General features: G+C 69.6%; 140 protein-coding genes and 2 pseudogenes (2 of these 142 running past the window's edge). 19 read left to right on the top strand and 123 right to left on the bottom strand.

What is annotated here, in order from left to right; genetic code table 11:
- From AB0P24_RS05530 to AB0P24_RS05475, 12 genes are all read right to left on the bottom strand, one after another.
- On the bottom strand, positions 1-1,095 hold the 5' portion of the coding sequence (locus AB0P24_RS05530) for a peptidoglycan-binding protein LysM (protein ID WP_365790904.1). It extends 72 nt beyond the left edge of the window; only the first 1,095 of its 1,167 coding nucleotides appear in the window; the start codon lies at positions 1,093-1,095; its stop codon lies beyond the left edge, outside the window.
- A gap of 4 nt (positions 1,096-1,099) precedes the next feature.
- The gene (locus tag AB0P24_RS05525; protein WP_365790903.1) at positions 1,100-1,939 is read right to left on the bottom strand and encodes a hypothetical protein; all 840 of its coding nucleotides are present in this window, start codon (positions 1,937-1,939) and stop codon (positions 1,100-1,102) included.
- A gap of 63 nt (positions 1,940-2,002) precedes the next feature.
- Positions 2,003-2,647: a hypothetical protein gene (locus tag AB0P24_RS05520; RefSeq protein WP_365790902.1), complete on the bottom strand. Its 645-nt coding sequence runs from the start codon at positions 2,645-2,647 to the stop codon at positions 2,003-2,005.
- A 15-nt stretch (positions 2,648-2,662) separates the two neighbouring features.
- Positions 2,663-3,430: a hypothetical protein gene (locus tag AB0P24_RS05515; protein ID WP_365790901.1), complete on the bottom strand. Its 768-nt coding sequence runs from the start codon at positions 3,428-3,430 to the stop codon at positions 2,663-2,665.
- Positions 3,427-4,527, bottom strand: a complete 1,101-nt coding sequence (locus tag AB0P24_RS05510) for a DUF5047 domain-containing protein (protein ID WP_365790900.1) — start codon at positions 4,525-4,527, stop codon at positions 3,427-3,429. The genes AB0P24_RS05515 and AB0P24_RS05510 overlap by 4 nt, the downstream gene beginning before the upstream one ends.
- Positions 4,524-6,749 (bottom strand): hypothetical protein, encoded by a 2,226-nt coding sequence (locus AB0P24_RS05505; RefSeq protein ID WP_365790899.1) that lies wholly within the window; start codon positions 6,747-6,749, stop codon positions 4,524-4,526. Before AB0P24_RS05505 ends, AB0P24_RS05510 begins: the two co-directional genes overlap by 4 nt.
- A gap of 10 nt (positions 6,750-6,759) precedes the next feature.
- Complete coding sequence (locus AB0P24_RS05500; RefSeq protein ID WP_365790898.1) at positions 6,760-11,085, bottom strand: hypothetical protein; 4,326 nt, start codon at positions 11,083-11,085, stop codon at positions 6,760-6,762.
- A gap of 32 nt (positions 11,086-11,117) precedes the next feature.
- A complete protein-coding gene (locus AB0P24_RS05495; RefSeq protein ID WP_365790897.1) occupies positions 11,118-11,435 on the bottom strand; it encodes a hypothetical protein in 318 nt (105 codons plus the stop codon).
- Between the two features lie 80 nt (positions 11,436-11,515).
- Positions 11,516-11,935 (bottom strand): hypothetical protein, encoded by a 420-nt coding sequence (locus AB0P24_RS05490; RefSeq protein ID WP_365790896.1) that lies wholly within the window; start codon positions 11,933-11,935, stop codon positions 11,516-11,518.
- A gap of 89 nt (positions 11,936-12,024) precedes the next feature.
- A complete protein-coding gene (locus AB0P24_RS05485; protein WP_365790895.1) occupies positions 12,025-12,615 on the bottom strand; it encodes a phage tail protein in 591 nt (196 codons plus the stop codon).
- An 80-nt stretch (positions 12,616-12,695) separates the two neighbouring features.
- Positions 12,696-13,088 carry a hypothetical protein gene (locus tag AB0P24_RS05480; protein WP_365790894.1) on the bottom strand — a complete coding sequence of 131 codons (393 nt, stop codon included), beginning with the start codon at positions 13,086-13,088 and terminating at the stop codon, positions 12,696-12,698.
- On the bottom strand, positions 13,085-13,372 hold the full coding sequence (locus AB0P24_RS05475) for an HK97 gp10 family phage protein (RefSeq protein ID WP_365790893.1): 288 nt from the start codon (positions 13,370-13,372) through the stop codon (positions 13,085-13,087). The genes AB0P24_RS05480 and AB0P24_RS05475 overlap by 4 nt, the downstream gene beginning before the upstream one ends.
- 78 nt (positions 13,373-13,450) lie before the next feature.
- Here AB0P24_RS05475 and AB0P24_RS05470 point away from each other — a divergent pair, with 78 nt between their 5' ends.
- The gene (locus AB0P24_RS05470; protein ID WP_365790892.1) at positions 13,451-13,780 is read left to right on the top strand and encodes a DUF4429 domain-containing protein; all 330 of its coding nucleotides are present in this window, start codon (positions 13,451-13,453) and stop codon (positions 13,778-13,780) included.
- 376 nt (positions 13,781-14,156) lie between these two features.
- Here the strand turns inward: AB0P24_RS05470 and AB0P24_RS05465 are convergent, their stop codons facing one another.
- The 32 genes from AB0P24_RS05465 to AB0P24_RS05310 form a co-directional block, all read right to left on the bottom strand.
- Positions 14,157-14,573 (bottom strand): hypothetical protein, encoded by a 417-nt coding sequence (locus AB0P24_RS05465; RefSeq protein ID WP_365790891.1) that lies wholly within the window; start codon positions 14,571-14,573, stop codon positions 14,157-14,159.
- 11 nt (positions 14,574-14,584) lie between these two features.
- On the bottom strand, positions 14,585-15,544 hold the full coding sequence (locus AB0P24_RS05460; protein WP_365790942.1) for a glycosyltransferase family 4 protein: 960 nt from the start codon (positions 15,542-15,544) through the stop codon (positions 14,585-14,587).
- 74 nt (positions 15,545-15,618) lie between these two features.
- Positions 15,619-16,575: a phage major capsid protein gene (locus AB0P24_RS05455; RefSeq protein ID WP_365790890.1), complete on the bottom strand. Its 957-nt coding sequence runs from the start codon at positions 16,573-16,575 to the stop codon at positions 15,619-15,621.
- Positions 16,576-16,594: 19 nt separating this feature from the next.
- Positions 16,595-17,239, bottom strand: a complete 645-nt coding sequence (locus AB0P24_RS05450; protein ID WP_365790889.1) for a hypothetical protein — start codon at positions 17,237-17,239, stop codon at positions 16,595-16,597.
- 67 nt (positions 17,240-17,306) lie between these two features.
- Positions 17,307-18,080: a hypothetical protein gene (locus AB0P24_RS05445; RefSeq protein WP_365790888.1), complete on the bottom strand. Its 774-nt coding sequence runs from the start codon at positions 18,078-18,080 to the stop codon at positions 17,307-17,309.
- Entirely contained in the window at positions 18,061-19,521 is a 1,461-nt protein-coding gene (locus AB0P24_RS05440) for a phage portal protein (protein ID WP_365790887.1), read from the bottom strand. The genes AB0P24_RS05445 and AB0P24_RS05440 overlap by 20 nt, the downstream gene beginning before the upstream one ends.
- Positions 19,518-21,296: a terminase gene (locus tag AB0P24_RS05435; protein ID WP_365790886.1), complete on the bottom strand. Its 1,779-nt coding sequence runs from the start codon at positions 21,294-21,296 to the stop codon at positions 19,518-19,520. The genes AB0P24_RS05440 and AB0P24_RS05435 overlap by 4 nt, the downstream gene beginning before the upstream one ends.
- Positions 21,286-21,642 carry a hypothetical protein gene (locus AB0P24_RS05430; RefSeq protein ID WP_365790885.1) on the bottom strand — a complete coding sequence of 119 codons (357 nt, stop codon included), beginning with the start codon at positions 21,640-21,642 and terminating at the stop codon, positions 21,286-21,288. Before AB0P24_RS05430 ends, AB0P24_RS05435 begins: the two co-directional genes overlap by 11 nt.
- Before the next feature lie 389 nt (positions 21,643-22,031).
- A complete protein-coding gene (locus AB0P24_RS05425) occupies positions 22,032-22,532 on the bottom strand; it encodes an HNH endonuclease (protein WP_365790884.1) in 501 nt (166 codons plus the stop codon).
- Between the two features lie 335 nt (positions 22,533-22,867).
- Positions 22,868-23,131, bottom strand: coding sequence for a hypothetical protein (locus AB0P24_RS05420; protein WP_365790883.1), 264 nt, complete (start codon positions 23,129-23,131; stop codon positions 22,868-22,870).
- 23 nt (positions 23,132-23,154) lie between these two features.
- Positions 23,155-23,355 carry a hypothetical protein gene (locus tag AB0P24_RS05415; RefSeq protein WP_365790882.1) on the bottom strand — a complete coding sequence of 67 codons (201 nt, stop codon included), beginning with the start codon at positions 23,353-23,355 and terminating at the stop codon, positions 23,155-23,157.
- A 297-nt stretch (positions 23,356-23,652) separates the two neighbouring features.
- Positions 23,653-24,246, bottom strand: a complete 594-nt coding sequence (locus AB0P24_RS05410) for a DUF305 domain-containing protein (protein ID WP_365790881.1) — start codon at positions 24,244-24,246, stop codon at positions 23,653-23,655.
- Positions 24,174-24,764, bottom strand: a complete 591-nt coding sequence (locus AB0P24_RS05405) for a hypothetical protein (protein ID WP_365790880.1) — start codon at positions 24,762-24,764, stop codon at positions 24,174-24,176. The genes AB0P24_RS05410 and AB0P24_RS05405 overlap by 73 nt, the downstream gene beginning before the upstream one ends.
- Before the next feature lie 17 nt (positions 24,765-24,781).
- Positions 24,782-25,201 carry a hypothetical protein gene (locus tag AB0P24_RS05400; protein ID WP_365790879.1) on the bottom strand — a complete coding sequence of 140 codons (420 nt, stop codon included), beginning with the start codon at positions 25,199-25,201 and terminating at the stop codon, positions 24,782-24,784.
- An 18-nt stretch (positions 25,202-25,219) separates the two neighbouring features.
- Positions 25,220-25,423: a hypothetical protein gene (locus AB0P24_RS05395; RefSeq protein ID WP_365790878.1), complete on the bottom strand. Its 204-nt coding sequence runs from the start codon at positions 25,421-25,423 to the stop codon at positions 25,220-25,222.
- Positions 25,424-25,436: 13 nt separating this feature from the next.
- Positions 25,437-26,303: an NAD-dependent epimerase/dehydratase family protein gene (locus AB0P24_RS05390; RefSeq protein ID WP_365790877.1), complete on the bottom strand. Its 867-nt coding sequence runs from the start codon at positions 26,301-26,303 to the stop codon at positions 25,437-25,439.
- Positions 26,303-26,893: a 3'-5' exoribonuclease gene (locus AB0P24_RS05385; RefSeq protein ID WP_365790876.1), complete on the bottom strand. Its 591-nt coding sequence runs from the start codon at positions 26,891-26,893 to the stop codon at positions 26,303-26,305. The genes AB0P24_RS05390 and AB0P24_RS05385 overlap by 1 nt, the downstream gene beginning before the upstream one ends.
- Entirely contained in the window at positions 26,890-27,600 is a 711-nt protein-coding gene (locus AB0P24_RS05380) for a hypothetical protein (protein ID WP_365790875.1), read from the bottom strand. Before AB0P24_RS05380 ends, AB0P24_RS05385 begins: the two co-directional genes overlap by 4 nt.
- Positions 27,601-27,612: 12 nt before the next feature.
- Positions 27,613-29,631, bottom strand: coding sequence for a glycosyl hydrolase family 28-related protein (locus AB0P24_RS05375; RefSeq protein ID WP_365790874.1), 2,019 nt, complete (start codon positions 29,629-29,631; stop codon positions 27,613-27,615).
- Positions 29,628-30,743, bottom strand: a complete 1,116-nt coding sequence (locus tag AB0P24_RS05370; protein ID WP_365790873.1) for a hypothetical protein — start codon at positions 30,741-30,743, stop codon at positions 29,628-29,630. Before AB0P24_RS05370 ends, AB0P24_RS05375 begins: the two co-directional genes overlap by 4 nt.
- A 10-nt stretch (positions 30,744-30,753) precedes the next feature.
- Positions 30,754-31,146, bottom strand: a complete 393-nt coding sequence (locus tag AB0P24_RS05365) for a hypothetical protein (protein ID WP_365790872.1) — start codon at positions 31,144-31,146, stop codon at positions 30,754-30,756.
- Positions 31,147-31,149: 3 nt separating this feature from the next.
- A complete protein-coding gene (locus AB0P24_RS05360; RefSeq protein ID WP_365790871.1) occupies positions 31,150-31,437 on the bottom strand; it encodes a hypothetical protein in 288 nt (95 codons plus the stop codon).
- Positions 31,431-32,870, bottom strand: a complete 1,440-nt coding sequence (locus AB0P24_RS05355; RefSeq protein WP_365790870.1) for a hypothetical protein — start codon at positions 32,868-32,870, stop codon at positions 31,431-31,433. The genes AB0P24_RS05360 and AB0P24_RS05355 overlap by 7 nt, the downstream gene beginning before the upstream one ends.
- Before the next feature lie 21 nt (positions 32,871-32,891).
- Complete coding sequence (locus AB0P24_RS05350) at positions 32,892-33,299, bottom strand: hypothetical protein (protein ID WP_365790869.1); 408 nt, start codon at positions 33,297-33,299, stop codon at positions 32,892-32,894.
- 305 nt (positions 33,300-33,604) lie between these two features.
- Complete coding sequence (locus AB0P24_RS05345; protein ID WP_365790868.1) at positions 33,605-33,886, bottom strand: hypothetical protein; 282 nt, start codon at positions 33,884-33,886, stop codon at positions 33,605-33,607.
- A gap of 85 nt (positions 33,887-33,971) precedes the next feature.
- Entirely contained in the window at positions 33,972-34,175 is a 204-nt protein-coding gene (locus AB0P24_RS05340) for a hypothetical protein (protein ID WP_365790867.1), read from the bottom strand.
- Complete coding sequence (locus AB0P24_RS05335; protein WP_365790866.1) at positions 34,172-34,879, bottom strand: hypothetical protein; 708 nt, start codon at positions 34,877-34,879, stop codon at positions 34,172-34,174. The genes AB0P24_RS05340 and AB0P24_RS05335 overlap by 4 nt, the downstream gene beginning before the upstream one ends.
- A gap of 150 nt (positions 34,880-35,029) precedes the next feature.
- A complete protein-coding gene (locus tag AB0P24_RS05330; protein WP_365790865.1) occupies positions 35,030-35,731 on the bottom strand; it encodes a DUF4352 domain-containing protein in 702 nt (233 codons plus the stop codon).
- Between the two features lie 273 nt (positions 35,732-36,004).
- Entirely contained in the window at positions 36,005-36,238 is a 234-nt protein-coding gene (locus tag AB0P24_RS05325) for a hypothetical protein (protein WP_365790864.1), read from the bottom strand.
- A gap of 362 nt (positions 36,239-36,600) precedes the next feature.
- On the bottom strand, positions 36,601-36,873 hold the full coding sequence (locus AB0P24_RS05320) for a hypothetical protein (RefSeq protein ID WP_365790863.1): 273 nt from the start codon (positions 36,871-36,873) through the stop codon (positions 36,601-36,603).
- Positions 36,870-37,085 (bottom strand): hypothetical protein, encoded by a 216-nt coding sequence (locus AB0P24_RS05315; protein WP_365790862.1) that lies wholly within the window; start codon positions 37,083-37,085, stop codon positions 36,870-36,872. Before AB0P24_RS05315 ends, AB0P24_RS05320 begins: the two co-directional genes overlap by 4 nt.
- A gap of 98 nt (positions 37,086-37,183) precedes the next feature.
- Complete coding sequence (locus tag AB0P24_RS05310) at positions 37,184-37,405, bottom strand: hypothetical protein (protein WP_365790861.1); 222 nt, start codon at positions 37,403-37,405, stop codon at positions 37,184-37,186.
- A 105-nt stretch (positions 37,406-37,510) separates the two neighbouring features.
- On the opposite strand from AB0P24_RS05310, the gene AB0P24_RS05305 reads away from it, so the two are divergent.
- From AB0P24_RS05305 to AB0P24_RS05290, 4 genes are all read left to right on the top strand, one after another.
- Entirely contained in the window at positions 37,511-37,741 is a 231-nt protein-coding gene (locus AB0P24_RS05305) for a hypothetical protein (RefSeq protein WP_365790860.1), read from the top strand.
- Entirely contained in the window at positions 37,738-37,992 is a 255-nt protein-coding gene (locus AB0P24_RS05300) for a hypothetical protein (protein WP_365790859.1), read from the top strand. Before AB0P24_RS05305 ends, AB0P24_RS05300 begins: the two co-directional genes overlap by 4 nt.
- The gene (locus AB0P24_RS05295) at positions 37,989-38,240 is read left to right on the top strand and encodes a hypothetical protein (protein ID WP_365790858.1); all 252 of its coding nucleotides are present in this window, start codon (positions 37,989-37,991) and stop codon (positions 38,238-38,240) included. Before AB0P24_RS05300 ends, AB0P24_RS05295 begins: the two co-directional genes overlap by 4 nt.
- Positions 38,241-38,347: 107 nt before the next feature.
- The gene (locus AB0P24_RS05290) at positions 38,348-38,542 is read left to right on the top strand and encodes a hypothetical protein (RefSeq protein ID WP_365790857.1); all 195 of its coding nucleotides are present in this window, start codon (positions 38,348-38,350) and stop codon (positions 38,540-38,542) included.
- Here AB0P24_RS05290 and AB0P24_RS05285 read toward each other — a convergent pair.
- The 19 genes from AB0P24_RS05285 to AB0P24_RS05195 all read right to left on the bottom strand — a co-directional run bounded on the left by AB0P24_RS05285 (position 38,539) and on the right by AB0P24_RS05195 (position 48,280).
- Positions 38,539-38,730 carry a hypothetical protein gene (locus AB0P24_RS05285; protein ID WP_365790856.1) on the bottom strand — a complete coding sequence of 64 codons (192 nt, stop codon included), beginning with the start codon at positions 38,728-38,730 and terminating at the stop codon, positions 38,539-38,541. The two genes, AB0P24_RS05290 and AB0P24_RS05285, sit on opposite strands and share 4 nt — an antisense overlap.
- Before the next feature lie 107 nt (positions 38,731-38,837).
- On the bottom strand, positions 38,838-39,059 hold the full coding sequence (locus tag AB0P24_RS05280) for a hypothetical protein (protein ID WP_365790855.1): 222 nt from the start codon (positions 39,057-39,059) through the stop codon (positions 38,838-38,840).
- Between the two features lie 8 nt (positions 39,060-39,067).
- Positions 39,068-39,571 carry a hypothetical protein gene (locus tag AB0P24_RS05275; protein WP_365790854.1) on the bottom strand — a complete coding sequence of 168 codons (504 nt, stop codon included), beginning with the start codon at positions 39,569-39,571 and terminating at the stop codon, positions 39,068-39,070.
- Positions 39,568-39,741, bottom strand: coding sequence for a hypothetical protein (locus tag AB0P24_RS05270; protein WP_365790853.1), 174 nt, complete (start codon positions 39,739-39,741; stop codon positions 39,568-39,570). Before AB0P24_RS05270 ends, AB0P24_RS05275 begins: the two co-directional genes overlap by 4 nt.
- Before the next feature lie 104 nt (positions 39,742-39,845).
- On the bottom strand, positions 39,846-40,007 hold the full coding sequence (locus AB0P24_RS05265) for a hypothetical protein (RefSeq protein WP_365790852.1): 162 nt from the start codon (positions 40,005-40,007) through the stop codon (positions 39,846-39,848).
- A 35-nt stretch (positions 40,008-40,042) separates the two neighbouring features.
- Positions 40,043-40,450 carry a hypothetical protein gene (locus AB0P24_RS05260; protein ID WP_365790851.1) on the bottom strand — a complete coding sequence of 136 codons (408 nt, stop codon included), beginning with the start codon at positions 40,448-40,450 and terminating at the stop codon, positions 40,043-40,045.
- A 208-nt stretch (positions 40,451-40,658) separates the two neighbouring features.
- A complete protein-coding gene (locus tag AB0P24_RS05255; RefSeq protein ID WP_365790850.1) occupies positions 40,659-42,863 on the bottom strand; it encodes a hypothetical protein in 2,205 nt (734 codons plus the stop codon).
- Between the two features lie 59 nt (positions 42,864-42,922).
- Positions 42,923-43,507 carry a hypothetical protein gene (locus tag AB0P24_RS05250; RefSeq protein WP_365790849.1) on the bottom strand — a complete coding sequence of 195 codons (585 nt, stop codon included), beginning with the start codon at positions 43,505-43,507 and terminating at the stop codon, positions 42,923-42,925.
- 23 nt (positions 43,508-43,530) lie between these two features.
- On the bottom strand, positions 43,531-44,823 hold the full coding sequence (locus tag AB0P24_RS05245; RefSeq protein WP_365790848.1) for a hypothetical protein: 1,293 nt from the start codon (positions 44,821-44,823) through the stop codon (positions 43,531-43,533).
- Between the two features lie 39 nt (positions 44,824-44,862).
- Positions 44,863-45,045 carry a hypothetical protein gene (locus AB0P24_RS05240; RefSeq protein WP_365790847.1) on the bottom strand — a complete coding sequence of 61 codons (183 nt, stop codon included), beginning with the start codon at positions 45,043-45,045 and terminating at the stop codon, positions 44,863-44,865.
- Positions 45,046-45,050: 5 nt separating this feature from the next.
- Positions 45,051-45,254 (bottom strand): hypothetical protein, encoded by a 204-nt coding sequence (locus AB0P24_RS05235; protein WP_365790846.1) that lies wholly within the window; start codon positions 45,252-45,254, stop codon positions 45,051-45,053.
- A gap of 98 nt (positions 45,255-45,352) precedes the next feature.
- Complete coding sequence (locus AB0P24_RS05230; protein WP_365790845.1) at positions 45,353-45,544, bottom strand: hypothetical protein; 192 nt, start codon at positions 45,542-45,544, stop codon at positions 45,353-45,355.
- A 177-nt stretch (positions 45,545-45,721) separates the two neighbouring features.
- Positions 45,722-45,907: a hypothetical protein gene (locus AB0P24_RS05225; RefSeq protein ID WP_365790844.1), complete on the bottom strand. Its 186-nt coding sequence runs from the start codon at positions 45,905-45,907 to the stop codon at positions 45,722-45,724.
- A gap of 38 nt (positions 45,908-45,945) precedes the next feature.
- Entirely contained in the window at positions 45,946-46,326 is a 381-nt protein-coding gene (locus AB0P24_RS05220) for an RNase adapter RapZ (protein WP_365790843.1), read from the bottom strand.
- Positions 46,326-46,538 (bottom strand): hypothetical protein, encoded by a 213-nt coding sequence (locus tag AB0P24_RS05215; protein ID WP_365790842.1) that lies wholly within the window; start codon positions 46,536-46,538, stop codon positions 46,326-46,328. The genes AB0P24_RS05220 and AB0P24_RS05215 overlap by 1 nt, the downstream gene beginning before the upstream one ends.
- A 50-nt stretch (positions 46,539-46,588) precedes the next feature.
- Positions 46,589-47,128: an HNH endonuclease signature motif containing protein gene (locus tag AB0P24_RS05210; protein WP_365790841.1), complete on the bottom strand. Its 540-nt coding sequence runs from the start codon at positions 47,126-47,128 to the stop codon at positions 46,589-46,591.
- Between the two features lie 365 nt (positions 47,129-47,493).
- Positions 47,494-47,658 (bottom strand): hypothetical protein, encoded by a 165-nt coding sequence (locus AB0P24_RS05205; RefSeq protein ID WP_365790840.1) that lies wholly within the window; start codon positions 47,656-47,658, stop codon positions 47,494-47,496.
- On the bottom strand, positions 47,658-48,005 hold the full coding sequence (locus AB0P24_RS05200; RefSeq protein WP_365790839.1) for a hypothetical protein: 348 nt from the start codon (positions 48,003-48,005) through the stop codon (positions 47,658-47,660). The genes AB0P24_RS05205 and AB0P24_RS05200 overlap by 1 nt, the downstream gene beginning before the upstream one ends.
- Positions 48,006-48,013: 8 nt before the next feature.
- Complete coding sequence (locus AB0P24_RS05195; protein ID WP_365790838.1) at positions 48,014-48,280, bottom strand: hypothetical protein; 267 nt, start codon at positions 48,278-48,280, stop codon at positions 48,014-48,016.
- Between the two features lie 181 nt (positions 48,281-48,461).
- On the opposite strand from AB0P24_RS05195, the gene AB0P24_RS05190 reads away from it, so the two are divergent.
- The 3 genes from AB0P24_RS05190 (at position 48,462) to AB0P24_RS05180 (ending at position 50,544) form a co-directional block, all read left to right on the top strand.
- On the top strand, positions 48,462-49,181 hold the full coding sequence (locus AB0P24_RS05190) for a GntR family transcriptional regulator (RefSeq protein WP_365790837.1): 720 nt from the start codon (positions 48,462-48,464) through the stop codon (positions 49,179-49,181).
- A gap of 208 nt (positions 49,182-49,389) precedes the next feature.
- The gene (locus tag AB0P24_RS05185) at positions 49,390-49,749 is read left to right on the top strand and encodes a hypothetical protein (RefSeq protein WP_365790836.1); all 360 of its coding nucleotides are present in this window, start codon (positions 49,390-49,392) and stop codon (positions 49,747-49,749) included.
- A 96-nt stretch (positions 49,750-49,845) separates the two neighbouring features.
- A complete protein-coding gene (locus AB0P24_RS05180; protein ID WP_365790835.1) occupies positions 49,846-50,544 on the top strand; it encodes a hypothetical protein in 699 nt (232 codons plus the stop codon).
- On the opposite strand, the gene AB0P24_RS05175 is transcribed toward AB0P24_RS05180, so the two are convergent.
- The 23 genes from AB0P24_RS05175 to AB0P24_RS05065 form a co-directional block, all read right to left on the bottom strand.
- Positions 50,538-50,918, bottom strand: coding sequence for a hypothetical protein (locus tag AB0P24_RS05175; protein WP_365790834.1), 381 nt, complete (start codon positions 50,916-50,918; stop codon positions 50,538-50,540). The two genes, AB0P24_RS05180 and AB0P24_RS05175, sit on opposite strands and share 7 nt — an antisense overlap.
- A gap of 226 nt (positions 50,919-51,144) precedes the next feature.
- On the bottom strand, positions 51,145-51,552 hold the full coding sequence (locus AB0P24_RS05170) for a site-specific integrase (protein ID WP_365790833.1): 408 nt from the start codon (positions 51,550-51,552) through the stop codon (positions 51,145-51,147).
- A 207-nt stretch (positions 51,553-51,759) separates the two neighbouring features.
- Positions 51,760-52,476, bottom strand: a complete 717-nt coding sequence (locus AB0P24_RS05165; RefSeq protein ID WP_365790832.1) for a hypothetical protein — start codon at positions 52,474-52,476, stop codon at positions 51,760-51,762.
- 136 nt (positions 52,477-52,612) lie between these two features.
- Entirely contained in the window at positions 52,613-53,152 is a 540-nt protein-coding gene (locus tag AB0P24_RS05160; protein WP_365790831.1) for a hypothetical protein, read from the bottom strand.
- Entirely contained in the window at positions 53,149-53,478 is a 330-nt protein-coding gene (locus AB0P24_RS05155) for a hypothetical protein (RefSeq protein ID WP_365790830.1), read from the bottom strand. The genes AB0P24_RS05160 and AB0P24_RS05155 overlap by 4 nt, the downstream gene beginning before the upstream one ends.
- Positions 53,475-53,642, bottom strand: a complete 168-nt coding sequence (locus tag AB0P24_RS05150) for a hypothetical protein (RefSeq protein WP_365790829.1) — start codon at positions 53,640-53,642, stop codon at positions 53,475-53,477. The genes AB0P24_RS05155 and AB0P24_RS05150 overlap by 4 nt, the downstream gene beginning before the upstream one ends.
- On the bottom strand, positions 53,639-54,097 hold the full coding sequence (locus tag AB0P24_RS05145; protein ID WP_365790828.1) for a hypothetical protein: 459 nt from the start codon (positions 54,095-54,097) through the stop codon (positions 53,639-53,641). Before AB0P24_RS05145 ends, AB0P24_RS05150 begins: the two co-directional genes overlap by 4 nt.
- 181 nt (positions 54,098-54,278) lie before the next feature.
- A complete protein-coding gene (locus tag AB0P24_RS05140) occupies positions 54,279-54,464 on the bottom strand; it encodes a hypothetical protein (protein ID WP_365790827.1) in 186 nt (61 codons plus the stop codon).
- A gap of 60 nt (positions 54,465-54,524) precedes the next feature.
- Positions 54,525-54,785 (bottom strand): hypothetical protein, encoded by a 261-nt coding sequence (locus tag AB0P24_RS05135; protein ID WP_365790826.1) that lies wholly within the window; start codon positions 54,783-54,785, stop codon positions 54,525-54,527.
- A gap of 34 nt (positions 54,786-54,819) precedes the next feature.
- Entirely contained in the window at positions 54,820-55,152 is a 333-nt protein-coding gene (locus tag AB0P24_RS05130) for a helix-turn-helix transcriptional regulator (protein ID WP_365790825.1), read from the bottom strand.
- Positions 55,153-55,379: 227 nt separating this feature from the next.
- Complete coding sequence (locus AB0P24_RS05125) at positions 55,380-55,547, bottom strand: hypothetical protein (protein WP_365790824.1); 168 nt, start codon at positions 55,545-55,547, stop codon at positions 55,380-55,382.
- A gap of 2 nt (positions 55,548-55,549) precedes the next feature.
- Positions 55,550-56,413, bottom strand: a complete 864-nt coding sequence (locus AB0P24_RS05120; protein WP_365790823.1) for a hypothetical protein — start codon at positions 56,411-56,413, stop codon at positions 55,550-55,552.
- A gap of 97 nt (positions 56,414-56,510) precedes the next feature.
- Entirely contained in the window at positions 56,511-56,720 is a 210-nt protein-coding gene (locus AB0P24_RS05115) for a hypothetical protein (protein WP_365790822.1), read from the bottom strand.
- Positions 56,717-56,902 carry a hypothetical protein gene (locus tag AB0P24_RS05110; protein ID WP_365790821.1) on the bottom strand — a complete coding sequence of 62 codons (186 nt, stop codon included), beginning with the start codon at positions 56,900-56,902 and terminating at the stop codon, positions 56,717-56,719. The genes AB0P24_RS05115 and AB0P24_RS05110 overlap by 4 nt, the downstream gene beginning before the upstream one ends.
- Before the next feature lie 71 nt (positions 56,903-56,973).
- Positions 56,974-57,111: a hypothetical protein gene (locus tag AB0P24_RS05105; RefSeq protein WP_365790820.1), complete on the bottom strand. Its 138-nt coding sequence runs from the start codon at positions 57,109-57,111 to the stop codon at positions 56,974-56,976.
- 42 nt (positions 57,112-57,153) lie between these two features.
- The gene (locus AB0P24_RS05100; protein ID WP_365790819.1) at positions 57,154-57,363 is read right to left on the bottom strand and encodes a hypothetical protein; all 210 of its coding nucleotides are present in this window, start codon (positions 57,361-57,363) and stop codon (positions 57,154-57,156) included.
- 34 nt (positions 57,364-57,397) lie between these two features.
- Positions 57,398-57,790, bottom strand: a complete 393-nt coding sequence (locus AB0P24_RS05095) for a DUF4326 domain-containing protein (RefSeq protein WP_365790818.1) — start codon at positions 57,788-57,790, stop codon at positions 57,398-57,400.
- 83 nt (positions 57,791-57,873) lie between these two features.
- Entirely contained in the window at positions 57,874-58,074 is a 201-nt protein-coding gene (locus AB0P24_RS05090; protein ID WP_365790817.1) for a hypothetical protein, read from the bottom strand.
- Positions 58,071-58,790, bottom strand: coding sequence for a DNA methylase (locus AB0P24_RS05085; RefSeq protein ID WP_365790941.1), 720 nt, complete (start codon positions 58,788-58,790; stop codon positions 58,071-58,073). Before AB0P24_RS05085 ends, AB0P24_RS05090 begins: the two co-directional genes overlap by 4 nt.
- Positions 58,791-58,956: 166 nt before the next feature.
- Positions 58,957-59,145, bottom strand: a complete 189-nt coding sequence (locus tag AB0P24_RS05080) for a hypothetical protein (protein ID WP_365790816.1) — start codon at positions 59,143-59,145, stop codon at positions 58,957-58,959.
- Positions 59,146-59,150: 5 nt separating this feature from the next.
- On the bottom strand, positions 59,151-60,512 hold the full coding sequence (gene dnaB / locus AB0P24_RS05075) for a replicative DNA helicase (RefSeq protein WP_365790815.1): 1,362 nt from the start codon (positions 60,510-60,512) through the stop codon (positions 59,151-59,153).
- Positions 60,509-61,105, bottom strand: coding sequence for a hypothetical protein (locus AB0P24_RS05070; RefSeq protein ID WP_365790814.1), 597 nt, complete (start codon positions 61,103-61,105; stop codon positions 60,509-60,511). Before AB0P24_RS05070 ends, dnaB begins: the two co-directional genes overlap by 4 nt.
- Entirely contained in the window at positions 61,102-62,166 is a 1,065-nt protein-coding gene (locus tag AB0P24_RS05065) for a hypothetical protein (protein ID WP_365790813.1), read from the bottom strand. The genes AB0P24_RS05070 and AB0P24_RS05065 overlap by 4 nt, the downstream gene beginning before the upstream one ends.
- A gap of 134 nt (positions 62,167-62,300) precedes the next feature.
- Here AB0P24_RS05065 and AB0P24_RS05060 point away from each other — a divergent pair, with 134 nt between their 5' ends.
- Positions 62,301-62,618 (top strand): type II toxin-antitoxin system Phd/YefM family antitoxin, encoded by a 318-nt coding sequence (locus AB0P24_RS05060; RefSeq protein WP_365790812.1) that lies wholly within the window; start codon positions 62,301-62,303, stop codon positions 62,616-62,618.
- 55 nt (positions 62,619-62,673) lie between these two features.
- Here the strand turns inward: AB0P24_RS05060 and AB0P24_RS05055 are convergent, their stop codons facing one another.
- The 20 genes from AB0P24_RS05055 to AB0P24_RS04960 form a co-directional block, all read right to left on the bottom strand.
- Positions 62,674-63,852, bottom strand: coding sequence for a hypothetical protein (locus tag AB0P24_RS05055; RefSeq protein ID WP_365790811.1), 1,179 nt, complete (start codon positions 63,850-63,852; stop codon positions 62,674-62,676).
- Positions 63,853-63,914: 62 nt separating this feature from the next.
- Positions 63,915-64,163: a WhiB family transcriptional regulator gene (locus AB0P24_RS05050; RefSeq protein ID WP_365790810.1), complete on the bottom strand. Its 249-nt coding sequence runs from the start codon at positions 64,161-64,163 to the stop codon at positions 63,915-63,917.
- On the bottom strand, positions 64,160-65,002 hold the full coding sequence (locus AB0P24_RS05045; RefSeq protein ID WP_365790809.1) for a hypothetical protein: 843 nt from the start codon (positions 65,000-65,002) through the stop codon (positions 64,160-64,162). The genes AB0P24_RS05050 and AB0P24_RS05045 overlap by 4 nt, the downstream gene beginning before the upstream one ends.
- A complete protein-coding gene (locus AB0P24_RS05040) occupies positions 64,999-65,250 on the bottom strand; it encodes a hypothetical protein (RefSeq protein ID WP_365790808.1) in 252 nt (83 codons plus the stop codon). Before AB0P24_RS05040 ends, AB0P24_RS05045 begins: the two co-directional genes overlap by 4 nt.
- Before the next feature lie 100 nt (positions 65,251-65,350).
- A complete protein-coding gene (locus tag AB0P24_RS05035; protein WP_365790807.1) occupies positions 65,351-65,758 on the bottom strand; it encodes a hypothetical protein in 408 nt (135 codons plus the stop codon).
- A complete protein-coding gene (locus tag AB0P24_RS05030) occupies positions 65,755-66,162 on the bottom strand; it encodes a hypothetical protein (RefSeq protein ID WP_365790806.1) in 408 nt (135 codons plus the stop codon). The genes AB0P24_RS05035 and AB0P24_RS05030 overlap by 4 nt, the downstream gene beginning before the upstream one ends.
- Entirely contained in the window at positions 66,159-66,491 is a 333-nt protein-coding gene (locus AB0P24_RS05025; protein ID WP_365790805.1) for a hypothetical protein, read from the bottom strand. The genes AB0P24_RS05030 and AB0P24_RS05025 overlap by 4 nt, the downstream gene beginning before the upstream one ends.
- Before the next feature lie 68 nt (positions 66,492-66,559).
- A complete protein-coding gene (locus AB0P24_RS05020; RefSeq protein WP_365790804.1) occupies positions 66,560-67,534 on the bottom strand; it encodes an ATP-binding protein in 975 nt (324 codons plus the stop codon).
- Between the two features lie 11 nt (positions 67,535-67,545).
- A complete protein-coding gene (locus tag AB0P24_RS05015) occupies positions 67,546-68,382 on the bottom strand; it encodes a PD-(D/E)XK nuclease-like domain-containing protein (protein ID WP_365790803.1) in 837 nt (278 codons plus the stop codon).
- On the bottom strand, positions 68,379-68,669 hold the full coding sequence (locus AB0P24_RS05010; RefSeq protein WP_365790802.1) for a hypothetical protein: 291 nt from the start codon (positions 68,667-68,669) through the stop codon (positions 68,379-68,381). Before AB0P24_RS05010 ends, AB0P24_RS05015 begins: the two co-directional genes overlap by 4 nt.
- A gap of 114 nt (positions 68,670-68,783) precedes the next feature.
- Complete coding sequence (locus tag AB0P24_RS05005; RefSeq protein WP_365790801.1) at positions 68,784-69,227, bottom strand: hypothetical protein; 444 nt, start codon at positions 69,225-69,227, stop codon at positions 68,784-68,786.
- The gene (locus AB0P24_RS05000) at positions 69,227-69,583 is read right to left on the bottom strand and encodes a hypothetical protein (RefSeq protein WP_365790800.1); all 357 of its coding nucleotides are present in this window, start codon (positions 69,581-69,583) and stop codon (positions 69,227-69,229) included. Before AB0P24_RS05000 ends, AB0P24_RS05005 begins: the two co-directional genes overlap by 1 nt.
- 97 nt (positions 69,584-69,680) lie before the next feature.
- A complete protein-coding gene (locus tag AB0P24_RS04995) occupies positions 69,681-69,899 on the bottom strand; it encodes a hypothetical protein (protein ID WP_365790799.1) in 219 nt (72 codons plus the stop codon).
- On the bottom strand, positions 69,899-70,246 hold the full coding sequence (locus AB0P24_RS04990; RefSeq protein ID WP_365790798.1) for a hypothetical protein: 348 nt from the start codon (positions 70,244-70,246) through the stop codon (positions 69,899-69,901). Before AB0P24_RS04990 ends, AB0P24_RS04995 begins: the two co-directional genes overlap by 1 nt.
- A 1-nt stretch (position 70,247) precedes the next feature.
- Positions 70,248-70,457 carry a hypothetical protein gene (locus AB0P24_RS04985; RefSeq protein ID WP_365790797.1) on the bottom strand — a complete coding sequence of 70 codons (210 nt, stop codon included), beginning with the start codon at positions 70,455-70,457 and terminating at the stop codon, positions 70,248-70,250.
- An 85-nt stretch (positions 70,458-70,542) separates the two neighbouring features.
- A complete protein-coding gene (locus AB0P24_RS04980; RefSeq protein WP_365790796.1) occupies positions 70,543-71,106 on the bottom strand; it encodes a hypothetical protein in 564 nt (187 codons plus the stop codon).
- A 133-nt stretch (positions 71,107-71,239) separates the two neighbouring features.
- Positions 71,240-71,851: a hypothetical protein gene (locus tag AB0P24_RS04975; RefSeq protein WP_365790795.1), complete on the bottom strand. Its 612-nt coding sequence runs from the start codon at positions 71,849-71,851 to the stop codon at positions 71,240-71,242.
- A complete protein-coding gene (locus tag AB0P24_RS04970) occupies positions 71,848-72,294 on the bottom strand; it encodes a hypothetical protein (RefSeq protein ID WP_365790794.1) in 447 nt (148 codons plus the stop codon). The genes AB0P24_RS04975 and AB0P24_RS04970 overlap by 4 nt, the downstream gene beginning before the upstream one ends.
- A 105-nt stretch (positions 72,295-72,399) precedes the next feature.
- The gene (locus AB0P24_RS04965; protein WP_365790793.1) at positions 72,400-72,672 is read right to left on the bottom strand and encodes a helix-turn-helix domain-containing protein; all 273 of its coding nucleotides are present in this window, start codon (positions 72,670-72,672) and stop codon (positions 72,400-72,402) included.
- A gap of 1 nt (position 72,673) precedes the next feature.
- Positions 72,674-72,862, bottom strand: a complete 189-nt coding sequence (locus AB0P24_RS04960) for a helix-turn-helix domain-containing protein (RefSeq protein WP_365790792.1) — start codon at positions 72,860-72,862, stop codon at positions 72,674-72,676.
- Positions 72,863-73,095: 233 nt separating this feature from the next.
- Between AB0P24_RS04960 and AB0P24_RS04955 the strand changes: the two genes are divergently transcribed.
- The 3 genes and pseudogenes from AB0P24_RS04955 to AB0P24_RS04945 form a co-directional block, all read left to right on the top strand.
- On the top strand, positions 73,096-73,530 hold the full coding sequence (locus AB0P24_RS04955) for a hypothetical protein (protein ID WP_365790791.1): 435 nt from the start codon (positions 73,096-73,098) through the stop codon (positions 73,528-73,530).
- A gap of 466 nt (positions 73,531-73,996) precedes the next feature.
- Positions 73,997-75,256, top strand: coding sequence for an integrase (locus AB0P24_RS04950; protein WP_365790790.1), 1,260 nt, complete (start codon positions 73,997-73,999; stop codon positions 75,254-75,256).
- Positions 75,257-75,337: 81 nt separating this feature from the next.
- Positions 75,338-76,606: pseudogene (locus tag AB0P24_RS04945) on the top strand (MFS transporter); the annotation flags it as partial.
- Positions 76,607-76,789: 183 nt separating this feature from the next.
- Here AB0P24_RS04945 and AB0P24_RS04940 read toward each other — a convergent pair.
- The 4 genes from AB0P24_RS04940 to wecB are packed head-to-tail and all read right to left on the bottom strand — an operon-like array spanning position 76,790 to position 82,524.
- Positions 76,790-78,976 (bottom strand): glycosyltransferase, encoded by a 2,187-nt coding sequence (locus AB0P24_RS04940; protein ID WP_365790789.1) that lies wholly within the window; start codon positions 78,974-78,976, stop codon positions 76,790-76,792.
- Positions 78,973-80,781 carry a hypothetical protein gene (locus AB0P24_RS04935; protein WP_365790788.1) on the bottom strand — a complete coding sequence of 603 codons (1,809 nt, stop codon included), beginning with the start codon at positions 80,779-80,781 and terminating at the stop codon, positions 78,973-78,975. Before AB0P24_RS04935 ends, AB0P24_RS04940 begins: the two co-directional genes overlap by 4 nt.
- Complete coding sequence (locus AB0P24_RS04930) at positions 80,781-81,443, bottom strand: methyltransferase domain-containing protein (protein ID WP_365790787.1); 663 nt, start codon at positions 81,441-81,443, stop codon at positions 80,781-80,783. Before AB0P24_RS04930 ends, AB0P24_RS04935 begins: the two co-directional genes overlap by 1 nt.
- Positions 81,436-82,524 carry a UDP-N-acetylglucosamine 2-epimerase (non-hydrolyzing) gene (gene wecB, locus AB0P24_RS04925; RefSeq protein ID WP_365790786.1) on the bottom strand — a complete coding sequence of 363 codons (1,089 nt, stop codon included), beginning with the start codon at positions 82,522-82,524 and terminating at the stop codon, positions 81,436-81,438. Before wecB ends, AB0P24_RS04930 begins: the two co-directional genes overlap by 8 nt.
- A 101-nt stretch (positions 82,525-82,625) precedes the next feature.
- On the opposite strand from wecB, the gene AB0P24_RS04920 reads away from it, so the two are divergent.
- The 3 genes from AB0P24_RS04920 (at position 82,626) to AB0P24_RS04910 (ending at position 86,757) form a co-directional block, all read left to right on the top strand.
- A complete protein-coding gene (locus AB0P24_RS04920) occupies positions 82,626-84,047 on the top strand; it encodes a glycosyltransferase (RefSeq protein ID WP_365790785.1) in 1,422 nt (473 codons plus the stop codon).
- Between the two features lie 89 nt (positions 84,048-84,136).
- Positions 84,137-85,459, top strand: a complete 1,323-nt coding sequence (locus tag AB0P24_RS04915; RefSeq protein ID WP_365790784.1) for a nucleotide sugar dehydrogenase — start codon at positions 84,137-84,139, stop codon at positions 85,457-85,459.
- Positions 85,460-85,545: 86 nt separating this feature from the next.
- Positions 85,546-86,757, top strand: a complete 1,212-nt coding sequence (locus tag AB0P24_RS04910) for a glycosyltransferase (RefSeq protein ID WP_365790783.1) — start codon at positions 85,546-85,548, stop codon at positions 86,755-86,757.
- A gap of 71 nt (positions 86,758-86,828) precedes the next feature.
- Here AB0P24_RS04910 and AB0P24_RS04905 read toward each other — a convergent pair whose 3' ends face one another.
- Together AB0P24_RS04905 and AB0P24_RS04900 are read right to left on the bottom strand one after the other, a co-directional pair.
- Positions 86,829-87,239 carry a VOC family protein gene (locus tag AB0P24_RS04905; protein ID WP_365790782.1) on the bottom strand — a complete coding sequence of 137 codons (411 nt, stop codon included), beginning with the start codon at positions 87,237-87,239 and terminating at the stop codon, positions 86,829-86,831.
- Between the two features lie 118 nt (positions 87,240-87,357).
- Positions 87,358-87,783: a PPOX class F420-dependent oxidoreductase gene (locus tag AB0P24_RS04900; RefSeq protein WP_365790781.1), complete on the bottom strand. Its 426-nt coding sequence runs from the start codon at positions 87,781-87,783 to the stop codon at positions 87,358-87,360.
- A 437-nt stretch (positions 87,784-88,220) separates the two neighbouring features.
- On the opposite strand from AB0P24_RS04900, the gene AB0P24_RS04895 reads away from it, so the two are divergent.
- Positions 88,221-89,444, top strand: a complete 1,224-nt coding sequence (locus tag AB0P24_RS04895; RefSeq protein ID WP_365790780.1) for a serine hydrolase domain-containing protein — start codon at positions 88,221-88,223, stop codon at positions 89,442-89,444.
- A gap of 21 nt (positions 89,445-89,465) precedes the next feature.
- Here AB0P24_RS04895 and AB0P24_RS04890 read toward each other — a convergent pair whose 3' ends face one another.
- Both AB0P24_RS04890 and ribA read right to left on the bottom strand, forming a co-directional pair.
- On the bottom strand, positions 89,466-90,611 hold the full coding sequence (locus tag AB0P24_RS04890; RefSeq protein ID WP_365790779.1) for an FAD-binding oxidoreductase: 1,146 nt from the start codon (positions 90,609-90,611) through the stop codon (positions 89,466-89,468).
- A gap of 62 nt (positions 90,612-90,673) precedes the next feature.
- Positions 90,674-91,333, bottom strand: a complete 660-nt coding sequence (gene ribA, locus AB0P24_RS04885; RefSeq protein WP_365790778.1) for a GTP cyclohydrolase II — start codon at positions 91,331-91,333, stop codon at positions 90,674-90,676.
- Positions 91,334-91,371: 38 nt separating this feature from the next.
- Between ribA and AB0P24_RS04880 the strand changes: the two genes are divergently transcribed.
- Positions 91,372-92,130, top strand: coding sequence for a creatininase family protein (locus AB0P24_RS04880; RefSeq protein ID WP_365790777.1), 759 nt, complete (start codon positions 91,372-91,374; stop codon positions 92,128-92,130).
- 98 nt (positions 92,131-92,228) lie between these two features.
- Here AB0P24_RS04880 and AB0P24_RS04875 read toward each other — a convergent pair.
- From AB0P24_RS04875 to AB0P24_RS04855, 5 genes and pseudogenes are all read right to left on the bottom strand, one after another.
- Positions 92,229-93,059, bottom strand: a pseudogene (locus tag AB0P24_RS04875) (lysylphosphatidylglycerol synthase transmembrane domain-containing protein); the annotation flags it as partial.
- A gap of 47 nt (positions 93,060-93,106) precedes the next feature.
- Positions 93,107-94,129, bottom strand: coding sequence for a trans-aconitate methyltransferase (locus tag AB0P24_RS04870; RefSeq protein WP_365790776.1), 1,023 nt, complete (start codon positions 94,127-94,129; stop codon positions 93,107-93,109).
- Complete coding sequence (locus AB0P24_RS04865; protein ID WP_365790775.1) at positions 94,126-95,328, bottom strand: glycosyltransferase family 4 protein; 1,203 nt, start codon at positions 95,326-95,328, stop codon at positions 94,126-94,128. Before AB0P24_RS04865 ends, AB0P24_RS04870 begins: the two co-directional genes overlap by 4 nt.
- Positions 95,325-95,723, bottom strand: coding sequence for a 6-carboxytetrahydropterin synthase (locus tag AB0P24_RS04860; RefSeq protein WP_046728401.1), 399 nt, complete (start codon positions 95,721-95,723; stop codon positions 95,325-95,327). Before AB0P24_RS04860 ends, AB0P24_RS04865 begins: the two co-directional genes overlap by 4 nt.
- A 159-nt stretch (positions 95,724-95,882) precedes the next feature.
- Positions 95,883-96,866 (bottom strand): dehydrogenase, encoded by a 984-nt coding sequence (locus AB0P24_RS04855; RefSeq protein WP_365790774.1) that lies wholly within the window; start codon positions 96,864-96,866, stop codon positions 95,883-95,885.
- Between the two features lie 122 nt (positions 96,867-96,988).
- On the opposite strand from AB0P24_RS04855, the gene AB0P24_RS04850 reads away from it, so the two are divergent.
- Complete coding sequence (locus AB0P24_RS04850; protein ID WP_365790773.1) at positions 96,989-97,795, top strand: CDP-alcohol phosphatidyltransferase family protein; 807 nt, start codon at positions 96,989-96,991, stop codon at positions 97,793-97,795.
- Between the two features lie 170 nt (positions 97,796-97,965).
- Here AB0P24_RS04850 and AB0P24_RS04845 read toward each other — a convergent pair whose 3' ends face one another.
- The 4 genes from AB0P24_RS04845 to AB0P24_RS04830 form a co-directional block, all read right to left on the bottom strand.
- Positions 97,966-98,688 carry a YcnI family protein gene (locus tag AB0P24_RS04845; protein ID WP_365790772.1) on the bottom strand — a complete coding sequence of 241 codons (723 nt, stop codon included), beginning with the start codon at positions 98,686-98,688 and terminating at the stop codon, positions 97,966-97,968.
- 59 nt (positions 98,689-98,747) lie between these two features.
- Positions 98,748-99,383 (bottom strand): hypothetical protein, encoded by a 636-nt coding sequence (locus AB0P24_RS04840; RefSeq protein ID WP_365790771.1) that lies wholly within the window; start codon positions 99,381-99,383, stop codon positions 98,748-98,750.
- Positions 99,384-99,507: 124 nt separating this feature from the next.
- On the bottom strand, positions 99,508-100,491 hold the full coding sequence (locus tag AB0P24_RS04835; RefSeq protein WP_365790770.1) for a zinc-dependent alcohol dehydrogenase family protein: 984 nt from the start codon (positions 100,489-100,491) through the stop codon (positions 99,508-99,510).
- A 67-nt stretch (positions 100,492-100,558) separates the two neighbouring features.
- Positions 100,559-101,131 (bottom strand): TetR/AcrR family transcriptional regulator, encoded by a 573-nt coding sequence (locus AB0P24_RS04830; protein ID WP_365790769.1) that lies wholly within the window; start codon positions 101,129-101,131, stop codon positions 100,559-100,561.
- 187 nt (positions 101,132-101,318) lie between these two features.
- Here AB0P24_RS04830 and AB0P24_RS04825 point away from each other — a divergent pair, with 187 nt between their 5' ends.
- A protein-coding gene (locus AB0P24_RS04825) for an Lrp/AsnC family transcriptional regulator (RefSeq protein ID WP_365790768.1) crosses the window boundary here: on the top strand, positions 101,319-102,143 show its 5' portion. 135 nt of this gene lie beyond the right edge of the window; 825 of the gene's 960 nt are visible here — the first part of the coding sequence; it begins with the start codon at positions 101,319-101,321; its stop codon lies off the right edge, out of view.

The following is a 102,143-nucleotide window of genomic DNA, read 5'->3' as shown; positions in this document are numbered from 1 at the left end:
TGCGCTGCCGCTGTAGCCGAGGTGCTGCTGCCACAACTGGTAGGCCCGGACCGTCTTCGTGCCGAACGAGCCGTCCACGTAGCCCGGTGACAGGTAGCCCTCCGCGTCGAGCGCCTTCTCGACGAGGAGGACTTCCGCCTTGTAGGTGGTGTGGCCCTGCGCGGCCTGCGGATCGTGCTTCGCCGCGTACACGACGTGCGCCAGCGACACCTTCGGCTTCGTCTGGACTGGCGGCTTCGGGGGGACCGTGACCTTGCCCGGCACCTTGGCGACGTCGATCGCTCCGGGGTCGCCGTGGTCGTTACCCGGAACGTCGGCGTGCGCGAAGTAGCCGCCGTCGCCCTGCCACACGGTCCGCGACCGCGAATGCGACCCTCCCGGGTAGGCGGGCGGCGCGCCGGCAGGCCAGACCCGGGGGACGCCCCACGAATCGGCGGCGGCGAGCAGTTTCTGGTATCCGGGCTTCTTCGCCGGGTCCCAGCCGGTCGTCCATGGATGGGCCGCGTAGCCGAGGACTTCCCACTGGATGCACACGCGGCCTTCCCGGTTCGTGCGCCGGGTGCCGTCGTTCTTCAGGGCGCGCGCGGACTGGTTGAGCGGTCCGAACTGGCCGATGCGGTCGGTCACCGGGCAGTAGATGAGCTGCGGCTCGGATGCGACGCGCACCAGGTAGGAGCCGACGGATTCCAGGTAGGAGCCTCCGGCCGGTGATTCGGTGGTGTGCTCGACGACGCGGGGCGGGTTCTCCGGGTGGTCCATGGCGCCGCCGATGGAGCCGTCGCCGATACGGATGGCGCCGGGGATCCACGTGGTCCCGGTGGCCGTGAGCGCCTGTACGTCCGCTGTGCCGGCACCCCCGGGGTCGGCGATGCGTCGCTCGAAGGTTTCGGTGTCGACGGGCTGGTAGCAGTCGAGGTCGCCGTCTTCCCGCAGGACGAAGAACGCGCCGGGCGTTCGCGGGTGCTCCTTGACGAAGCGCGGGACGTCTTCGATCGCGGCGAGTGCGCGGACGGTGTCGACGTGGTCCTGATCGACCTGGCCGCAGTAGGTGATGGTCTGGTCGGGGTGGAGTATCGCCGCGTGGTAGGTCGTCATGGCGTCACTGCCCTGTCGTGGTGGGGATGTTGTTGTCCTTGGCCCACCCGTTCATCAGAGCCACGACCTGAACCAGTCGAGGATCCGCAGAAGGAGTGGGCGCCGGAGGAGGGGACGGGACCGTGGCCCACACGGGGACGGTGACGTCGCCCTGCTGGGACAGCAGCCACTGCACGTCCGACTCCGTGAACCAGGCCGAGCCGCGTACACCCCACGAGTCGCCCCAGCTGTTGTCCATGCGGAACGCCTGCCGGGTGGTGTCGTAGGCGGACAGCACGTACTCGTGGCCGCCTGCGACCTGGCTGTTGCGGTCGACGTTGACGAAGCCGGTGGCCGGGTCGGTGTCGAACATGGACTCCAGCCAGACGGTGCCGACCATGACGGGCCCGGTCTGGAGTGCGGACTTGAGGGCGGCGAGGCTGAAGGCGTGGGTGTAGCCGGTGGCGAGCCCGAGCTTCTTCAGTGCCTTCGCGGCGCCGAGTCCGGAGGAGCCGGTGTCGTCGGGCGGGTAGGTGCCGGTGATGTTGTCGAGCTGGGTGGCGAGTTTGTAGACGTCGACGGCGAGGTCTTCGTCGACGGGCAGGGTGTCGCCGTTGATGGTGACCGAGGTGAGGCCGGTGCGGGCTGCGGAGTCGGTGCCGATGAGTCCGGTGGCGGCGTTGCCGGTGCAGCTTCCGAGCGACTGTTGGTCAAAAATCGGTGCGCGGCGGGTCCAGTCGACGCTCTTGATGGCCGTCTTCGGCAGGACACCGTGGGCGTAGTTGAGGCTGCGCGGGTCGTGCTCGACGTGACGGCCGAACCGGTAGCCACGGTTGTGCGTCTCGGGGAGGTGAGCGACGTTCAACTGCCCTCCAGGGCATGAAAAAAGCCCCGGTGAGGGCGGGGCGCGGGCGGTGTGCGGGGAAGGTCAGGAGGAGGGTTCGACGAGGAGGACACCGCCGAACGTGGAGGCTGTGCTGGAGGTGCCGGAGCTGATGTTCCACTGCGGCACGATGGTGATCGTTTCGCCGGGGGTCATGCCGGTCAGCATGTAGCGGCGGGACGCCACCACCCGCTTGGCCTGCGCTGACAGCCCGGTCTTGTTGAGGTCGACGAACGCGTAGCCCAGGGAGCCGATGGCCCGCCATGCCGCCCAGATCGTTGACGTGTCGGTGTTGGTGTTGGCGAGCGCCGCGCTGACCGTGACGATGGCCCGCCCCGACGGGGGCGCCACGAACTGGGGGCGTGGCCACGCTGACGAGCTGTAGTCGACGGTCGTTCCGGTGACGTTGTAGGGGGCGTCCGATACCTGCTCGGCCTGTACCGGGATCGGCTGCACCGGGATCCATGACCCGGAGTGGTAGACCTCCTGGCGCCCTTCGGAGATCAGCCACACGGTCATGCCCTCGGCCGGGGAGTCGATGGCGGCGCTGCGTGCGGCTGCGGACGCGAACCGCATGATGCTCCGCGGGATCACCCCGCTGCCGAGCGCCCCGACCGCGGAGGGAATGTCGGGGGCGTCCGTGAGGGACCACAGACTGATTCCCTGCCCCCAGGCGTCATTAGTGGGCATCGCGCCCCTTCCTGGTCAGGAAGCGCGGTGCAGGCGCATCCACGAATCGGTGAGAAGGTTGGTGGCTGTGGCGGCGGACGTGCCTTGCGCCCAGGCCATCGCTACCGTTCCGGCGGTTGCGCCGACGCGGATCGTGCCGGTGATCTGCACAGCGAACCCGGTAGCGCCGAGCCCGCCGTAGGTGCGGTTGGAAGTGATCCCGGTGGATTCGGTGCGGACCGTGTAACCCCATGTGGACGAGACGTCCTGCTGGGTTCCGCCGCCGCCCGTGCCACTCACGACCGCGGTGCCGTTCCCGATGCCGATCCACGTTCCGGACGTGCCTGACGGCACCGACCAGCCGAGGAGGATGTCGTTGACACCCGAGTAGAAAGCGACCGCGGTCAGGTCATAGACGGCGTCGGCGGTCACCGGCAGCACGATCTGCGGGTCCGCGGTGGGCGTGATTGTGTCGTGACGGCCCAGGTCCGCGTTACGGACCGCGGTACGGGCGGCCCCGATCGGGTCCGTGTTTGTCGCCAGCCGGCCGACTGCCGCCCAGTTACCCGAGCTCGACTGGGTGATTACCGCGACGTCACCGACAGTGGGCTGCAGGTAGGACTCCAGGCAGCGGACGGTGACACCGGCAGCTGTGATGGTGCCGTCTGTGGCGACGGCGGTGACGGTGGCCAGCCGCCAGTCCGAGCCGCGCACCGAAGGCGCCTGTTCCCCCGCGCGTTTGGCGCGCTGTGCCAGCGCCCATGCGAGATCGCGGGTGCTGGCGTGGGCGGACTTCTTCGTCACGCGTCCTCCTTCGCGGAGATCGTCGCGATGGGGAAGTCACCGCCGATATCCAGGGGCACGCTGAAGCTGGCGACCTGGTGGAGTTCCTTCGATTCGTCCTCGTGCTGCACCCGCAGCACATCCCCCGGCTCCAGTGCGGGGTTCGGCAGCGATGAGATGTCACCGGCGGCGTTCGGGGCTTTTGCCTGCGCCAGCTTCAGTGTGGCCGCCTGCTGGCATGCGGTCGTCGTCGTCAGGGTGGCCGAGCTGAAGAAGTCGGGCCGGCGGCCATACGGGCCGGACCAGTAGGTGGGGCTGTTCGGGTCGTTGTCGACGGCCAGGTATGAGACGGGCGGGGCGTTGTCTGTGGTGTTCTCGCCCGACGCCAGAATGCCGTTGAAGACGCCGTCCGATGCCATTGACCGGGTTGCGGAGATGTAGGCGCCGTCCTCGGTTGCGGCGATCGTCCACACCGGGGTTGCTGTGGCCAGGTCGGGCAGGGTCGCGATGACGAACACCCCGTCCGGGTTCGCATACACCTCGGCGCCGGCCGCCGCCGCGATCTCCTGGGCGCCGGCCCACGCGTCCGCGCCCACGTCGAAGGTGCGCCGACCGATGGCTTGGTCGGTGATGCTGCTGACGACTGCTGCGGTCGGGATGCTCCGCTGGATGATCGCGGTGACGGCGCTCACCACAGTCCCGGACGCGGTATAGGCGGCCGTGAACTTGTCGTCCGCGACGATCGCCGACAGATCCTTGCCCTGCAGCGTCACCGGGCCGGCCGATACATCGCCGCCGACCGAGTCCAGGCGGAACACGCCCAGCGGAACCAGCTCGACATCGTCCGGGCTTCCGTAGGTGACCCCGCGGGAGATCCGCAGTTGGGCGCCGTAGGTGGCGAGCTGATTCGATGCGGTGCGCGGGATCAGAGATGGGTCGGCGATCGTGACGGTGCAGGTCCGACGGATCGCCTGCGAACGGTCCACCGTCACGCTGCCGCCGGTCACCGCCAGGTCGACGGTCGTACCGGTGGTGAGTAGCAGCGTCGCCTGGACGACCGGGGTGTGGGATTCGGCGAGACGCGGCAGGAACCGGCTGGAGACGGAGTACAAGCTCACCTCCGCCGGTCGAGCAGCAGATCCTCGCAGGTCGCATAGGCGGCGAGTACGTCGGCGCAGGTGGCGAACTCGGTGACGACGTCCTGCCAGGTGCGGCCGGCAGGCCCGTTGATACCGGCAGTGACCGGCATGTCGGCCTCGATGAGCGGCAGCGTCCACGCCCGCCACACGTCCTGCGCCAGGCCGCCGGTGCGCGCCTCGGTGACCTCGCCGACGTTGACGTACATGTCGGTGACGCCCATGCCGGGCACCGCCTGCCACAGCAGGACCCCGCCGGAATCCAGCAGAAGATGCAGCCCCACTCGTTCGTCGTTGCTGCGTGTCCACACCGCCAGATCACCTTCGAGACCCTGCCGGGTCCCGGACAGGACGACCTTGTTGCGGCGGCCGCGAACCACATAGGCGGCCTGGTCGACGGGCCGCTGCCAGTCCGGGGCCCGCTGCACCATCACCTGCATGTTGCGCTGCGGATTCGACGGATCCTTCAGCCAGGCCATATTGACGGAAGACAGGGTGAGTTCGACGGTGCTGGAGCTGCGGCTGGACGCGATACTCCCCGCCGTGTTGTAGATGTCGATCTGGTAGCGGACCGGCACCCTCATCGGCGCCTCATGGTCCTCGATGACCAGCAGGTCAGAGGTGATGGCCTGCTGATCGATGAGTCCTGCCGGCCCGCGGACCAGTGTGCGTGTCCCGTCCGATGCAACCCGGGACACCGACAGCAGAAAGTCCAGGGGCAGCTCGCGCAGTGTCAGCTGCACGTATCCGTCGTCGTTGAGGACTTCGACCGCAGTCTGCGGCAGTACCTGCCACAACACGATCTGATCGAGATGCAACACCGACGACGACGCGGACGCTGTCACCACCGCCTCGGCGGCGGCCTGTGTCGCCCCCGCGGGGGCGACACCGTCGGACGGCAGCACATACCAGGACGTGCCCGGGAGGCTGTAGAGGACGCCGACGCTCGCCCCGAGGTCGGTGTTCGATGCGTCGTACCAACGGATGCGGACCAGAACGCTCGCCCACGTGCCGACCGAAGGGTGCGCGAGGAACTGGACCCGATGGTTCTGGCCCGCCACGATCCCGGACACGCGCGTCGACCGGATCGTGGAGGCGGTGGCTGTCGACGACGACACGGCGAGCGCATACGAGCCGTCGAAGAAGCTGCTCCCCCACGGGGTGGTGCGGGCCAGAGTGGCGACACCGCTCACGGTCGCCCACCCTGCGATGCCCTGCTCGATGCTGGAGTCCGCGTAGGGCAGCAGGCTGCCCGCCTGCAAGGACGGGGCCACCGTGACGGCGACGGTCTCCAGGCGCAGCACCTGCCCAGCAGCGGCAGAGTCCAGGCCCGCAGCCACCGAGCAGGTCGCCGCGTTGGCAGGCGCGACCATGGAGGCGCGCTGCCGGTACATGCCCGTCCCTGGCGCCGCCAGCGCGGACCGCTGGGAGGCAACCTGGTTGTTGTTGGAGTCGTAGAACCGCAGCTCGATCCAGGCCTGCGCAGCCATCGTCGGCGGCTGCAGGTAGGCGTAGGCCAGGTACTCGGTGCCCGGCGTGACTGTCGGCCGGTCCGTCGCCAGGATGGAGGCATTGCCGGCGGCGACCGCGGTCATCGCCAGGGTGTGGCCGCCTGCCAGGTAGTTGTCGACGGCCCACGAGACGACAGGTACCTGCCGGGAGATCGTCGCGTTGACGACCGGTGCCCACGCGGACACGTCGACTTCGCTGCTCTCGGTGTTGAACGGCAGCAGGTTGCCGAGCGTTGTTTTCGGCAGGCCGAGGTAGACGTTCTCCCAGTAGTGGGAGACTGCCGCTCCGGTCTCGGTCGATGACAGCAGTACCCGCGCGTACACGGCCAGGCCCGGTGCCTGCCCGGCAACGCTCACACGATGCCAGCCGGACGAAGACCCTGCCGTGGTGACAGCCCACGTGATGCTGATCTCGGTTGCCGCGTAGTTCAGCCACTGGATGCCGATCCGCTCCGGCACCACCCCGGCGGTGTCTGCGAACGCCTCGTAGACTGCGCCGGGTGTGATCCGGTACATGGAGACGGTGCGGGCCTGCATCTCCCCTGCTGCCACGCTCTTGACGGCCAGGCAGCCGTCGCCGTTCCGGCCGCCCACCCCTTGCACGATCGTGCAGTTCAGTTTGCTCGTCCAGCCCGACGTGTTCGGGTCGACCATCTCCGTGGTCGGGCTGAGGAGGTTCCCGGGGATCGCCAAGGTGGCCTCCTCAGCTCGCGTTGAGTACCTGGATCAGTTCGCCCTGCGCGTTGTGGACTTCGGCGCGGGCAATGGAGGCGATACCTTCGTTACCCACCCACACATTCAGTGACAGATCGCCGAGTGCTGCCCCGTCCGTGCCGCGGGTGGCAGCGCCGTGGATGGCGCTCCACTGGGACGGAGTCAGTACCGCCTCCGGCTGCGACAGCCCATTGAAACCGAACCCTCCCGACGGCAGCAGGCCGCCCTGGTCGTACTTGCCGGGCTGGAAGCCGTACCAGGCCGGGAACAGCGAGTCTTTGTAGCCGCGCGCCCGGGAGCCCACGAGCACGCCCGCGCCCCCTCGGGACTCGACGTTCGTCTTCCCGAGCGTTCCTGCTGTGTGGCCCACGCCGGCGTTCGTGACGCCGATACGGAACGCCGAGTTGCCGTGATATACCCAGCCGGGCGGGGCTGTCTTCCCGGAGAACGCACCGGTGGCCCACCGGCGGTGCGGCTTCTCCCCGCGGATGACGGACTCGATCGCGGACATGAAACCGGAGCAGTCCCACGATGGATTGCCGTTGCCGCCCCACTGGTAGGGCTTCCCAGCCTGCGTGCGGGCCCACTTCAGACCAGCCTGGATCCGTGGACCGCCAATCCCGCCGGCACCCTTCTTGTCGGCCTTCTTGGAGTACCCGAACAGCGCGTCGATGATCTTGTTGGGGATGTTGCGGATCAGTTTCCCGAAGCCGGTGTCCATGCCCGGGAAGTTCCTCAGCAGCGGGTTGACGACGCTCTTCACGCCTGCCCGCGCCGACGCTTCCAGGGTGTCCGACAGCCAGGACGCGCCCTTCTTGACCGCGTTCCAGATGTCCGATCCGGCACCGGAGACCGCGCTGGCCGCCTTGCCGATCCAGCCGAAGATCCCTCCGCCCGCGAACCGCTGCACCGGGTAGATGCCGCCGTTCGCGTACTTCAGGGACCGGTCGGTTGCCATCGGTGCGCTGCCGCCCAGGAGCGGCGCCAAGGCGGCCTTTACGCCCTGAGCGCCATGGGACTTGGCGATCGAGTTCATCGCCCCGACGAAGCCGCCGCCGACCGCCCGGGTGAATTCCGGGCGCATGATGGCCTCGCCGCCTGACAGCGACAGCGCGCCCCCGGTCGGGGACAGGAAGTGGTGGACGTCCCGGCCCGGCGTGTAGCCCGGCATGATGCCGCCAGCTGCGAACTTGAACTTCGGCAGCGCCGGAGCACCGAACGCCCTCGCAACTTTGTTCCAGACGCCGACGATGCCGTTGTTGTAGACAGTGTCGACGATGAACTTCACTGGCGCCTTTGCGACGCCCTTGAGCTTGTCCCACTGGCTCTTGATCGCGGAAACGGCGTCCGAGAACAGGCCTCCAAGGCCCTTGAGGATCCGGCCCCAGCTGTCGAAGACCGGTTTGACACCCTTGTCGTAGGCATACCGTCCGGCACTAACGATGCTGTTCCACGACGGCTTGATGGCCTTGTCGTACAGCCACCGCGCCCATCCGCCCAAGGTCCTGAAGCCGCTGATGATCGCATCGAACTGTGGCTTGATGGCGTTCCGCCACAGCCACACCGCGAGGTCGCCGATCCAGCCGAACACCGGCCTCAACGCCTTCGACCAGAGCACCATCGCCGCGTTCCCCAACTGCTTGAACACGGCGATGATCGGAAGGAAGACGGTGATCACGATCAGGGTGAGCAGGATCCGGGCGGCGATCGAGATGGCATCCCACGCCGGTTTGATGGCGTTCGTCCACAGCCAGAGCGCGATCCGGCCGAGCTGCTGCATGCCCTGCCAGATGTAGGCGAACACCGGCTGCAGAGCATTCGTCCACAGCCACAGTGCACCGACCCTGATGGCGTTCCACACGGCCTGCACCGCATCCCGGAACCACGAGAAACGGCGATACAGGTACACGACCGCAGCGACCACGGCGACGATCGCCAGGATGATCCAGCCCCACGGACCGGCCGTCGCGATCAGGTTGAACGCCTCCACGGCGCCGTTGGCGATCCACTGGGCGGCTGCCCACAACTTCGTCGCCACGAACAGCCCGTACATGCCGATCACCAGCTCTGGCAGGAACGTCGCCACGTTCCCGAGGACCGCCGCCGTGCCGCCGACCAGACGCAGCAGCGGACCCGACACCGGGCTGATCGCCTTGCCGATGTCGAAGGCCGCGGTGACGATCTGCCCCAGCACGTGTGCGACGAGCGGCCCCTTGTCCGCGGAGTACGACAGGAAGCTCTCGAACGCCGGAGACCCCTTCAAGCCCGTACCCCACGTCGCGAACCGGCCCGTGATCCGCTGCATCGTGCTGGAGATCGAGTCCATGTGCGGCAGGAACGCGTCAATGACGCCCGCCATCCCCTTGAACACATTTCCGAAAGAAACACCCAAGCCGACCACGGCCGGCTCCACGTTCCCCTGCAGATCCGTCTTGAAGCCCTGCCAGAACGGCGTCTTCAGCTGCGCCGACGCCTTGTCCTGCAACGTGCCGATCGCCGCTGCCGCGCCGAGCACGAACGGCGTCAACGTGGGCAGCACGTTCCGCAACGCCACTAGCGCCCGCGTGAACAACGGCATCACCTGCGGCTGCAACGACCGCGACCACGCCGAAAACGCCGACCGCAACCCCACGAACGCGTTCAACGTCCCCCGTGCCGCCGGCGTCAGCTTCGCCAACTCGGCCTGGTACTTGGCCTGCGCCACGGCAGCCTGATCGACGCCCCCGGCCGCCGACTGCGACGCGGAGGCAATCTGCCGCTGGGCCGACGCCACCGCATCAGCCGCATTCTGCTGAGCGACCCCGACGTTCGCTTCGGCGTCCGCGACCTTCTGCTGGGCGTCAGCAATCTGCCGGGCGTTGTCCGTGGCCACCTTCGTCTGGTTGGCCTGCGCATCCGCCAGTGCCTGCGCCTTGTCGGCGGTGTTCTGCTGCGCCTGCGTCAGCTGGTCCTGGGCGTTCTTGTACGTCTGCGAGCCCTTGACGCCCGCCTTGTTCGCCGCCGCCGTATCGGCCTTGGCGCGCTTCGTGGCGAGCTGCTGCTCCTTCAGGTTCTGCTGAGCCTCGTCGAACTGCAGCTGAGCCTGAGCGCGCTGCAAGGCGGTCGCCTTCGACCCGGCGGCGTTGACCGCATTGAGGTTCTGCCGGGCCTCCGTCACCCGCAACTCGGCGTCCCGCAGGCTCAGCTGCTGGTCGACGAGCTGGTTGTTCATGTCCTGCAGCTGCCGCTCCGCCTCCTTGCGGGCGGCCGTCAGATCCAGCTGTGCCTGCTTCTCGTCCTTCTGCGCCTGCGTCAACGCCTTCTCGGCGTCCGTGACCTGCCGGTCCGCCTGCTGCATGCGCTCCGCAGCCTGCGCGACCGCATCCGCCACACCCTGCTTGGCCTGCTTCACCTGCTGCTGGGCCTGCGCGATCTGCCGGGCACCATTCCGCTCGGCCGTCGCCAGAGCCTGCTGGGCGCCCGCCATCTGCAGCGCCTTCGACGACCCCTGCGACGACGCCTGCGCACCCTTGTAGGTGGCATTCGTTGCCGCATCCTGAGCGGCCTTCTGCGCCTGCAGCACCGTGCCGATCTGCTTGAACGCCGGAACCGCCACCAGCGCCACCGAGCCGATACCAGCCGCGGCAGCAGCACCCGCCGCCGCGATCGAGCCGAGCCCGGCCGCTACGATCGGCAGCACCGGCAGGATCGCCGGACCGAACGCGATCGCCGCAGTCGTCAACGTGGCGAAACCCGCGGTCGCGGACCGGGTATCGACGTCGACGTTCTTGCCGTCAACTGCGTCCACCTCAGCGCGTAGCGCCGCCAGCTGTGCTAGGGCCGCCGCCGTGTCAGCGCGCACCTGCACGTTCGGGTGCTCGGCACCCAGACGGCGCAGACGCGCCTCAACATCGGCGATCTCCGCCAGCGCGGTCGCCGCATCCACATCAATGCCGATGCGCTTACCCGACAGGGTCTCCAGACGGGCCCGCAACCGGGCCATATCCGCATCGAACCCCGTCGTCGACAACGACACGTCTGCCCGCGGCAAAGACCGGAACGCCGCCTCCAATCGCGCCTTCAGCGACCGGGAAAACGCACCCGCCGTCTCGTCACCCTGCCGGGCCGCCGCCGGACGTGCCGCACGGGCACCACTGTTGATGCCATCTCGGATCGCCGGCGTGAGCTGGGCGACGATCTGCCGACCGATGATCCGGCCGACCTCGTCGCCGATCTGCGACGCCGGCGGCACCAGCGCCGCCCGCAAACGCCCCTCGATGCCAGATGCGTTCGGCAGAACATCAACTTCGACCGAGCCGACGGAAATAGCAGGCACCGGGAGCCTCCTCCCAGCGCCTGGTGTGGCGCCTACCGTGTGAGCTGGAACAGGAACTCGGCAGTCGCCAAAGACAGTTGCGGCTTCGGCCTAACCGGCTTCGACCCCGGGCGCGGAGTCGGCTTCGGCGGATCGGGCCGCTTCGACTTCTTGTCGGTGTTCGCGCAGATCAGCACGTATTCGACGCGGCGCGTCGCATCCAGGTTCGCGGCCAAGAGCTGCTCAAGCTGCGACCAGCGGCCCTTCTCCGGTTCGCCCTTGCCTGCCTGCTCGGCCAGCTCCTCGTCAGAGAGTCCGTTGCGGAGCGCTGTCCAGGTCGCCGACTCCGGCGGCAGATGCTGGATGAGCACTCGTAGTTTCCGCCACGTCATCCGGCCCCGGTGCACATCGAGCAGGTCAACGCCGTTGTAGTAGCGGAGCAGGTCGGCTTCTACCGCCTCGGCGTGCGCCTGGACGACGGAGCGGGTCCACGCGAGTTTCCCAGGCTCTCACCAGCCAGCCGGGAGGCCCGCTCCGTGAAGTCGATCCACTCCTCCATCGTCGGGTCGACGTCGAGGAACACCTCGTAGTCGTCCGGGTGGAAGACCTTCTCGGCGAACGCGTCGATCTGCCCGGCGTTCAGCAGGCGCTGCCACGATGTCCGCCAGGCCGTCGGTGGGACGATCTGCACGTTCTCTCCGCACAGCTCGACGGTGATGTAGTGGCCGTCCGCCTCCACCTCCTGCGCCTCCGCAGCCGTGACCTCCGGCTCATCGGGGGCCTCGGCGGTGCGTCGGGCGGGCCGGGATGCGGATCGGGCGGCGGTACGGGGCTTCCTGCTGCTTGCGGTCGTGCGTGGTTCTGTGGCCACGGCGCGGGCCTCCTTCTGTGTTGCGGCGCGGGCACGGTTAGAGGTGGACGGGCCGGGCCCGCGCCAGGGTGGCGGCCCGTCCACCCGTCTCAGGACCCGCTGTAGGCGGGGGTCACCGGGAGCTTGTCCGTGTGGTACACGGTGTTCCCGGCGTCGTCGGGGTACGCGGTCACGGTGATCTCGTAGCCGGACATCTCGTCCTGCTTGAACGTGACGTCGCTGCGGTCCGAGATCTCGCCCTGCGGCACGTAGAAGCCGCGGGCGGTGTCGCCGTCGAACACGGCGAACCACCAGGCGCGACGGTCCGGGGTCGGCGTCGCGGTCTCCGCGAACGAGGTGAGCCCCGAGGTGCCGTCCGGCGTGAGGTCGGCCGCCGGAATCCGGTACATGATCGACTGGACGGGTACGCGGGCCGTCTCCCACAGCGTCAGCCCGAACGTCCGGATACTCTTGGTGATCGTCGTGCGGATCGGGCTGGTGAGGCCCCACGGTGTGAACTCCTGCGAGTCCTCGTCGAAACCGTAGGTGAGGCCGTCGTCCGAGATGCAGCCCAGCGGCTCCCACGGCGACGCAGGCTGCACCAGCGGCGACGACGGCGCGCTGGTGCCGACATTCGCCACCCAGCCGCCACCCGTCGTACCGATGATCGTCAGATCCGCCGCGCGAGTGATGTTGACCATGAAGGGTCTCCAAACATGCGTGAACCCCGCACGGCGGCGGGGTCAGAGGGGGAACAGGTCCGGCGCGGGCCCGTAAGCGGTCAGGAGACCGGGTGACAGAAGGCTTCGTAGGTGGCGCCCACTCGGCGTAGGGCGGTGTTCTCGTAGTCCCGTGGGCCGGGCAGCGTCAGTGCGGCCACTCGCCCGAACACGGCCGTCACTCCGAAGGAGCCGGGGATTTCGCCCGTCAGCCAGGCATGCACCGCCCGGCCTAGAGAGATCGCAGCGGCCCGGCTTTCCCCGAACACGTCCATGTCGAAGATGAATCGAGCGAGGCGAAACCCGTCGTCGCTACCGGCTGGGATCTGCTGGAACCGGATCGTCGGCAGCTCGTTGAGGAGGTTGTTGTCAAGCTCGTCCCGTACCACGGCGTCCGGGAACCGGGCTGTGGCGCGGGTGATGAGTTCCAGCTCGATGTCGACGAGCGCGGTCACTGATTCCGCCCTCCCAACTGGGCGGCCCTCAGCAGTACATGGTGGGCCGGGACGCGTTCGGTGCCGTACTCCACCCAACGGGCATAGTAGGCGCTGTTCCGAACGTAACCGACAGCGCGGTCCCTGCGTCGGCCGCCGCGGACCGTGCTGTCCGTGGACCACGACGCCTTGTAGTGGCCGGGATCCGGACTGGACTCGTCAACCGGCGAGAGTGCGACCGCGACACCCTTGATGACCTCGGCGCGGCGCAGCATCTCCGCCTGTATACCCGGCATTCGCAGCATCTCGCCAACCCCTTTACGGGACATCTTGAACCGTGCCGCCATAGCCCCTCCAGCAATCTCGAACGTCAGGGGGCAGACGTGGACAACCGCGAGGTGAAGGGCGCGCTCGGCACGATCGCCTTCGACGGAAAGTGGATCACCATCACGAAGAAGGGCCTCGGCTTCCGGCCCGCGCCGGTACGCATCCGCGCTGCCGACGTCATCTCGACGCGACTCAAGCGCGGCAACCGCTTCAACAACGGCTACGTCCAGTTCCTGCTCTCCGGTAGCAGTGCAGCCGGCGAACACCAGGGCCTCAACGTGGTCCACCGCCCCTCATACGAGGATCCCCACAGCCTGTCGTTCCGCTACAAGGCCAACGACGCCATGGAGAAGCTGGTCGCCGCCGTCGAGCAGGCACGCGGCTAGCCCGTCACCCGGTCCGCGGCGAACTGAATCGGGCCGCGGGTCCCAGTGAACGGGGAACGCCCCCAGTCGCCGGGCTCGCCTGTGATGTCGCACTTCACGCCGCGCACCATCACCTGATCGGTGGTGCGCAGTGGAAGACTCGATGCCGCCGACTGGTCCGCGGGGACGTACACGGTCCAGCCGACGATGACCGTGTCACGACCCTGCTGCTCCGGACCACCAACCTGAGGCGTCTCAGCCCGCGGCGTGACCACACAGCCCTTCAAGTCGAACGACTCGTCCGGGCCCGGCAGTGGATGCCCACGGGCGTCACGCCCCGGGGATGTACCGGTCCGCACGATGCGCACCGTCTCTCCGAATGGGTACGGGCCCGCCATCAGAGATAGCCCCAGCCCGGCTCGTACTCCTCCGGGAAGCCGAGGACACTCTCGACCGGCCACGTCGGCGTCGGGTCCGCAGTTGCCGGCGTGGGATCGACCGTGAACGCTCCACCGCGCCCGGCCAGCGACTTCAGGGCCGACTTGTCGCTCTTCGTCAGGTACAGGCCGCCCGAACCGGACGGACGCTGCACCGACATGGGGCCGATCGTCTCGTAGGACACCTGCTGCGGGTTCACGTAGGCGCGGCCCGCCACCGACAGCACCACCGCTTCCGCGCCCTCAGGCAGCGGCTTGACGATGGTCTGGCACAGCGAGACAGCCGTACTGATCAGCAGGTCTGCACGGTCACCGTCGATCTCGTCCAGCCCCAGGAAGAGGCCGAGCTGCTCAACGGTCGGCGGGATGAACGCCACTGCCCGGCCTCCTATCCGGTCAGACCCTCCACAGCCTGGCACCAGGCAGCCAGATCCGCGGCAGGGTCGAGCTCGGCGCTGCGCGCCTTGGCCCGCTTCGACGCCAGCCGGTACTCAGCTGCTGCGGCGAGCTTCCGCAGGACCGCCTCGTAGCCGGCAACGTCCTCCCGGTCCACGAAGATCCCTGCCTCGCCGAGGCTCTCGCACAGCCCCTGTGTGGGGTGGGCGACCACGGGAATCCCGGACGCAAGCGCCTCACAGCCGGCGCGCCCCCACGACTCGTAGGACGACGGCATCAGCAGGACCCGGGTCCGGGCGTACACCTTGGCCCGCATGTCGGCACCGTCGACGTGGTCGACGATTTCGACGTTGGGCAGGTCCGGGAGGATCTGTTCCCCGTAGGCGCCCTTCACAGCAAGGAACTGCTGGTCCGGCATGCGCTCGGCGAGGGCCTTGAGAACCCTGCCGCCCTTCTCTGGGTTGCAGTTGATGAGCGTGACGGCCTTGCCGGGCTTCGTCGCGTACTCGTCGGCGAACACCGGCGGGCGCACGACCAGACTGGCCGCAGGCCGGATGGACTTCGGGTACTCGGCGAAGAACAGCTCCGCCTCCCGGGCCATCCACTGGCTGTTATAGACCGCCAACGACGTGCCGCCCGCAGCCATGTCGCGGAACGTCGGCCGGTGCGTGTTGTGACACACCACTACCAGCCGCTTGCCGTAGCCGCGGGCCAGCGACGCCGTCGACGGCACCGTCTCCAGATGGGCCAGCAGCACATCCGCCTGCCGCACCGCCGTGGGCCAGTCCAGTCGGGACTCCAGCGGCACCACCCGGACGCCGCGATAGTCGTATTCCTTACCGGCCTTGCCGTACCGCGACAGCCACACGGACACGTCGTGCCCACGCTCCACCAGGGGCCGCAGCATGCTCACGACCATGTGCTCTGCCCCGGCGTTGTGCTCCGGAGGCATGGCGTGCACGCGGGCCACGATCTTCAGGGGCTTGGCTGCCCCGCCCGGCGCGGAAGCCGGGACAGCCCTGCCCATCAGGAACCGCTCGGGGTGCCGGTGAACTTCACGAACGCCTGGGCGTCGCCCTGCACGTAGCCGTAGAAGGCCTCCGCGAGGAGCAGTACCAGGTTCTCCTGGAACGCCGAGTGGACGCCGCCGTCCTCGTCGACGTAAGTGGCCTCCTTGGAGATGCGCACGGTGATGTCCATGCCGACGCCATACGCGGCCTGCGACCAGTCGCCGCCGATCGCACGCAGGCCGGTGTCCGTCGACGCGGACTGGCGGCGCTGCTTGCCCGACACCGACCGCGAGTAGGCGAGCGGCTCACCCACCAGAGTTCCCGCGGCGGCCATGTTCGTGCCCGGCGTGGTCGTGTCGACCAGGATCGGTCGGCCCGTCGTGTCCGTGGCCAGCAGCAGTGTCGGCTTCAGGCGGTGGTCGGCGACGGTCCCGGTGTAGTCCCAGTCGTCGTCGATGACCTCCGACATGCCGGTGACGATGTCCGCCCACACGCCGCCGTGGGCCTGCGTGGCGGTACCCAGGGCGACCGAGTGGGTGGTCATGGCCAGGTAGTCGTCGAACGGGCCGGTGGCGCCCTTCATCGTCTTGCCGTGGATCGCGGCGTGGTCGAAGGCCCGCGCGAACGCTGTCGGCAGGTCGTTCTGGAGCTGCGTCCACAGTCCGCCCGCGTTGGTCATGACGACCTCTTCGGCGACCGGGATGAGGACGGCGAGCTTCTTCGCCGTCATCTGCTTGACGTCGACGCCGCCCGTCGACAGGGGCTTCTTGGCGGCCTGCCCGACCCAGTCCGCGGTCGGGACGTCCATCGGGATCGGAATGCTCGTCGTCGCGTCGATGCTCAGCGGGGCCCGGCGCGCGAGCGCCATCACCGCCGACGCCTCCACGGACTTCTCGAAGATCGGCCCCGTGATCTCGCGGGGCAGCAGAGACGCACTGACGTCACTGAGCTTGAGGGGGGCGGTAGCCACCATGGTTGTCTCCTTCTCGCAGCTACTGCTTGAGCTGCGGCTTCAGCCACCCGGCGAACACGTCGGCCGGGTCCTTGGCCCGTTGGTTGTTGGCTCCGGACGCCTGAGTGCGATCCGGTGCGGGACGCCGCGGGCCCTCCGGGGGCTGGGGCTTCGCCCAGTGCGGCTTGCGCTCCAAGAGCGCATCGAGGTCCGCCTTGATGGCCGCCTCGTCGATCTCACCGTCAGAGTCGATGTACGAGCCGAGATCGAGCGCACCGACCGCGTCCTCCGGGTCCGCGAACCCGCCCGCGGCCAGCGCCTGCACCTGCGTGCGCACCAGACGCTGACGCGTCTGCGTGATCTGCTCGGTAGCCCGGGTGAGCTGGTCGTTGAGCCGCTCGGACTCCGTTTTCTGCGAGTCCTTGATTCGCTGGAGCTCTGCGGCTGCCGGCTCCAGTTCCTTCAGGCGTTTCCGGAGGTTCGCGGCCTCGCTGTTCTTCTTGCGCAGTTCGGCCTCGAACTTCTTCCGGTCGAACGGCTCCTCCTGCTTGACGTCGGCCGCCTCCTGGGCGCCCTCGGCTTCGCTGGTGCCGCCTTCCGCAGCCTCGCTGGTCGTCTCCTCGACGGCCTGCTCGGCGTCCGTGCCGGCCTGCTGGTCGGTGCTGGTCTCGTTGTCTTCAGGCATGACGAAACGGCCCTCCAGGGGCTCGAAAACAGGAATCGGCCGCCACCAGGGCAGCCAGTCGGAAAGGTCAGAGGGCAGCCGGAAGGTGCCCGTGTTCGGCGAGCGCCCGCCTGAACAGCCGGAGCTGGTCGCCCGAGTGGCCAGCGGCGTACTCGCGATAGAGCCGGTCCCACTCGCGTGCATGCGCGGACAGTTCGAACCGCTGCCCTTTGAACACCGGAATGGCCATGCAGTGACAGCCGTCGTGAGCCCGGAAGTCCACCGTGTCTTGCTTGTACACAGCCCCGCGGGCTGCGAGAAGCTTGCAGAACGCGCAAGCTCCCAACGCCGCCGAGCGGGCCCAGGCAACCGCCTGACGGTCGGCTCGCACAGCGCCCTGAACGGTGCCGCGGCCCGTATCCGTGACCAGTTTCTGGGCTACCGCCTCAGCCTTCTTCTCGGCTTGGCCAAGCCGAGTGTCCAACGGCTCGCGCTGAGCGTCCGTGGTCTTGGGATCCTCAGGGTCACGCGGCCACAGATCCTTCGTCGCCCACCGCAGCGAAGCGTCCGTCTGGTCCTGCGAAGGCGGATCGGCAACCGCGGCGGCGAACACGCCCGCCGCGCCCGCCGTATCCCGCTGCGTGTCGTAGAAGTCCGCAGCCAGCGACGATGACACCTGTGCGTACTGGGCTATCACCGCGTTCATCGCGGCGAGCCAGTCCGGCACAGAAGCCTGCAGCCGAGACGGAATGATCAGCCTGCGAAGGCCGCGGACGTCTCGCACCAGCAGCCTTGTCAGCCCGAGCTGAGCGGCCCGGTAGCGTTCGGCATCACGGCCCCCGTCAGAGACTGTTGCCGCCACCGGAGACCTCCGATGCCGACGGAAGCTGCGACGGCTGCTGGTCGTTCAGAGCGGCGAGACGCTCCATCAGGCCGCCACCCGTGGCCGCCGCACTCGACCGACGACGGTCCGCGGCAACCCGCTGCCGCTGCCCCTCCGTCAGACCGGCCATCTCCAGCGTGACGTCCGAGTCGGCAGGCAGTACTCCGGCCTGCACCAGCTTGACCGTGGCGTCCACCTGCGCCGCCACCGTCGGCGTCGCAGGGTTCCGCCACACCGTCTCAATGCGGCGCGCCTTGTCCGGCGGCTCACCGTCTCGCACCCACAACGCCAGCCGCATCGCCTGCTGCCAGGCCGCACCGAACCGGCGGATCCGGCGCTCGCTGCGCTTGACCAACTTCGACTCGGTCGACCGGATTGCGTCAGCCGAAGCAGGGTTGTCGGTGGTGTAGCCGAGCATGTGCGGAGGCAGACCGAACTGGCTCGACATGATGCGGGCATACAGGTCGATGATCTTCGTCATGCCGGTCGGGTCATGGGCAGCGAACTGGCCCACCGCCGGCACGTTGCCGTCCTCATCCCGCTCCAGCGCCAGCACACGCCCGATGTACGTCTCCCAAGCACTCTTGGCATTGCCCTCAGCATCCTGGAACGCCGACTCCGCTGCACCGAGAATGTAGCGCTGCGGAGCCCCGAAGAACTCGCTGGCCACCTCCATGCCCATCAGGCGCCGACACGCAGCATCCGTGATCGACATGACCTCCGGGGTGATCTCCGAACGGCCGATACGGTCCGCGGTGCGCTGCCGGTTCGCCATCCGCACCACCGGCACAACACCCAGGTTGTGCATGTCCCGATCGACAACCTCCCAGCCACCCGACTGCGACGGCAACGCCGTCACCGTCTGATCCGGCAGATACAGCACGAGCATGCGCTCTTCCGGCCCGGATTCGAGGAAGCTGTCAGCCAAGCACTCCCGCAGGGCCGCCGTCGCCATCCGCAGACGCGCATCCCACATCAGCGTCATGTCCAGGGGCGACTCAACCGAGATCAGCGGCGGCGTATCGGTGTCGTCGGAGGAGCCGACCGCCAGGTACTCGCGGCCGTAGACGAGAGCGTCCAAGTGCGCCAGCGACGACTCGTCGAACAAGTCATTGGCGTCCGCGATCTCATCCAGCTCCGCAGAATCCGAGCCGTCCTTCCAGCGGAACGCCTCCAAGTCCAGGCGCTCCTCCAGCGACTCCACACCCACCCGCGGCCAGCCGATCACCGTGTGCAGGCCTTTGAGCTGCGGAGGAATGCTAATGCCGAGATCCCGCACCAGCTGCTCGCCATTGAAGTAGGCGTCCCTCAGCGACAGCGCCAAGCGATCCCGCAGCATGTCCGCCCGCAGCACGCTGATCAGCGCCAGCTCATCGTCCGACAGCGTCAACAACGGCAGTTCAGGAATCGAGACGGTCACCGCAACACCACCACCCGTCCCTTGCCGCGCGACTTCGGCCGCTTCCCGTACTGCTTGCTGTTGAGGAGCTTCCGGCGAAGCATCCGGGCACCGACCATGCACACCGCAAGGTCGATCTTCCGTGCGGATTCACGGTGCTCCTTACCGATCGTGACGCCCCACGCATTCGTGCGCCGCCGGGCATTCGCCACATGCGTGCGCATCACCTTGTGGCCGTCGTGCGTCAAGCGCCGTTCCAGGATGTCCTCCCCGGTCCGCTTAACAGCGTCCGTGAACTCCTCCTGGTGGCGCGGAGCGCCCATGTCCCAGCGCACGGCGTGCTGCTTCGGGCCGGCCGTCACTGCATGCAGGATCAGCTTCGATCCATGCTCCTGGCCCCATTTGTCGAGGTACGAGTACCAGTAGCGCTCGCCGTCCTCGTCCTGGCCCGAACCCGGGTCGCAGAAGAACGCCAGCACCTTGTATGTGTTGAAGGCCCGCTCAACGACACCGTCGACCTCATCGCGCGGCACCGACCACGGAACGTCGAGGTTCCAGTTCGCCGGCCTCTGCCACACGCCCAGGGTGAAGACGTGTCCGTCCGACATCCGGCAGCCAGCCAGCGCTGTGGCGTCATCGGACTTGGAGCCGTCGAAGAACATGACGATCTCTTCGCCATCAAGAACATCCAGCGTGTCAGCCTTGCAGGCGTCCCATTCGTAGGGCGCCATCCAGGCATCCTCTGCCGCAACGATCATGTTGAACCAGAAGCGGCGCGACCTACTGGGCGGATTTCTGACATCAGCAATGGACTTCACGATCCGGTCCACGTTCAGCCATGTCGCGTCACCGCGGATCGATCGGATCACCGCCGGGGCATCCTCCACCGTCAGCGGCGCCTTCGGCGGAGCCTCGATCGAGTCGTACAGCAGGCCAGAATCCATGACCCGGCCAGCGTCGACAGCTTCCCAGGCTTCCCGATCCCGCTCAGCCACCGAGTCCTGGCCAGGCTCATAAGCGTTCGTGATACGCAGCGTGCGAGCCGCGCCGTCCGCAGACTTGGTGGCGTTCCGCTCGATCACATCAGCCATGTCGTGACCCGAGTTCGACGAATCCCAGTGGTGGGTCTCGTTGAGTAGGACGAACGTCGCCCGGGCGCCTTCCAGAGTCGACGGCGACGAGGTGACGGCCTGGATCAGCCGTGAGTCACCCAAGGCGTTGACGGTCTCCTTGCCGACCTGAATGCGGTAGTGCTCCTTCGCCTCCGCCGTGAACAGCGACGGGAACAGGCGCATCGTGTTCTTCGTCTGCTCAAGGCTCACTGCCGCGGTCTGAACCCAGGCCTCTGGGCTGTCCGTTGCGATCGGCGTACCGTCCGAAGCCCATCCGGCGAACCGGGACGGCCCCAGGGCCTCGCCTGCACACAGGCAGGCTCCGACCGGGTCCTTGCCCCAACCCTTCAGCCGTTGGAGGACTCCGTCGCGGTAGGCGAAGGTGCCGGACTCATCGAGGGCGAACCACCAGAGGATGAAGCGGGCTTGCTCGTCGGTGAAGCGCCACGGGACACCACGGGAGTGCTGCAGCCACACGCCGCACCAGCCGAGGAACTCCCAGCCGAGCGTCGCCTCCGGCAGCAGCCACGTGCCATCCGGGTTCCGCTGCCACGTCGGGCCGATCAGCTTCGGCTCCCACTCCAGTTCCGGCCGGGGAGCCACCGTCAGCAGCCGCTCCCGATACCAGTCGATGACGTCGTCGTGCCCGTCGTCCTGGCGCTCGACCGACCGCCTACGCGCCACGGCCCCAACGGGCCATCGCGGCCTGGCGAGCCGAAGCAGAGGCGTTGCCCTTGGCCGGCGCCTCCTCGTCGGGCAGCTTCAACCATCCGAGCAGGCGGGCCAGGACACCGCGGTGCTGCCGTAGTTCCTGAACGAGAGGCGAGGCCACAGGCTGGCCCATGCTTCCAGTGACCATGAGTTCGGCGTGCACCAGCTCGGCCTCAAGGCGCTCGATCAGGTCGATCTCACGGCAGGCATCCTCAAGGACACGCAACTCGTCGATGCGTAGCTCGTAGTTCCCCGCGATCTCCGACCAGACCACCAGGGCCTTGTCGCCGAGACCCTCAGGGGGTTCGATCTTGGACATGGCGACCCTCCTGGGGTCTCGTGAAAGCCCACCAGGGGCCGAAAAAATACAGCTCAGGCGCACGCAGATCGGGAGCTTCTAGACGGCCCCGATCCGGGAAGATCGCCTAGGGGGGATCCGCCCCCAGGGGGCTCGCGCCGGCGGGCCTGCCCGGGTCCGTAGTGGATCATGCAGATCCAGCCTCAAGACGATCTTTGGTCAAGCTTGATCGACTCGCTTTCGATCTTCTCGATTCGATCTCCGTTCGCTGATCAGTCGATGAGTGATCGACTCGCCGTGCAGAGAGACATCGACCCAGACCGCATCTGCCTGGCTCTCCCCTGCCTGCCGTGCCCACCGCCCGGCTGGCGCCTCCCCTGGGGGTACAGGAGCAGCCTCGTGGCCTACCGTCAGCCGGCCCGACCGAACCGCATGACGACGTCGGTCATCTCCCTGTCTCCCTTGCTGCTGTTGCAGCCGAGGTGAGCGCTCTGCACGTTGGCCATGGAGTGGGTGCCGCCTCGGGATAGCGGAACGATGTGGTCGACGCTCGCACTCATCGGATCAGGCCAGGCGATGCTCGGGTCGATGGACTGATGGCACAGCTTGCAGGTCCACTCATCCCTGGTGTGCACGACGATGGGAGCGAACGACTCAGCAGTCTGAGACTGCTCAACCAGGGCTCGACGTCGAGCGTCGTAGGCCGCGGCGCGCTCAGGGTAGAGAGTCCGCCAGTGCCCCTTCTCCTGGCGGCGGCGACGCTCGCGGGCGCGCTGACCTTCGCCGTACCTGTGATGGGGCCACATGCCGTGCTCGTCCTTGTAGGCCCGGTTCCATTTGCGCATGCGGTCAGCGTTGAAGGCTCGTTTGCAGTCGATGGCGCCGCATTGTTTGCGGCGCTGGTTGGTCATGGGGTCGCCACAGTAGGGGCACGGTCGCGCGTTAGCCTTCCGTCGCTCCTCGGCTTCTCTGCGAGCCGCGGCCCGCTCTGCGGCGTAGCGTCCGTCTACGAGGGTGCGCTGGTATTTGACGGCTGATCGGCAGTTCGCCGAGCAGTAGGTGGGTATAGGGCCGCCTCTACCAACCTTCTTCTCGGCGCCACACCGGGCGCAGTTGATGAAAGCGGGGCGTGTAGCTTTGGACATGTCGGTCCTGTCGTCTCAGGGTCGGCCACGCCCCGGGACTGTTACAGCAGTCGCCGGGGTCTACTTGTTCAACGCCGAGGTGTGGCTGGGCAGTTCCGCTGTCAGCGGCCCTTCTTGCTGCCGCCTCGCATGGCCTTGGCGTGCGCGCTCGTGGTCATGCCGGTTGCGGCCATGTGCCTGAGCTGGCAGTAGCCCTTGGCTCGTGGTCCCATGAACTTACTGACCTGGCGCACGCAGCGCGACCAGTCTCCGGGTGTCCCCCACTTGATCTTGGCTGCGCCTGCTCCGTGGGCCCAGTAGTCGCGGAGCGTCTGGGCGTTGCCGCCGCCTTTGCGTCCGCCGTTGCCCTGTCGTCCGCGTGCCATCATTGCCGCCTCTCCGAGTCGGTTCACTTCTGCTGTGGCGCGGGCTCTTGGTCTTCGTCTACCCGCATGACGCAGGCGATCTGCTCGCGGGGGACGGCGTAGCAGGGGCCGTCTTGGCCGTGGAAGGTGACCCAGTGGGGGGTGAAGTTGACGGTGAGGTGGTCGTCTTCGAGGCGGACGTCTTCGCCGCGGCGTTCGTTGTGGACGATGACGTAGGTGGGCATTGGTTCACCTCAGCCCGGGGTGTGGTTCTTCGGGCCGGCGCCGTCCGGGGCGGGGGTTGGCGCGCTGGGCGGCGTTGCCTTCGCGGCTGGACTTCTGGTCGTGGCAGGGTCCACACACGCCTTGTAGGTCGGCTGCCCCATTCCGGTCGGCCTTGGCTTCGATGTGGTCGCAGTGGGTGGACGGTCGCACGCCGCAGATTTTGCAGGTGGGGTCGCGTGCGAGGATGCGTGCGCGGATGCGTTCCCACCCGGATGGCAGCCGGCTCTTGCGGTCGCTCCCGGCCCAGCCGCCGGGCATCAGCCCATGCCGCCGCAGTTGCAGCCGCTGGGCCCGTCGGGTCCGTCCATCATGCCCGTGTCTCCGCTGTCCCCGCCGTCGCCTTGGTCGCCTTCGGCGGTGATTTCGATGCCAGCTTGCTGGAGCCAGTTGCGCATGTCGGTTGCGGCCTGGCCTTGCGTCTGTACGACGCCGCGGGCGAGGTCGGCGATACGGGACTGCCTTTGTGCGGGGCTGCTGTTGTCGAGGTAGCCCTGGGCGATGGCGACGCCTGCTTCGCTGTGTTGGATCATCAGGTCGAGGAACTGGATGTCGTCCAGGCTGATGGCCACCGTGTCTCCTTCATTCGTCTGGGCTGCGTTCGGTGTCGCTGGTGAGTGCCCATCCGTTGAAACCTGCGCGTTGTCCGGGCGGGCTGCTTGTGGTGGCGACGCTGTACAGCCGGACGGCCGCTGCTTCGGCTCGGCTGAGTGGGTCGTCGTCGCTGCCGTGTATTTCGACGGTAATCTCGCGGATGCCGTCGGCCAGCTTGACCGTGACGTCAGGCATCGGTCGGCTTGGTGGCGGGCTCGTTGCGGGGCCGGAGGGCGCTCTTCGCTGCAAGGACCCCGCACTCGTAGCCGTGCATCCAGACGGTCGGGTGTTCCTGCTGGGCGTTCATGATCTCGGGCTTGGATGATGCCCTGCGGACTCGTTCGATGGCTTCGGCCTGCGCGTCGCGTTCCTTGCGGAGTCCGGCGGCGGCGTTGCGGATGTCGTCCCAGTCGCGGGTGCGGTCCATGCCGAGCGCGTCGAGGAGTTCGTTCTTCCACTTGGCGAGGCGGTCCATGTCGCGGGCGATGTCAGTGCGCTCGTGGGCGAGCCGCAGCCCGTCGGGCTCTCGCATGTCACACAGGAAGAGCGGGCGGCCGTCGGATCCGAGCGGCGCGTCGTTGGCGGGGATGTCGACGGTGGTTTCGAAGCAGAGGACGGCGCGGGCGCCGGTGCGTGCGGTGATGTCGCCGTCGGCGAGGTCGCGGCGGAGCGCTTCGAATGCGGGCTCGTCGCGCGGTACCTGGTCGACGATGAGCAGGTAGGGCGGCCGGTCGTCTCCGCTGCCTTCGGGGAGTTCGAGGATTTGCAGGCGTGCCATGGCGCGGGCTCCTGTGGTCAGTGGTGGGGCTTCCAGCGGGGTCCGCGTAGCACTTCGGGTACGTCGCTGGTGGTGATTGCCGGGGTGGCCAGCCAGTGGCCGATGCGTGAGCTGGTGCGCGGTTTCGGCTCGGGCGTCTGCGGTTGATCGAGTCTGGCGAGGATCTCGGGCGTGATGCCGTGGGCGTGCGCGAGATCGAGCAGCTCGGGGCAGTCGTTGAGGTTGTCGACGTTCGGCAGGCCCCAGTCGTCGTTGCCACAGCCCTTGCAGGCGGCCCAGGCGAGGCAGTCGGGGTCGAGGCAGTGCCGGGCGAGAATGCGGCGGTCTGCCTCGCAGCGGAGCCGGACGCCGTCGGTCTGACTGGGTGGCCACTCGTTCTCGTCGAGTAGGCGCTCGGCGGTGTCGACTTGCTGCGTGATCCAGTCGTGGAGATCCATGGCGCGGGCTCCGTTGGCTCAGGTGCGGGATGCGCCGCACCACTGGCAGCGCGGGGCGATGCTGTGTGGGACGCCACGGCCGTGGCGTCCGCGTTTGTGGAGGTAGCGCATGCGGGCGGCGTAGGCCCGCGAGTAGATGGCCGTGTACAGGTTGTAGAGGCCGCCGTCCTCGCGCTTGAAGCTGGGGATGTGGTGGTAGGCGAGCCGCTGTGTGGCGTTCATGCGCCGCCTCCCGTCAGGCGTTGAGCGCCCGCCGCACGCCTTCTTCCAGCGTCACGGTGGGCACGTAGTGGTTGAGCATCCGTGAGGGGGCGCTGACGCGGTGGTGGACGCCTCGGGGTGCGTCGGCCCGGTGCTTGAGGTGCGGCTGGTAGCCGGCGGCCGTGCATACGATGCGGGCGAGGTCATCGAAGCTGGTCGCCCGTCCCCAGCCGAGGTTGACGGGCCCGGTGACGTCGGCGTCCAACAGCGCGAGGGTGGCGCCGACGAGGTCGTCGATGTGGATCCAGTCGCGTGTGGAGTCGCCGCTGCCCCAGATTTCGAATGGGTCGTCGCGGCGTTTGGCCCGCTGGATGAACGCGGGGAACGGGTATGCCTCGTCCTGGTCCTCGCCGAACCCGGAGAATGGGCGGGGGATGAGGATGCGGCAGCCTTCCGCCTCGGCGTAGGCGGCGAGCTTCTCCCCCGTCAGCTTGGCCCAGCCGTAGGTTGCGTCGGGTTCTTCCATGTACGAGAGGTTGATGTCCTCTTCGTACAGGCGCCGCACGTCGCCGGGCTGCTGAAGCGCGACCGGGTAGGCCGCAGACGAACTGAAGTACACGGCACGCGGGGTGCCGGTGCGGATCAGCCAGCGCATGTACCAGGCGTCCAGGGCGAGGTTGGTGGCGACGCCGAGGGGGCTGCCGTCGATGCTGGCCCGGCCGCCGACGATCGCCGCCGCATGGATCGCGAGGTTCCAGGTGCTGTCATCGCGCCGGAAAAAGTCGAGGGCGTCCCGCCCGTCGGCGAGGTCGATGCCGGTGACGTACCAGCCTCGGGCATCCATCGCCGCGTGCAGGTGACGGCCTACGAAGCCCAGGTGGCCGGTGAGCAGGACGCGCATCAGGCCTCCCTCACGCTCCGATCGGCCAGCCAGCGCCGGACGGTCTGGTTGTGGCGGGCGTCAGCCAGCGCGTTGTGCTCGCCGGACTCCTGCTTGGGCAGGTCGTCCCAGCCGAGACCGAGTCGGCGGGCTTCCTGCTGGATGTCGTTGGTGAACATCGGCACGCCTTCGGGCAGGCGGACCATGGGTCCCCAGAGCTGGGCCAGGGCGACGTGGTCGTAGGCCCCGTAGTTCGCCCACAGTTCGACGTCCGACCCCACCGTCTGGATGAAGTCGCGTACCTCGTTGGCGATCACCCAGTGCGGTTTCACCTGGGTGTCTTTGGTATCCGCGCCGACCATGGTCAACGTGCCCTTGGGGTAGCTGTTGGCGGGGATCGCGAGGTAACTGTCCAGTGATGCCCGCCCGGTGATGGGCAGGGACGGCAGGACGTTCCTGATCAGCCAGTCGTTCTCTCGGATGCGCTCCCAGGGGGCGTCGGAGTTGACGGCGTAGTACTCGCGGCCGTCGTCGCACACCATGCCGATGGAGATCAGCTCGATGGTGCGGCCGTCCTCCAAGAACTCCAGGTCGTAGTCGATGACCGTCACCCGGCCTCCTCGACGAGCTTGCGCAGCTTGGCCAGGTCGGCGCCGAGGCCGCCTTCGTCGCGGTAGGCGTAATAGGCGGCGGCATCCTTGGAGACCTGCTCGCTGCTGTTGACCTCTTCGTAGCCCGCATCGCTCGGCGCCTTGCCAGCGGCCGGGTGTAGGTGCTCGATGATGACGTCGGGCAGGTAGGTGATGCGCTGCATCCCGTTGCCCCAGTCGATCCAGACAAGGTCGGCGCACAGGTGCTCCAGCTGCGGAGGCGTGAAGTAGCCGAGCGTCTGGACGATGTCCGAGGTCATTGCCACGGCCGTGGCCATCTTCTCGCCCTGTAGTAGGTCGTTGCCGTAGACGATGCCGGGACCGCCGGACAGGCACTCCCGGAAGCGTTCGTCCCAGGGACGGTCTGCGGGCCGGGGCCGGTGGTCGTCGCCCATGAACGCGAGGAACCGGTAGGCGTCGGCGTTCTTCACCGCGGCCTGGTTCAACGTGCCGACGAGTCGCTTCCGCGCCCAGTACACGAACCGCACCCGGGCGTCGTCCGCATAGGCCTTGGCCTGCGCCTTGTACGCGGCGAGTTCGGGGTCGTCCTTGTCGACGCAGAACAGCAGGTCCGCGGTGGCCCCGGTGTCGTCCCAAGCGGCCATGATCTCCGGGATCGCCTGAGGTCGGCCGCGGGTGGGGATGATGACGAGCAGATCGTCGGCCATGGCGCGGGCTCCTTACGCGGGTTCGACGATGAGCCACGCGACGGTGCTGGTGTCCGACGCGCTGCTGGACTGGATGGTGAACGAGGTTCCGGCCGTTCGGGTTGAAACGCGTAGCCATCCAGGGGTGCCGCCGTCGGCATTCGAGGTGATGTAGATCCGCGAGGTCGCGGTGACGGCGGTGGTGGCTACCGCCTTCACCCCGCCGACGAGTACCGCCGTGCCCATCTTGGCGTTGGTGCCCTCTTTGACCCGCAGGCCTTTACCGGCGAGGCCGATGATGATGTCCGAGTCGGGGGTGCCGATCTGGGCGGCTCCCTGGCGGCCCCAGGTGGTGTCGCGCGCGCTGGAGCCGCCTGCGCCGAACTCCTGGTTGCCGCTGCCCAGGAGCCTGAACCGGTCGACGGTGTCCGCGCCGTTGACGTTGATGGCCAGGGCATTGTTGCCTGCGGCTACGGGGCGGAGGCTGACGCGGGCGTTGGTCGGCAGCCGGAAGTCGAGGCTGCCGATGTGCTCCATGTTGTTGCCGTCGACGCGGGTGACGACCATCGGGAAGTTCGTGAACCAGTTCGTGGACGCGGCGCCGGAGCCTTGGAAGTCGGCGCCGAGGACGCGGACGCTCTGCCCGGAGGCGACGTTGATGGTCTGCTGGACGCCCGCGGTGCCGGTCGACACGACCGGGGAGGAGAATCGGCAGTTGAGGATGTGCCCGGTCGCGGTCCCGGACCAGTTGACGTCGTAGTTGGTGCCCGTGGCGCCCTGACCCGACTGCGAAAAGAAGATCTTGTGGAAGTAGATGCCGACGCCCGTGCCGTCGACCTGCGCGCCGTGCCCGCTGTTGTTGATGATCCGAAGGGAGTCGACGTGGACGTGCTGAGCGCCGCCACTGATCTTGATTCCCACGATGCCCTGCTGGATCACGCCGCCGGAGATCTGAACGTTCTGCGGTGACCCGTTCGCCCCGTCCTCCACCAGCACGTTCGGGGCGAGGCTGTTCGGCCCCAGCGCGTCGAGGTTCTTGACGAAAGTGGCAGCACAGTTGCCGACCACGTGGAACGCTGACCCGGTACCGGCCTGCATCCAGGCGATGACGTTCTCCAGCAGCACGTCCCATGCATCCTCGATGCGGACACCGTCCGCATTCGCGTTCGCGCCGGTGGCGACACCGCCCTGCTGGATGTGGACGTCGGTGACGAAGCTGTTGACGGCGTAGCCCTGCGCAGTGTGGCCGAGGAAGTAGATCCCGCCCGCGCACTGGTTGATGCGGAGCCGGGAGAGCTGGGTGCCGTGCGGGTTGCTGGTGCTACCGGAGCTGGTGGCGAGCGCGCGGATCGCGTAGCCGTTGAGGTACCAGAACTGGCAGCTGTCGACCTTGAGCCTGCGGGCGCCGCTGACGGCGATGCCGTGCGCGGCTGGGTTGCTGGTAGTGGTCGAGCTGGCACCGCTGACGCTGAGGTCCATGATCTGCGCGTTGGCGCCAGTCACGCTGATCGCGGTCGACCCGGTGAAGCCGGAACCGACGAGGATCTTTGTTGCCTCCGCGCCCGCACCGCGCACGGTGACGGCGTTGACTATGATGCTGAGCCCGCTGGAGCCGTTCAGCAGGTAGCTGCCGGCCGGAAGGTAGATGGTTCCGCCGTTCGCTCCGACGGCGGCGATGGCGGCTTGGATGGCCGTGGTGTCGTCGGTGACGCCGTCACCAGCAGCGTTGTAGGGGGCTTTGCGGACGTTGATCCAGTCGATGGGGATGAGGCTGTTCGCGTAGGCGCGGTCGCCGTGCGGGTCGGTGGCGGCGACGTGTGCGGCGATCTGCTCGGTCGTGTCTTCCGCTGCCGCTGCGGTGGCCGCAGCCTGTGCTGCGTTCGCCGCGCCAGCCGGGTCGGCACCGACATCGCCGGCGTCAAGTTCCACGCCGCCGGTCTGGCCGTTGACGGAGGATACGAGTCCGGCGGTTACGTCGATGACGGTGGCCGCCTGTCCGCCGGTGACGTCGATCGTGTCGGGTTCGGTTTCGCCAGTGACCTGGATTTTCACTGGGTCACCTCCGGGTCGACGATCGCCTTCCCTTTGAGGATTCGGACCACGGTGGTGCCCATGCTCATCTCCAGGTCCCAGCGCCCGTTCTGTAGGAGGGTGGCGGTGACGGTGGCGGGGATGGCGAGGCGGACGGCCGGGCCGAGGATGGTCAGGTAGGGAGTGAGATCGAGGAGGAGGGTGGCATCGGGGGCGGCTGCGGTACGGATCTGGGCGCGCGCTGTCCAGCCGTCCCACGTGAAGCCGGCGTCGGTGACCGTGTACGTCTGCACGAATGTGCTGCCCTGCTCGATGACCAGGTCGAAGTCTCCCGCCGCCAACGCTGCCACCTCCGGTATGGGTGAGCTGGACGCATCCGCCATCAACGCCGATTCGCCAGCGAGTACGGCTGTGGCCCGCATGGAGACGGTCGGGGTGGCGGTGATGCTGGTGTCTGCGGTGAGGGGGGCTGCGGCGTGTGCGGAGACTACGGCGCCCGCGGCGAGGCTGCTGTCGGCGGTGAGCGCGGCTGCCCCGTCCCACACGGCTCCGTCGGAGAGGGTGTTGAACAGGTCGAGGGTGGCTTCGTCGGCGGTGCCGGCGTCGCGGTGTGCGCTCATGTCGAGCGCACACGTCTCGGTGCTGGACGTCACCCAAGCAGGGGTGGCGAGGGTGCGCCGGTTGGTCCACGTCGACCCGTCGGGTGACGTGTCCCAGTACACGCTGCTGCCGTCCTCGCGGAGCCGCAGGAACTTGTGCGTGGTCGGCGAGTAGGTGATGTCGACGCTGCCGGGGTCGCTGTAGCTGGTGTCGTTCTTGCAGCGCAGTAGCCCGGTCACCGAGTCGATTAGGAACCCGATCCGGTTGCCGCTGGTGTCGATGTCGGGTGCGTTGACGAGGACACCGATGTACGCCTCGGTTGCAGTGGACGCGGCTGGGATGCTGGTGACGGCCACGTAGAAGGTGGCGCCTGCCATGGTCCAGCTGTAGGCGGTCTGGTAGCCGGCGAAGCTGGTGGTGCAGGGGATGTGGGCTTTGCCGCCGGATTCGGTGACGCCGCCGTAGCTGTTGCCCCAGTCGGGTCCGATCATGCCGTCGTTGAAGTTGTCGGTGAGGGTTGAGAGGGAGGGCATGGGCGCCTCCCTACGAGATCGACATCGTCAAAGCCCCTGCAACGAGCCTGAACTCATCACCTGCGGCGACGGTGCGGGAGGCGGTGAGTGCCCCGTACCAGAGGCGCACTGGGGTCCCGGCACTGTCCCAGATTTCGACGCCGACGACCGTTGCGGCCGGCATGTTGGTGTAGACGAGGTCGGCCGAGTTGCTGGTGGCGCCGCTGACGGCTGCGGCGGCAGACAGGCTCTGCCGGGCGTATCCGCCACCGGCGACCTCGGTGCCTGCGGCGGTGTCGCTGCCGTTGGCGGTGACGAGTGCGACCTTTAGCGGGGTGGTGGGGGCGGTCGGGCTGTTCCCGAAGAGGAAGTCGAGGGCCCGGTTTTCGCCGGTGTTGCTGAGGTTGTCGCTGATCGGATTCACCTCCTAGGTGACGGAGAGGACTCCGGATTTGCGGACGATGTTCTCGACGCCGGGCGGATCGAGGTTGATCCACACCCGGTAGTCGCCCGGAACGAGGACGAGGCCGCTGTCGGGGCCGACGAGGATGCGGGCGTCCGTACCGGACCATTCGGCGTCGTGCCATTCGCTGTCGGCGGGGTCGGCGCGGTGGGCTACGACTGCGATGCGCACCGGGGTGCTGGCGGGGTCGACGCCGGCCGGGAGGGTGACGGGGATGTGCAGGTATTCGGTGGAGGAGGCTGGGATCACCACGGTGTACCTGCCTCCCATCCGCTGGCCTGCGGCGCACTGATGGGCCACGGATCACCGCGCGGCGGCCCTGCCGCCCACGGGCTGTAGGGCACTCCGACGGCGACGCCACCGTCGCCGTGAGCGGACTGCGTTGTGCCACTGGCTGTGAGGGCGGCCGTGATGGCGGTGGCCGCAGCATCGAGGACCGCGGTGGTGCCTGTTGCGGCGAGTGCCGCAGCAGCGTTGAGGTCGACGTCTGCAGACGTTGTGCGGGTGCCGGCTGCCGTGAGGGCGACTGCCTCGTTCAGCGCAGCGTCCCCGAGGACGGGCGGCGTGCCCGTGACTCCGCCGGCCGCGAGCGTGGCTGTGGCTGCCAGTGCAGCGGTGGCGCTGTAGGCGGCCTTCCCTTGTGCGGCCAGATCGGCGGTGCCGGACAATCCGGTGTCGGCTTGGGTTCTGCGTACTGCGCTGGCGTCGAGTGCGACTGTCACTGCGAGGTCTGTAGCGCCGGTGGTGGCACGCTGCCCGGCCGCTGCGACGGCTGCTACCGCCGCGAGTGCGGCCTCACCAGCGACTGCCTTCTGCCCGGCTGCGGCCAGGCTCGCGTTCGCCGTGAGCGCCGCGTCGTCGACCGCGGCAGTGACGCCAGCGGCGGCGAGGTCCGCCGACACGGCGAGGCTCGCCGTACCGGTCGTGGCGCGGGTGCCGTCTGCCGCGAGTCCGGCTGCGGCTGCCAGGCCTGCATCGCCAGCGGTGGCGTGAGTCCCGGTTGCGCCCAGGGCGGCTGTGGCAGCCAGCGCTGAACCGCTGGCGGCAGCCCGCAGGCCCGACGTGGTCAGGGTTGCGGCCCCGGTGAGCGCAGTGGAGCCTGCCGCGGCTCGTAGCCCGGTGACGGTGAGTGTGGCAGTGCTGGATGATGCCGCGTCGCCCGAGGTGCCGGTGACGACGTCCGCCGCGACGAAGTCGTCGAATCTGAGCGCGCTGGTCGATTCGGCGCGGACACCGACGGATGTTCCAGTGGTGACAGCCGTGTTGGTGACGGATACGCGGGCGATGCCGTTGACGTAGCCGGTGATGGTGCTGCCGATGGCTTGGATCTTCGCGACGTCACCTGCGACGGCTGCTGCCGCGTAGCTGCCGATGGAGACGAACGAACCGCCGACGACGCTGAAGAGGTTCCAGCTCGTCCCGTCGTTGCGCCACAGGTAGCCCTGGCTGATGTTGCTGTTGCCGCGGCACCAGATGCCGTGGCTGACGGCCGCGGTGGCGGCGATGGTGATCTGCACCGAGTGGTCGCTGGTCGCCATTGCGGTAGCCGCGCGCAGGATGATCGTTCCGCCCGCCGAGCCCGAGGAGAGCTGCTGGGAGACGATCGACCAGGTGCCGCTGACCTGAACCCAGTTGGCGCCGGGGCTCCCGTCGGCGCGGTTGAAGTCGTCGCTGAAGGTGGTCACGGCGACCTCCCCGTCAGGGCCCTATGCCGCCTGGGGGGTCAGCGCCGCGGTGAGCGTGGAGAGCGAGAACTGGTCCGCGGACGCCCACGCCTTCGAGGCGGTGAGCGCCACGGTGAACAGGAGCGTTCCGGCAGTCGACGCCGTCCACACCGAGATGTGGGTGAGTGTTTCGCTGGTGCCGCCGTTCGTCCACGCCGACGGTGCCGTGCCGAGGGACAGGGACGAGCCGGACGACGAGCTGGAGAACACGAAGCTGTTCCGGGTCGTCGAGCCAACGCTGACGTTGGCGGTTCCGGCCGCGCCGGGGTCGCCGGTGTGCAGCTGCACGAACGTACCGACGACAGCGGAGTATGCGGCGCCTCCGTTGCCGGTGGTGCGGAGGGTGTTGAGCCAGCCGGAAACGAGGCTGGGGGCGAGTCCTGCGGTCACTGTTCCGCCTCCTCTGTCTCGGTGCCGGCGCTGGTTTCGTCGGTTTCGGGTTGGGCGGTGGTGACCTCGCCGGAGGCTTCCAGTCGCAGCAGGTACTGGTCGGGCATGGCTGCCTCCCTGGGGGTTGCGGTCCCACCGCCCGTGACGGGGGCTCGACGGGCGGCGGGACGTCGGGGCTCGGAGTGAGCGGCCAGCCCCGGGCTGGGATGGTTGTCCGCCCCGGCTTCCCGCTGAGGGCCGGGGCGGACGGTGGGCCGAGCGCGTGGCGCTTCAAGGCCCGGCCTGCGCACCGCCGCGCAGGAGTCTCAGGCGGCGTGGGCGTGTGGGCCGCGGCTATTGGCGGCGGGGTCGGCTGGCGTGTACTTGGCGCCGCCTGCTGCTGCTTGCCGGATGGTGGGGAGGTGGAAGTATTGGCCTGCTTCGCCGTCGAGGACTGGTTCGATCTTTCCTCGGGTGACCCAGACGCGGATGGTGCCGGGCTTCACTCCTGCAGTGCGGGCGGCCTCCCACAGGTCACCGAGGTCGCGGCTGCCTGCCAGTTGGGTGAAGTGGATCTCAAGCCCGTCCGGGTTCGGGTAGGCGACCACGGCACCTCCCCGAGGTACGCGAAAGCCCCCACCGGTGTATCCACGGCGGGGGCTCCAGAAGCGTGTTGCGACTCGTGTGCCACGATCAAGCATTACGATTACAGATGGGTGTTTTTTCGTCAAGCGCTTCCGGCACCTCAGGGGTGTTGTGGATTCGCTCGACCAGGGCGTGCGTGAAGTCGTTGACGAGTTGCTCCGCGTCGCGGGGTTCGCCACCCCAGTAGGACGGGTTGTGCTCCTCGTTCAGGGCGTCGATGAGGCGCTGCCGTGTTTCTTCGAAGTTGCTCATGCTGCCACTCCTGCCGCTTCGGTGAGTACGGCTTCTTGCGCAGCCCGGAGTTCCCGCCACTCCCCGAGTGTCTCCCACCGGGCGCCGCAGCCCTCGCATCGGACGCGGTGACTGTCAGCGCGGGCGGTCAACGGCGTCCAGCACACGCCGTCGCCTACCCGCACCGGGCAGTTGCCGATCTGCACCCGGCCGGGGCGCCGCTCGTCGTTGACGAGGGCCGTGCATTCGCCGTGCAGCTTGCGGATTACGTCGATGTCCTGGCCGACCTCCTCGTAGCTGGAGCACGCCCACAGAAGGTTGTTGGTGAGGAACGCGACCAGCGCGGGCATCGACTGAGCCGGGCTGCCGCGCCAGGATGCGATCGTCCAGCCGAGAGCCTTCCGCCACGCATCCTCGATCGCCGACAGCTTGGCGGCAACACCACCAGGCGAGACAAGGTTGAGGACGTCCAGGCGGGGCGGGATCGGCGGCGTGCGACTCCCCGACGTCGGACTGCTGCCGCGGCCGGCGCCCCTCATCAACGCGGCGGTCGTGTCCAACTGCCGGAACAGGCCGGGGAGTTCGGCTATGCGGGCCGCGGTGGCGTCTTCGCAGGGCCGGCAAGCCCACCTGCCAGCTTCGGTGACCCACAGGCGGCGGTTACAGCGGGGGGTGACGCATGTCGGCCATTCGTAGCCGTCGTCGGCGGGTGCGGGGTTGTGCATGCTGGGGCTCCTCGGCGGCGGGTTCGGGAAGCGGGGCACTACTACGCCAATGGTGCACCAGGGGGTTGACAGTGGCGGTTCGATGGCGTGTGGGCGCGCAGACCAACGGCCCCGCTCAGTTGCTGGCGGGGCCGTTGGTCTGCTGTCTGGCTAGCTGATCTTCCATTCGCCGGTTTGGTCGGCGAATCCGCTGTCCATGGTGAACTGCACGGTGGCCAGCTTCGACCCCTTCGGCACCTGGAACACGATCCAGCCGAGCGCGGTGGCGCCGGGCCGTAGTTTCACTGCGGTGGACATGGATGGTCCGGCGGTGATGTCGGCGAATGTCGTCTGGAACTGCTGGCCCTTCGTGTCGGTGATCTGGGCACCGTTGGAGGGGCTGTCGCTGTAGACGGCGCTGCCGGTGTTGGCCAGCTTGAACTGCACGCCGACGAACCGGTTTCCGCTGTCGGCGGTGGTGTATTCGTCGGCCGGCTTGCCCGGATCGGCGATCTTGACGACGGTGACATCGAGTTTGCTGCCGTTCTCCATGCCGGTGACGGTGATGGTGTCGCCGGTTCGCGCTTCTTGCGGCTTCTTCTTTGCCGGGCTGGCTTTCTTGCCCACGGAGGAGGCGTTGCTGCTTGCGGCGTGGGAGGCAGGGGTGGAGGTGACGGAGTCGCTGCTGTTGCTGCCGGTGACGGCTGCGGCGACACCGATGACGATGGCGAGGCCGAGGAGGCCGGCGCAGCCGATGCCGATGATTTTCCCGGCGCCAGCACCCTTCGGCTGGGGCTGGAACGGCGGCTGCCCGTAGGGGGGCTGCGGCTGTCCGGCCCATCCGGGCTGCTGTGGTGGCGGCTGGTCGCTCATGGATCCCCCTGGGGTGTTCGCTGGCGGGTGCGAGGTGTGTGACTTGTAAAGGTGGCGTGTGGTTGCCGCTTACCGGAGAGATTCACTCGATCGTTACGAAAGCCGGGCGTCTCGCCGAAGCCGGGCATGCGTGGGGGCCGCCCCGGACGGTGGGGCGGCCCTCTCAGGTGTTGCGGATCGGGTACTGCTCGGCCACCGACGGGGCAGGCGGGGCGGTTTCGGCGGCGCCGATGATGGCGCGGGCCGCCGTCACGGACAGGGGGCGAGGCATGGTCAGTCCTCGTCTCCCTTGGCCCACACGTTCTCGTAGCGGACCCAGCGTTGCCCGTCGACGTCCCACTGCTCGACGGCGATGCGGACGACGCGGCTCGTGCCTGCCTTGACGTGCTCCTTCTCGACCTCGACTGCCCGGTAGGCGGCGGGCTTGGACCGGTGCTTGGTGTAGACGGGCGCGCCGGGGGTGGTCAGTACGAGGCGCCACGGCTGAGACGGCTTCTTCTGGGTCATGGTCAGTCCTCTCGGTTCCAGTGGTTGCGGTCGCAGCGTGCGGCGGTGGCGGGGTCTTCCTCCCACCAGTCGGCGGGCGGGCCCTCCCGTTCCGGTGAACTGTGGGCGCGGGTGGTGTGGCGATACAGTTCCTCGTCTGCCGATCCGTCGTCGACGTGCCAGACGGACGTTCGCCAACCGCACGGGCACCTACGGGAAGTCTCGGCGCTCGCTACGTGGACCGGGCGCACGCTCGCCCCGAAGGGATTCAGTTCGGAGAACTCGCCCTCGCAGTTCTCTGCCTCACATGAATACGGGTCCGCGCCTGGCTCGCTGCATCGGCAGACGGAAGGCGAGGACGCGGGTTCGGCCATGACGGGCTCCTATCGGCGGCCGGGCATGTCGGCCCAGCCGTGGGTCAGTCGGGGGTCGTGGGCGGCCAACTGTTTGTTGGCGCGTGCCAACCGCTGGTGGAGGTGACCGCCAGCTTCCATGCGGACGTCGAACGGGCTGACGGCGTGGACGCGGCAGGTGAGCAGCCGGCCCGCCTCCGCCGCTTCACCGATCGCCTGCTGGATGTGGTCGGGGAGTTGGCGGGCGATGCGGAGGGCGATGCCGTCCGGGACCGGGACACCCAGGCGCGGGAGGGCGATCATGCTGCCGCCTCCAGGTGGTGGAAGAAGCGGCCGGTGACGTCGGTGCCGGTTTCGTCGATGACGGTGATGTTCCACACGTCGCCACGGTCGCCGAGCTGGTTGATGCGCGGGGCGGCGGCATGGATGTCCCGGGAGGTGCCGTCGGTCTGGTGGGGGCCGTCGGCGGCGTCCCAGCGGAGGATGTAGAGCGGGTTCCAGTCGCGGCGGGTCATCGGGGGCTCCTCACGGGTCCGTCTTGGTGCGGGTGTGCGGTGGAACGGCGGGCCCGGCCGGAAGAGGCCGGGCCGGAAGAGGCCGGGCCGGGGGTGGGTCAGGCGGCGAGCCGAGCGGCGAGGGCTCGCAGGTCACCCATGGTGAGTCCGGTGCGGACACCGTCGCCGTAGATGCCGTTCGTGGCCTCGACCATCAGGCGGCTGTCCGACTCGTCGGCGTACACCTTGAGGACGTGCGTCAACGCCTCCAGGGCGTCGGTGGGCGCGTCGCCGTACTGCTCCATCGCCTCGCGGCGGATGCGGTCCATGGCTCGGGACATTGGGGCCTCCTCGGGGCTTTGTGTATATGCACACCGTACCCATGGTGCATATACACGGCAACCCCTATGCTGGAACTCATGCATATACACGACTACGCTGGCACAATGGCCAAGCAGAACACCGAGGGGCACACGCCCATGCGCCCGATCCGCATCCCTGACGACGAGTGGGAAGCCCTCGGTCAAGCCGTCGGCGACCGCAACCGCACCCGGCTGATCCGCGAATACATCCGGTGGCACGTCCGCTGGCCCGGCAACAAGCAACCCGAGCGTGGGCCCGAACAGATCGGTGGACCCGGCATCAGCAGCAAGAGCACTGAGGAGACGACCACATGAGCGTGTCGGCACGGGGCAGGCTGCTGGCCTACCTCCAGCAGTCGGGACTGAGCACGGCTCGGGCCGAAGCGAACCTCGACGCCTTCGCGCACGAACTGGCCGAGCAGCAACGGACGTGGGCCCTCGACTACGACGGGGCTCAGGACTCGTCTTACGACTACACGTATGCGGTCACCTTGGGAGCGAAGCTGGCAGCAGACTTGATTGACCCGTGCGCGGGCCCGGTGCACCCGGACGAGGAACCCACATGAGCAACGTTGACGACGCATTCTGGGCCCAGATCGCAGGCGACGCCAAGCGCACCATCCTCTGCGAGCCCCATCGTGTCGACGAGATCCAAGCAGCCATCGACGAGCACGGCTACGACCACCTCACCCTGCGCGCCAGCCCGTACTGCCCGCCCGGGCAACTGCTCGTGATCGACGACGCAGCGGTGGAAGCGTCCGAGCGGCAACTGATCCAGCGACTCAGGAAGGGCATCCGTTTCCACGGCGGGTAACCCACCGCATGACGAAGGCCCCGCCCGGACAACACCCGAAGCGGGGCCTCTTCGCGAATCGACCCATTCCCTCCCCGCTCCCCCACGCCGCCCGCCACAATCCGGGTATGGCGCTCAGGTTCACAGTGCAGGGCGACGACGAGCAGGAGACCGCGGCCGGGCTGCGGCTCCTCCTGGACGCCGGCCTACAGCTGGCGATGCCGCCGGTCGAGTTGACCGGGGCGCGGTGGATGGCGCGCGCTGTTCCCGGCGACACGAAAGCCCCGGCCGCAGACGACGGCCGGGGCTGTTCTGCTGTCTAGTTCGGCGGGGTGTGGTCGACGCTGGCGGCGAGGATGGCCATGGCCAGGCGCTGGCTTTCGGATCCGGCGCGGTCGCAGAGTTGGTTCGCAAGACGGTCGTCGCCTGCAGCGAGGGCCTTGCCGACGGCGTCGATCTCTTCTCCTGTGGCGATGACCTGTGGGGCGGTGTTGCGGTTGAACAGCCTCATGCGGGCTCCTTACTGGCTGCGGGTGTGGGCGAGGTGCTGGCCGAGGTTGGCGATGGTGAGCGCGGACCGGGTGGAGGGGACGCCGTGGCTGATGCTGATTCCCACGCTCAGACGTCCTTCCTGAGGTGCTTGAACCGCTTCGGGAGTCGCTTCCCGGCGTCGATGACGGCCTGGTTGAGGCGCTGGTATTCGGGGGTTTCGTGGTCGATTCGGGCGGTGGCTTCGCGGGCGGTGTTCTCGTAGAGGGCGGCTTGGGCTCGGCGGTACTCGGCGAGGGCTTCGTTCTCGGCGGCGTAGACGTCGAGTTCTGCGTCGGTGGGCTTGGGCATGGCGTCTCCTACTGGTTTCGGTTGTGGGCGAGTTCGGCGGCTTGGTCGAGGAATCGGTAGGCGAGGTAGGGGTTGCCGTGCTGGTCGTTCCAGTGGGGTACGGACTGGGCATCGCGGAAATCGCGGCGGATGGCTTCGAGGAGGGTGTCGATGGCGTCGCGGTAGGCGCGGCTGCCGCCGGGTGCGGCGACTTCGACGGCGCCCATGAGGCAGACGGCGCCTTGCTCACCGACGAGGTGGCCGCGGCACCATCCGCGCTCGCCGAGGATCCGCCGGGCCTGCCACAGGGTGGCGGCTACGGGTGTGCTGTAGGGGCAGGGGATGGTCGGGCGGACGGTGACCGGCGGGGCGTCGATGACAGGTGCGGGCTCGATGTCGATGTGGGCGGTGTTGACGGCGACGGCGACGGCGACTTCGGCGAGCCTGTGGTCGATGTAGGCGCCGGCCAGCGCGAGCCGGGTATCGAAGTCGAGGACGGGCGCGGGGGCGGGGGTGCGGGTGGCTGTGGTCATGGGCGGGCCTTGCCGTTGTCGCACTTCTCGGGGCACGGGGTGACGATCTGCTGGCCGCCGAACGCGCTGTACAGCTTGCCGTTGCCGGTGCAGCACCAGCACAGGCCGCGGGTTACGGCTTCGCTGGGTGAGAGGGGGCCGTTCTGGGCTTCCCATTCCTGGTCAGTCATGCGCGAGGGCATGATGGTGATCTCCTTGTCTGGTCTGGTGATTGGGCGGGAGGTGCGGGGCGCCCCTGGTTCGCTGGCAGGCATCGAGGGGCGCCCCGGCTGAGCTACTCGCGGTCGTCTGGGGTCTCTTTGACCGTGAGGTCGGGGACGTACTTGCGGATGCGGTCGATCCTCCACTTGGCGAAGTCGGGTGCGTTGCTGCTGAACTCGTCGAGGAACTCGCCGTCCGGCCGCTCGACGCGGTAGCGGATCATGCCGATTCCCATGGGGTTCTCCTTGCCGCCAGGGGTGTTGGGTTGGGTTAGATGCGCCAGGAGTTGGCGGGCCTGCGGGTGCGGGGGTTGGAGCCGTCGCGGACCTGCTTCCACAGGCCGCCGATCTCGGCTTCGTCGAGGACGCCCTCGTAGCCGTCGCCGAGCGGGCCGGAGACTCCTGGGCCGTCGTAGCCGATCTCGTACAGGTCCGGCTGGTTCTCGTAGACGGTGCCTTCCTGGGCGAGGAGCTGTGCGGCGCTGAGGTGGCCGGTCATCCAGTGCCCGGTGATCGGGGAACGCCAGTCGAAGGTGTGGGCGGCGTAGTGCTGTTCGGGCCGGGGGACGGGTGAGAGCTTGGCCATGGTGCGCTTGGTGTAGACGGTGGTGCCCTTGCGGATGAAGTTGTTGAGGTCGCGGGCGCCCTTCTTGGTGGGCTCCCAGGTCTTACCGGACATAAGCGATCTCCAGTCTTGTTTGTGGTGGTTTGCCGGGTGGACTTGTGGTGGTTTGCCCCCGGACGTACCCCCGGACGGGGGGTGGTCGTGACCCGGGTCGCGTCCGGGTGGCGTCCGGGGCACAAGGTCGGATGTCCGGGGTGCAGTCCGGGTGAATGTCACATTTCACCCAGGACTGTCCGGGGCAAAGCGGTATATACCGCCAGACCTAGTTACCTTCGAGGAGTTCGAGCGCGTCGGCGATGTCGGCTCGCTTGTAGCCGTTCACGCGGTTCGGGAGGCCCGGGATCGTGACCTTGACGGTTCCGCCGGCGCCACCGTCCCGCAGGAGCTCGCTGAGCCGCTCCTCGGTCATGCCGCCGCCGATGATCTCGGCCATCTCCTTGAGCTGTGCCACATCCCGGCCGAGGTCGTCCATGGCGATCAGGCAGCCCCGCAACGCGTCCATCTGCATGCGTTGCTCCGGCCGGAGGTTCAGCACGTTCCGGCCCGGCACTCCGTCGCGCTTCGGGCCGCCGGCCGCCGACGAAAGGCCGGTGGTGTTCAGGAGGTGCTTCTCGATCGGGTCGTCCCACTGCCCGGCCAGACGACCCGCAGCCTCGCGGATCTTCGCGGCCTTCTCCAGCAGCATGCTGATCTCGCCGCGCTCGTCCTCGTCCAGATCGAAGGACCGCGCCAGGTCAGTGACGCCCGCGAACGGGTTGACCAGCCAGCCGAAGCCGGGCCGCGGCGGGTCGAACTTGGACGCATCACGGCCCGCACCCGCTTGTCCGGCACCGAGGATCGCGTTGGACTGAGTGGCGTTCTCCACCCGCATCGCCCACTTGGCCCCGAGGTTCGCGGACAGGGCCTGCGGGATGACGTCGACCTCCGGATACTGGGTGATCAGCACAAGGATGATGCCCGCACCGAGAGCAACCGCGGACAGTTCGATCAGCGCCTCGGTGATTTCCTCACGCAGCGGCTTGCCGGGGCGCGTGTAGGTGGCGACCTCGTCGATGACGACGACCTCCAGGCCGCCGATCTTGTCGATGATGGGCGCGACCAGCTTGCTCTTGCCGAGGTCGTTGAGCGCGCGTTCCCGCCGGTCCTTGTCGGCAAGCAAGGCCTGGAGGAGCGCCAGCAGACGGGCCGGATCGGGCTTGAAGTAGGTCGAGGCGACGCCCGCCTTGGCGTAGGGGTTCCACTCCGCGTTCTGCTTGCCGGCAACGATCCGCAGGTTGATGCGGGGGTCGAAGCTGGCACCGACAACGAGGTTGGACGCGCCGACTCCCTTGCCGGAGCGGCTGGTTCCCGCGATGACGAACGACTGATTGTTGATCGCGAGCCGGATCGTGATGCCGCGCTTGTTCCAGCCGACGGGTACGCCGTCCTTCCAGGCGTCCAGCTGTGACGGCTTCTTGATGAGCGGCGACGGCCTGGTGGTCGCGAACGGGTCCTTGTCGGTCATCCACAGGGAGGTGCGGACCTCGGTGCCCGCTTTCTCGATGTCCACCATGGACACGTCGCGGCCGAGGGCGCCCGCGAGCTTGGGCAGCTTCTTCTTGAGTTCGGCGACGGTGGTGCGGGGCGGCAGGTCGAAGACGACAGTGGTGTTGCCGTCGCCGTCGCGCTGCGGGACTGCGAGGATCTGCAGTTGCTCGTCGCCGCGGACCTCGCCGATGGCGCGCAGCGCCTCGTCGAGTTCCTTAACCGTGAGCGCGGGCGGCGGCGGGGCGTTGAAGTCCCGCATCCCAGGCTGCGCCTCCGTCTTCACCAGGTCGACCGGGGCGGCCAGCGTCTGCGTCTCCGTGGTCGGGGCAGGTGCAGGCTGGCCGGCGTCGAAAGGGCGGGACACGAGGTACCAGCCGTATCCGGCTGCGGTGCCGAGCGCCGCGAGCAGCATGGGCTGGCCGTGGGCGGCCATTTCGATGCTGGTGCCGACGACGGACAGGGACGTGAGTCCGCCGCCGAACAGTATGGCGGCGCGTCCGGCGCGCTTGCTGTGTCCAACGTTGGCGATCTCCCGGTCGGTGGGCGGCAGCACGGGCGTGGCCTGCAACTGGGCGAGCTTGGACTCCTCAGCGGCGACGCGGGCGGCCAGTGAGGACAGGGTTCCGGCACTGACCGGCTCGCCGTTCTCGGCGCGCATCTTGGCGTGGGCGAGTTGTCCGGCCGCGGCGGCGAGGGCGCTGTTCTGGTGGGCGATCTGCTGACCGTGCTTGTCGTGCTTCCGCTTGGTGGCCGCCTGGATGAGGTCGACGGGGTCGAGGTCGCCGCCCTTGAGCCAGTCGCCGAGGCGAGCGCGTGCGTGGCCGCTCTGGGCCTGGAGGGCGGCCTTGACCTTGTCGCTGCGGGTCGGCTCGGCCACGGCGGGGGCCTCGGTGGGCATGGGCGGGATCTGCTGCTCGATGGGCTGGGCTTCGGTGGCCACGAGCCGTTCCTTCCTGGGATTGGGGGGCGGCGCCCGGGGTGGGCGCCGCCGTGGGGTGGCTAGAAGCCGGACCAGAGGTTGCCGAGGGATCCGCCGACGGAACCACCGAGGTTGGTGATCAGCGGGCCGACCATGGTCGGCGCCAGGTACACGCCGAGGGCGACGCAGGCGAAGGCCTGCACGAACTTGACGCTCCCACGCTTGATCATGACGACCACGCCGATCAGCAGGCCGATGCCGATCGCGACGGTGACACTGATGGCGGCGCCCGACGCCTGGGTGGTGATCTGCTGGTTGTAGCCGGTCTGCATCGTCGGGGTGTTGTACGGGTTCTGCAGGACGGTGCCGACGCCGCTGCCCGCCGGGGTGTCGCCGGTGGTCGTGCCCGGGTTGCCGGCCGTCTTGTACGCGGCGACGGTGGCGATGTGGTCGGCGGTCGCGGTGTGTCCGTAGCCGCCCATGCCGGTGATCCGCAGGGTGCGGCCATTGGGCAGGGTGACGGGGGCGGTGACGGCGCGCTCGGCGACGGTCTGGGTGGCGGCGGACGCCGGGCTCGGGGTGGCCATGGTGATCGCGGCGGCACCGCCGAGGAGGGCAACGGCCGCGCTGCCCGAGACGGCGAACTGACGGAAGGACGGGGTCATGATGATCTCTCCAGTGAGGTGGGTTAGTTGTCGTTCGGGCGGTCGTTCTTGGCCGCCTGCCTGGCGGTGATGGCGGCCTGCTTCCGAGCGGCGTCGGCGTACTTCGGGGTGTCTCCAGGGCGCCTTGTAGCGCGGGCCTTCAGGACCCGATTCGGGCCGGTGGGCATTTGAGCAGCACGCTGCGCGTTCTTGGTCTTGCTGAGGGTGTTCACGGGGGTGCCAGAGAGGGCTGACTCAACACGCCTTTCGGCGGCGCGACGGGAGCTGATGGACTCGATGGACTCACCCGGCTCGCAGCCCTTGATGTTGCGGTAGGCGCGCGGCCACACGGCCGGGTCGTCGGGCTCCTTGCCGAGCGCGGCACCGATCTTCACGGCCTCCTCCCACACGTCCTTGAAGACGGTCTGCCGCGTCTCGCGCAACTCCTGCCGAGCCTTCTCCGCGGCCTCGTCGGCAGCCTTCTTCTCAGCGCGCTTCCGCTCCTCCTCTGCGGCCCGCTGTCGGGCCATCTCCTTTGCCGCCTTCTCCGCTGCCCGGCGCTCCCGACGCGTGAGGACTCCATCCCGCTTACGGATGCGTCCGTTCTCGTGGAGGTCCCACACGCCGGGGCCGGCGATCGACGCGAACGCAGTCGCGACGGCGGTTCCGGGGTCGAAGGAGTGGAGGCCGTGGTACAGGTTCACGCCGGCCGCGAGGAACGCGAGCAGCCAGACGATGGTCCGGTAGTGCCACACCGGCCGCTTGCTGACGGCAGCCGCGCGGGCGCCGCGGTGAACTACCCACGCCGCACCTTCGAGCATGATCGGCGCGGCGGCCATCCACGGCGCACGCGGGTTCCAGAAGAACGACATCTGCACCGGCAGGGACACGATGCCGCAGACGACCGCGAAGCGGATCGCGTAGGAGCGCCACTTGTCGTCGGCGTCCTTCACCTCCGCGGCAGCCTGCGCCTCGGACTGCTGCTGCTCCTGCTCGGCGCGCTGCTCATTGGCACGGGCGCGCGCGATGTCCTCGCGCTCCTTCTCCGCCTTCTCGATCTTTGTGCGCTGCTCGGCTTCCTCGCGCTGGAAGCGCAGCTGGTTACGGTTCAGCGTCAGCTGCTGCTTCTCGTTCTCCAGGCGCAGCGCCTCAGCCTGCTCGGCGGCGAGGATCTCGGCGGCCTTCGCCTCACCTTCGGCCTTTTTGCGCAGCGCGTCGGCTTCGGCGGCGGCGCGGGTCCGGATCGCCTCCGCCTCGGCCAGGGCGACCGGGTCGAACCGGGGCTCGGGCGAGGCCGCGGCGTGGCCGTTGACCTTCTTGACGGATGTGGCGGTCACGGTGATCGATGTCCTTTCGGTCTGTCGGTGCGTTCGAGGTCAGTTCTGCTGCTGGCCGTAGAAGCCGCTGGTCGGATCGGTGGTGTGGGATCGGTGGATGCGGAATCCGTCCAAGTTGGTCACCAGCGGGTCCTCGTCGGTGCTGGGGTGGCCGTCGGCGGAGCAGATGTTCCGTTGGCCGTTGTGGTCGCGTTCCTGCTGCTTGCTGCTGATCCAGCCCACGCCGGTCACGCCTTCCGCAGCTGCTCGGCGTAGTAGCCGCGGTAGCCCTTGACGGCCTCGGCGATCCGGCCGTCGATGCCCTTCACGGCGATCAGGCCGCCGGACAGGGAGTCGTCGTCGACGACGACACCGGTCTTGCCCTCGGTGCCCGGGTTGTCGGGGCCCGCGGAGACGACCGTGACCCGGTCGCCGATCTTGTACACGCTCACTGCTACTCCTCGTTGTCGGGTTCGGTGCGTGGTGCGTGCCCCGGGCCGGTTTCGAGCCGGTTCCCTCACGGCGTGGTTGCCGGGGCTGGGGTGGTGGGTCAGTCGTCGGCGACCTTGGCGTCGACGATGTGCGGGTTACGGAAGCCCTGCCGTTGCAGGGAGGACATGGCTACGTCCGTCTTGCGGCTGGGTGAGATCCAGGTGTCGTCGAACTCGGCCTCGCCCTGCACGAAGACGCGCTCGCCGGACTTGGTCGTGGCGTAGGCGTCGTAGGTGACCTTCCGTTTCATGAGCGTCCTCTCGGGTTGGTGAAGGGGATTCGGTGGTGCTGGTCGTGCTGGGGGCTGCACCGGTGATGCGGCCCCCGGCAAGGCCAGGGAAGGTGCCGGACGGCAGGACGGGGGGGTAGGTGTCTGCCGTCCGGCGGCTAGGGGGTCAGGCGTGCTTCGGTTTCCAGACGCCGCGCTTCAGGTCGTTGATCTCGTCCAGGGCCTCGTCGGCGGCCTCACCCATGCGGGCCGCGGCCCGTACTGGCCGGCCGCGGTCAGGTCGCGCTGCGCGCCGCGGGCGGCAGCCACATCGGCCTGGATCTCGCTCTTGAGCTGCTCGTCGGATGAGGTACCGCGCCCGAAGAAGTGACGTGCGCCAGCCATGAGTTCTCCTTGGTGTGTGGGTTGATGCGGGTTGTGGGTTAGCGCTGTACGACGGGGCGACGGATGTCGCGGTGGGTGACGGTCACGGTGTGGCCGCGGCGGCGGAGCCGGCGGGCGAGCCGATCGGCGACCACAACTGAACGGTGGCGGCCGCCTGCACAACCCGAGCCGACGACGATCCGGTCGGCGGACGGGCCTGCGCTGTATGCCTGCACCTGGCGGGTGGTGGCCCGCAGGAGCCGGCGGACACCGGCGGTGTGGAGTACGGCCCGCCGTACCAGCCGGTCCCGGCCGGTCAACTCGCGCAGCCGCGGGTCGACGTGCGGGTCACGGAACGCCCGCCGCAGATCCAGCACCACGTCCGCCTCCGGGGCCGGGCCGTACAGGAACCCGAAGCTGACGATCTCGACCGTGGCCATCAGGCCGCTGCCGGGTAGTCGAACCCGTCGAGCTCGGCCAGGAGCTCGGGGTTGATGGCGGCGGCGAACTTCCGCAGAGACCGCATGCGGTCCCGGTCGTCGTCGGCGCGCGCCGCCATCCAGTCGGCGACCAACTGCTCCTCGACGTTCAGAACCTTCGACGAGCCGGTCGGCGAGGCCAGGACAGAGACGGTAAACAGGTACGGAGACATGACGGATCACAAGCCCTCTCGGGTCAGTAGGAACGTGGGGGTGGTGCGGGTCAGGCGGCGGATCGGGAGCGCTTGCGCAAGATCCGCTTACACTCACGGCACTGCCGGGACGGCTGGGTTTTGCCGTTGCGTGTGGAACGCCAGTACGTGTTCTCGGGAGTGAACGCGTGGCCCCGTATGCAGTGCGTCTTCTGGGCATTGATGGACGTCGGGCTCTTGCTGCGGGCGTTGTTGACTGCTCCCGACACCGGCTCCAGATGGGCCGGGTTCACGCATCGGCGGTGCAGGCACTGGTCCCCGCCAGGACACTGCTCGTCACGACCGTGGCAGAGGTGATCCAACTCCAGCCCGTCGGGGATCGGCGCGACCAGGAACTCCCACACCACCCGATGCACTCGAAGCTGCGAGGCCCTACGACTCGGGTCCACCACGCCATAACCGGACGAGTTGATGAATCCCAGGTAACGCCAGCAATCTCCCTCGGCGACCTCGATGCGATCCAGGATTGCGGGACCAATGGCCGAGGGCGAGAAGTCTTCCGCGGGCGCAGAGAGTCGCTCGTACTCTCCAGACCGCTTCAGCTGCTTCAAGAGGGCCCTGTAGCAGTTCTCGCAGCGCCCTCGCCGAACCTTTCCAGCGATGGATTCGCCGCAGTCAAGGCACGGCTCGTCGCTTGCCATACGAAACTCCTAACGACAGGGCGCGGGACGGGGGGATTGTCGGACCGCCGGCGCGGCGGTCTAGGGGTTAGCGCCGCTGTTCAGCAGCCTTCCGGGCCGCCTCAGCGGCGGCTGCCGCGGCTTTCGCCGCTTCCATGCGCTGCCTGGCCTGTTCGGCGAGGGCGCGGGCGCTACGGCCCTGCTCTGCCGGGGTCACCACGTCACCCCCTGCGGGTGCGGGCGCGGCGGCCGGACCGGAAGCGGCGGCTTCGTCTTCTCGTGTTCGGCGCTCACCGCTACACCTCCTCGGCCGGGGCGACGACGAGGAACCGGTCCGACGGCAGATCCTGGACGACGGTCGCGGGAACACCCTGGTCGCGGAACTGCTTCGCCAGCTCCTCCGTCGGCAGCACACCACGCGGGTGACCGGCCGGGAGGTCGGCGAGGGTCTCGCGGGCCATCAGAGGTCACCGTCCTCGACGTCCATCGGCGGATAGATCTCGGCGCGGATCGCGCCACGCACCTCGGAGTCCTTGGACCACGCGAACTGCGCGTACAGGTGGGCGACACCGTCCGACGTGACCCGCTCCGGTGTGACCTTCGCGTCCAGCTGCTTGGCCCAGGCATCGAAGGTGGCCCGCTGCTTCTCCGGTGTGGTCGCCAGCGAGTCCACGTCGCCGACGAGGGCACCCGAGGTGGCGATCGTCCACGACAGGGCCGGCATCTGCTTCTTGGTGGCGACGGCCAGGAACTCGCCGAGCGCCCGGTGCGCGAGACGCTGCCAGCGCAGGCTGTACCCGTTCGACACGGCGCCCATCACGCACCGCCGATCAGCGGCAGGAGGCCCGCCATCAGGTCCTCGGCGTGCGCGAGGCTGTCGGCGTCCAGGTCGGACAGCATCTGACCGGCCTCGGCGAGCGCCGCCAGCTGCACGGCACGTACCGCGGCCGTCTCGTACTGGGTGACCGCCTGAATCAGCGGGAAGTGCGCCTCGATACGAGACGCCAGCTCGACGGCAGCAGCCGGGAGCGGGGCGGTGGGGATGGTGGTGGGGGCTGCGGCGGTGCGAGTGGTGGCGGCCATGAGTGGTGCTCCTTCCTCTGGTCACACGCAAGGCGGATAGAACGCCGGGCCGCCTTTTCGCTGGCCTTCCGGCGATGCGAGAATGACGGTAATCCGGTGGTCCACCGGTGTCAACCAGTTGACCAGAGGGAGAGTCGTCCCTATGGTCGAGAGACATCCAGCGAAGGGAGAGGAAGGAGCGATGCTTGGATACGCCGAAATCGCCACCCACTTCAGGCGGCAGATCACCGACGGGGAACTCAACCCCGGGGACGCGATGCCGTCCTACAAGGAAGCCTCCGACCAGTTCGAGGTGAACCGAACGACGATCGTCCGCGCCTACGACATCCTCAAGTCCGAAGGCCTGATCGTCAGCCGCCCTGGAAAGGGAACGACGGTTGCCGCGCGCCCCAGCATCGTCATCAGCGGAGTCGACCGGCTCGACCGATTGAACCGGACTGGCCGGCGCTACGGACCCGGAGAGGACTCGACGGGGCATCGCGTGATGCGGCGCTCGGTGTATGACGCCGACGTGTGCCGCGCTCTTGAGATCGAGCCAGGCGACGAGGTCGTCATCCGCATCCGGACGTTCCGACAGGATGGCCAGCCGACGAGCGTCGGCGTCTCGGTCTACCCGCCCAGAACGACGAACGAAGTGCCCGAACTGGCCGAGGAAGGGCGGATGGAGCGCTATTTCGGGGAGATCTACACCGAGCGCACCGGTCGTGAGGTCACCAAGGGTCAGCGGACAGCCCGAGCGCGGCAGGCGTCACAGGATGAGATCGACGCACTGCAACTCGATGCACCCGCGCATGTCGCCGTGGCCGTCCTCGTCACGAACGTGACCTTCCACGACGAAGACGGACCGCTTGCCTACTGGGAAGACACCTACGCACCGGGCACACGCATTCCGACCGCATAGAAAGCGAACGGCCGAGCGGTCATCACCCGCCCGGCCGGTTCGACCAGCGAGTTGCACCTCGCTGACCAGAGAACCCACTCCCTGCATGAGAGGTAGTTCCGTGACCACTGTAGTGCCTGCCCAGACCTCTGCGCCTGCGGCGTCCATCACCTCCCGCTCGTGGTCGTTCGTTGACCGTCGCACTGGCGAGACCGTCCCGTACACCTGCATGCCCGGCTGCACGCTGTCGCACAAGGAGGACATGGCGGAGCCGGTGTTCCGTGAAGACATCTGGTGCTGGTTCTGGGCTCAGGGGCTGACGCTGCCGGTGAACGAGAACGGCAGCCCGGAGGAGTTCCGGGTGCTGGACACGGTCATCAAGGTCGAGCCGTGGTCGGCGAAGATCTCGGAGCGGCTGCCGTTCGCGGTGGTCGAGCTGGTCGACGACCACTTCATCGACGGCCTCGACCCGGACGGCCTGGAGACGGTCATCAACGCGCTCGCTGGCCGGCTGGAGCAGATGCGGGCGACGCACCGCGAGCTCGTCGAAGTCCGTGCCGCGTACATGGCGCGCGCCGCGTCCGCGTAATTCCCAAGGATCCACTGAAGCGGCTGGACAGCCACCATCTGTCCGGCCGCTTCGCAGATCAGCGGGCATGCGGCCTGCGCAAAATCGAGGACTTGCATGAAGGTCATCCGAGTGCTGCCCGAGACCGGGTGGACGGGTGTGGACAACCTTGCGGCGCGCAACAGGCGGATCAGCTTCCGAGCGAAGGGCCTGTTGCTGGAGCTGCTGAGCTACCCGCCGGACAACAGCATCACGATTGCCAAGCTGGCCGGCTGGAGTGCGGATGCGCGGAAGAACGGCTTCGTCGCCGAGGGGCGGGAGGCTCTGCAGATGGCGATGCGAGAGCTGGAGAGGGAGGGATATGTCGTGCATGTGAAGCGCCGGACGCCGGGCGGCCAGTGGGAAACGACGACGTTCGTGTCTGCAGTGCCCGAGGCGTTGTCCGAGGTGGCACCGAGTACGGGTTTGCCGCGCTCGGCGGACCAGTCCTCGGCGGACCAGTCCTCGGTCGACCAGTACACGGCCGATCAGCGCTCAAGTACTTGGAAGACGGACGGTAAGACTGGAAGTAAGACGGGCGAGGAAGATGCAGGCTTGCAATCCTCCTCCGCGCTCGCTGCCGCTCGCGCGGGCGAGGACGCGCATGCGGCCAGCACGCGAGAGGTCACCGAGGCCGTTTGTGCTACTCCCGACGAGGTCTCGGTGAAGATTCCGGGCGGCCTGTTCGAGCCCGCCCAGCACTACTTCCTGAATCACACACTCCCCCCAAGTCACTCTCTAGACTGGCGGGGCCCTGCCGAAAGGAATGATCACTGATGCGCCCGCTGGATTTCCGCGATCACCTCGTTGACCTGCTGAAAAACTCGCCGGATGTGCAGCGGGTGGAGGTGTTGGACAGCGGCCCTCACCCCTACGCGTTCGCTGCGACGGTCGCTGGTCGCGAGCACCGCTGGCAGGTGATCGGCCAGCTGGCTGAGGGTGCGAAGCACGACACGCCGACGGCCCCGGTGCATGGTGAGCCGGCGCCGTTCACGGCGGCTCCGGTGTCGGCGGCGCCGGATGCGTGGCTGGGTGGGGGTGCGCCAGCCGGTTTCGGTGAGGGTGAGGAGCGAGTGCCCGTCGTCTGCGGTGGTGGTGTGGGTGTCGATGTTGTGGGCGGCGCAGAGAGCTTTGATGTCGGCGTCGTTCATGCGGGGATGTTGTGCCGGCGGTGGGGCGGCTAGTCGTGGTGTCGCCCGGATGGGTGCGGCACGGGGGTCGGCGCCCTTCCGGCCGGTGGCGTTCCACCTACCACGCGGAGCAGGTCACGCGCGCCGGGTCTTCCACCCGGATGCCGCACCCCCCAGGGTGCCAGACATGGGTTCGCCCCGGCTTCCTCTCGCAGTGGAGGGTGCCGGGGCGGTGGTGCGCCCATGATCACCCGTCGGTGGAGTTCCTGGCGTAGGCGGGGCGGCAAGGTCCGGAATGGCGGAAGGCGTGGATGCTGACACCGTGACTGCGGGCGGTCATCGACGCCCCGCGCACGGAGATCGGCTGTCCGAAGCGGTGGATGGCTGGTCCTTCGGTCTCTTCGCCGATCGCTTCGCGGAGCAGGACGGCTGCGCGCTCGCTGATCGGCGCACTGTCGGGGCCAGGCTTGGCCCGGTAGTCTACCTGCGCAGTGCGGGCATCGAGGTCGAGGTCACGGACGTCCAGCGACAGGGCTTCGCTGAGCCTGATCTCACCGTCCCACAGGAGCGCCCACAGGGCGCGGTGTGCGGCGGGGATGTACTCGTTGGCGAGGAGTTCGTTGAGCTTCTCCTCGGTGATGCTGAGGGTCGTCATGGGGGCAGTGTCCTCTTTCGGGCCTACTCCTGCCGGGGGTTCGCACACGGCCATCTGCGGAATGCCAGGGATGCGGCGGGCCCCGCACGGTGGCGGGGCCCGGTGGTGGCGGTCGCGCCGGCCAGTCAGGCTGCGGCGCGCTTCTTCCACCGATCGTCGATGAAGTCGAGCCCTTCACCCGTCGCGTAGGCGACAGGGAACCGGAAATTAGTCCAAGTCATGCTTGTCTGACAGGAGTTGCGCGAGTTGCACGCGCTGGTCGTGAAGAACCCTGTCTCGCCTCTCGCGCGCCCGGCCGAGCCATTCTTCGATCACGCGAATGTCGTTCTCTGCGTTGTAGAACGCGATCAAGAGGTCAACGACGGCCTCGTTGTCATCTTCGTCGAGCTGGTCGACCACGTCGTCTGGCAGACCGAGTGTTCTGCAGATGAGTTCGTTCGTGTCTCGACATGGGATCCCCCACTCGGCAGGGGCTCCCGATCGCGTCATCAGTGGGGGCAGTTTTACTGTGCGGCCGAAACCGTTCACGATGCTCTTTGCGGTGCGCTGAGCGTCTACCGTCACTTGTTCGCGTTCCCGCTTCGACAGGATGGGGAAGCTCAATCCCTTGGCGTGTGTGACGACGTCATCGAACTCGACGCCCGTGAAGTACTCCGCGCCATGCACAACGTCGGCCCTGCGCTTACAGAATTCGATCAGAGCCTTCTCGTTCGCACCAGCACGGACATGGGGTGGCGACACCCAATGCCGGTCGATCGAACTCCCGTGGATACGCGCGGCGTTGTTGTGCTGGGCGAAGCGAGTAGCTGCGCTGGATGCCATGCCGACCTTGACGACACCGGAACTGAACTCGATGACGTAGACATACCTTCCAAGGCGGGACTTGCCTGGTAGGCCTGCGAGAATAGGCTGTTCGTCAGCCATGAGGACCACACTCCTCTGGTCAGGCCCCTGTCTGGTGTTCCAGCACCCGCAGGGGCCGCTTTGTGTGTCCATTCTATCGGTCAATACCACCGCGATTACGACGAATCGAGAATGACGCTCCGTCCGTTGTCGCAGGTCACGGCTGCTCCTCGGTTGCTGCTGGTACGTGCGCGTACCCCGGGCATTGCACGGGGCGCATGCCGGGCTGGGGTTCCCACCGGTGCGGGTCGTGGCGGTCGCGGAAACGGGCGGAGCTGCACGGCAGTACGGTCGCGGGCGGTTCGTCTCCGGGTGGCGGGAGCGGCTCGCTGAACATGCTCGCGATCTTGTCGTACAGGGGCGGGCCGTCGGCTGCTGGTTCGTGCGCGGGCTCGTCGAGGGCGGCGAGCGTCGGGCACGGGTAGCAGGTCCGGCAGCGCGCGCAGAGCTGACTGTGCTTGTCCGTGTGCGTGCAGCCGAACGCAGCCCAGGACCAGTCGGGGGCCGGGGCGTGCAGGGTACGGATCTCGTCGAAGACCAGCCGCGGTCCGGCCATCGCTTCGTCGAGCAGTTCGGTGACCGTCCGGCAGACCCGTTCGTGCTGGTCCGTGAATGTGGGCTGTTGGGGGCCGGGGATGGCGATGGCGTCCCAGAGTGCGTCGGCCTGTTGGACGGTGAGGCTGTGGGTGTCGGTCATGGGGTGGGCTCCGGGAGGGTTTCGTCGATGAGGTTGGTGGGGATCGCGACCGGATACTCGACGGCGAGCGCCTGGACGCGGGCGAGCGCGGCCAGTTCACGCTGGAGCTCGGCGAGGACCGCAGCACCGAGCGCCTCGTAGTCGACGCCGTCTTGCATTCGGCACCAGTGTTCGTCGGCCTCTTCGAGCGCTCGGGTGATGCGCTGCTGGAGCGGGTTGTTCGGGGTGGTTTGGGTGTGCTCATCGCTGGGCGGGAACGCGATGGTTGTGTTGTGGGCGCGGGCGTCGAGGTGGGCGATACGCCGCTCACGGTCGGGGTCGGTCACTTCTTCCTCCTGGCTGCGCGGGCGAGGGCCCGCCGTGTGGCGCGGTTGGGTGTGGGGTCGGGTGCGTCGTCGGGGATGACGGTCTCGGTGCGGGCGAGTTCGGTCTGCCAGGTGACGCCGGGACGGCCGGGGTGTTCGCCGCGGGGGCTGCTGCTGACGGTCACGGCTGGCCTCCGAGGATTGCGCGGGCGACGGCGAGGGCTTGCTGGAGCGTGCTGTGGGTGATCTGTGCCGCGTAGCCGTCCTGTTCCAGTTCGATGTTGAGGAGTTCGGTGGTGACGTTGCCGAGGCCTTGGACGGCTTCGTGTCCGGCGGCTTCGTGCTCCAGCCAGTCGGCGAGGGCGAGTCCGACTGCGGGGTCCATGGCGGCGGCGTATTCGCCGTGCTGGGTGCGCATGCCCGGGTGCATGCCGCGTCCGTAGGGGCCGCTGGAGCCTCCAAGGAGCAGTTTGATGGCGGGTCCGTCGGGGGTTTCGGCGTAGAGGTAGCCGGTGCGGTCGTCGCGTTTCGCGAAGTGCCAGCGTGTGGTGGGTTTGTTGCGGCCGTCGGTGGATGCTGCGGTGGCGAGTGCACGCAGCCGGGTGGCGGCGGTGCGGAGTTCGTCGGCGGGGCTGGTCATAGGTACTCCTGGCTGGCGAGTCGGATGGTGCGGATGCGTTTGATCTGCCACGGGGTGAGGCCTTGTCCGTGGAGGTCGCGTTGTTCGCTGCCGGTGATCTTTTTGCCTCGGCGGGGTCGGGGTTGTGGGGTGGCTTCGGCCCAGGTGGGTTCGCAGTCGGGGAGGGCGAGCTGCACGGCGGTCACGGCTGGAGTTCCCGTCGGCATCCCCAGCAGGTGACTTCGACTTCGGGCGGGGCGTCGACGGCGCGTCGGTCAACTGTGAGGCCGCAGGCGGTGAACTCGGCGTCGCCTTCGGGGATGACGCGGGATGCGTGGACGCCGACGGTGTTCCGGATGGCGACGCGCTTCGGGTATGTCACGGTCATGGCTGCTCCGTGGTGGTTGGTGTCGTCCCGCTGGCGGGGGCGGCAGACGGGGGACGGCGGTCAGTTGGTGGGCCAGAGGAAGACGGCGGGCACGGCGTCGTCGGGCGCTTGGGACCAGTCGTCTGGGTCGGTCTCGGCCATCCGCTGCGCTTCGGTGAGGTAGCGCTCGCCGCTCCAGCTGGCGTCGGCGAGGTACATGCCGGGGTCGACTTCTACGAGCGGGGAGTGGCCGTTGCCTTCGGCGTCTTTGGCGAGGATCACGATGGTGTCGTCGGGGAGGTTGAGGGCGTCGAGTTGGGCGCGGAGTTCGGCGAGGGTCATGGGTGCCTCGTTTCGGTGTCTGGGTGAGGGCAGGTCAGGCTTCGGCGCCGCAGGTGCGGCAGGTGAACCCGGTGGGTGGCTTGTCCATGCAGGCGAAGCAGCCGGGTGGGGTGAGGAGTTGTTCGGGCTTCAGGCCGAACACGGTGGCGAGGGCGATGAGGTCGTCGGCGATGACGGCAACAGCGGGCCGGGCGGGGTCGCGGTTGCGTTCGATGCGGCCGATGGTGAGGTAGCCGACGGGTTTGCCTGCAAGTTCGGTTTGTCGGGCGACTTCGCGGAGGGACCAGCCGTGTTCGGTGCGGAGGGTGTGGATGTGGGCGCCGACGATGCGGGAGGTGGGGAGGTCTTGGGCTAGGCGGGGCGGCATCAGGCGCTCCTTGGGCTCTGGGTGGCCGTGTGCAGGCCTCTGGGGGTTCGGGTGGGGTGTTGGTGGTCGGCGGGTCTGTGCGGGGCTGTGGCGGGCGTCTGCGGCTTCGGAGGTCACAGGCGCCCGTCTGCGGGCCGTTGAGCGACCGGAGGCATCCGAGTGCCGTCCGGCCGCTCCCGTGCGTCTCAGCGCCCGCACAGAGCCGCCACGGGGCTACTGGGGGCGGCTCAGGCCCCGCAGTCGTGGTCGTCGGGCTCGAAGGGCGTCCCGTTCTCGTCGTGCAGGACGAGTCCGTCGTCCTCGTCGTACCAGCCGTCGCCGGTCGCGCCGCAGTTCCCGCATTCCCAGGTGCCTGCGAGGCTGATCCCGGTGAAGCCGCCGCTGCTCGTGGCCATGGTCAGGCCTCCTCGTTCGTCTCGGGCTGCCCAGACCCCGTGCTGGTGTCGTCGTCCACGCGCTCGTGCTCGCCGGACAGGCACAGGACGCAGAACTTCGTGTGCGGCCCGGAGTGCTTCACCCGCTCGCCGTCCTGTGTCGGCTCCTGCCGCGCCTCACGGGCGGGCTGGCCGCCGTACACGCACTCGCCGTCCTCGGTCGCGCACGCCGTCTCGGACTGGGCCTCGCGCAGGCAGTTGCCGGAGATCGACGCCCGGCACTCCCGGCCCTGCGCCTCGCCAGCCAGACGACGTAGCGCGTCCACCACGTCGTAGGCGCCGCCCGCCCGGTGGTCGTCACCGGCGGCGTGGATCCGATTGGCAACGTCCTCCCCGGCATCGGCGGCGTCCCGGAGCACGGCGGCCCGGTCGACGGCCGCGGGCCACACGGCCAGGACCGCATCGGCGATCTGCTCGGGTGTCCCTTCGACGACGGCGAGCCTTCCGTGGTGCCAGACGAAGGGCTGGATGCGCTCCTTGGCGCACTCCTCCTCGGTCTTGCCGCAGTCGCCATTGCAGGTGGCGTCGCGCACTGCTTCGGCGATGCGGTCGCGGAGTGCGGTCTGGTCGGTGGCGGGCGCCGGGACAGCCTGTGGTCCATCAACAGGCACAGGAGGACCAGCAACAGGCTCCACCCCAGTGGACGGATGCCGGACCACCGCCACATCACGAATGCCGTCACGGTCTTCGAAGGCGCTCTCAATCCACGACTCGGCGTTCCAGACGAGGTCGTTGTGATCGAAGTAGTAGTCGCGGCCGGGCTTGGTCTCCACGGTCACGGTGAACACAGCGCGGAGGCTGCGGGCGGTCTCGGTCTGGTCGGTCATCGGGTCTCCTCGTGTGGCAGGGTGTCGGGGGCCGGCCGGGGCGTGATAGGTGCACGCCCCGGCCGCGCGAGTAGCCAGAAACAACTGGCCACCGAACTCACTCCTCCAGGACAGACAGGCACCCATGTGCTGCCGTCCCCCAGGAATGCCAGCTGATCTGGAACGGGCGGCCGTCACGGTCGAGCACCGTGAACACCCAGTCGCCGCGACGGTCATGACCGCCCAGGCGCTGCTGGAACGACTCCAGCGAGACCTCGGTGATGACCGGCTCGCCGCGGTCGGTCCAGATGTCGATGAACCGGCTCACCGGATCCACGTCCAGTCCCAGCCGGCGTCCGGCTCCAGTTCCTGTAGGCGGGCAACGAGGGCTTCGGCGTCTTCGAGGGCGGAGCCGGCGAAGGTTCCGGCCCATCGGCCGGTGGCGTCGGCGACTTCGAAGGTGTTGGGGATGTTCATGCTGGGTTGTTTGCGGTAAGCGGTTGAGTCCATGGCTGCTGCTCCTGGTGGTTGGTGTGGGTGTGGTTACGGCCGCGGCACGGCAGCCAGTACTGGGTTGCCGGTCATGCCCAGCACCCCAGGAAGTCGTCGTCGGGCAGGTCGTAGGGCGGGTTGGGGGCGTTGTCCTCGCCCTCGTCGGACTCGGGGCCGGTGACGTTGTCATCGTCGAGTTGCTGGTCGGTGAGCGGGCGATCGGACACGGCGGTTCTCCTTCGGGTTTGGGTGATGGGGCCAGAGACAGGTCAGGCGGCGGGGCACCGGTCGGCGGGGTGTGACTGGCGGGTGGTCTTCGCTGCGGACCAGTGGTGCTCCCGGCAGGCCTCGGTCACCTGGTCCTGGAGGACCAGCCCGCAGGGGGCCTTGGGGCAGGGGCAGTTGTCTTCGATCTCGTGGCTGGTCCAGGAGCGGCCGATGTGGTTGCCGCTGTACGGGTTCGGGCCGGTGTCGGTCATGGGTTTCTCCGTGTTTCTGCTGGTGGGTGGGGTTTTACGAGCGGGCCGCAGACAGACGGCAGGAGGCGGGCAGGTTGGCCGCGAGCCGAAGCAGGACATCCGCGTGACACGGCTTGTCCAGCGGGCACGTGCAGGCGAGGTCCTTGCCGCGCAACAGGTGCAGGTCGTCGAGGATCCGGCGCCGGTCGAAGACCTGCTTGCCGACGCGGTAGGTCTCCTCGTACCAGCCGCCCTCGGCGCCGACCCGCAGCCACTCGGCGTAGTTCTGGGCGCAGGCACTGTGCGGGTCGCCCATCTCGGCGTCGATGGCGTCCTTGATGGTGAACGGGTTCCCGAAGCGGGAGGGCCTGCTGACGATCACCGCGTTGTCGGGGAGTCGCCAGCCTTTGGTGCGTCGTCGTTGGATGCGGCGGGGTGTGCTGGTCATGGGGTGTCCTTTTGTGGTGGTTGGGTGGGGTGTGGGTGGGCTGAGGTTGAGTGGGGCGCCAGCGGGTGGGGTGACGCGGCCGGTCACGGGTCGCCCCGTCCGGCCCGCGGCCTGCCGGTCTTCGGCGGGAGCAGCCCGTCACGGATCGCCATCTGCCGCACCGCCCGCTCCACCACCGCGGCCAGGGCTTGGCCCGGGTAGCAGGCGGCGATGATCTGCTCGGCGGCCGGCGTCAGGTACTTGCGGGCGCTCGGACGGCGCTTCGGGGCGAGACTGCCGGTCACGCGGCGGCTCCCTGCTGGTGGCGAACAGGACGGGCGGCGAGGGCAACCTCGCGAGAGCGTCGTAGCCGGGCCAGGCGCGCTTCGACGTCGGGCTCGGCGCGGCCGCCCCACTCCCCGCGGCGCACCCACTCGCGGCCGATCCACTCGGTGTAGGCCGGCGGGATCGCCTCGGTGAGTTCCTCGTGGACGTCGGTCCACCAGATGCCCATGGCCTGCTGCATCTCGGCGACGTTGCCCTTGCCGCCGCCCTTGCCGTAGGCGGCGATGTACGGGCCGTCCCGGTAGATGCCGTGCCGCCAGCCTCGGACGGGTCCGCGGTGCTTGCGGTGCGGCATGGGGACGGCCGGGGCGCAGCCGATCCAGCCGAGTTCGAAGTCGCGGTGGCGGATCACGCCGAGGCTGAACTGCTCGCCGCAGAGAGTGAGATCGCGGCGAAGCGGGGCGCCGGGGACGTTTTCCATGACCCAGTCGACGCCGTACCACAGGCACAGCTCGCGCATCTCCGGGATGAGGTCGACGTAGGAGCGGCCGCGATTGGTGCCCTTGGTCAGTGCGGTGTGGGCCTGGCAGGGCGGAGAGGCGTGGACGAGGTGGAAGTCCTGGCAGCGTTCACGCATGACGGCGAGAGCATCGGCCTGGATGAACTCGAAGGGGTAGTGGGGCCGGTCGACGATGTCGACGCCGACGACGTCGAAGCCGGCCAGCCAGTAGCCCATTCCGGCGCCGCCGGCGCAGCAGAACAGGTCGAGGACGCGGGGGCGACGCGAGCTCACGCGGCGGCTCCTTCCTGGTGGCTGGTGTGGTTGTTGGGGTTGCCGCCGCAGCGGGCGCACGTGCACACGCCGGGCGGCGGAGTCGGGCCGGATACGGCGGCGAGGGCGTTCATGCGGCCCTCCCCTGTCGGCGTTCGCGGGCTCGGTGGATTTCGGAGTAGGCGGACAGCAGCCGGCTGGTTGCCCAGCGATGGCCGCAGCTGGGGCACTGGTAGCCGTGGACGATCGAGTCGCCGCTCCGCTTCTCGGCGGCCGGGTCTATGCCGCGCTCGCAGCAGTTGGGGCAGGAGTCGGTCATGGCGATCACGTCCTGGCCATGTCGACGAAGCGGCTGTAGTGGCCCTGGAACGCGGTGGTGATGGTCGCCGTGGGGCCGCCGCGGTTCTTCGCCACGATGAAGTCGGCCTCGCCGGCCCGCGGTGAGTACTTGTCGTAGGCGTCTTCGCGGTGCAGGAGGATCACCATGTTGGCGTCCTGCTCGATGGCTCCGGATTCGCGAAGGTCGGAGAGCAGCGGCTTCTTGTCGCTGCGCTGCTCGGCGCCGCGGTTCAGCTGGGACATGGCGATCACGGGAACGTGGAGCTCGGCGGCGAGCTTCTTCAGGCTTCGGCTGATCTTCGCGACTTCCTGCTGCCGGTTCTCGCTGCGGCCGGACAGTTCGCCTTCCATCAGCTGCAGGTAGTCGATGACGACGAGGCGAAGGTCCCGCTTGCGCTTGATGCGCCGGCAGTGCGATCGGATCTTCGTGAGAGTCAGGCCGGGGTCGTCGACGATGTCGAGCGGCGCCTTGTTGATCAGCGGCCAGACTTTGGCGAGCCGCGCCCAGTCGTCGTCGGTCATGCCGTTCTGGCTCTGCATGTGATGCAGGGCGACCTTCGCCTGAGCGGACGCGATCTTCATTTTGAGTTCGGTGCGGGACATCTCCAGGCTGAAGAACACGGCCGGCAGGTCGTCGACGATCGCCGCCTGGCGGATGATGTCCGTTCCCAGGGTGGTCTTGCCGATGGCTGGCCGGGCCGCAATCACGACCAGCTGGCCCGGCTGTAGGCCGTTGGTCAGAGAGTCGAAGTCGGTGAACCCGGTGTTGACGCCTCGGGCCGGCCCGTTCTTCTGAAGTTCTTCGAGCTGCTCGATGAAGTCTTCGCCGTCGGCGCCGATGAGGGTGTCCTCGTCGCCGCGATTGGTGTCGTCGACGATGCCGTCGACTTCGGCTCGCAGGTCGTCGAGGAGTTCGCCGGTGTCGTCCACACCGCTGGCGATCTCGCTCAGGGTCCGGTGACAGGCCGACTGCAGGTTCCGCAGTACGGCCCTTTCGCGGACGATCTCGGCGTAGTGCTCGGCGTGGCTGGTGCTGGGGACTTGCTGGACGAGGTGGTGCAGGTAGGGGGCGCCGCCGATGCGGGTGATGTCGCCGCTCTTGGTCAGGTCGTCGGCGAGGACGATCGGGTCGACGGGAGCGCCGAGGGTGTACCGGGCGACGATCGCCGAGAAGATCGTCTGGTGGGCGGGCCGGTAGAAGTCCGCAGGGTTCTTGATGATTTCGGTGACGTCGGCAATCGCGTCCCGGGACAGCATCATCGCTCCGAGAACACCCATCTCGCTGGACATGTCGGCCGGTGGGCGCTCGTCGCGCCGCTGCTCGCCGTCGAGGTCGTCCTGGGTCACTTGTTGCTGTCCTTCCTGCGGTCGGCGCCGGTGAAGTGGGCGACAGTCGCCCCGTCGCCGAGGCGGGAGGAGGCGCGGTCGCCGAGGACGTCGCGGATCTCGCGGCCGATCAGGTTGGTTGCGATGAGCGTCGGCCGCCGGTTCTGCCAGCGGTTGTCGATGAGCTCGCTGATGGCGTCCGCGGTCCAGTCGTTGACTGCACGGGCGCCGAGGTCGTCGATGGCATACAGATCCGCGTCGCGCCAGGCGGTGAGCCGCTCATGGTCGACGGGACGGTCGGTGGCGAGCTTGACGTCGTAGGTGGTGGCGATGCGGAACAGACCGCCCCAGCCGGCGCGGATGAGGGTTTCGTTGAGCTTCCACAAGTGCCAGGTCTTGGTGGTGCCGATCTCGCCGGTGAGGATCAGGGATCCGTGATGGCCGGCGAGGTAGTTGTTCATCCAGGCGTGGACGTCGGCTCGCAGGTTGCCGGGGTCGGCGAAGGCGGCGGGGCGGCGGTTGAGGAAGGCTTCCAGCCGGAAGGCGACGGCTTCGGCTTGGGCTTCGGACCGCCAGGCGGCATGGTCGTGTGGGTCGTAGGCGGCGGTGTTCATGATGCGAACAGGTCCTCCACTGATGAGTTCGTGTAGTCGTCTGCGGTGTGCGTCTGGGCGCGGGAGCCGGTGCCGTCAACGGCGTGCAGGGTCCGCGACGTGCGACGCTCGGCGGCCTTCTTCGCGTCGTCGCGGATCCACTTCTGCCAGGCGTCCGGCCAAGAGGATCGGCGGGCGCCAGTGGAGCGGTAGTGCGAGACGAACTGGGCTGTCGAGTGGTCGAGGTCCATGCCGGGATAGGTGGCGTTGGCCCAGCGGCGCATCGTGTCGGTGACGGTGAAGCCGTCGATGTCGATGGGCGTCAGGGGGAGGCCGTCAGGCCGTTCGGCGCTCGGCGCGCTACTACCTGAGGTCTCTACACCCACTTCAACCCCCACAAGGGATGGGGCAGGGGCAGGGGCAGGGGCAGGGGCAGGGGAATGCGCGTGTGGCGCGCGCCCGCGCCCGCGCGTTGAGGGTATGGCTGGCCCCTCGTTACCCCCTTCGGGAAGGGGGTCGGAGGGGGTTTCCGAGGGGGGTGCGGAGGGGGTTCGGGAACCCCCTCGCGACGGGTCCGGTTCGGGGGTGCCGAACGCCTTCCGGAGGGTCTCGATGTGGGCACGGACCTGCTCCCGGTTCGACGGTCCGTCCTGCCCCTTGTACTTGGTGGGCTCGTCGCTGAGCTCGTCGAGCGGGATGCGGTCCATTTCGGCGAGCAGCGCGGTCCGAAGGCGGCGCGAGGAGATCTCCAGGGCCCCAGAGACCATCGAGCCCATCACCTTGGGCATGCGCCAGACGCCGTCGTTGCGAACGAAGGAGCGGATGAGGAGTTCCTCGGTGTCGTCGTCCATGACGATGAACCGGGCCTCTTCCAGCCGCTGGAGGAGCTTCTCCAACTCGGCAGAGGTGAGGCCGCGGGCCTTGCGGGACCAGCGCCGCAGCGTCAGGTCGAGCAGGCCGGCGTGGTTCAGGTTCGGCTGCGAGATGAGGAACAGGTAGAGCCGCTGCTCCTTCTCGTCGAGCGCGAGGAAGTCGGGGTCCTCCCAGATGCTGGTGAGAATCCGACCGTGTCCACGGGCCATGAGTAGGTGTCCTTCGGGGAGTGCTGGTCAGGGGCTTTGGGCGTGCGGAACCAGGGCCTCTAGGGAGGCCTGTTCAACCCCTCCCGCTGACGACTATCATAGCTAAGAAAGCCGTTATAGCTAAGGAGTGCAGGATGACCATCGCAGCTATCAGCTACGCTGTGGCCATGAGCGACCGCCCGACCGTGCACGAGAACCAGATCGCCGAAGCACGCAACGTGCTCGGCGAGGTCATCGCCCGTGCACGCTTCGCCGGCGAGCCGACCGTTCTCATCAATCGCGGCAAGAAGGCCGCAGTGATCGTGAGCTACGAAGACTTCGGTACTCTCTGGGAGCTGCGCGGGTACGTGGAGGATCTGGAAGGGCTCGACACGCCAGACGCCAGGCACAGGGCGCGTGTTCTGCGTGAAGCCTTGGATCTCGCCAAGGGGCGCGCGCTCGACTCGTCCTGACATCCCTCCTCCTTCCGTCTCCTTCTGGTCCCGCTACGGCGGGGCCGTTGTCGTTTCAGCTGGCGGTAAGCCAGTAGCTGGTGGGCCGGTGCGCGTCGCAGCGCCATCCGGCGGCGTACAGGCGAGCGGGCTGCCCACACTTGGGCCGGCCGGTCTCGCAGATGCCAGGGACGGGGCGCGGGATCGCAGGCGCGATCAACTCGTCCAGCGCCTCCGCGGCGGTCTCATCCAGTGGGACGGCCGGGGGACGCATCGCCTCCAGCTCGGCCTCCTTGGCGCGGGAGTGGCCGAGGCGGGCGCCGTTACTGGTCTTCGTCCGCTCTGGCGACGCATCAACGAACAGCGGCTGCGCCGCTGGGCCGGCTATATAGGCGACGTACTGGTCGTAGGACTTCCGGTCCGTCCAGAAGAACCGAGGCGCGCGGATCACCTTGGCGTCGACGACCGGCATGTACGTGCCGACGGGGGCGCCGCGAAGTACGTCGTCCAACTGGCCGGCCGTGACCGTTCCGCGAGCGTGGGACTTCCCGCAGCCTGCGAACTTCCCGTTCGGGCATTCGTGGCCCTCACGCACGGTGCAGGTGTAGATGTCGATGCGGTAGATACCGCCTCGGAACTCGTGCCGGTAGTTCGGGTTCTCGATCACCCGCAGGGGCAAGCCGCCGTCCGTGCGGAGAATCGGCACCAGGCCACGGACCTTGTCGTGGGTGGCGTGCCACATCGGTGTGCGTCCGACCGCGAGGGCGAGGCGGGTCCTTTCGGGCGCGCTGTAGCGGCCAGTGGCACTGAACGGGGAGTGCTGGTGTTCGTAGGCGATAGTGAGGGTGCCGGTGAGCAGGACGTCAGCGCGGGTCTTCATGTTGGGAGCCCACGCTTCGCGGCGCGGCTTGTATCCCTCGACCTCTCCGATCTTGAATGCCCGGCTGTTGTAGGCCCGGTGCTCGGCCGTTTCCACGGGCTCGTAGTCGTGGTCTGGTCGAGATTCGCCCGGCTGGTGACTGATGACACGGGTACCGCGACTGGTGTTGTAGGTCTTGAGCCACTGGACTTCGCGGTACAGCTCCCAGCACTTGGCGCATTGGACGAGCTGCGCCTTCGGCGAGTTGACGTTCCGACCTCGAAGCTGCTCCCACTCGGCGTTGGTGAGTTCAGCAGCGTCGACGATGCCGCGGTCGTTCTTGCGCGCGTATGCATGCAAGCTGGCGTCGGTGACGATGATCTGGTTGTTCAGCACTCCTGCTCACTCCTTCCAGTGGGTGGCGGCCCCGCCACGGCGGGGCCGTTGTTGTGTGCGGTCTAGGCGGCTGCGCGCCGCACCCGTTTCCGCTGCGTCTTGCTGAGGCCGCCCCAGACGCCTTCGGGTGCGAGTCCGTCGTAGGTGTGGAGCTGCTGGGAGTGCGTCCCGCATTCGTCCCGGACTGGGCAAGCACCGCAGATGCGTTTGGGTTGGCGGCTGCCGGCGCCGGGCTGTAGGTCGATCCACGTGTCGGGGTCGGCCTGCGCGCAGAGCGCGTCGTCCATCCACGCGTAGCGGTCGGCGCTCATGCGGCGACGTCCACGGCGTATTCGGGGTGGTCACGGAAGGCGTGGTCGAGGTAGCTCTTGTGGACGCCGAGCCGGTCGGCGGCGGCTTGCCGGTCGAGTCCCGCGAATCGCATGACCTCGTTGGCGTCCTGCGCGATGATCAGGCGGCGGGTGATGCCGTACATGGGCTCGAAGTCCGGGTCGTCGATGACGTCCATGCGACTGTTCCAGTAGGCGATCGTCGGCCAGCGTTCGGCGGCGGCCTGCTCGCGGATCCGCTTGACCGCTCGCGGGTCCTGGCGGGGCGGCTTCCGTGTCTTCAACTGCTCGTATCCGCGGGCAACCTTGGCGGCGGTCGCGGCGTACACGGGGCGGTCTTCGCGGCGCATGAGGTCGCTGATGTAGCGGGGGTGCACGCCGAGGGGTTCCGCCATCGTGACGAGGAGCCAGCCGGCGGCGCCTAGGGCTTGGATGCGGCGGTGGGTACCGACGTTGTTGGTGTAGCCGGATGCGGCGGCTTCGGCGGTGACTGCGAGGATCCGGCGGGCGATGTCGGGGCTGGTGGTGTGCTTGCGGGTTCGGCATCCGCCCTTGGCGGGCAGAAAGGCGCGGACGGTCCAGTCGTTGACGCCCGACAGGAGAGCAATGCGGTAGGTGTTGGTGCCGGCTTCCTGGAGGTTGAGGATGTGCTGGCGGACGGGTTCGGCGTCGATGAGGGTGGGCTGCCCTTCGCGCTTCTTGCGGCGCAGCTCGCGTTGCCACTGGTTTTTGCGTTCGACGCACTCCGGGCGGCGGCATCCGTAGTCGGTGTAGCAGGTGAGGTTGTTGTGGTGGGGGGCTTCTCCGGTACGGCGGGTCACGGTGTCTCCTTCCGGGTCTGGTTGCTGGCGGTGAGCACGTCGGTGTCGACCTGGTTGTCGGCTGCGGGTGCGGGGAGTGCCTGCAGCTGTTCGTTGATCCACTGTTCGGCGGTGCGGAGGCTGCGCCAGATGCGGCGGCTGGCGGCGAGGACGAGTGCGGCGGCGAGGAGGCAGCCGACGAAGACCACGCCGGGCCAGACGGCGGCCACGAAGTCGTAGCCGAAGTCGGCGAGCGGGCTGAGGGTCATCGCCGTCCTCCGATCAGGCAGGCGAGGCTGAGGCTGATGGCGGCAGCAACCAGGAGCAGCGGGACGATGGCGCCGGCGTGGAGATGCTGGAGACGGTCCATCAAGCGGCCCGCCTCTCCGCTGCGCGTGCGGCGCGGGCTGCGGCGCGGGCTTCGCGGCGGCGGCGTGCGACGGCTTCGCGGTGGGCGGCGGGGACGCCGATCCACACATGGACGAGGGACTGGTGGGCGCGCTGGCTGCCGCCAAACCCGTGGTGGCGGATGATCCCCGCGTCCTGCAGTCGGGCAGGGAGGCTGCCCCACTGGCTGGCCGGGCGGGGCGGGTCGGGCAGCTGCTTGCGGGCGGCGACGTCAGCGACGGTGAACGGCAGGCCCGTGTCTGCGGCCTCAACGAACGCCGGCCACACCTCGTCGACCCAGGCCTCGAAGTCGTCGACTATCCGGCGGGTCACGGCAGGAGCCGGGGCGGCGATCTCGGTGCCGTCGAACGCGGGCTGGATGTGCGTCATGACGCGTTCTCCTCGTCGGCGGGGATGGCTTCGATGCGCAGGCCGGGCTGGGATCCGTTGACGGCATGGCGGCGGCCGTCGGGCGACTTGACGATGAAGTCGAGGCCGCGGGAGATGCCGTTGGACCACTGCATGGCGTCGGCGATCTCACCTTCGAAGGTGACGCGGACCCGCGTCCCTTTCCGGGCGAGTGCACGGAGGCGGGCTTCTTCGTCGGTGAGGGCGTGCATGGGCCGCCGCTTCGGGGTGTGCAGGACGGTGACGCGGGTGGGGTGCAGGCCCGGGACCGGGCTGGTGCACGTGCAGGCGATCTGCTCGGGGTCCGGCGGCTGCACCTTGCAGGACTTGTCGCAGCGGCGGCAGTACCAGACCAGCAACGTCGACTCGGGAAGTTGGGTGGTCATCGACTGGCCTCCTCGGTGCGGCCGTACTGCTCCAGTTCGGCGTCGGTCATCAGGCCGTGCGGGATGCGGCCGGTGCGCAGGACGTCGCGGATGTCGTCGGCGGCCCGGCGGTAGGTGGTCGCCCGCTCGTGCTGCTGAAGCTGGACGGGGGTGGGCTCGTCGATGAGGAGCTCGTCGCCGAAGTCCGGGCCGGCCTTGGCCATCTGCTCCCAGCGTTCGGCGAGGGTGGTGAGGGGGGCGTGGAGGTCGGTTTCGCGGGTGGCCGCGGGGTTGTAGCCGGGGCCGGTGTGGGTGAGGGCCGCGAGGAGGCGGCGCCAGAAGTCGGTCATGTGTGGTGTCCTTGTCGGGTGACAGGCCGCCCGCGATTCGCCCGCGGGCGGCCTTCGCTGTGTGCGGGCTACTGCTGGGCGTTCTTGAGCGCCGTACCGCGCTCCTTGATGTAGGCGCCGAGACTGGTCGGCTGGCCCGTGTCCGGGTGCATGAGCGGGGAGGCCAGGAGCCCGCGGGACTCAACCTCGCGGTACAGGGCGAGCAGGCTGTCCGCAGTGGCGTCAGCCGACTGCGCGTCGTCGACGTAGGCAGCCGGGTCAACGGTCTCGGTGCCGTCGTTCAGCCAGTCGAGGAGCGGCTTGGCGATGTCGCGGATCCCGTCGGGCTTTTCCAGCACCTGCTGGTGGAAGGTCGGGCAGCGGGACTTGAGGAACCGCATCCGGTTGTTGATGTCCATCTCGGCGACGATGCTGAACTCGTACTCGACGCCCTTGCGCTGCTCCGCGCGCATGCCGACGGCGACCGGTTCCTTCTTGCCGCGCTCGTTCTCCTGCAGCACCCACTCCGTGTGGGAGCGCATCGTCGCGATGACGTGGCCGGGGAACGACAGCAGAGCGTCGATCATGTCGTTCTGGAGCGGGGTGCCGTCCTTCCAGCCGGCGAAGCTGTTGCCGCCGTACTTCGACTTGGCCTTCTCGACCTGGTCGAGGGTTCCGTCGGTGCCCTTCCAGAAGTGGGAGAGGGAGTCGACGACGACCGTGCCGTAGCCGGCCTGGGCGGCGGAGGCTAGCGCCTTGACGAGGTCGCGCGGGTCGTAGCGGTGCATGTTCAGGGAGTCGAAGTAGATGCCGTTGACGCCGAGGTAGAGGCTTGCCGACTCGCGCTCGGTGTCGATGACGGCGAAGCGCTCACCCTTGTTCAGGCCGTGGGCGATGTTGAGGGCGGTCCACGTCTTGCCGCATCCGGCGACGCCCTGGATGGACATGCGGGCCTTGACTCGGCCCCGGGTTGCGGGCCGGAAGGTGAAGGGACTGTCGTCGTACTCATCGGGCTGCTGGTTTTGGCGTCCGGCGCGGACGGGCTGGCCAAGCGGCTGGTTCATGCGGGTTTCTCCTAGGCGTACTGGCGCTCGACCCACGAGGGCAGCGCGGTCATCGGGTTGGGCATGTAGCCGTGCCAGTCGCCGGTTTCTCGGCAGATGGCGTAGGTGTTGAGGGCGACCGTGTTGAGGTGGCGGCCGATGCTGCGGGCCATCGGGTCGCAGGTGGTGACGACCACGAGGTAGGGCGGTTCCTTCTCCTGCAGCACGAACTGGAACGGCTTCTCGGGGTCGATCAGGTCGAGGGCGAGCCCGGCGTCGAGGTAGTACTCCTGCTGCTGGTGGTAGCCCCAGTCGTGGATCACCTTCGGCAGGTCGATGGGGTTCGCGGACTTGGTGGTCTTGTAGTCGACGATCTGTCCGTCGTGGCGCAGCCAGTCGAAGCGGGCCCGCCGCCAGACGCCGTTGTCCTCCCAGAACGCGGACTGCTCAGCCACGCCGGATCCGGGCTCCAGGAGGGGCGCGGCCTCCTCGTCGGCTCGCAGTGCAGCGGCCATGGCCTTGACCTGCTCCAGCTCGGACGGCTTGAGCGGGGTCTTGCCTTCGGCGCGTATCGCGGCGACCTCTGCCTTGACGGCGTTGGTCGTCCACTTCTCCGCGTTGACGACGACCAGCTCGGGACCGTTGCCGAGGACGAGCGTGTGTGCCGCGGTGCCGAGGTCGAACTCCTTCTTCGGCGGCTCGGGATGCTCGGACCAGTACTTGAACTTTGCGGGGCAGTCCTTGACGAGCTTGCGGGCGCCGGTCGAGGAGAGGCTGCCGCCGGGGATGGGATCCGAGTGGTACAGCTCGGCGTCGATGTCGTACAGGCCGGGCTCGACCTCGGCCGGCGCCTCCGTCGCGGTGGTCATCGGCGCATCCCCCTCGCGGCGCGTCCGACGATGCGGGCGGCGGTCTCGTTGCCGGGGATGGCGTGGAGGGTGTTGGCGGTCCGGCCGAGGATGGCTGCGGCGTAGGCGCCCATCAGTCGGCTGGCGTTGGCGTCGAGCCAGCCGCCGTCTTCGAGTGCGCTGCGCAGGATCCGTTCGGCGTCGGTGCAGTCCTCGCAGAGTCCGTCCTTGGCGAACGGGCCGCCCTCGTCTCCGCAGGCGGCACACGCGAGTGGCGCGGCCTGCTTTGTGGTGCTTTCGGTGCTCATGTGACCCTCTCTGGGGTGTGCTGATGGGTGGCCTCCAGCCCCGACCGGGGGGTGGTGCAGGGCTGGAGGCCCTGGGAAGCCGCGGCGCACGATGGGGGAAGCGCCGACAGCGGGCTATCGGGTGGTGGTGTGGCCCGGGTCGAGGACGGGGCCGAGGAGTCCGGCAGCGGCGGCGGCCCACAGCGGGCGGACGTCGATCGGGGCGGTGGCCTCTTCTTCCGGGCCGCAGGTGTCGCGGACCATCGGCGGCACCGTGATCCGGTTCGCGTTGGCGTCGGCCGCCTTGTACGGGGCGAGTTGGCCCCGGAGGTCGCTGGCCTCCTCGCGGGCCACGCGCAGATCATCGAGTGCCGTGGACAGGTCGATGGCCGCCTGGTCGAAGTCGGCTTCCAGCCGGCTGCGTTCGGCCTTCAACTCGTCGTTCTCCGTGGCGAGGGCGATGAGCTTGCAGGTGGCTTCGTCGAGTGCCGTGTCGAGGACACGGATCTTCTGCACGAGTTGCCAGGGCGTCATGCCGCGGTGCTTGGCCTTGGTCCGCACGTTCTGCAGGAGCGCCATCACGCCGCCTCCCGCAGGCTGGCCGCGGTGTCGCGGAGCAGCTTGGCGGCTTCGCGTTTGCCGTGGCCGCGGGCGTCGTTCCAGGTGACGATCGCGGCGTCGGGGATGCGGGCGAGGATGGCTTCCTCGGCGCGCCACGTGAGGAGGGACTTGCCGGTGTAGACGGGCGTGCCGTGGGCGGCGATGTTGACGGCGCCGATGACGTCGACTCGGCAGTTGGCCGGCCGGGTTCCGGAGGCGGCCTGCTTGTGGTCGTACAGGTCGCGTTTGCAGTGCCCGTTGGCGTCGATGACGTCCGCGGCCTTGGCGAGCAGGTCGGCGACCTCGGCTGTCGTGGGTTCGGTGAGGGTGCTCACGGTTGTTCCTTGCGGGCTCGTATGCGGTCGGCGATGGGTTCGCCGAAGAGGAGAAGGAAGGCGGTCCCGCCGATCAGGAGGCCGTCGACGATGTAGCTCACGGGCGCTCCAGGAAGCTGCGGTCGATGTAGCCGGCGGCCCGGCTGTCGCGGTAGCTGGCCTCGGTGCGGAGCCGGTGGTTGAGGTTGGTGGCCTCGTCCAGCTCCTGCTCCTGTGCGGCGATCAGGGGCAGGGCGCGCTTGATATAGAGGCGGGCGCAGGCGTTGACGAGGCCCGCGGTCGGCGACAGGTACGGCGACGGCAGCGGGGCGGTCATCACGCGGCCTTCCTGGTGCACCGGTCGGTGAGCGTGTTGGTGGCGGCCGTCCAGGTCTGCGGGTGGTCCCAGTTCGCGCCCGGCCACGCACCCTGCAACAGGGCGGCGATCTGACGGGAGCCGCCCGCCTGGAACTTGAGGAACGCGCCGTCAGCGTTCAGGGCGCGGGCCACGAAGTGCCGCTCCCCCGCCCCCGTGGCGTCCGTCCACAGTGGGGTCACGAGGACCGTGACCGCGCCGGGTGCGATCCGCTGAATACGGTGGACCAGCTGGGTCTGATGGCGGCGTCTGCGGGACGCCGACGCCTTCCTCGGGCGCACCGGCAGGGACTCGATGACGGTCGCCATGTCACGCCACCGCCTGCAGCGCGCGGGCCGGCGGCGGGGTGCGCCGGGCATCGATCGCGTCCAGCAGGCAGCCGGCCGCCCCGGAGAGGGCGCCGAGGTCGCGGATGGGCACCGGCTTACCAGCGGCCATGGCGGCTTCGATCGGCGCGTGCACCCTACGCAGCAGCTCGACGAGTTCGGCGAGGGCGGGATCCATGTCCAGGTACATCACTTCGCCTCCTTGGGCGTGGTCGGGGTGGGTGCGAGGAACCTGCGGAGCCGGTCGACGGGCACGTCCAAGTCGGCGATCGGGCGGGTCACGACGCGCTCCCCTCGGACTGCCGGTTGCGCAGTAGCTGCTTCGCCGTCGACATCACCGCGCGATTCCGCTGCTCCAGCCCGGCGCTCCGGTCGCACTGCACGCGCAGGGCCTCGTGGGCTGTTGACAACGCCTCGTTCGTGACGTGCCGCTCCGCCCGCATGCGGTCGAGTTCGTCCAGCAGGTCGCTGATGTCGCGGTCGGCGGCAGCGAGACTCCGCAGCGTGTAGCGAGCGTTCCGGATCTCCAGCAGCCGCGTCTCGCTCAGCAGCTCCCCGCGGCCGGGCGAAGACGGAGCGCTCAGGGCGGCGGCCTCAGCCTCGGCGGCCTTCGCCGCATTCCACTCCGCCTCCGTCACCGGGTCGACGTGGGTGAGGGCGATGTAGGCGCCGTTGCCCTCGACCCAGACGACGCCCTCACGGTCCAGGCCAACCGACTGGGCCTCGGTGCTCGTGCGGGTCACCAGCCGGCGGGCGGACGGGATGTCCTCCGGGCGGGCACCCGGGTACGCGAAGACGAGGCTGCCGACCGGGTAGCAGGCGTTCCACTCGGCGGCGTTCACGACGCACCGCCCTGGTTCCGGCGTGCGGCCTTGCGGCGGCTGGCCGCAGACGAACGACGCGGGCGCCCTGTCGGGTTCAAGCCCACACGCGGATCCGGCTGGGCGGCGGGCTGCTGCTTGGTCTTGTCGGCCATCACGCGGCCACTGCCTTGCGGCTGGCGTCGTACATGGCGATGCCCGCGACGATGGCGTGGCACTGCCACAGGTACTTCCAGTCGAAGTCCTCGAACGACAGATCCCACTCGTCGGGGAACCGCAACGTGACGTCGCCGTGCCGGAACTGGGATACGGCGAACCGAGCGGTCTCCGCGTACTCGATGTTGTGCTCGTCCGAGTTGAGGATCTGCTTGCCGACAGCTTCGACGGTTCCCGGGTAGCGGGACTCCAGGGCGGCGGCCTCCTCGACCAGCCAGGCGCGGAACTTTGACTGCGACCAGGACTTCACCCCGCCGGCGCGAACCTTCTCGTCCCAGTAGTCCGGGTTGATGGTGCGTCCGGCGCGGCTGTCCCGGAACAGGACAAACATGTCGATGGTGTCCGGGCCGAAGCGGTGGAAGTGGAACGACCCGTGGGAGCCGTTGGCGATCAGGTTGTGCGGCCAGGTGACCAGGTCCCACCAGCAGAGGGAGCTCTCGGCCGGGGCGAAGCGCAAATGGCGATACAGGCCGGCGTCGTGCAGCACGGTCATCTCGTGGCTGGCCGTCTCCCGGGCGAACCGGGCAGTGATCTCGGCGTAGTCGGTCATGCCGCACCGTCCTCGCCGTTGATGAGGCGGGCGACGGTCAGGGCGTGGTCGCCTTCCAGGTCGACCGCGAACTCGTCGCTGCCGTCCTGCGCGATCCGCGCCTCAACAACGTCAGCCACCAGGTCGATCCAGTCGGCCAGCGCGGCACCCACGGCCGGCTGCATGAGAGCGATGTACTCGGCGTTCCACGGCTCGCGGATCCCGCCATAGCCGGGCTTGATACGCCCCGAAGCGACCACCTCGGAAGCGACCGTGCCGGTCGGGTAGGCGTGGGAGTAGACGGCGCTCGTCGACGTGGCACGCGGCGACCACACCGTGCTGGTCTTCCACGGGCTCTCGGTGGCGTGCTTCACGTGCTTACGGAGCTTCGCCACAGCGGCACGCAGTTCGGTGACGGGTGAGGTTCGCTTGACCTCGGGGTCGGGTGAGACAATCTCGGGCAACGGTCTGCCTCTCTGTTCACGGATGGTGTGGGTGGATCGGTGCGGCTCTTGGGCCGCGGCGCCCCTGCTGCCGGTGTGCACCCGGCTGGTGGGGGCGTTTGCCGTCTACGCGGCAGCGCGGGCCGGTCGGCGGCTGGGGCGGTGGGTGATGCGCGGGCCGATGCGGCTGGCCTGGTAGTAGGCGGCGATGTCGTCGTCGCTGACGCGGATGACGCCGCCCTTCTTCTCCTGGCTGTAGCCGAGGCGGCCGTCGGCGAGGAGGCGTCGCACGGTGCGGACGCTGCACTTGAGGATCGCGGCGACTTCGCGCAGGTCGTGGTACCGCGGGCCGTCGATGTCCACCGTGGTGGGGGCCGTGGGGGACTGTGTGGTGTTCACTTCACTTCCTTTCAGGGGGGTCGGTGTGGGGGGCGAGGAGTTCGGTCTGGTGTGCGTCCAGGGCGGCTCTGAGGGCCTGGTAGTGGCCAGGTCTCATGCGGGTGCGGGCGCCGCGCTCCAGCTTTCGGAGGTAGTTCGCGGTGATGCCGACGAGGTCGGCGAGCTGCTGGACTTCCATCCCCGCTTGCATGCGCTTGGTGCAGATAGCCGTCCCGTCCACTGTGTAAGTGGTTGGGGTTTGTGCCATGGGTAGAAGTTACCCCTAGATGACCCTGACGTCTAGCCATAGATGGCCGTGAGTTGCCACTAGTTGTCACCTGTAGGCCCCAGATGGCCTGTGAGCTGGGCAAATGCGGGGTCTCTTTTGGGCCTAAGTCGCCCCCAGTCCTGGCTGGTCCCCGTCAGTCCTGCCAAGATGACCCCATGCCATCCCCTACCGAGCATGATCTTGAGAGGCTGGCGCGGGCAGCCCGACGCCGCCGCGCCGACCTGGGCGTCGCCATGAATGACGCCAACGCCAAGAAGGCCGGCGTCTCCAAAGGCACGTGGCAGCGAGTCGAGAAGGGCCTCCCTATCCGGGAGACGAACTACGTGAAGATCGACGGTCTGCTGCAGTGGGCCCCGGGCAGTTGCGTCCGGGTCCTTGAGGGCCGGGAGCCGGTGCCCGTCTCGGACATGGCGGACGCCGACGCCGCCAGTGTCCAGAAGTCACCTATCCCGCAGGAAGTCATCGACGAGGAGGCGCGCGACGTGATTCAGCTCGCGCTCATCGCGACGGCCAAGGGCACGACGGCCGAGGAGATTCGGGAGATGAGTGAGCGTGTGGTGCGCGACCTGCGTGAACGAGGGCTGATCTAGCGCAAGTTCACTCGATTGACGTACAACCCTTTACCCTTTACCAATCTGTTGCTTACTTTCTGTGCATCACTTGGTCCCGGACAGTCCCATCAGCAACAAAGCGTGGCAGAGTCGTGACACGTCCTTCGAGGCTTCCCTACAGGCGACGCAAGGGGGAGCCATGCAGCAAAAAGACGCGCTCATAGTCGACTACGGGCCAACGTTTGACGGGACGGCGGCTCGCACCGATGAAGGGATCGTCTGTGTGGTTCCGATCCAGATCCGCGACAGACCTGCCGCTCAGGCCTCGATGCGGGAGATGGTGAGGGACCTCGGTGGTGAATGTGGTCACTGCTCGAACTGTCCTCTTGGGCAGGCGGGCTGAGATCATTGATGACGCGGAGGCGAGGCAGGAGGGGTACCTGCCGAGCCTGCGCGCCACCGGCAGCAAGGGGGCGACATGGCCAGACGTGCTCAGGACATCTACGTGGAGTGGCGCGGCAACACCTGCCGCGTGAAGTGGTGGTCCGGCGAATACCACGACGACGGCCGCAAACGCTTCGAGTCCAAGGGCGGGTTCACCGACGAGGACGAAGCCTTCCAGCACGGCCAGGATCGGCTGTACGACATCCGCCACGGCACGCACGTCAAGAACCGTGACGGCGCCACCCTCATGACCGAATGGCTCGACAGCTGGCTCGACGGCCTCGATCACGCCCACCTCACCGAGGTGAACTACAGGTCGATCGTCGAGACGCACATCCGCCCCTACTTCGACAAACGCAAGGCGGCCGTCGGCGACATCGACGTCATGGCCTATCGGGCGTTCCGCAAGCACGTTCAGAGCGTGCTGAAAAAGACCACGGCGACGAAGGTCATGACCATCCTCGGCATGATCCTTGACGACGCGGTGCCCCGGCTGATCAAGGTATCCCCCGTTGAACGGACCAGGCGCCGCGGCAAGTTCACTCGCAAGCAGAAGGAGCGCAAGCGAGACATGCTCGTGGGGGATGTTGAGCAGCTGGCCCGCAACGCGCGCACTCTCCTCGGCGAGCCCGGCTACGCGTTCATCTGGACGATGGCCGTAACCGGGATGCGGCCGGCCGAGCTGTACGGCCTCACGCGTGAGTACTGCTACCCGACGTGGCCAGGATCCGACCTGCGGGCCGACCCGGATGAAGTGGACCGCTACGACGAGGACATGCAGCGGTACGGGAAGGGCGAGGGGCTGATGCCTGCCATCCGGATCGAGCGACAGGTGCAGTACAAGGACAAGAAGCTGACGTTCATGCCGCCGAAGTACGAGAGCTACCGGACCCTGGTCATCCCGCCGTTCCTGGCGGAGATGCTGGAGCAGATGCTGGCCGGCCATGACAGCGAGTGGGTGTTCCCGGCGCTCAACGGCAACAGCCTCGGGGCGATGAACTTCAGCTACGTGTGGTGGCGGCCGATCGCGGACGGAGCTGAGGAGCGCAAGGCGAAGCAGAGCCGATGGGACCGGCCGGCGCTGCCCGCGGTGCCGTCGTTCGCGGGTCGGCGCATGTATCTGCTGCGGCATGGGGCGAAGGCGTGGCTGGACGAGGACGGGCATCCCCGGTTCGCGGTGGAGTCGCGGATGGGTCACGAGGTGCCGGGCGTTGAGGGCACGTATTCAAGCGTGACAGTTGCGATGGAGGGGGCCATCATGAAGACGATGCAGGAGCGGTGGGAGCGTCTTCAGGAGAAGCTGGGGCGCACGGAGAGCTGACGGGTTTCCCAGTTCTTTCCCACTTGGTCCGTTTGGATCAAGGGTCTTGCAGGTCAACGGCCCAGCAGGGGCTGAGATTTCAAGTACTACGACTTCTTCATCTACGGCAGCGCGGCCGCGCTGATCTTCCCGAAGGTCTTCTTCGACGACTCGGACCCGGCCACCGCCACCCTGCTCTCGCTGGCCACGTTCGGTGTGGCGTACGCGGCCCGGCCGGTCGGGGCGCTGTTCCTCGGACACTTCGGGGACCGGATCGGCCGTAAGAAGATCATGGTCTTCACGCTGCTGCTGATGGGCCTGTCGACGTTCCTGATCGGCTGCCTGCCCACCCGCGCCCAGGTGGGCGGCCTCGCCCCGGTGCTGCTGGTGCTGTGCCGGGTGCTTCAGGGCATCTCGGCGGCGGGCGAGCAGGCCAGCGCCAGTTCGATGAGTCTGGAACACGCGCCGCCGAACCGGCGCGGCTTCTTCACCAGCTTCACGCTCAGCGGCACGCAGGGCGGTCAGCTGATCGCCACTCTCGTCTTCATCGCGGTCTCGCGGATGCCCGAGGACCAGCTGATGTCCTGGGGCTGGCGGGTGCCGTTCTGGCTGAGTGTCGCGGTGGCGGTGGCCGGCTGGTTCATCCGGCGCAGGCTTCAGGAGACCCCGGCCTTCGCCCGGCAGGCGGCGAGCGAGGGTGTCGTACGGCTGCCGCTGGTGACCCTGCTGCGGTACCACTGGGCGGACGTGCTGCGGGTGGTCGCGGGCGCGCTGATCGCCTCGGTGAGCACGATCTTCACGGTCTGGGCGCTGGCGTACGCGACGAGCGACTCGGTCGGGATGTCCAGGACGTCGATGCTGTGGGTGGGCGCGCTGGCGAACCTGGTGGCGCTGGGCACGATCCCGGCGTGGGCCACGCTGTCGGACCGGATCGGCCGGCGGCCGGTGTACCTGATCGGCGCGGTGGGCAGCGCGGTGGCGATGTTCGGTTACCTGTGGGCGATCTCCACCGGCTCCTACCCGCTGATCATGCTCCTCGGGATCGTCGCCTTCGGTGTCGTCTACAGCGCGGCGAACGGCGTCTGGCCGTCCTTCTACGGAGAGATGTTCTCGACCCGGGTGCGGCTGTCGGGCATGGCGATCGGTACCCAGATCGGGTTCGCGGTGGCCGGGTTCGCGGTGACCTTCGCGGCGCAGATCGCGGGTCCGGGCGGCGACGACTGGTCGGCGGTGGCGCTGTTCACGGCCGCGCTGTGCGTGCCGCCGGTGATCGCGGCGCTGTCGGCCCGCGAGACCCGCACGGTGCCGACCGAGCTGCTCGGCGAGCGTCCGGGTGCGGAGGCGGCGCGGCCGGAGACCGTGACGGCCTGAGCCGGTCGCACGAGGAGCGGCAGACACGCGTCCGCCCGGGCCGCTGCCCGGGCGGACGCGTGGGCGTCACCCCTGCGGGAGATCCGGTCCCGCGCGGGCCGGCCGGAGCCGGCCGCCCGACGCCGCCCCGGCCGGCGCGTCGATCCTGCCGGGCCGCGGGCACGGGGCCGGGAACCGGGTGACTCAGCCGGACACCAGAAGCTCCGTCCAGTCCTTCGCCACCCGCTCCAGCGAGAATCCCTCCCGCACCTGTTCCCTGGCCGCCGCCCCGGCGGCCCGCCAGTCGTCCTGCTCGGCGAGGCCGGCGATGGCGTCGGCCATCGCCTCGGGGGTGTCGTGGATCCAGCGCCGGTCGTAGATCTCGTCCGCGCCGGGCCACGGCAGCAGCGCGGGTACGGCGCCGGAGGCCATGCCCTCGGCCGGGGCGAGGTGGAAGCTCTCGTCGTCGCTGGTGGACAGGACGTGCCCGATGCGGCGCAGCCAGTTGGCCACGTCAGGACCGAACTGGTCGAAGACGACGGCCCCTTCGAGCAGCGGCGAGGTCTGCATGCGGTGCAGGATCGCGTCGTAGTGCTCGCGCTCCCCGGGCTTGTTCCAGATCCACCAGTACTCCCACGGCGGCTTGGACTTGACCGAGAGGTGCCAGCGGCGGTCCCGGGCCCGCAGGGCTTCGAGGACGTCGAGGCCGAGGTCGAGGCGTTTGCGGCTGGGCGCGACGCCGATCATGCCGAGCCGGTGGCGGGCGCCGGGCGCCTTGGGCCGGTCGAGCTGGTGCACGTCGACCCAGTTGCCGATCGTGGTGATCTTCGCGGCGGGCCAGCCGGTGCGGTCCCGGGTGGCACGAGCGTAGTACGGGCTGACGCACACCACCCGGTCGACGGCGTCGATGTCGACCTGGCGCGGGTATCCGGCGTCGAGTTCGAAGCGGTGCAGGCGCACGATCAGCCTGCTGCCGCGCCGCTTGTGGCGGCTGTACCAGATCGCCGCCGGGCCGCACCACTCGACGACCACCACGTCGGCCCAGGCGGCGAGGTCGCGGCTCGCGGCCGCGTCGTGCTGGGCGAGCGCGGGCCAGGCGTCGATCCGGACGTCGAGGCCGGGCAGCGCGCGGAGATGGTCGAGGAGACGGGTGAGGAACTTCAGGTCGTGGCCGGCGACGCCGACCCGCAGCGGGCGGGCCCGGGTGGCGACGGCGGCGGGCGCGGCCGGGAAGGCGCGGTCGAGGTGGCCGCGCCAGCGGGCCGCCGCGGCCTCCATCGTGTACTCACGGGCGGCCGCCGCGCACCGGCCGGCGGCCAGCTGCCGGGCCTGCGTGTCGCGTACGGCGACGCAGACGGCGTCCGCCGCGTCCGCGAGGGTGGCGCCGCCCGGTACGAACAGGGGGTAGTCGGCGCCGAGCAGTGCCTCGTGGGCGGGGGTGCGGTTGAGCACGACGGGCAGGCCGAGGGAGCCGAACTCCAGGATCTTGGTGGAGAGTTCGAGGCTCGCGTCGAGGGAGGCGTCGCGCCAGCCGAGACCGAGGTCGCAGTCGGCGGCGAGGCGCATGGCCTCCTCGCGGGGCACGCCGCCGTGGTGGACGACCTCGGGGGTGGTGCGCAGCGCCTCGGCCATGGCGGTGTCGAAGCCCGGGTGGGCCGGGTCTTTGTGGATCTTGTCGCCGACGGTGTGCAGCTCGGCCCGGATGCCGCGTTCCGCCAGCAGTGCGGGCAGCCGGGTCATGGGCAGGGTGTTCCAGCGGGGCGCGAACTTGCCGGTGTAGACGAGGCGTACCGGATCATGCAGGCCGTTCCGGTGCGGGACCGGGAAGCCGGGCTCGGGCACCGCGGGCGGGCTGAGCACGGACCGGCCGCAGGCCTCCGGCACCCAGGCCTCCAGGAAGCAGCGCAACTCCTCCGTCTGGCACAGCAGTTGCCGGGAGGCGGCGGCGATGCGGGCGAGGTCGGCGCGATCCTCCTCGGTCATCTCGGCCGGGGACTGCGGGATGTCGGTGAGGTAGGACCAGATCCGGCCGTCGAAGGCGCCGTCGCCGGCGATCTGCTTCACCAGCCTGCGGCCGCGCAGCACCAGCAGGTCGCAGGGCTCCTCCGCGTCGAGCCGGGCGAGCAACCGCGAGGCCTGGAGGGGCGAGAGGGGGTGTGCGCCCTGGCCGGGGACGAGGTGTTCCTCGTACGGCCGCACCACGGTGACGCCGGGCAGTGCGGCCAGCGGGTCGGTCAGCCTGCCCGTCTCGACGGGGGCCTTGAGAACGAGGCGGGTCCGGCAGCCCGCGCGGGACAGCGCCTGGACCGTCGACTGGGCCCAGACGGCGGAGCCGTCGATGAGGTTGAGGTCCACGTCGCCGTAGACGAGCGCCCGGAGGGTGCGGGTCATGACGGTTCCTTTCCACGCACGGCGAACAGGCGGTGCCCGGCACGCGACCACCTCTCCGGCGGGGCACCGGAGTCCAGGAGCGACCGGCGGACGAGCAGCGGGCGCAGGGCCGGTACGAAGGCGTAGTCGTCGGCGGCGGGGGTGCGGCCCACCGCGTCGGCGCCCGAGAACTCCTGGGCGCAGAGCAGGTCGAGCAGGAGGGTGTCCGGGCGGTCCTCGGTCAGGTCCGTCCAGTCGGCGACCCAGGGTGCGGTGGGCGGTCCGGCGTGGACGGCGACCGAGGCGGCGGTGAGTTCGTCGAGGGCGAGGCCCGCCGGATCGGCGACGACCACCTCGGCCGGCCGGTGCAGCTGGCCGAGCACCTGGGCGACGAGCCGGGCCACGTCGGTGGCGTCGCGGGGTGCGGCCAGCACGGCGATCCGGCGTTCGGCGAGCGGGTCGGGGCCGCCGGTGAGTGCGGCCAGCCGGGCCAGCCGGACCCGGGTGCTGTCCTGTAGGAAGACGTCCCGGAGCCGGTCCCGGCCGTCGGCGACCGGGTCGAGGCGGCAGAGCGCCGTGCCGGTGTCGCCGTCGAGGACGGTGTCCCAGGGCAGCTGGGACAGTCCCGGGGTGGACGATGCCGGGCCGTCCCGCCACAGCACCGCCGTACGGCCCAGCCCCCTTGCCTGGGTGATCAGTTCGGCCAGCCGCCGGTCCAGGTCGGGGGCGAGTCCGGTGCCGGTGAGCGACCAGGGGCCGTCATGGGCCGCGCAGGCGCTCAGCTGGACCAGGAAGACGTCCGGGTCGGTGCGCTCGACCAGCAGCCGTCCGTCGTGCGGCAGCACCCTGCTGACCACCGCGTCCGCCCCGAAGTCCTGGGCGGTGCGGTCGGTGAGCACGCCGGTGATCACCAGCCGGTCGCGGGGCGCCACGGACAGGGCGCGGTGGGAGAGGTGGAAGCGGTCGTCGGTCCCCGGCTCCGGGGCGGGGGCAAAGACCTGGGCTCCGGCGGGACGGCCCTTGGCCTTGCGCTGCCGCCACAGCCCGTACAGCTCGCCCGGCAGCCGGGCCGCGCCGCGCTTCGGCGACCGGGCCGCCGACACCAGCGCCTTGCCGATCCGCAGCGAGGTGGAGCCCTCCAGCATGGCCACCCGCGACTCCAGCACGCCGGTCCGCTCCCGGGCCCGGCGCAGCGCGGAGGAGAGCTGGTCCTTGTCGCGCAGGGCGGCGGCGAGCCGTTCGGCGAGGCCGTCCTCGCGGGCGGACTCCAGGGCGCGGGCGGTCTCCTCGGCGGCCCGCTCCAGGTCGATCAGGCGGGCCCGCTGGGAGCGGGAGACGAAGTCGGCGAGGACGTACTCGTCGGCGATCCGCAGCGCTGTGGCGAAGCCGTCGGCCAGCAACGGGCGGCCGAACCAGTCGTGCGGCGGCAGGAGTTCCCGGGTGCACGCGAACACCGCGCCGGCGTGCAGGTGCGTGTAGCCGAGCGCGGCGGCGTGCAGCACCTGGCAGCGGTGCGCCACCAGGGCGTCGAGGAGGCGGTGGTAGGGCAGGTCGGTGCCGGGGTGGCCGAAGACGATCAGGCCGCGGCCGCCGGGCCGCATCCGTTCCAGTGCGGCGAGACAGTCCGCCTCGGTGCCGTGCAGGGCGAGGTCCGGGCCGTAGCAGAGGAGCATCAGCTCCCCTTCGCCGACGGGCTGTTCGTGCCGGGTGAGTCCGACGCCGGGCGGCAGGTGCAGATAGGGGTCGAGACGCAGGCCGCCGCTCGTCGCGTCCACGACCGAGGTCACGTCGTCCAGGTGCGGGTGGAGCAGATCGGTCAGACGCATCAGCGGGTCCTTGTGAAGACATGGAAGCCGACCCGGTTCTCGCGGAAGCCGTACGGCCGGAAGAGGGTGCGGCTCAGGCCCAGGGGTTCGAGTTCCTCGCGGTAGGCGGCGACCGGCCGGTGCAGGATGTAGTCGCCGCGCGGGACGGGTTCGTCGGTGTTCTCGTCGGTGACGATCAGCCGGCCGGTGATCCGCACGAGTGAGGCGAGGTTGCGCAGGCTCGCCGCCCACGCCGCGTCGTCCAGGACGTGGAAGAGGACGTCCACGCACATCACCACGTCGTAGAGCCAGGGGCTGCGCCACTCGTCGAGGGCGGCGACGCGGTAGCGGGGGCCGCCGCCGGCGGTCCGGGCGTGCCGGACGGCCTCCTCGCTGGCGTCGAAGGCGTCGACGTGGTGGCCGCAGCGGGCGAGGGAGCGGGCGAAGTGCCCTTTGCCGCAGCCCGCGTCGAGGACGAACAGCGGGGAGGCGGGGCTGGACAGGTCGCCGATCAGGGTGAGGAGCTGGCCGAGCCGGATCGCGTAGAAGATCTCGTTGCCGGGCCGGTCCAGGCCGATGTGGCCGCCGGAGGCGAGGTCGTCGCGTTCGCGGTGCCGGTTGTCCCAGTAGGCGAGGGGGGCGTCGGGGTAGGTGCCGGCGGGGGCGCGGACGGCGTCAGTCATGGCGCTCCAGCCACTCGGTGAGCACGCGGGCGATACGGGGGCCGGCCTTGCCGTCCCACAGCGGCGGTCCCTCGGGGCCGGCCGGCGGCTGCCCGTCGAGGACCTTGCGCAGGGCGGGCACCAGTTCGCCGGGCCGGACCAGGCGGTTGGTGCCGTGGGTGACGGTGACCGGGCGTTCGGTCGTGGTGCGCAGCGTCAGGCAGGGCACGCCGAGCACGGTGGTCTCCTCCTGGACGCCGCCCGAGTCGGTGATCACGGCGGCGGCCCCGCGGACCAGGCCCATGAACTCGACGTAACCGAGCGGTTCGAGGAGATGGATGCCGGGCGCGTCGGCGAGTCCCGCCTTGCGCAGCGCCGTCCGGCCGCGCGGGTGCAGGGGCACGGCGAGGTCCAGGTGACCGGCGGCCTCGGTGAGCGCGCGGGCGGCGGCCGCGGCGGCCTCGGAGTCGTCGACGTTGGCCGGGCGGTGCAGGGTGACCACGCCGTACCGCTCGGGCAGCGCGTGGGCGGCGCGGGCGGCGGCCGGGTCGAAATGGTCCAGATGGGTGAGCAGGGTGTCGATCATGGGGTTGCCGACGAAGTGCACCCGGTCCGGGGCGACGCCCTCGCGCGCGAGGTGTCCGACGGCCTCCGGGCTGGTGACGAAGAGCAGCTCGGCCAGCTGGTCGACCAGACGCCGGTTGACCTCCTCCGGCATCGCCATGTCGAAGCTGCGCAGCCCCGCCTCGACATGGGCCACCGGGATGCCCAGCTTGGCCGCGACCAGGGCCGCGGCCAGGGTGGAGTTCACGTCGCCGTAGACGACGACCAGGGCCGGGCCACGGGCGAGGAGCTCGCCCTCCAGGGCCACCAGCAGGTCGGCGGTCTGCCGGGCGTGGCTGCCCGAGCCGACGCCGAGGTCGGTGTCCGGGGCGGGCAGACCCAGCTCCCGGAAGAAGATGCGGGACATCCGTTCGTCGTAGTGCTGGCCGGTGTGCACCAGGACCTGGTCGTGCCCGGTCGCGCGCAGGGCGGCGACCACGGGCGCGGCCTTCACGAAGTTCGGCCTGGTCCCTACGACATGGAGTACGCGGCCGTTCATGTCGTACGTTCTCCGCTCTGTCGGCCTACCTTGGCGACATGGCCCGACGTCCGTCCCGGCACCTGCCGCGTGGTGTTTCTCGGCTCCCCCGTGCAATCAGCTTGGCCGCATCCGTCGCCTGGGGCGAGTTGCGGCACGACCCCGCCCGGGCCGCGCTGCTCGGCGTACGGCTGCTGCCGGGGCGGCTGCGGCGCGGGCTGGAACCCGTCGAGAGACGGCTCGCCGCCCGGGCCCGCGCGGCCGGCCCCGCCGCCGCCCCGTCCGCCGCCCGGGTACCGGCGCCCGCCGGGCGGCCGGTGCGGCCGGAGCCCGGCCGGGTGCTGCACCTGGTCACCAACGGGCTGCCGTTCAAACACGCCGGCTACACCGTGCGCACCCAGGCGCTCACCGAGGCCCAGCGGGCCGCCGGCCTGGATCCGCACGTGGTGACCCGCGTCGGGTTCCCGGTGGCGCAGGGCGTCCTGGACGCCCGCCCGTTCCAGATCGTGAACGGGGTGCCGCAGCACCGGCTGCTGCCCTACCGGCTGCCCTACGGGCAGGGCGCGGTGCTGGCGCGCAACGCCGAGCTGGCCGGACGCCTTGTGGAGCGGCTGCGGCCGGCCGTGCTGCACGCGGCCACCGACCACGGCAACGGGCGGGTGGCGCTGGCCCTGCGGGAGACCTACGGGCTGCCGGTCGTCTACGAGGTGCGGGGCTTCCTGGAGGAGACCTGGCTGACCCAGGCGCCCGGCCGCGGCCCGGACGACGCGTCGTACCGCGCCCGGCGCGCCCTGGAGACGTACTGCATGCGCGGGGCCGATCTGGTGCTGACGCTGGGCGCGGCGATGAAGGCCGAGATCGTGGACCGCGGGGTGCCCGAGGAGCGGGTCCTGATCGTGCCCAACGCGGTGGACGACGCCTTCCTCGCCCCGCCGCCGGACGGGGCACAGCTGCGCGCCCGGCTCGGCATCGCGGCGGACGAGTACGTGGTGGGCACCGTGAGCAGCCTTACTCCACACGAGGGAATCGGCACATTGCTCCATGCGGGTGCCGAACTGCGCCGCCGGGGTGTCCCGCTGCGCCTGCTGATCGTCGGTGACGGACCGGAGCGCGGCAGGCTCGAGGCACTGGCCCGGCGGCTCGGTCTCGGCGCCGGCGCCGCCCTGTTCACCGGCCGCGTGCCGCACCACCAAGTACGCGCCTACCACGGCGTTCTGGACGTCTTCGCGGTGCCGCGCACCGACGGACGGGTCTGCCATCTGGTCACCCCGCTCAAGCCGGTCGAAGCGATGGCGAGCGGTCTTCCCGTGGCGGCCAGTGATGTCGCAGCCCTGCGAGAGCTGGTGCAAGACGAAGTGAACGGACGGCTCATCCCTCCTGAATCTCCGCAGGCTTGGGCAGAAGCTCTCGAAGTATTGCTCTACAGTCGAAACAGGCGGGATGAATGGGGAGCATCCGCCCGCGCGCTGGTGGCGCGTGAACGCACCTGGAAAAGGGTCGCTGCCACGACCCGAGAGGCGTATCGCGCTCTTGGATGTGTCTGAGACCCCGCGCCCGGAACCGCTCACCGTCCGGGCTCTTCGGATCCATACGGCATCTGCCGTTGTTGCCGTCGAGGGCGGAGTGAATCCCTATGCAGGTCGAAAAGGCCGTACCGCTCGGGGAATCGAGCGCATCGCTCGGGGATGAGGAACAGACCGACAGTTTCGAACTGGCCGTCATCGGGCTCGGCTACGTCGGGCTGCCGCTGGCGCGGGAGGCTTCGCTGGTCGGCCTGAGAGTGGCCGGGCTCGACCTCGACCCACGGGTCGTGGAGGGCCTCAACGCCGGCCATTCCCATGTCGACGACGTCTCCGACGAGGACGTCGCGCGGATGCGGGCGGCCGGGTTCACCGCGTACACCGACGACAAGTGGCTGGCCCGGGCGCAGACCGTCGTGATCTGCGTGCCGACCCCGCTCGGCGAGGACGGCGGCCCCGACCTGAGCGCGGTGACCTCCGCCGCGCGGACGGTGGCCGGCCGGCTGCGCCCCGGACGGCTCGTCGTCCTGGAGTCGACCACCTATCCGGGCACCACCGAGGAGATCGTCAAACCGCTCCTGGAGGAGTCGGGGCTGCGGGCCGGCGAGGACTTCGCGCTGGCCTTCTCACCGGAGCGCATCGACCCCGGCAACACCACCCACGGGCTGCGCGAGACACCGAAGGTGGTCGGCGGCTGCACCCCGGCGTGCGCGGCGAAGGCCGCCGCCTTCTACGGCAAGCTCGTCGACACGGTCGTGCAGGCCAAGGGCACCCGCGAGGCCGAGATGGCCAAGCTCCTCGAGAACACCTACCGGCACGTCAACATCGCCCTGGTCAACGAACTTGCCATTCTCTGCCGCGAGTTGCACGTGGACGTGTGGGACGCGATCCGCTGCGCGGGCACCAAGCCGTTCGGTTTCCAGCCGTTCAGGCCGAGCGCCGGGGTGGGCGGGCACTGCATCCCGATCGACCCCAACTACCTCTCCTACAAGGTGCGTTCGCTCGGCTACGAGTTCCGGTTCGTGGAACTCGCCCGGGAGATCAACGCGCACATGCCGGAGTACGTGGTGCGGCGCGCCCAGGACCTGCTCAACCACGAGGGCCGCGCCCTGCACGGCTCCCGGGTGCTGCTCCTCGGCGTCACCTACAAGCCGGACGTCGCCGACCAGCGCGAGGCGCCGGCGGTGCCGGTGGCCCGGCTGCTGCGCGAACGGGAGGCCGAGATCGCCTTCCACGACCCGTTCGTACCGGCCTGGTTCGTGGACGGGGAGGCCGTGCCGCGCGTCACCGACGTCATGACCGCCGTGCGCTCGCACGACCTGACCATCCTGCTCCAGGACCACTCCGCGTACGACCTCTCGGCCCTCGGCGACGAGGCCCGCCTGCTCTTCGACACCCGGGGGCGGATCTTCCGGCCCGGCGTCGAGGTGCTGTAACCGGCCGCTGCCGGACCGCTGTGGCAACTCCCCTGCCGCGGACCGGAGTCGAAGGTCTCCGGGCCGCGGAGTCGAAAGGCGCTCAGATGCGGATACTCGTCGTCACCGTCGTCCACCACCCCGAGGACGCGCGCATCCTGCACCGGCAGATCACCGCGTTGCGCGACCGCGGGCACCACGTCGTCTACGCGGCGCCGTTCTCGGCCCGCGAGGTGCGGCCCCGCCCGGACCTGGAGGGCATCGACCTGCCCCGCGCGGCCGGCCGCGACCGCCGTGCGGCGGTGGGGGCGGCCCGCACCCTGCTCGCCGAACGCGGTCACGAGGCCGACGTGATCCTGCTCCACGACCCGGAACTGCTGCTGGCCCTTCCCGGCACCCTGCGCCGCTGGCGGCGGTCCGGCACCGGTCCGGTGGTCGTCTGGGACGTCCACGAGGACACCGCGGCCGCGCTCGCCATGAAACGCTGGGTACCGGCGCCGCTGCGGCCGCCGCTGCGGCTCGGCGTGCGCGCCGCCGAACGGCTGGCGGAACGTCATCTGCGGCTGCTGCTCGCCGAGGACGCCTACCAGGAGCGGTTCCGCCGCACCCACCCGGTGGTGCCGAACTTCACCACCGCCCCGGCCCGGGCACCCGAACCGCCGGACAGCGAACGCGTCGTCTACGTCGGCCACCTGTCACGGGCGCGCGGCGCACTGGATCTGATAGAGACGGCCCGGCACCTCGGGCCGGGCCTGCGCGTCGAGGTGGCCGGCGCCGCCGACCCCGACGTCCGCGACGCGCTCACGGCGGCCGACCGGGACGGCGTCCTGCGCTGGCACGGCTTCCTGCCCAACGACCGCGCCCTCGCCCTGCTGCCGGGCGCCCTGGCCGGGCTCTCCCTCCTCCACGACCAGCCCAACTACCGCCATTCACGGCCCACCAAGGTCGTCGAGTACATGGCCCACGGCGTCCCCGTCATCACCACCCCCACCCCGCTGGCCGCGGACATGGTCGAGCAGCACGGCTGCGGGCTCGTCGTCCCCTACCAGGATCCGCGCGCCGCGGCGGCGGCGATACGCCGGCTCAGCAGCGACGCGATCCTGCGCCACACCGCGGCCCAGCGCGGCCGGGAGGCGGCTCTCACCCACTTCAACTGGCTGGAGAAGGCGGCCGAGTTCACGGGGTGGCTGGAGGCGTGGGTACGGGAGGACGCCGGGGCCGGGCGCACGCGTGACGCGGCTCGCACAAGGCGGCCGCGCCGCCGCCCGGCAGCGAGGCCGTCACCCGGCCCCAGGCCGCATCCTGGACGGGTCGGCTGAACTCCGCTTTCTCGGCGGTGAGTTCGGCGACGGTGTCGTCAAGGCCGTCGCACAGACGCGTTCACCGCCCCCTACGCGTTGGACCAGCCCCGCTCGCAGAGCACCAACCGGTAGCCGTCCGGGTCCTCGACGGTGATCCCCCACTGGTTCCAGTACGGGTTCGGCGAGGGCACCCGCTTGCCGCCGTGCTCCTCCAGCCGGGCCACCAGGTCCGCCGGCACCGGACCGTCGACGTAGATCACCAGCAGGTCCTCCTCGGTGGGCCGGGGCTCGACGGGCCGGGCGGGCTCGTGCACCAGCTCCAGATGCCAGTCGGCGTCCGCCCAGCCCACCATCAGGAGGTCGTGCTCACCCGGTTCCGGCCCGCCCTCGGCCCGCCACACCACACCGAGCCCCAGCCCTCCCACCCAGAACCGCTCGGCCGCCGCCAGGTCCCGGGAGGGCCGGGCGATCCGGATGTGACTGCGACCGTCGACGGACATCGTGACCTCTTCTTCCCGAGCTGCCGTTTCCCGCTCGGCAGCCTAGGTGCCCGGCCCGCGCGCGGCCATCGGCCGATCGCCCTCGGTCACGGGTCCTAGGCCCCGCCGCCCCGATTCGTCAGGCGCGCGGAATGCCGTACGCCCGCTCCACGCGCAGCCGCAGCACCAGCCGGCGGTCGCGGACCATGGCGGCGCGGTAGTCGTCCCAGTCGGGGTGCTCGCCGCGGACGTCGCGGTAGAGGCGGACGAGCTCCTCGACTGTCGCGTCGTACGGGTCCGCGGCCACCGGCGAGAGTTCCGCGGTGCCCTCGGCGACCGTGTAGGCCCAGCGGTCGGAGCTGGTCACGTGGTAGGAGGCGCGGGGGTCGCGGCGCAGGTTGCGGGTCTTGGCGCGGTCTTCGGTGATCGAGACGCGTACGGTCCGCTCGTCGGGGTAGTACGCATGGTTGACATTGGACAGCTGGGGGCGGCCGTCGCTCTTGAGGGTGACCAGCACCCCGTCGTGTCCTTCGGCAAGCAGCTCCAGAAGAGCGTCCTCGGTCATGTCCGGTGCAACCGCGCCGCGCCCGCCGCGCATTCCCGCGCGTACCCGCAGGCGAAGTCCCTCGGCCGGCGGGCGGGCGGTCGGTGCGCTTCCCGCACATGCCGGCGACGGCGCCTTTCGGGGTGCTCGCCCTGGCCGGGCGGGACCGGGAACCGGCGCTCCTCGCGACCGGCGTCCCGCTGCCGGCCCGTCCCTCGCCCGGGGCCGCGCCGTCCGGCGGGTGCGGCCGCTGGGTGCCGGCTCCGGCGGTGTAGCCGCTGCTCGTAAGGGCGTTGCCGGCCGTGGTCGGCGCGGCGGTGACACGTCCGCTTTTCCGGCGCCTCCTCTATAGCGTCCGTCACACCACACGTGGATGAGCGGGACCATTCCGCTCCTCCTGCGCGACGATGAGGTCCGAGGTCGGACCGCACCGCGGACGACACGACCCAAGGAGAGCGATGGCACAGCTGCGACAGGAAGTCGACCCCGGTGAGGTCGGGCTGGACGTGAAGGCGCTGGACCGCCTCGACCAGCACTTCGCCCACTACGTCGACGAAGGGCGGCTGCCCGGTTACCTGGTGGCGGTGGCACGCGGCGGCCGGGTCGCCCATCTCACCGCACAGGGCCACCGCGACCGCGCGGCCGGACTGCCGGTCGAGGCGGACACCATCTGGCGGATCTACTCCATGACCAAGCCCGTCACCGCGGTCGCCGTGCTGCTGCTCGTGGAGGACGGGCTGCTGTCGCTGGACGACCCGGTCGACCGCTTCCTGCCCGAGTTCGCCGCCCCGCGGGTCCACGTGTCCGGTTCCGGCGACGACATGGTGACCCGGCCGGCCGACGGGCCGATCCGGATCCGCCATCTGCTCACCCACACCGCCGGGTTGACCTTCGCCTTCTACCGCACGCACCCGGTGGACGCCCGGTACCGCGAGGCGGGCCTGGAGTTCTCGGTGCCGGCCGGCGCGGACCTCGCCGAGACGATGGCGGTGTACGCCCGCATGCCCTTGCAGTTCGAGCCGGGCACCCAGTGGAACTACTCGGTCGGCTTCAACGTGCTCAGCCGCGTCGTCGAGGTGGTCTCCGGGCAGGGACTCGACGAGTTCTTCGCCGAGCGGATCTTCCGGCCGCTCGGCATGCCGGACGCGGGCCTGCACATCGTGCCCGAACAGGCGGACCGGCTCTCGGAGTTGTACGGCGAGACGGAGGGCGGCGGCATCGAGGCCATCCCCGGCCTGCCGCTGCGCGGCCGCCCCCGTCTGCTGTCCGGCAGCGGCGGCCTCGCGGCGACGGCGTACGACTACCACCGCTTCATGGAGATGCTGCGCCGGGGCGGCGAACTGGACGGCGTGCGGCTGCTGTCCCCCGCCTCGGTCGGGCTGCTCGCCAGCAACCACCTGCCCGGCGGGGCCGATCTGCGGGCCTACGGCGCCCCGGTCCACCGGGAACCCGGCAACGACGGACTCGGCTTCGGACTCGGCGTCTCCGTGGTGATCGACCCGGACCGCACCCAGTCCCCGAGCAGCCTCGGCGCCTACGGCTGGACCGGCGCGGCCACCACCGCGTTCTGGGTCGACCCCGCCCACGACCTCACCGTGCAGTTCCACACCCAGGTACGGCCGAAGACCCTGAAGATCTTCCCGGAGCTGCGCCGGCTGGTCCACGAGGCGATCCAGGGCTGAGCGCCGTCCGACCGGGCGGGATCAGACCAGATTCGACTCCGGGCGCGGGGCGTCGGCCGCGAACCGGCCGGCGCCGAGCGGGCCGACGTCCAGGAAGGGCGTCCGGCCCAGGTACAGGTCGCGGATCACCTCACCGACCGCCGGTGCCTGCAAGAAGCCGTGGCCGGAGAACCCGGTGGCGTACAGGAACCGGGAGACCGAGGCCGCCTCACCGATCAGGGCGTTGTGATCCGGGGTGTTCTCGTACAGGCCCGCCCAGCCGCCGGTGCGGCGCAGGTCGAGCAGGGCGGGAGCCCGGCGTTCCATCGCCGCGTACAGGCGCGGGATCCAGCGGTCGTGGGTGTCGGTGGCGAAGCCCGGCCGTTCGTCGGGGTCGGACATGCCGAGCAGCAGCCCCGGGCCCTCGGCGTGGAAGTACAGGCTGGTGGTGAAGTCGATCGTCATGGGAAGTGCCGGCGGCAGTCCCGGGACCGGTTCGGTGACCGCGATCTGACGGCGCAGCGGCTGCACCTGTAGGTCGACACCGGCCATCGCGCCGACCGCCCGCGACCAGGCGCCGGCCGCGCAGATCACCGTGCCGGTGGCGATCCGGCCGAGGGTGGTGTGCACGGCGGTGAGGTACGCGCCGTCCCGTTCGATGCCGGTGACCTCGGTGTGGCGCAGTACGCGGGCGCCGTGCGCGCGGGCGGCGGCCGCGTAGCCGTGCACGACGGACTCGGGCGTGCAGTGGCCGTCGTCCGGGGAGTACGCGGCGGCCAGCACTCCGTCGGTGGCGATCAGCGGGGAGAGCCGGGCCGCCTCCTTCGGGGTGAGCATCCGGCTGGGCACACCGAGGTGGTTCTGCAGCCGGACGCCCGCCTCGAAGGAGGCGACCTCCTCGGGGGTGGAGAGAAGGAACAGGTAGCCGACGCGGCGCAGCCCGATGTCGTACCCGATCTCCTCGCCGAAGCGGGCGAAGGCCTCCAGGCTCCGCGCGCCCAGCTGGATGTTGAGCTCGTCGGAGAACTGGGCGCGCACCCCGCCCGCGGCCTTCGAGGTGGATCCGGCGGCGAGTTCGTCGCGTTCGACGAGGACGACGTCGCGGACGCCCGCGCTCGCGAGGTGCCAGGCGATGCTGGTACCCATCACCCCGCCGCCGATGATCACGACCTGGGCCCGAAGGTCCACGCGCGCACCTCCTGTCGGTCTGACCCGATCCTTCCCCGGCAGGCCGGGCGGTCAACGGTGTCTCAGGACCAGTGCGCCACCGCGTCGAGGTGGGGCAGCACGTGGTCGAGGCGCTCACGCTTCGTGCGCAGATACGTGATGTTGTTCTCGCACGGCTCGATCAGCAGCGGGACCGTTTCGGCAACCTCGATGCCGTGCCGTACCAACGACTCCCGCTTGCGCGGGTTGTTGGACATCAGGCGTACCGAACTCACCCCGAGGTCGCGCAGGATGCCGGCGGCGACCCCGTAGTCGCGGGCGTCGACGGGCAGGCCGAGCGCGAGGTTGGCCTCGACCGTGTCCAGGCCCTCCGCCTGCAGGGCCATCGCGCGCAGCTTGGCGAGCAGGCCGATGCCACGGCCCTCGTGGCCCCGCAGGTAGACGACGATGCCGCTGCCCTCGGCGACGACCGCGCGCAGCGCGGCGGCCAGCTGGTCGCCGCACTCGCAGTGCTGGGAGCCGAACGCGTCCCCGGTCAGGCACTCGGAGTGCAGCCGGGTCAGCACCCGGTCGCTGCCGATGTCCCCGTAGACCAGGGCGACCTGCTCGTCACCGCGGTCGTGGTCCAGGTAGCCGATCGCCTGGAATTTCCCGTACACGGTGGGCAGCGGTGCATTGACGACGCGTTCCACGCCCGAACGCCGTGGGGACTTCGTGCCGAGTACGCCGATGTTTTCTGTCATGATCTGATTCCTAAGCAGAGACGAAAGGCCATGAAAAGATGAGTGGTTCGGGCGCGCGTACGGCGGCATACGGCTCGTTGCCGGCGGACACTACGGAAGAGGTACGGACCAGGGGGGCGGGCGTTTCAACACAGGTCGCCGTCCTTCCCGTGGGGAGCTTCGAACAGCACGGTCCCTACCTCCCGCTCGCGACGGACACCCTCGTCGCCTGTGCCGTCGCCCGGGAGATCGCCGCCGGGTACCCGGTGCACCTCCTTCCACCCGTGACCGTCTCCTGCTCGCACGAGCACGCGGCCTGGCCGGGGACCGTCAGCATCTCCGCGGTGACACTGCACGCGGTGGTGAAGGACATCGCCGACTCGCTGCGCCGCTCGGGCGTCGAGGCACTGGTCGTGGTCAACGGCCACGGCGGCAACTACGTGCTGGGCAACGTCGTACAGGAGGCGTCCGCGCGGGGCGAGCGGCTGGCCCTGTACCCGGCCGTGGAGGACTGGGAGGCGGCGCTCGTACGGGCCGGGGTGGAGACCTCCGCGCTCACCGACATGCATGCCGGGGAAATCGAGACCTCCATTCTGCTGCACGCTCATCCCGAATTGGTCCGCCCTGGTTACGAGTCCGCCGATTTCACCGCTGACGACCGTCGTCATCTCCTCACCCTGGGAATGTCCGCCTATACCGAGTCGGGCGTCATCGGCCGCCCTTCCCTGGGGTCGGCGGAAAAGGGGAAGGAACTCCTGGCGAGCTTCGCGGATTCCTTCGGCGCGCTTTTCGAACTGCTCACCGCCGGGCGGGAGTAGCGCAGTCCGGCGTACCAGCGCAGGACCAGGACCACCAGGCCCGGCAGGGCCGCCACGAAGCTGAGGACGCCGTAGACGACGGCGGTGGCGAACCCGCTGTCCGCGCCGAGGCCGGCCGCGGCGAACGCCCAGGCGGTGACGCCCTCCCGGGGGCCCCAGCCGCCGACGTTCAGCGGCAGGCCCATGGCGACCAGGGCGAGGACGGAGATCGGGACGAGGACCGCCACGGAAGCGGCCGAGCCCGCGACCCGCGCGGCCACCACGAACATCCCGACGTGCCCGGCGAGGATGACCGCCGAGGACAGCGCGACGCCCGGGGTGTTCCTGCGCGACAGCAGCGCGCGGCGGGCCTCGCCGAGGGTGGCGCGCAGGGCGCCGCCGCGCACGCCCGGGGACTTGTTCATCCGGATGGCGATCACGATCGCGCAGGCGCCGGCCACCCCGGCCGCCGCCAGCGGGGCGAAGCTGCGCACCTCGTCCCGGACCGGCGAGGGCAGGATCAGCAGCGCGCCCGCGCCGAACACGGTCAACGTGATCTGCCCCGCGGCGCGTTCGAGGACGACCGCGCGGACCCCGCGCCCGATGTCGCCCTCGCTCTGCCCGTGCCTGACCGCGCGGTGCACGTCGCCGAGCACCCCGCCGGGCAGGGCCGCGTTGAGGAACAGCGCCCGGTAGTAGTCGCCGACGGCGGGGCCGAGCGGCAGCCGCAGACCGAGGCTGCGGGCCACCAACTGCCAGCGCCAGGCGCTCAGCACGGTCGTGACCGCGCCGATCACCAGGCCGATGACCAGCGTCGGGGTGTCGATCCGGCGCAGTCCTTCGAGGAAGACGCCGGTGCCGAGCCGCCACAGCAGCACGGCGATGATGGCGGCTCCGGCGAGGGTGCCCAGGTGGGTGCGGACGGCCCGGAGGCTGAGGCGCCGGGGCATGACCGGCGGGGCGACGGGCGCGGCCTGCCGGACCAGGGTGGGGGTGCTCATGAGGTGCCTCCGGTCGGCCGGGCGAGCGCGAGCAGGTCACTGTGGTGCACCACGACCCGCAGTTCACCGGCCGCGTTGGCGGCGAGCCGCTCGGCCAGGTAGGCCTCGGCGCGCCCGGCCAGTTCGGGGCGCTCCTCGACGGCCGCGCCGACCCAGCCGCGCAGCCACTGCCCGGTGAGCGCCTTCTCGTCGGGGCCGAGCCGCCAGGCGCTGGGGTTCACCTTCACGGTGGCACCCCGGTCGGCGAACGCCTCGCAGGCGGCCGTGACCGCGTCCGGGCCGAGCAGTCCGCCGCGCCGCTGGTGGGCGTTGAACGCCTCGGCGATCTCGGTGTCCAGCGGGTGGGAGGGCGTCAGTTCCACCCGCCCGGCGACCGAGAGGGTGAGCAGCGCGGGGCAGCCGGCCCCGGTGCAGGCCTCGGCGAGTGTGTCGACCTCCTCCCGGGTGAGGACGTCCAGGAGCGCGGACGCGGTCACCAGGGAGGCGCCGACCAGCGCGTCCGGGGTGAGCCGGGCGACGTCGCCGCGCCGGGTCTCCACCGTGACCCGGCTGCCGTCGGCGGCCGCGCGGGGCGAGGCGACGGCGGCGAAGTGCAGCAGGTAGGGGTCGCGGTCGTGCAGGACCCAGTGCTGTGAGCCGTCCAGGCGGGGCGCGAGCCAGCGGCCCATCGAGCCGGTGCCGCAGCCCAGGTCGTGCACGACCAGCCCGCCCGCCTTGCCGGGCAGGTTGGCCAGCCGGATCCGCAGCGGGTCCAGCAGATCGTGCGACCGGGCCGCCGCGTCCGCGCTCTCCCGCAGCTCCAGCCACTCGGGGGCGTACCGGGGCGGCTCCTCCGGCCCGGTCTCGCGCAGTCGTACGGTGGCCCGCTCGTCCGTCCGGACGACGGGACCGGCCCCGGCGATCACCTCGGAAGACACCTGTTCGCTCCCTCGTCCCACTCCTGCGTCCGTGACATCCGCCGGCCCCGGCTGCGCGGGAATCGCGCCGACCGGAGCAGTGGTCGTGGTCTCGCCGGTCATGCCGCCCTCCTGGGTTCGTCGGGGAGCCGCAGCAGGACTCCGGCCAGGCTGCGGGCGGTGGCCGCCCAGCCGTCGAGTGCCGCCCGGCGGCCGCGCGCGGCGGCCTTGAGACGGCGGCGTACGTCCGCCTCGCCGAACCAGCCGCGCAGTTCGGCGGCGAGCGCGGCGGGGTCCTCCGGCGGCACGAGGATGCCGGGTACCCCGCCGTCGGGGGCCCGGCCGACCGCCTCGGGCAGTCCGCCGACGTCGGTGGCGAGCACCGGGATGCCGCGGGCGAGGGCCTCGGTGACCGCCATGCCGTAGGTCTCGGCGTACGAGGTGAGGACCATCAGGTCGGCGGCCGCGTAGCTGGCGTCGAGGCCGGCGCCGGCGCGCGGTCCCGCGAGGTGCAGCCGGTCGGTCAGCCCGTGCTCCGCGATCAGCGACCGCAGATGGGCGACGTACTCGGGAGCCTGGTCGAGCCCGCCGACGCAGGTGCAGGTCCACGGCAGGTCGCGGACCGCCGCGAGCGCCTCGACCAGCCGGTGCTGGCCCTTGCGCGGGGTGACGGCGGCGACGCACAGCAGGTGCGAGACGCCGTCGGTGCCGGCGGCCAGCGGGGCGATGTCGGCGCCCGGGGCGGCCACATGGACCCGGTCGGGGGCCAGGCCGTGGTGCGAGACCAGCCGCCGCACCGCCCACTCGCTGGTCGCGATCACGGCCGGTACGGCGCGCAGCACCGCGCGCTCCCGGGCGTCCAGGTCGGCGGCCACGGCCGCCTCAAGGCCGGTCTCGTCACCCAGCGGCAGATGGACGAGGACGGCGAGCCGCAGCCGCTCCGTCTCCGGTACGACGATCTCCGGGACCCCGCAGGCCACCAGACCGTCCAGCAGGACGACCGAGCCGTCGGGCAGTTCCCGCAGGGTGCGGGCGAGGGCGTCGCGGGCGGCGGTGTCCGGGCGCGGCCAGGCCCCGGGCACCGCGTGCCTGGTGACCTGCCAGCCGAAGCCGGGCAGGTCCAGGCAGACCCGCCGGTCGTAGGCGTTGCCGCCGCTCGGGTTGGCCGGGTCGTCGACACCGCCCGGCATGACGAAGTGCACGGTGCGCAGGGACATGGGGAGGATCCCGATGGTCGCCGGGGCGTTGTTCTCGGTGGCGGCCGCGCGCTGCGCGGGCACGTAGGTGAGGGCCGGTTTGCGGCCGACGGTCATGTCGGTCACAGGGCACGCTCGTAACTCGCCCAGGCGACGTGCGACTCGTGAAGGGTGACGGTCAGTCCGGCGAGGCCCTTGGCGCCCTCGCCCAGCGCGCCCTTCTCGATGCGCTCGGCGAGCCGGTCCGCGATGACCTTCGCCAGGAACTCCGTGGAGGTGTTGATCCCGGCGAAGTCGGGCTCGTTGTCGAGGTTTCTGTAGTTCAGCTCGCTGACCACGGCGCCGAGTTCCTGGGTGGCAAGACCGATGTCGACGACGATGTTGTCGTCGTCCAGCTGCTCACGGCGGAAGGTGGCGTCCACCAGGAACGTGGCGCCGTGCAGTCGTTGCGCGGGTCCGAACACCTCGCCGCGGAAGCTGTGGGCGATCATGATGTGATCGCGGACGGTGATGCTGAACAACGGACGACCCTCCAGGTGCGGCGCGTCTGGTCCCCCGGCTGATCCCTGCCGGGGGATGCCCTTAATACGGCTCTTGGCTTCCCCGCGTTCAGTCCACTCTCACCCTTTTCTCAGGTCAGGACCTCTTGGGGTGCGCGGCGGACGTGACGGGACGTTCCGTCAGCCGAGGTCGCCGTAGCGGACCCGGTGGCAGAGGGCCGGGATCTGCCCGGAGGCGAGTTTCGGGAGCACCTCCGGCAACTCCTCGAACGTGCTTTCCCCGGTGATGAGGGCGTCCAGCGCCGGGTCGGCCAGCAGGTCCAGGGCCAGGGCGAGCCGGTCGGCGTAGGTGCGGCCGGAGCGGGCGGCCGGGGAGACGGTGCCGACCTGGCTGCTGCGCAGGGTGAGCCGGCGGGAGTGGAAGGCCTCGCCGAGCGGGAGGGCGATCCGCCGGTCGCCGTACCAGCTCAGGTCGAGGACCGTGCCCTCGGGCGCGAGGAGTTCCAGCGCGCGGGTGAGGCCCTGCTCGGTGGCGCTGGCGTGGACGACCAGGTCGCGGTCGCCCAGGGCGTCCTCGGGGGCCGCGAAGTCCACGCCGAGGGCCTCGGCCGTGCTGGCGCGGGCCGGGTCCGCGTCGACCAGCTGGAGCCGTACGCCGGGGAAGCGGGCCAGCAGGGCGGCCACCGAGCAGCCGACCATGCCGCCACCGATCACCGCGATCCGGTCGCCGACCAGCGGCGCCGCGTCCCAGAGGGCGTTCACCGCGGTCTCGACCGTGCCCGCGAGTACCGCGCGCGCCGGTGGTACCCGCTCCGGTACCACCGTCACCGCGCTCACCGGAACGACGTAACGCGTCTGATGCGGATACAGACAGAAGACCGTACGCCCGATCAGCCCATCGGGGCCCTGCTCGACCACGCCGACGCTGAGGTAGCCGTACTTGACCGGACCGGGGAACTCGCCCTCCTGGAACGGCGCCCGCATCACGGTGTGTTGGCTCTCCGGCACCCCGCCCCGGAACACCAGTGTCTCCGTGCCCCGGCTGACTCCCGAGTACAGCGCGCGCACCAGCACCTCGCCCTCGCCGGGCTCCGCGAGGGTGACGTCACGCAGCTCTCCGTGGCCCGGAGAGCGGAGCCAGAACGCGCGGGCCGAGCGGTTCATCGGCATCCTCCTGAACGATCGGGAAGTTGTTCACGTACCGAGATGTGCACAGCGATGAAGTGCACAGGCCGCGCACAGTACGCGGCGTTGATCGACTCTGTCACTCGGCCGGAGGACGTGCGGTGGCCCTGAACAACACTTACGAAGCCAGGCTGGTCCAGCAGGAGACCGCTGTGGGAGCGGGCGTGCAGATCCTGTTGCTGGCCCTGCTCGGGACGGCGATCGGCATGGGGCCGGCCGGCTGGCTGACGGGTCTCGCGTTCGCGATTGCCACCTGGGCGGTGCTCTCCCGGGCCCTGCACCGCACCCGCCCCCGCTCCTTCGGCCCCGCCAACCGGGTGACCCTCGGCCGCGCGATCCTGGTCGGCGGCGTGACGGCCCTGGTCGCCGACTCCTTCGAGAGCTCCCCGCCGGTCACCCTCCTGGTCGGCCTGACGGCCGTGGCCCTCATCCTCGACGGCGTGGACGGCAAGGTGGCCCGCAGGACGGGTACGTCGACGGCCCTGGGCGCCCGCTTCGACATGGAGGTCGACGCGTTCCTGATCCTGGTGCTGAGCGTGTACGTCTCCACGCGGCTGGGGCCCTGGGTGCTGCTGATCGGCGCGATGCGCTACGCGTTCGTCGCGGCGGCGAGGGTCGCGCCCTGGCTCAACGCCCCGCTGCCGCCGTCGATGGCCCGCAAGACGGTCGCCGCGATGCAGGGCATCTGCCTGCTGCTGGCGGGCGCGGACCTGCTGCCGTACCTGGCCGACCTGGGCGTGGTGCTGCTGGCGCTCGGCTCCCTGGTGTGGTCCTTCGGGCGGGATGTGGTGTGGCTGTGGCGCAACGCGCGGCAGGCGGTGCGGATACCGGCGGAGCTGGAGCCGGCCGAGGCGTCCGTGGAGACGTCCGTCGAGGGGATCGAGATGCTGGAGCTGGCGGTGCGCTGACCCGGGGACAGCGGAGGGGGCCCGGACCGAGGGTTGGTCCGGGCCCCTTCTGGTGTGCCGACGGGTGTTGGCCTACCGGCGTTGGCCTACAGATGGTTGCCTACCGGCGTTGGCCTACAGGCGTTGGCCTACTGGAAGTTGCCGACGGGCGGTTGCCAACGGGCGTTGGCCTACGACCGTGCGCCCCGCGTCCGTACGACGGCGAACGCGGCCGCCGCCAGGCCCAGGGCACCGACGACAAGGCCCGCGACGCCGAGGCCGCGGGCGGTGGAGTCGCTGGAGTCGGCGGCAGCCGTCGCCTTGGCGCTGGTCTTGGTGGCCGGCGCGGCGGCCGCGGCGGAGTCGTCACCCGCGGCCGTCAGCTTGAGCGTCGGCGCCGGGTTCTCCGGCTCGTCGTCGCCGCTCTGCGTCTGCTCGATCCAGCGGACGACCTTGCCGTCGGAGTAGGACTGCAGGGTCTTGAAGGTCAGCTGGTCGGTGTCCTCGGGCAGTTGGCCGAAGGCGATGTCGAAGTCCTCGTACTGCCCGGCGCCGATCTTGCCGCCGGTCCAGGTGACGTCGGAGACGGCCTCGGTGATGGTGCCGTCGTCGGTCTTCACTGGCGTCTTCAGCTTGGTGGTGGTCACCTTGGCGGTCCAGCCGTCGTGCGGGGTGACGAGGACGCCCAGGACCGGGTGGTCGGTGGGCAGGTAGACCTGGACCTTGGTGGTGGCGGCGGTGTTCTCCTCGTTGGGCACGCGGAAGGTCAGCACGCCGTCGGTGGCGCCCTTGGCGTAGCTCTCCGGGTGGACGGTGACGTGCGCGGCGGCGGCACCGGCGGCGGCGAGGACCGACGCGGCGGTGAGCGCGGTGACGGCGGCGGCGCGGCGCAGGGCGCGGCGAGTCGCAGGCATGGCAGGCATGGCAGGCATGGTGAAGGGATCTCCGTACGAGTGAAGTCTGTCTGAGCGTCTTACGGGTGTCGGACGGTGTACGGGATCGGGATCGGGGGGCCGCGTCGGCTCACCGCGTGCCGCAGCGCGAGCAGTGGACGGGGCCGTATCGGACCGGCCGGGGCCGGACGGAGGCCGTCGACCGGGGCGGGCAGCGGGGCGTCGTGCCACCAGGCGGCCAGGCCGGGGACGAGCGCGGCCGTCCGTCGCAGCAGCGACCACAGCGCTACCTCGCCGCGCCGCAGCCACCAGGCGGCGACGAGCGCGGCGACGACATGGGCGACGGTGGCGTGCGCGGTCACGGCGTGCGGATACTGCGCCATGTGGGCCATGGGGTGACCGCTCATGTGCGTGGGGGCCATGTGCGGCATGCCGGCCATGGGCGTGCTGTGCATCGGCGTCACCCGGCGCGCCGCGTCGAAGCCGAGGTGCAGACCCGCCTGGGTGAGCAGCATCCCGGCACTGATCTCCGGCAGCCCGCGCTCCCGCCCCGCGAGGGCACGCCCCAGGCCGAACACGACGACGAACCCGGCCGCGTCCGCCCACGGCGGCGGCATGTCCCCCATGGCGAGGCCGTGCCCGGCGGCAGCCAGGAGCACGCACACCGCGGCGAACACCGCGGCACGCAGGCTCCGTACCGCCGGTGACGCACTCATGGTGAGCGATCCTCCCACGGTGGGGGATACGCGAGGCACGAACAGTCCGTTCACTCACCCCTGGGGATTCCCTGTGCGCCCGTCACCGGGCGGTGTTTGGCACCCGGTCATCGGCGGGACCAGGTCACTTGATGTCGATCACGATCTTGCCCTGGGCGGTGCCGCTCTCCACGGCGGCGTGGGCGTCGGCGACGTCGGCGAGCGTGAAGTGCCTCGGGTCGAGCAGCGGCTTGAGTGCCCCGGCGGCGGCGAGCGCGGCCGCCTCGCGCATGATCTCGCCGTGGTGTTCCCGACCGCGCCCCGTCAGGAGGGGCAGCAGGGTGAAGACACCGGAGTAGGTCGCGCCGCGGAAGGACAGCGGGGCGAGGCTGTGGCTTCCCCAGCCCAGGGCGCTCACGACGTGCCCCGTGTAGGTGCGTACCGCGGCGAAGGAGTCGTCGAGCACGGAGCCGCCGACGGTGTCGAAGACGACGTCGAAGCCCTCGCCGCCGGTGTGCTCGGCGACGTACTCCTGCACGGCGGTGGTGGTGTAGTCGATCGGGGTGGCCCCCAGGCGCTGGACGACCTCCCGTCGGGAGGGCGAGGCGGTGGCGAAGACCTCGGCACCGCGGGCCCGGGCGATCTGTACGGCCACCTGGCCGATGCCGCCGGCTCCGCCGTGGACGAGGACCTTCTGTCCCGCGTGGACCTGCGCCCGGTCCACCAGTCCCTCCCAGGCCGTGATGAAGACCAGGGGCAGGGCCGCCGCCTCGCGCATGCTGAGCGCGGCCGGCTTGCGGGCCAGCAGACGGGCGTCGACGGCCGCGTACTCGGCGAGCGTGCCCTGCACGTCACCGACGCCGCCGGTCATGCCGAAGACCTCGTCGCCGGGGGCGAAGTCCGTGACGCCGGGGCCGGTCTCCTCGATCACGCCGGCCAGGTCCAAGCCGAGGACGGCCGGGAGCGTGCGCCGGGCGTGGGCGGCCTTGCCGGCCCGGATCTTGGTGTCCAGGGGATTGACGCCGCTGGCCTCGATCCTGACAAGCACCTGCCCCGGGCCGGCGACGGGCTTGCCGATCTCGCTGAGGACCAGCGGAGTGTCGAACTCCCGGAGAACCACTGCGCGCATGGCTGCGCCTCTTTCCTGTCTTGCTGGGTGGGTGTGCGCGGTCGGCACGGTGGTGTACCGGCCGCGATCAGATGTGACTGCCGACGAGCAGGTGTGCCGCCGACTTCGCTTCCTCCACGACGGAGCGGTCCTGGAGCAGGCGTCCCGAGGTCAGGGCGCCGTCGATCAGAAGCCCGATCTGCCGGGCGAGCGCGGCGGGGGCTTTCGCGCCGGCGCGCTCACACAGTTCGGTCAGCCAGGCCTGACGACGCCGCGTGTGCTGCACGGTGATGGCCCGGGCCTCCGAGTCCAGGTCCGCCTCGACGGCCGCGCTGACGAACGGACACCCGAAGAAGCCATGCCGGTCGAAGGCATCCGTCAGCGCGTCGAACAGCCCGACGAGCTGCTCGCGGGGGTCGTCCCCGCTCCGCGCGGCGGCGTCCTGCAGTTGTGCCATCCAGGAGTCGTCGGTCCTGCGCAGGTACGCCGCGACGAGCTCTTCCTTGGTGCGGAAGTGCACGTACAGCGTCGACTTGGCGACGCCCGACGCCGCGATGACCTGATCGACGCCGACACCGCGCAGCCCGTTCGCGTAGAACAGCTCCGCCGCCGCCGTGAGGATCCTCTCCTCGGACTTCGTCTTCCTGACCCGTGTCGCCATGGCTCGACCTCCTTAATCAGACAGACTAGTCCGTTCGATTAAGCTCGGCAAGTGCGGAGCCCTTGGGCGGCGGGGTGGCACGCCAGACGTTGCTGAGGCTGCTGAGGCCGATCGGCCGGCCGCGCCGGAGGGCCGCCCTGGTTGCGCGCGGTCCGCCGTGCCGCCCCGATGAGCGAAACTGCGTCTCATGTCGACTCATCCGACGCAGGACGTACTCGCTGAGCGGGATCAGCGGCTGGTCGCGGCGCTGCAGTACCACGGCAGGATCAGCGCGGAGGAGGCGTCGTCCGTCCTTGACTACAGCACGCGTGAGGTGCAACGCCGGTTGAAGTCCATGACGGGCAGCGGCGCGGTTCGCGTGGTGGCCCGCCGCACTCGTGGCCCGCATGTGGGAGCGACGATGCTGCGCGTCAAGGTCCTGCGCGGCAAGCTCGACACGATCACGTCCGCCCTGGCCGCACGAGAGGACATCCCCTTCGTCGACGTGTCGGCGAGCGGCGACGAGATCTCGGCGGTGCTGCTGCACACCTTCGAACCCCGCAACCGGCTGATCTTCCAGCAGCTGCCTGCCACCGGCGCCGTCACGGCGGTGACGGCGCAGACGGTGCTGCACGTGTTCTGCGAGGCGAGCGACTGGCGGCTCGACGTGCTCACCGCACGGGAACGCGAGATGCTGGCCCGAAGCCCTCAACCGTCCGAGCCCCTTCGGGATTTGGACGCGACGGACGAGGACATCGTGGCCGCGCTGGAATCCGACGGCAGACTGTCCGCGGCGGCGGTGGCCCACAGCACCGGGCACGCGGAGTCCACCGTGCGCCGCCGGATGGCGTCGCTGTTCTCCCAGGGGCAGATCAGTACCCAGGTCCTCGTCGATCCGCAGCGGCTCGGCATGGACATCGACGCGAACACCTGGATGGAAGTCCCGCCCGATCACCTGGACGCCACCGGCCGGTCCCTGGCCCGGCACCCTGCCGTCCACGGAGCCCTGGCCACGACCGGGCGGGCGAACCTG

It is taken from the genome of Streptomyces sp. NPDC086519 (genome assembly GCF_040686075.1).
In the GTDB taxonomy this organism is placed as follows: domain Bacteria; phylum Actinomycetota; class Actinomycetes; order Streptomycetales; family Streptomycetaceae; genus Streptomyces; species Streptomyces shenzhenensis.
The sequence above is the reverse complement of the archived record's forward strand: the minus strand, read 5'-3'. Positions and strand labels throughout refer to the sequence as shown.

What these genes read in the sequence shown, in the direction of transcription:
- AB0P24_RS05520 (WP_365790902.1), bottom strand. Translation starts at nt 2,647, where the DNA reads ATGCCCACTAATGACGCCTGGGGGCAGGGAATCAGTCTGTGGTCCCTC.
- AB0P24_RS05485 (WP_365790895.1), bottom strand. Translation starts at nt 12,615, where the DNA reads ATGGTCAACATCACTCGCGCGGCGGATCTGACGATCATCGGTACGACG.
- AB0P24_RS05475 (WP_365790893.1), bottom strand. Translation starts at nt 13,372, where the DNA reads ATGCTGCGAATGCCGGGTATACAGGCGGAGATGCTGCGCCGCGCCGAG.
- AB0P24_RS05460 (WP_365790942.1), bottom strand. Translation starts at nt 15,544, where the DNA reads ATGCCTCCGGAGCACAACGCCGGGGCAGAGCACATGGTCGTGAGCATG.
- AB0P24_RS05455 (WP_365790890.1), bottom strand. Translation starts at nt 16,575, where the DNA reads ATGGTGGCTACCGCCCCCCTCAAGCTCAGTGACGTCAGTGCGTCTCTG.
- AB0P24_RS05450 (WP_365790889.1), bottom strand. Translation starts at nt 17,239, where the DNA reads ATGCCTGAAGACAACGAGACCAGCACCGACCAGCAGGCCGGCACGGAC.
- AB0P24_RS05430 (WP_365790885.1), bottom strand. Translation starts at nt 21,642, where the DNA reads ATGTCCAAGATCGAACCCCCTGAGGGTCTCGGCGACAAGGCCCTGGTG.
- AB0P24_RS05425 (WP_365790884.1), bottom strand. Translation starts at nt 22,532, where the DNA reads ATGACCAACCAGCGCCGCAAACAATGCGGCGCCATCGACTGCAAACGA.
- AB0P24_RS05420 (WP_365790883.1), bottom strand. Translation starts at nt 23,131, where the DNA reads ATGGCACGCGGACGACAGGGCAACGGCGGACGCAAAGGCGGCGGCAAC.
- AB0P24_RS05415 (WP_365790882.1), bottom strand. Translation starts at nt 23,355, where the DNA reads ATGCCCACCTACGTCATCGTCCACAACGAACGCCGCGGCGAAGACGTC.
- AB0P24_RS05405 (WP_365790880.1), bottom strand. Translation starts at nt 24,764, where the DNA reads ATGGCACGCCTGCAAATCCTCGAACTCCCCGAAGGCAGCGGAGACGAC.
- AB0P24_RS05400 (WP_365790879.1), bottom strand. Translation starts at nt 25,201, where the DNA reads ATGGATCTCCACGACTGGATCACGCAGCAAGTCGACACCGCCGAGCGC.
- AB0P24_RS05395 (WP_365790878.1), bottom strand. Translation starts at nt 25,423, where the DNA reads ATGAACGCCACACAGCGGCTCGCCTACCACCACATCCCCAGCTTCAAG.
- AB0P24_RS05390 (WP_365790877.1), bottom strand. Translation starts at nt 26,303, where the DNA reads ATGCGCGTCCTGCTCACCGGCCACCTGGGCTTCGTAGGCCGTCACCTG.
- AB0P24_RS05380 (WP_365790875.1), bottom strand. Translation starts at nt 27,600, where the DNA reads ATGGCCGACGATCTGCTCGTCATCATCCCCACCCGCGGCCGACCTCAG.
- AB0P24_RS05370 (WP_365790873.1), bottom strand. Translation starts at nt 30,743, where the DNA reads ATGCCCTCCCTCTCAACCCTCACCGACAACTTCAACGACGGCATGATC.
- AB0P24_RS05340 (WP_365790867.1), bottom strand. Translation starts at nt 34,175, where the DNA reads ATGAGCAACTTCGAAGAAACACGGCAGCGCCTCATCGACGCCCTGAAC.
- AB0P24_RS05335 (WP_365790866.1), bottom strand. Translation starts at nt 34,879, where the DNA reads ATGCACAACCCCGCACCCGCCGACGACGGCTACGAATGGCCGACATGC.
- AB0P24_RS05330 (WP_365790865.1), bottom strand. Translation starts at nt 35,731, where the DNA reads ATGAGCGACCAGCCGCCACCACAGCAGCCCGGATGGGCCGGACAGCCG.
- AB0P24_RS05325 (WP_365790864.1), bottom strand. Translation starts at nt 36,238, where the DNA reads ATGACCCAGAAGAAGCCGTCTCAGCCGTGGCGCCTCGTACTGACCACC.
- AB0P24_RS05320 (WP_365790863.1), bottom strand. Translation starts at nt 36,873, where the DNA reads ATGATCGCCCTCCCGCGCCTGGGTGTCCCGGTCCCGGACGGCATCGCC.
- AB0P24_RS05315 (WP_365790862.1), bottom strand. Translation starts at nt 37,085, where the DNA reads ATGACCCGCCGCGACTGGAACCCGCTCTACATCCTCCGCTGGGACGCC.
- AB0P24_RS05310 (WP_365790861.1), bottom strand. Translation starts at nt 37,405, where the DNA reads ATGTCCCGAGCCATGGACCGCATCCGCCGCGAGGCGATGGAGCAGTAC.
- AB0P24_RS05305 (WP_365790860.1), top strand. Translation starts at nt 37,511, where the DNA reads ATGGCCAAGCAGAACACCGAGGGGCACACGCCCATGCGCCCGATCCGC.
- AB0P24_RS05300 (WP_365790859.1), top strand. Translation starts at nt 37,738, where the DNA reads ATGAGCGTGTCGGCACGGGGCAGGCTGCTGGCCTACCTCCAGCAGTCG.
- AB0P24_RS05295 (WP_365790858.1), top strand. Translation starts at nt 37,989, where the DNA reads ATGAGCAACGTTGACGACGCATTCTGGGCCCAGATCGCAGGCGACGCC.
- AB0P24_RS05290 (WP_365790857.1), top strand. Translation starts at nt 38,348, where the DNA reads ATGGCGCTCAGGTTCACAGTGCAGGGCGACGACGAGCAGGAGACCGCG.
- AB0P24_RS05285 (WP_365790856.1), bottom strand. Translation starts at nt 38,730, where the DNA reads ATGAGGCTGTTCAACCGCAACACCGCCCCACAGGTCATCGCCACAGGA.
- AB0P24_RS05280 (WP_365790855.1), bottom strand. Translation starts at nt 39,059, where the DNA reads ATGCCCAAGCCCACCGACGCAGAACTCGACGTCTACGCCGCCGAGAAC.
- AB0P24_RS05275 (WP_365790854.1), bottom strand. Translation starts at nt 39,571, where the DNA reads ATGACCACAGCCACCCGCACCCCCGCCCCCGCGCCCGTCCTCGACTTC.
- AB0P24_RS05270 (WP_365790853.1), bottom strand. Translation starts at nt 39,741, where the DNA reads ATGACTGACCAGGAATGGGAAGCCCAGAACGGCCCCCTCTCACCCAGC.
- AB0P24_RS05265 (WP_365790852.1), bottom strand. Translation starts at nt 40,007, where the DNA reads ATGGGAATCGGCATGATCCGCTACCGCGTCGAGCGGCCGGACGGCGAG.
- AB0P24_RS05260 (WP_365790851.1), bottom strand. Translation starts at nt 40,450, where the DNA reads ATGTCCGGTAAGACCTGGGAGCCCACCAAGAAGGGCGCCCGCGACCTC.
- AB0P24_RS05250 (WP_365790849.1), bottom strand. Translation starts at nt 43,507, where the DNA reads ATGACCCCGTCCTTCCGTCAGTTCGCCGTCTCGGGCAGCGCGGCCGTT.
- AB0P24_RS05230 (WP_365790845.1), bottom strand. Translation starts at nt 45,544, where the DNA reads ATGAAACGGAAGGTCACCTACGACGCCTACGCCACGACCAAGTCCGGC.
- AB0P24_RS05225 (WP_365790844.1), bottom strand. Translation starts at nt 45,907, where the DNA reads ATGGCTGGCGCACGTCACTTCTTCGGGCGCGGTACCTCATCCGACGAG.
- AB0P24_RS05220 (WP_365790843.1), bottom strand. Translation starts at nt 46,326, where the DNA reads ATGGCCACGGTCGAGATCGTCAGCTTCGGGTTCCTGTACGGCCCGGCC.
- AB0P24_RS05215 (WP_365790842.1), bottom strand. Translation starts at nt 46,538, where the DNA reads ATGTCTCCGTACCTGTTTACCGTCTCTGTCCTGGCCTCGCCGACCGGC.
- AB0P24_RS05205 (WP_365790840.1), bottom strand. Translation starts at nt 47,658, where the DNA reads ATGGCCCGCGAGACCCTCGCCGACCTCCCGGCCGGTCACCCGCGTGGT.
- AB0P24_RS05195 (WP_365790838.1), bottom strand. Translation starts at nt 48,280, where the DNA reads ATGGCCGCCACCACTCGCACCGCCGCAGCCCCCACCACCATCCCCACC.
- AB0P24_RS05190 (WP_365790837.1), top strand. Translation starts at nt 48,462, where the DNA reads ATGCTTGGATACGCCGAAATCGCCACCCACTTCAGGCGGCAGATCACC.
- AB0P24_RS05185 (WP_365790836.1), top strand. Translation starts at nt 49,390, where the DNA reads ATGCCCGGCTGCACGCTGTCGCACAAGGAGGACATGGCGGAGCCGGTG.
- AB0P24_RS05180 (WP_365790835.1), top strand. Translation starts at nt 49,846, where the DNA reads ATGAAGGTCATCCGAGTGCTGCCCGAGACCGGGTGGACGGGTGTGGAC.
- AB0P24_RS05175 (WP_365790834.1), bottom strand. Translation starts at nt 50,918, where the DNA reads ATGAACGACGCCGACATCAAAGCTCTCTGCGCCGCCCACAACATCGAC.
- AB0P24_RS05170 (WP_365790833.1), bottom strand. Translation starts at nt 51,552, where the DNA reads ATGACGACCCTCAGCATCACCGAGGAGAAGCTCAACGAACTCCTCGCC.
- AB0P24_RS05165 (WP_365790832.1), bottom strand. Translation starts at nt 52,476, where the DNA reads ATGGCTGACGAACAGCCTATTCTCGCAGGCCTACCAGGCAAGTCCCGC.
- AB0P24_RS05160 (WP_365790831.1), bottom strand. Translation starts at nt 53,152, where the DNA reads ATGACCGACACCCACAGCCTCACCGTCCAACAGGCCGACGCACTCTGG.
- AB0P24_RS05145 (WP_365790828.1), bottom strand. Translation starts at nt 54,097, where the DNA reads ATGACCAGCCCCGCCGACGAACTCCGCACCGCCGCCACCCGGCTGCGT.
- AB0P24_RS05140 (WP_365790827.1), bottom strand. Translation starts at nt 54,464, where the DNA reads ATGACCGTGACATACCCGAAGCGCGTCGCCATCCGGAACACCGTCGGC.
- AB0P24_RS05135 (WP_365790826.1), bottom strand. Translation starts at nt 54,785, where the DNA reads ATGACCCTCGCCGAACTCCGCGCCCAACTCGACGCCCTCAACCTCCCC.
- AB0P24_RS05130 (WP_365790825.1), bottom strand. Translation starts at nt 55,152, where the DNA reads ATGCCGCCCCGCCTAGCCCAAGACCTCCCCACCTCCCGCATCGTCGGC.
- AB0P24_RS05125 (WP_365790824.1), bottom strand. Translation starts at nt 55,547, where the DNA reads ATGGCCACGAGCAGCGGCGGCTTCACCGGGATCAGCCTCGCAGGCACC.
- AB0P24_RS05120 (WP_365790823.1), bottom strand. Translation starts at nt 56,413, where the DNA reads ATGACCGACCAGACCGAGACCGCCCGCAGCCTCCGCGCTGTGTTCACC.
- AB0P24_RS05110 (WP_365790821.1), bottom strand. Translation starts at nt 56,902, where the DNA reads ATGGACTCAACCGCTTACCGCAAACAACCCAGCATGAACATCCCCAAC.
- AB0P24_RS05100 (WP_365790819.1), bottom strand. Translation starts at nt 57,363, where the DNA reads ATGACCGACACCGGCCCGAACCCGTACAGCGGCAACCACATCGGCCGC.
- AB0P24_RS05095 (WP_365790818.1), bottom strand. Translation starts at nt 57,790, where the DNA reads ATGACCAGCACACCCCGCCGCATCCAACGACGACGCACCAAAGGCTGG.
- AB0P24_RS05085 (WP_365790941.1), bottom strand. Translation starts at nt 58,790, where the DNA reads ATGGGCTACTGGCTGGCCGGCTTCGACGTCGTCGGCGTCGACATCGTC.
- AB0P24_RS05080 (WP_365790816.1), bottom strand. Translation starts at nt 59,145, where the DNA reads ATGACCGACTCCTGCCCCAACTGCTGCGAGCGCGGCATAGACCCGGCC.
- AB0P24_RS05070 (WP_365790814.1), bottom strand. Translation starts at nt 61,105, where the DNA reads ATGAACACCGCCGCCTACGACCCACACGACCATGCCGCCTGGCGGTCC.
- AB0P24_RS05065 (WP_365790813.1), bottom strand. Translation starts at nt 62,166, where the DNA reads ATGGCCCGTGGACACGGTCGGATTCTCACCAGCATCTGGGAGGACCCC.
- AB0P24_RS05060 (WP_365790812.1), top strand. Translation starts at nt 62,301, where the DNA reads ATGACCATCGCAGCTATCAGCTACGCTGTGGCCATGAGCGACCGCCCG.
- AB0P24_RS05050 (WP_365790810.1), bottom strand. Translation starts at nt 64,163, where the DNA reads ATGAGCGCCGACCGCTACGCGTGGATGGACGACGCGCTCTGCGCGCAG.
- AB0P24_RS05040 (WP_365790808.1), bottom strand. Translation starts at nt 65,250, where the DNA reads ATGACCCTCAGCCCGCTCGCCGACTTCGGCTACGACTTCGTGGCCGCC.
- AB0P24_RS05035 (WP_365790807.1), bottom strand. Translation starts at nt 65,758, where the DNA reads ATGACGCACATCCAGCCCGCGTTCGACGGCACCGAGATCGCCGCCCCG.
- AB0P24_RS05030 (WP_365790806.1), bottom strand. Translation starts at nt 66,162, where the DNA reads ATGACCACCCAACTTCCCGAGTCGACGTTGCTGGTCTGGTACTGCCGC.
- AB0P24_RS05025 (WP_365790805.1), bottom strand. Translation starts at nt 66,491, where the DNA reads ATGACCGACTTCTGGCGCCGCCTCCTCGCGGCCCTCACCCACACCGGC.
- AB0P24_RS05020 (WP_365790804.1), bottom strand. Translation starts at nt 67,534, where the DNA reads ATGAACCAGCCGCTTGGCCAGCCCGTCCGCGCCGGACGCCAAAACCAG.
- AB0P24_RS05015 (WP_365790803.1), bottom strand. Translation starts at nt 68,382, where the DNA reads ATGACCACCGCGACGGAGGCGCCGGCCGAGGTCGAGCCCGGCCTGTAC.
- AB0P24_RS05010 (WP_365790802.1), bottom strand. Translation starts at nt 68,669, where the DNA reads ATGAGCACCGAAAGCACCACAAAGCAGGCCGCGCCACTCGCGTGTGCC.
- AB0P24_RS05005 (WP_365790801.1), bottom strand. Translation starts at nt 69,227, where the DNA reads ATGGCGCTCCTGCAGAACGTGCGGACCAAGGCCAAGCACCGCGGCATG.
- AB0P24_RS04995 (WP_365790799.1), bottom strand. Translation starts at nt 69,899, where the DNA reads ATGACCGCCCCGCTGCCGTCGCCGTACCTGTCGCCGACCGCGGGCCTC.
- AB0P24_RS04990 (WP_365790798.1), bottom strand. Translation starts at nt 70,246, where the DNA reads ATGGCGACCGTCATCGAGTCCCTGCCGGTGCGCCCGAGGAAGGCGTCG.
- AB0P24_RS04975 (WP_365790795.1), bottom strand. Translation starts at nt 71,851, where the DNA reads ATGACCGACTACGCCGAGATCACTGCCCGGTTCGCCCGGGAGACGGCC.
- AB0P24_RS04960 (WP_365790792.1), bottom strand. Translation starts at nt 72,862, where the DNA reads ATGCAAGCGGGGATGGAAGTCCAGCAGCTCGCCGACCTCGTCGGCATC.
- AB0P24_RS04955 (WP_365790791.1), top strand. Translation starts at nt 73,096, where the DNA reads ATGCCATCCCCTACCGAGCATGATCTTGAGAGGCTGGCGCGGGCAGCC.
- AB0P24_RS04940 (WP_365790789.1), bottom strand. Translation starts at nt 78,976, where the DNA reads ATGACCCGCACCCTCCGGGCGCTCGTCTACGGCGACGTGGACCTCAAC.
- AB0P24_RS04935 (WP_365790788.1), bottom strand. Translation starts at nt 80,781, where the DNA reads ATGCGTCTGACCGATCTGCTCCACCCGCACCTGGACGACGTGACCTCG.
- AB0P24_RS04930 (WP_365790787.1), bottom strand. Translation starts at nt 81,443, where the DNA reads ATGACTGACGCCGTCCGCGCCCCCGCCGGCACCTACCCCGACGCCCCC.
- wecB (WP_365790786.1), bottom strand. Translation starts at nt 82,524, where the DNA reads ATGAACGGCCGCGTACTCCATGTCGTAGGGACCAGGCCGAACTTCGTG.
- AB0P24_RS04915 (WP_365790784.1), top strand. Translation starts at nt 84,137, where the DNA reads ATGCAGGTCGAAAAGGCCGTACCGCTCGGGGAATCGAGCGCATCGCTC.
- AB0P24_RS04910 (WP_365790783.1), top strand. Translation starts at nt 85,546, where the DNA reads ATGCGGATACTCGTCGTCACCGTCGTCCACCACCCCGAGGACGCGCGC.
- AB0P24_RS04905 (WP_365790782.1), bottom strand. Translation starts at nt 87,239, where the DNA reads ATGTCCGTCGACGGTCGCAGTCACATCCGGATCGCCCGGCCCTCCCGG.
- AB0P24_RS04900 (WP_365790781.1), bottom strand. Translation starts at nt 87,783, where the DNA reads ATGACCGAGGACGCTCTTCTGGAGCTGCTTGCCGAAGGACACGACGGG.
- AB0P24_RS04895 (WP_365790780.1), top strand. Translation starts at nt 88,221, where the DNA reads ATGGCACAGCTGCGACAGGAAGTCGACCCCGGTGAGGTCGGGCTGGAC.
- ribA (WP_365790778.1), bottom strand. Translation starts at nt 91,333, where the DNA reads ATGACAGAAAACATCGGCGTACTCGGCACGAAGTCCCCACGGCGTTCG.
- AB0P24_RS04880 (WP_365790777.1), top strand. Translation starts at nt 91,372, where the DNA reads ATGAGTGGTTCGGGCGCGCGTACGGCGGCATACGGCTCGTTGCCGGCG.
- AB0P24_RS04870 (WP_365790776.1), bottom strand. Translation starts at nt 94,129, where the DNA reads ATGACCGGCGAGACCACGACCACTGCTCCGGTCGGCGCGATTCCCGCG.
- AB0P24_RS04855 (WP_365790774.1), bottom strand. Translation starts at nt 96,866, where the DNA reads ATGAACCGCTCGGCCCGCGCGTTCTGGCTCCGCTCTCCGGGCCACGGA.
- AB0P24_RS04845 (WP_365790772.1), bottom strand. Translation starts at nt 98,688, where the DNA reads ATGCCTGCGACTCGCCGCGCCCTGCGCCGCGCCGCCGCCGTCACCGCG.
- AB0P24_RS04840 (WP_365790771.1), bottom strand. Translation starts at nt 99,383, where the DNA reads ATGAGTGCGTCACCGGCGGTACGGAGCCTGCGTGCCGCGGTGTTCGCC.
- AB0P24_RS04835 (WP_365790770.1), bottom strand. Translation starts at nt 100,491, where the DNA reads ATGCGCGCAGTGGTTCTCCGGGAGTTCGACACTCCGCTGGTCCTCAGC.
- AB0P24_RS04830 (WP_365790769.1), bottom strand. Translation starts at nt 101,131, where the DNA reads ATGGCGACACGGGTCAGGAAGACGAAGTCCGAGGAGAGGATCCTCACG.